This is a genomic window from Streptococcus sp. V919 (genome assembly GCF_054353475.1).
This window is the reverse complement of record NZ_JBTHHY010000001.1, coordinates 423535-538877: the sequence shown is the minus strand read 5'-3', so window position 1 is coordinate 538877 and position 115343 is coordinate 423535. Positions and strand designations below refer to the sequence as shown.

The 115343-nt window shown below is 38.0% G+C and carries 98 protein-coding genes, 3 pseudogenes and 1 riboswitch; of the genes and pseudogenes, 21 read left to right on the top strand and 80 right to left on the bottom strand.

The features are described from left to right. Window positions 1-823: 823 nt before the first annotated feature. The 3 genes from ACXYSK_RS02850 (at window position 824) to xerS (ending at window position 3443) form a co-directional block, all read left to right on the top strand. A complete protein-coding gene (locus ACXYSK_RS02850; protein WP_458624960.1) occupies window positions 824-1432 on the top strand; it encodes a helix-turn-helix domain-containing protein in 609 nt (202 codons plus the stop codon). Between the two features lie 212 nt (window positions 1433-1644). Beyond that, window positions 1645-2097 (top strand): zinc-ribbon domain-containing protein, encoded by a 453-nt coding sequence (locus ACXYSK_RS02845; RefSeq protein WP_458624959.1) that lies wholly within the window; start codon window positions 1645-1647, stop codon window positions 2095-2097. Between the two features lie 275 nt (window positions 2098-2372). Beyond that, window positions 2373-3443, top strand: coding sequence for a tyrosine recombinase XerS (gene xerS / locus ACXYSK_RS02840; RefSeq protein ID WP_458624958.1), 1071 nt, complete (start codon window positions 2373-2375; stop codon window positions 3441-3443). A gap of 84 nt (window positions 3444-3527) precedes the next feature. Here the strand turns inward: xerS and ACXYSK_RS02835 are convergent, their stop codons facing one another. The 11 genes and pseudogenes from ACXYSK_RS02835 to pynA all read right to left on the bottom strand — a co-directional run bounded on the left by ACXYSK_RS02835 (window position 3528) and on the right by pynA (window position 15281). Continuing rightward, a complete protein-coding gene (locus ACXYSK_RS02835) occupies window positions 3528-4169 on the bottom strand; it encodes a hypothetical protein (RefSeq protein ID WP_458624957.1) in 642 nt (213 codons plus the stop codon). A gap of 109 nt (window positions 4170-4278) precedes the next feature. Beyond that, on the bottom strand, window positions 4279-5268 hold the full coding sequence (locus ACXYSK_RS02830) for a lipoate--protein ligase (protein WP_458624956.1): 990 nt from the start codon (window positions 5266-5268) through the stop codon (window positions 4279-4281). Window positions 5269-5463: 195 nt separating this feature from the next. After that, complete coding sequence (gene lpdA, locus ACXYSK_RS02825) at window positions 5464-7167, bottom strand: dihydrolipoyl dehydrogenase (protein WP_458624955.1); 1704 nt, start codon at window positions 7165-7167, stop codon at window positions 5464-5466. 38 nt (window positions 7168-7205) lie between these two features. Continuing rightward, a complete protein-coding gene (locus ACXYSK_RS02820; protein WP_458624954.1) occupies window positions 7206-8249 on the bottom strand; it encodes a dihydrolipoamide acetyltransferase in 1044 nt (347 codons plus the stop codon). A 328-nt stretch (window positions 8250-8577) separates the two neighbouring features. Beyond that, window positions 8578-9570, bottom strand: coding sequence for an alpha-ketoacid dehydrogenase subunit beta (locus tag ACXYSK_RS02815; protein ID WP_373113448.1), 993 nt, complete (start codon window positions 9568-9570; stop codon window positions 8578-8580). 17 nt (window positions 9571-9587) lie between these two features. Then, window positions 9588-10556, bottom strand: a pseudogene (locus ACXYSK_RS02810) (thiamine pyrophosphate-dependent dehydrogenase E1 component subunit alpha). 179 nt (window positions 10557-10735) lie between these two features. Further along, a complete protein-coding gene (locus tag ACXYSK_RS02805; protein ID WP_458624953.1) occupies window positions 10736-12076 on the bottom strand; it encodes an MATE family efflux transporter in 1341 nt (446 codons plus the stop codon). Window positions 12077-12118: 42 nt separating this feature from the next. Then, the gene (locus ACXYSK_RS02800; protein ID WP_458624952.1) at window positions 12119-13387 is read right to left on the bottom strand and encodes a dihydroorotase; all 1269 of its coding nucleotides are present in this window, start codon (window positions 13385-13387) and stop codon (window positions 12119-12121) included. A gap of 12 nt (window positions 13388-13399) precedes the next feature. Continuing rightward, the gene (locus ACXYSK_RS02795) at window positions 13400-13864 is read right to left on the bottom strand and encodes an NUDIX hydrolase (protein WP_458624951.1); all 465 of its coding nucleotides are present in this window, start codon (window positions 13862-13864) and stop codon (window positions 13400-13402) included. Window positions 13865-13873: 9 nt separating this feature from the next. Then, window positions 13874-14527 carry a uracil-DNA glycosylase gene (locus ACXYSK_RS02790; protein WP_458624950.1) on the bottom strand — a complete coding sequence of 218 codons (654 nt, stop codon included), beginning with the start codon at window positions 14525-14527 and terminating at the stop codon, window positions 13874-13876. A 61-nt stretch (window positions 14528-14588) separates the two neighbouring features. Further along, window positions 14589-15281 (bottom strand): pyrimidine 5'-nucleotidase PynA, encoded by a 693-nt coding sequence (pynA, locus tag ACXYSK_RS02785; protein WP_006154180.1) that lies wholly within the window; start codon window positions 15279-15281, stop codon window positions 14589-14591. Window positions 15282-15727: 446 nt separating this feature from the next. On the opposite strand from pynA, the gene ACXYSK_RS02780 reads away from it, so the two are divergent. The 3 genes from ACXYSK_RS02780 (at window position 15728) to ACXYSK_RS02770 (ending at window position 22197) form a co-directional block, all read left to right on the top strand. Continuing rightward, window positions 15728-17704, top strand: a complete 1977-nt coding sequence (locus tag ACXYSK_RS02780) for a family 16 glycosylhydrolase (protein WP_458624949.1) — start codon at window positions 15728-15730, stop codon at window positions 17702-17704. A gap of 303 nt (window positions 17705-18007) precedes the next feature. After that, window positions 18008-20020, top strand: a complete 2013-nt coding sequence (locus ACXYSK_RS02775) for an Ig-like domain-containing protein (protein ID WP_458624948.1) — start codon at window positions 18008-18010, stop codon at window positions 20018-20020. 344 nt (window positions 20021-20364) lie between these two features. Next, a complete protein-coding gene (locus ACXYSK_RS02770) occupies window positions 20365-22197 on the top strand; it encodes an LPXTG cell wall anchor domain-containing protein (protein ID WP_458624947.1) in 1833 nt (610 codons plus the stop codon). A gap of 124 nt (window positions 22198-22321) precedes the next feature. On the opposite strand, the gene ACXYSK_RS02765 is transcribed toward ACXYSK_RS02770, so the two are convergent. The 9 genes from ACXYSK_RS02765 to ACXYSK_RS02725 all read right to left on the bottom strand — a co-directional run bounded on the left by ACXYSK_RS02765 (window position 22322) and on the right by ACXYSK_RS02725 (window position 37493). Beyond that, window positions 22322-24400 carry a glucosaminidase domain-containing protein gene (locus ACXYSK_RS02765; RefSeq protein ID WP_458624946.1) on the bottom strand — a complete coding sequence of 693 codons (2079 nt, stop codon included), beginning with the start codon at window positions 24398-24400 and terminating at the stop codon, window positions 22322-22324. 217 nt (window positions 24401-24617) lie between these two features. Further along, the gene (locus tag ACXYSK_RS02760) at window positions 24618-25043 is read right to left on the bottom strand and encodes a hypothetical protein (RefSeq protein ID WP_458624945.1); all 426 of its coding nucleotides are present in this window, start codon (window positions 25041-25043) and stop codon (window positions 24618-24620) included. After that, entirely contained in the window at window positions 25018-25929 is a 912-nt protein-coding gene (locus tag ACXYSK_RS02755) for a phosphodiester glycosidase family protein (RefSeq protein WP_458624944.1), read from the bottom strand. Before ACXYSK_RS02755 ends, ACXYSK_RS02760 begins: the two co-directional genes overlap by 26 nt. Beyond that, window positions 25926-26969, bottom strand: coding sequence for a glycosyltransferase (locus ACXYSK_RS02750; protein ID WP_458624943.1), 1044 nt, complete (start codon window positions 26967-26969; stop codon window positions 25926-25928). Before ACXYSK_RS02750 ends, ACXYSK_RS02755 begins: the two co-directional genes overlap by 4 nt. Before the next feature lie 241 nt (window positions 26970-27210). Further along, window positions 27211-29073 carry an LPXTG cell wall anchor domain-containing protein gene (locus tag ACXYSK_RS02745; RefSeq protein ID WP_458624942.1) on the bottom strand — a complete coding sequence of 621 codons (1863 nt, stop codon included), beginning with the start codon at window positions 29071-29073 and terminating at the stop codon, window positions 27211-27213. A gap of 124 nt (window positions 29074-29197) precedes the next feature. Beyond that, entirely contained in the window at window positions 29198-29695 is a 498-nt protein-coding gene (locus tag ACXYSK_RS02740; protein WP_458624941.1) for a YkgJ family cysteine cluster protein, read from the bottom strand. Between the two features lie 87 nt (window positions 29696-29782). Then, on the bottom strand, window positions 29783-33433 hold the full coding sequence (gene addA, locus ACXYSK_RS02735; RefSeq protein ID WP_458624940.1) for a helicase-exonuclease AddAB subunit AddA: 3651 nt from the start codon (window positions 33431-33433) through the stop codon (window positions 29783-29785). Continuing rightward, window positions 33430-36681, bottom strand: a complete 3252-nt coding sequence (gene rexB / locus ACXYSK_RS02730) for an ATP-dependent nuclease subunit B (RefSeq protein WP_458624939.1) — start codon at window positions 36679-36681, stop codon at window positions 33430-33432. The genes addA and rexB overlap by 4 nt, the downstream gene beginning before the upstream one ends. Window positions 36682-36821: 140 nt before the next feature. Next, window positions 36822-37493: a lysostaphin resistance A-like protein gene (locus ACXYSK_RS02725; protein WP_458624938.1), complete on the bottom strand. Its 672-nt coding sequence runs from the start codon at window positions 37491-37493 to the stop codon at window positions 36822-36824. Window positions 37494-37671: 178 nt separating this feature from the next. Here ACXYSK_RS02725 and ACXYSK_RS02720 point away from each other — a divergent pair, with 178 nt between their 5' ends. Beyond that, a complete protein-coding gene (locus ACXYSK_RS02720; RefSeq protein WP_458624937.1) occupies window positions 37672-38481 on the top strand; it encodes a Cof-type HAD-IIB family hydrolase in 810 nt (269 codons plus the stop codon). Window positions 38482-38528: 47 nt separating this feature from the next. Here ACXYSK_RS02720 and ACXYSK_RS02715 read toward each other — a convergent pair whose 3' ends face one another. The 6 genes from ACXYSK_RS02715 to glmU form a co-directional block, all read right to left on the bottom strand. Continuing rightward, window positions 38529-38789, bottom strand: coding sequence for a SemiSWEET family transporter (locus ACXYSK_RS02715; protein WP_006150712.1), 261 nt, complete (start codon window positions 38787-38789; stop codon window positions 38529-38531). A 168-nt stretch (window positions 38790-38957) separates the two neighbouring features. After that, a complete protein-coding gene (gene pcrA, locus ACXYSK_RS02710) occupies window positions 38958-41246 on the bottom strand; it encodes a DNA helicase PcrA (protein WP_458624936.1) in 2289 nt (762 codons plus the stop codon). A 116-nt stretch (window positions 41247-41362) separates the two neighbouring features. Then, window positions 41363-42058 (bottom strand): 5'-methylthioadenosine/adenosylhomocysteine nucleosidase, encoded by a 696-nt coding sequence (locus ACXYSK_RS02705; protein ID WP_458624935.1) that lies wholly within the window; start codon window positions 42056-42058, stop codon window positions 41363-41365. Window positions 42059-42069: 11 nt separating this feature from the next. Continuing rightward, a complete protein-coding gene (gene macP / locus ACXYSK_RS02700) occupies window positions 42070-42381 on the bottom strand; it encodes a cell wall synthase accessory phosphoprotein MacP (RefSeq protein ID WP_458624934.1) in 312 nt (103 codons plus the stop codon). 11 nt (window positions 42382-42392) lie between these two features. Then, a complete protein-coding gene (locus tag ACXYSK_RS02695) occupies window positions 42393-42938 on the bottom strand; it encodes an NUDIX hydrolase (RefSeq protein ID WP_458624933.1) in 546 nt (181 codons plus the stop codon). 8 nt (window positions 42939-42946) lie between these two features. Next, complete coding sequence (gene glmU / locus ACXYSK_RS02690; RefSeq protein WP_303943784.1) at window positions 42947-44326, bottom strand: bifunctional UDP-N-acetylglucosamine diphosphorylase/glucosamine-1-phosphate N-acetyltransferase GlmU; 1380 nt, start codon at window positions 44324-44326, stop codon at window positions 42947-42949. Between the two features lie 160 nt (window positions 44327-44486). Between glmU and ACXYSK_RS02685 the strand changes: the two genes are divergently transcribed. The 5 genes from ACXYSK_RS02685 (at window position 44487) to lysS (ending at window position 48974) form a co-directional block, all read left to right on the top strand. Then, window positions 44487-45287, top strand: a complete 801-nt coding sequence (locus ACXYSK_RS02685; RefSeq protein WP_006151170.1) for a glycoside hydrolase family 25 protein — start codon at window positions 44487-44489, stop codon at window positions 45285-45287. A 109-nt stretch (window positions 45288-45396) separates the two neighbouring features. Continuing rightward, the gene (locus ACXYSK_RS02680) at window positions 45397-46239 is read left to right on the top strand and encodes a DUF368 domain-containing protein (protein WP_458624932.1); all 843 of its coding nucleotides are present in this window, start codon (window positions 45397-45399) and stop codon (window positions 46237-46239) included. Beyond that, a complete protein-coding gene (locus ACXYSK_RS02675) occupies window positions 46239-46724 on the top strand; it encodes an aminoacyl-tRNA deacylase (RefSeq protein ID WP_458624931.1) in 486 nt (161 codons plus the stop codon). The genes ACXYSK_RS02680 and ACXYSK_RS02675 overlap by 1 nt, the downstream gene beginning before the upstream one ends. Continuing rightward, complete coding sequence (locus ACXYSK_RS02670; protein WP_373113411.1) at window positions 46721-47347, top strand: histidine phosphatase family protein; 627 nt, start codon at window positions 46721-46723, stop codon at window positions 47345-47347. Before ACXYSK_RS02675 ends, ACXYSK_RS02670 begins: the two co-directional genes overlap by 4 nt. Before the next feature lie 136 nt (window positions 47348-47483). After that, window positions 47484-48974, top strand: coding sequence for a lysine--tRNA ligase (gene lysS / locus ACXYSK_RS02665; protein WP_458624930.1), 1491 nt, complete (start codon window positions 47484-47486; stop codon window positions 48972-48974). A gap of 86 nt (window positions 48975-49060) precedes the next feature. Here the strand turns inward: lysS and ACXYSK_RS02660 are convergent, their stop codons facing one another. Then, window positions 49061-50731, bottom strand: coding sequence for a formate--tetrahydrofolate ligase (locus ACXYSK_RS02660; RefSeq protein ID WP_458624929.1), 1671 nt, complete (start codon window positions 50729-50731; stop codon window positions 49061-49063). A gap of 220 nt (window positions 50732-50951) precedes the next feature. Between ACXYSK_RS02660 and ACXYSK_RS02655 the strand changes: the two genes are divergently transcribed. From ACXYSK_RS02655 to ACXYSK_RS02645, 3 genes are read left to right on the top strand one after another with little or no spacing between them, the layout of a single operon-like run. Then, window positions 50952-51641, top strand: a complete 690-nt coding sequence (locus ACXYSK_RS02655) for a phosphopantothenate--cysteine ligase (protein ID WP_458624928.1) — start codon at window positions 50952-50954, stop codon at window positions 51639-51641. 11 nt (window positions 51642-51652) lie between these two features. Next, the gene (gene coaC, locus ACXYSK_RS02650; RefSeq protein WP_458624927.1) at window positions 51653-52204 is read left to right on the top strand and encodes a phosphopantothenoylcysteine decarboxylase; all 552 of its coding nucleotides are present in this window, start codon (window positions 51653-51655) and stop codon (window positions 52202-52204) included. Next, a complete protein-coding gene (locus tag ACXYSK_RS02645; RefSeq protein ID WP_458624926.1) occupies window positions 52188-52751 on the top strand; it encodes an ECF transporter S component in 564 nt (187 codons plus the stop codon). Before coaC ends, ACXYSK_RS02645 begins: the two co-directional genes overlap by 17 nt. Before the next feature lie 32 nt (window positions 52752-52783). Here ACXYSK_RS02645 and udk read toward each other — a convergent pair whose 3' ends face one another. The 3 genes from udk to ACXYSK_RS02630 all read right to left on the bottom strand — a co-directional run bounded on the left by udk (window position 52784) and on the right by ACXYSK_RS02630 (window position 55545). Then, window positions 52784-53422, bottom strand: a complete 639-nt coding sequence (gene udk / locus ACXYSK_RS02640) for a uridine kinase (RefSeq protein WP_006154270.1) — start codon at window positions 53420-53422, stop codon at window positions 52784-52786. A gap of 121 nt (window positions 53423-53543) precedes the next feature. Then, window positions 53544-55277: a phosphoenolpyruvate--protein phosphotransferase gene (ptsP, locus tag ACXYSK_RS02635; protein ID WP_458625400.1), complete on the bottom strand. Its 1734-nt coding sequence runs from the start codon at window positions 55275-55277 to the stop codon at window positions 53544-53546. A gap of 4 nt (window positions 55278-55281) precedes the next feature. Next, complete coding sequence (locus ACXYSK_RS02630; protein ID WP_458624925.1) at window positions 55282-55545, bottom strand: phosphocarrier protein HPr; 264 nt, start codon at window positions 55543-55545, stop codon at window positions 55282-55284. A 362-nt stretch (window positions 55546-55907) separates the two neighbouring features. Between ACXYSK_RS02630 and nrdH the strand changes: the two genes are divergently transcribed. The 4 genes from nrdH to ACXYSK_RS02610 all read left to right on the top strand — a co-directional run bounded on the left by nrdH (window position 55908) and on the right by ACXYSK_RS02610 (window position 60291). Then, window positions 55908-56126: a glutaredoxin-like protein NrdH gene (gene nrdH, locus ACXYSK_RS02625; protein ID WP_458624924.1), complete on the top strand. Its 219-nt coding sequence runs from the start codon at window positions 55908-55910 to the stop codon at window positions 56124-56126. Between the two features lie 70 nt (window positions 56127-56196). After that, entirely contained in the window at window positions 56197-58356 is a 2160-nt protein-coding gene (gene nrdE / locus ACXYSK_RS02620; RefSeq protein WP_458624923.1) for a class 1b ribonucleoside-diphosphate reductase subunit alpha, read from the top strand. Between the two features lie 70 nt (window positions 58357-58426). Further along, complete coding sequence (nrdF, locus tag ACXYSK_RS02615; RefSeq protein WP_006151169.1) at window positions 58427-59389, top strand: class 1b ribonucleoside-diphosphate reductase subunit beta; 963 nt, start codon at window positions 58427-58429, stop codon at window positions 59387-59389. 134 nt (window positions 59390-59523) lie between these two features. Further along, window positions 59524-60291 (top strand): DeoR/GlpR family DNA-binding transcription regulator, encoded by a 768-nt coding sequence (locus ACXYSK_RS02610; RefSeq protein ID WP_373113400.1) that lies wholly within the window; start codon window positions 59524-59526, stop codon window positions 60289-60291. A gap of 49 nt (window positions 60292-60340) precedes the next feature. On the opposite strand, the gene lacD is transcribed toward ACXYSK_RS02610, so the two are convergent. From lacD to eno, 18 genes and pseudogenes are all read right to left on the bottom strand, one after another. Then, window positions 60341-61321, bottom strand: a complete 981-nt coding sequence (lacD, locus tag ACXYSK_RS02605; RefSeq protein WP_458624922.1) for a tagatose-bisphosphate aldolase — start codon at window positions 61319-61321, stop codon at window positions 60341-60343. Between the two features lies 1 nt (window position 61322). Further along, a complete protein-coding gene (locus ACXYSK_RS02600) occupies window positions 61323-62252 on the bottom strand; it encodes a tagatose-6-phosphate kinase (RefSeq protein WP_303942723.1) in 930 nt (309 codons plus the stop codon). Between the two features lie 10 nt (window positions 62253-62262). After that, window positions 62263-62778: a galactose-6-phosphate isomerase subunit LacB gene (gene lacB / locus ACXYSK_RS02595; protein ID WP_001216925.1), complete on the bottom strand. Its 516-nt coding sequence runs from the start codon at window positions 62776-62778 to the stop codon at window positions 62263-62265. Between the two features lie 30 nt (window positions 62779-62808). Continuing rightward, complete coding sequence (gene lacA / locus ACXYSK_RS02590) at window positions 62809-63234, bottom strand: galactose-6-phosphate isomerase subunit LacA (RefSeq protein WP_000029280.1); 426 nt, start codon at window positions 63232-63234, stop codon at window positions 62809-62811. Between the two features lie 264 nt (window positions 63235-63498). Then, window positions 63499-63876, bottom strand: a pseudogene (locus tag ACXYSK_RS02585) (aldose epimerase family protein); the annotation flags it as partial. After that, window positions 63849-63935, bottom strand: a pseudogene (locus ACXYSK_RS02580) (PTS fructose transporter subunit IIB); the annotation flags it as partial. The pseudogenes ACXYSK_RS02580 and ACXYSK_RS02585, both read right to left, overlap by 28 nt. A 40-nt stretch (window positions 63936-63975) precedes the next feature. Continuing rightward, entirely contained in the window at window positions 63976-64452 is a 477-nt protein-coding gene (locus ACXYSK_RS02575; RefSeq protein ID WP_458624921.1) for a PTS sugar transporter subunit IIA, read from the bottom strand. Between the two features lie 188 nt (window positions 64453-64640). Then, window positions 64641-65225 carry a hypothetical protein gene (locus tag ACXYSK_RS02570; protein WP_458624920.1) on the bottom strand — a complete coding sequence of 195 codons (585 nt, stop codon included), beginning with the start codon at window positions 65223-65225 and terminating at the stop codon, window positions 64641-64643. 216 nt (window positions 65226-65441) lie between these two features. Further along, a complete protein-coding gene (locus ACXYSK_RS02565) occupies window positions 65442-66053 on the bottom strand; it encodes a hypothetical protein (RefSeq protein WP_458624919.1) in 612 nt (203 codons plus the stop codon). Window positions 66054-66143: 90 nt separating this feature from the next. Continuing rightward, entirely contained in the window at window positions 66144-67967 is a 1824-nt protein-coding gene (gene lepA / locus ACXYSK_RS02560) for a translation elongation factor 4 (protein WP_458624918.1), read from the bottom strand. 78 nt (window positions 67968-68045) lie between these two features. Next, entirely contained in the window at window positions 68046-68774 is a 729-nt protein-coding gene (locus tag ACXYSK_RS02555) for a metallophosphoesterase family protein (protein WP_458624917.1), read from the bottom strand. Beyond that, a complete protein-coding gene (gene recN / locus ACXYSK_RS02550; protein ID WP_458624916.1) occupies window positions 68775-70442 on the bottom strand; it encodes a DNA repair protein RecN in 1668 nt (555 codons plus the stop codon). A gap of 6 nt (window positions 70443-70448) precedes the next feature. Next, a complete protein-coding gene (locus ACXYSK_RS02545) occupies window positions 70449-70880 on the bottom strand; it encodes an arginine repressor (protein WP_458624915.1) in 432 nt (143 codons plus the stop codon). Continuing rightward, entirely contained in the window at window positions 70873-71688 is an 816-nt protein-coding gene (locus tag ACXYSK_RS02540) for a TlyA family RNA methyltransferase (protein ID WP_458624914.1), read from the bottom strand. The genes ACXYSK_RS02545 and ACXYSK_RS02540 overlap by 8 nt, the downstream gene beginning before the upstream one ends. After that, window positions 71681-72556: a polyprenyl synthetase family protein gene (locus tag ACXYSK_RS02535; protein WP_458624913.1), complete on the bottom strand. Its 876-nt coding sequence runs from the start codon at window positions 72554-72556 to the stop codon at window positions 71681-71683. The genes ACXYSK_RS02540 and ACXYSK_RS02535 overlap by 8 nt, the downstream gene beginning before the upstream one ends. Further along, on the bottom strand, window positions 72553-72765 hold the full coding sequence (locus ACXYSK_RS02530) for an exodeoxyribonuclease VII small subunit (RefSeq protein ID WP_075567625.1): 213 nt from the start codon (window positions 72763-72765) through the stop codon (window positions 72553-72555). The genes ACXYSK_RS02535 and ACXYSK_RS02530 overlap by 4 nt, the downstream gene beginning before the upstream one ends. After that, window positions 72743-74083 (bottom strand): exodeoxyribonuclease VII large subunit, encoded by a 1341-nt coding sequence (gene xseA / locus ACXYSK_RS02525; RefSeq protein WP_458624912.1) that lies wholly within the window; start codon window positions 74081-74083, stop codon window positions 72743-72745. Before xseA ends, ACXYSK_RS02530 begins: the two co-directional genes overlap by 23 nt. Window positions 74084-74260: 177 nt before the next feature. After that, window positions 74261-75565 (bottom strand): surface-displayed alpha-enolase, encoded by a 1305-nt coding sequence (eno, locus tag ACXYSK_RS02520; protein ID WP_006151137.1) that lies wholly within the window; start codon window positions 75563-75565, stop codon window positions 74261-74263. A gap of 163 nt (window positions 75566-75728) precedes the next feature. Between eno and ACXYSK_RS02515 the strand changes: the two genes are divergently transcribed. Then, a complete protein-coding gene (locus tag ACXYSK_RS02515; protein ID WP_254725811.1) occupies window positions 75729-76175 on the top strand; it encodes a DUF1694 domain-containing protein in 447 nt (148 codons plus the stop codon). Here ACXYSK_RS02515 and ACXYSK_RS02510 read toward each other — a convergent pair. The 26 genes from ACXYSK_RS02510 to gyrA all read right to left on the bottom strand — a co-directional run bounded on the left by ACXYSK_RS02510 (window position 76172) and on the right by gyrA (window position 108300). Further along, entirely contained in the window at window positions 76172-77287 is a 1116-nt protein-coding gene (locus ACXYSK_RS02510; protein WP_458624911.1) for a glycerate kinase, read from the bottom strand. The two genes, ACXYSK_RS02515 and ACXYSK_RS02510, sit on opposite strands and share 4 nt — an antisense overlap. 18 nt (window positions 77288-77305) lie before the next feature. Further along, entirely contained in the window at window positions 77306-77947 is a 642-nt protein-coding gene (serB, locus tag ACXYSK_RS02505) for a phosphoserine phosphatase SerB (RefSeq protein WP_458624910.1), read from the bottom strand. 62 nt (window positions 77948-78009) lie between these two features. Then, window positions 78010-79443 carry a glycogen synthase GlgA gene (gene glgA / locus ACXYSK_RS02500; protein ID WP_458624909.1) on the bottom strand — a complete coding sequence of 478 codons (1434 nt, stop codon included), beginning with the start codon at window positions 79441-79443 and terminating at the stop codon, window positions 78010-78012. Further along, complete coding sequence (gene glgD / locus ACXYSK_RS02495; RefSeq protein WP_458624908.1) at window positions 79440-80579, bottom strand: glucose-1-phosphate adenylyltransferase subunit GlgD; 1140 nt, start codon at window positions 80577-80579, stop codon at window positions 79440-79442. The genes glgA and glgD overlap by 4 nt, the downstream gene beginning before the upstream one ends. Continuing rightward, complete coding sequence (locus ACXYSK_RS02490) at window positions 80569-81711, bottom strand: glucose-1-phosphate adenylyltransferase (protein ID WP_214261847.1); 1143 nt, start codon at window positions 81709-81711, stop codon at window positions 80569-80571. The genes glgD and ACXYSK_RS02490 overlap by 11 nt, the downstream gene beginning before the upstream one ends. Further along, window positions 81701-83629: a 1,4-alpha-glucan branching protein GlgB gene (glgB, locus tag ACXYSK_RS02485; RefSeq protein WP_458624907.1), complete on the bottom strand. Its 1929-nt coding sequence runs from the start codon at window positions 83627-83629 to the stop codon at window positions 81701-81703. Before glgB ends, ACXYSK_RS02490 begins: the two co-directional genes overlap by 11 nt. Window positions 83630-84048: 419 nt before the next feature. Next, window positions 84049-86331: a type I pullulanase gene (gene pulA / locus ACXYSK_RS02480; RefSeq protein WP_458624906.1), complete on the bottom strand. Its 2283-nt coding sequence runs from the start codon at window positions 86329-86331 to the stop codon at window positions 84049-84051. Between the two features lie 106 nt (window positions 86332-86437). After that, entirely contained in the window at window positions 86438-88396 is a 1959-nt protein-coding gene (ligA, locus tag ACXYSK_RS02475) for an NAD-dependent DNA ligase LigA (protein WP_458624905.1), read from the bottom strand. Between the two features lie 93 nt (window positions 88397-88489). Then, window positions 88490-89749: a nucleobase:cation symporter-2 family protein gene (locus tag ACXYSK_RS02470; RefSeq protein WP_458624904.1), complete on the bottom strand. Its 1260-nt coding sequence runs from the start codon at window positions 89747-89749 to the stop codon at window positions 88490-88492. Continuing rightward, window positions 89749-90330 carry a xanthine phosphoribosyltransferase gene (locus ACXYSK_RS02465; RefSeq protein ID WP_458624903.1) on the bottom strand — a complete coding sequence of 194 codons (582 nt, stop codon included), beginning with the start codon at window positions 90328-90330 and terminating at the stop codon, window positions 89749-89751. The genes ACXYSK_RS02470 and ACXYSK_RS02465 overlap by 1 nt, the downstream gene beginning before the upstream one ends. A 76-nt stretch (window positions 90331-90406) precedes the next feature. Continuing rightward, window positions 90407-90503, bottom strand: a riboswitch (purine riboswitch). After that, window positions 90499-91482 carry a GMP reductase gene (guaC, locus tag ACXYSK_RS02460; RefSeq protein ID WP_458624902.1) on the bottom strand — a complete coding sequence of 328 codons (984 nt, stop codon included), beginning with the start codon at window positions 91480-91482 and terminating at the stop codon, window positions 90499-90501. (Overlaps the previous riboswitch by 5 nt.) 199 nt (window positions 91483-91681) lie before the next feature. After that, window positions 91682-92461: an L-threonylcarbamoyladenylate synthase gene (locus ACXYSK_RS02455; protein ID WP_458624901.1), complete on the bottom strand. Its 780-nt coding sequence runs from the start codon at window positions 92459-92461 to the stop codon at window positions 91682-91684. A 24-nt stretch (window positions 92462-92485) separates the two neighbouring features. Continuing rightward, window positions 92486-93079 carry a 3-isopropylmalate dehydratase small subunit gene (gene leuD, locus ACXYSK_RS02450; protein WP_254725801.1) on the bottom strand — a complete coding sequence of 198 codons (594 nt, stop codon included), beginning with the start codon at window positions 93077-93079 and terminating at the stop codon, window positions 92486-92488. A gap of 9 nt (window positions 93080-93088) precedes the next feature. Beyond that, window positions 93089-94471: a 3-isopropylmalate dehydratase large subunit gene (leuC, locus tag ACXYSK_RS02445; protein WP_458624900.1), complete on the bottom strand. Its 1383-nt coding sequence runs from the start codon at window positions 94469-94471 to the stop codon at window positions 93089-93091. Between the two features lie 3 nt (window positions 94472-94474). Continuing rightward, window positions 94475-94744: a DUF1294 domain-containing protein gene (locus ACXYSK_RS02440; RefSeq protein WP_045614976.1), complete on the bottom strand. Its 270-nt coding sequence runs from the start codon at window positions 94742-94744 to the stop codon at window positions 94475-94477. After that, window positions 94741-95778, bottom strand: coding sequence for a 3-isopropylmalate dehydrogenase (gene leuB / locus ACXYSK_RS02435; RefSeq protein ID WP_458624899.1), 1038 nt, complete (start codon window positions 95776-95778; stop codon window positions 94741-94743). Before leuB ends, ACXYSK_RS02440 begins: the two co-directional genes overlap by 4 nt. Window positions 95779-95789: 11 nt before the next feature. Then, a complete protein-coding gene (locus ACXYSK_RS02430) occupies window positions 95790-97352 on the bottom strand; it encodes a 2-isopropylmalate synthase (protein WP_458624898.1) in 1563 nt (520 codons plus the stop codon). A gap of 314 nt (window positions 97353-97666) precedes the next feature. After that, window positions 97667-98323, bottom strand: a complete 657-nt coding sequence (locus ACXYSK_RS02425) for an MmcQ/YjbR family DNA-binding protein (protein WP_458624897.1) — start codon at window positions 98321-98323, stop codon at window positions 97667-97669. 43 nt (window positions 98324-98366) lie between these two features. Beyond that, a complete protein-coding gene (locus ACXYSK_RS02420) occupies window positions 98367-98999 on the bottom strand; it encodes a copper homeostasis protein CutC (RefSeq protein ID WP_458624896.1) in 633 nt (210 codons plus the stop codon). Between the two features lie 93 nt (window positions 99000-99092). Then, the gene (locus ACXYSK_RS02415; RefSeq protein WP_458624895.1) at window positions 99093-99452 is read right to left on the bottom strand and encodes a YbaN family protein; all 360 of its coding nucleotides are present in this window, start codon (window positions 99450-99452) and stop codon (window positions 99093-99095) included. A gap of 109 nt (window positions 99453-99561) precedes the next feature. Then, window positions 99562-101649 (bottom strand): type I DNA topoisomerase, encoded by a 2088-nt coding sequence (topA, locus tag ACXYSK_RS02410; RefSeq protein WP_458624894.1) that lies wholly within the window; start codon window positions 101647-101649, stop codon window positions 99562-99564. Window positions 101650-101768: 119 nt separating this feature from the next. Then, on the bottom strand, window positions 101769-102626 hold the full coding sequence (gene dprA, locus ACXYSK_RS02405) for a DNA-processing protein DprA (RefSeq protein WP_458625399.1): 858 nt from the start codon (window positions 102624-102626) through the stop codon (window positions 101769-101771). Between the two features lie 106 nt (window positions 102627-102732). Further along, window positions 102733-103668, bottom strand: coding sequence for a 4-hydroxy-tetrahydrodipicolinate synthase (gene dapA, locus ACXYSK_RS02400; protein WP_458624893.1), 936 nt, complete (start codon window positions 103666-103668; stop codon window positions 102733-102735). Between the two features lie 51 nt (window positions 103669-103719). Further along, a complete protein-coding gene (locus tag ACXYSK_RS02395) occupies window positions 103720-104796 on the bottom strand; it encodes an aspartate-semialdehyde dehydrogenase (protein WP_303942660.1) in 1077 nt (358 codons plus the stop codon). Window positions 104797-105082: 286 nt separating this feature from the next. Next, window positions 105083-105832, bottom strand: a complete 750-nt coding sequence (locus tag ACXYSK_RS02390; RefSeq protein WP_414293573.1) for a class A sortase — start codon at window positions 105830-105832, stop codon at window positions 105083-105085. Further along, complete coding sequence (gyrA, locus tag ACXYSK_RS02385) at window positions 105832-108300, bottom strand: DNA gyrase subunit A (protein WP_458625398.1); 2469 nt, start codon at window positions 108298-108300, stop codon at window positions 105832-105834. The genes ACXYSK_RS02390 and gyrA overlap by 1 nt, the downstream gene beginning before the upstream one ends. A 195-nt stretch (window positions 108301-108495) precedes the next feature. On the opposite strand from gyrA, the gene ACXYSK_RS02380 reads away from it, so the two are divergent. Continuing rightward, on the top strand, window positions 108496-109482 hold the full coding sequence (locus tag ACXYSK_RS02380; protein WP_458624892.1) for an L-lactate dehydrogenase: 987 nt from the start codon (window positions 108496-108498) through the stop codon (window positions 109480-109482). A 59-nt stretch (window positions 109483-109541) separates the two neighbouring features. Here the strand turns inward: ACXYSK_RS02380 and sdbB are convergent, their stop codons facing one another. From sdbB to ACXYSK_RS02350, 6 genes are all read right to left on the bottom strand, one after another. Then, window positions 109542-110105, bottom strand: coding sequence for a thiol-disulfide oxidoreductase-associated lipoprotein SdbB (gene sdbB / locus ACXYSK_RS02375; protein ID WP_458624891.1), 564 nt, complete (start codon window positions 110103-110105; stop codon window positions 109542-109544). A 12-nt stretch (window positions 110106-110117) separates the two neighbouring features. Then, window positions 110118-110825: a thiol-disulfide oxidoreductase-associated membrane protein CcdA2 gene (gene ccdA2 / locus ACXYSK_RS02370; protein ID WP_458624890.1), complete on the bottom strand. Its 708-nt coding sequence runs from the start codon at window positions 110823-110825 to the stop codon at window positions 110118-110120. A gap of 128 nt (window positions 110826-110953) precedes the next feature. After that, window positions 110954-111814, bottom strand: coding sequence for a methionyl aminopeptidase (locus tag ACXYSK_RS02365; protein ID WP_045615000.1), 861 nt, complete (start codon window positions 111812-111814; stop codon window positions 110954-110956). Between the two features lie 15 nt (window positions 111815-111829). Continuing rightward, on the bottom strand, window positions 111830-113107 hold the full coding sequence (gene spxR / locus ACXYSK_RS02360; RefSeq protein WP_458624889.1) for a CBS-HotDog domain-containing transcription factor SpxR: 1278 nt from the start codon (window positions 113105-113107) through the stop codon (window positions 111830-111832). Then, window positions 113100-113651, bottom strand: coding sequence for a GNAT family N-acetyltransferase (locus ACXYSK_RS02355; protein WP_458624888.1), 552 nt, complete (start codon window positions 113649-113651; stop codon window positions 113100-113102). The genes spxR and ACXYSK_RS02355 overlap by 8 nt, the downstream gene beginning before the upstream one ends. Before the next feature lie 16 nt (window positions 113652-113667). Then, window positions 113668-114927 carry a UDP-N-acetylglucosamine 1-carboxyvinyltransferase gene (locus ACXYSK_RS02350; protein WP_458624887.1) on the bottom strand — a complete coding sequence of 420 codons (1260 nt, stop codon included), beginning with the start codon at window positions 114925-114927 and terminating at the stop codon, window positions 113668-113670. Window positions 114928-115343 lie beyond the last annotated feature (416 nt).

The window sequence follows — 115343 nt, the reverse complement described above, 5'->3', positions numbered from 1 at the left end:
TACAATTGAAAAATTATCAGTTTTCACTTAGATAAAGTACATATAACAGTAGATGGATAGCTTTTAAGATTTCCAGTGTTCATTTAAATAAAGTACATAATTGAGTGTAATTGGCTTAAAAAAAATTTTTGGTTACTGACAACTTAGTTAGGCAAGCCTAAATAAACTAAAAGTTTATGTACAATTGACTTAACAAGAGCTAAACCATTGATACAACTGAATTGGAAGCATAAAGTACATTCTTTAAGGAGTGTACTTTATTTTTGTTTTGTACATTATTCTGGAGTGGTATTTTGTATGTTTTCTAGTACACAATATCCTCTAATCTGAGAAATTAATTTGTACATTATTTTCAATGATAATCAATGTATAATAAAAAATTTAAAGTTCAAATTCTGAAATTACCTTCATATATAAATAATTGAATATAAATTGCTGTAGGCCTATAATAAAGATAGGGATAATAAGAATTCTTCCTAGAAAGGAGTATACTGTATCCTAAGGGTCAGTATTATTAATAAATCATGAAAAAAATAATTATTTTTATCTTTATGGTTTTGCCATAGTAAACAATTTATAATAGAAGGTACGGAAGATATGATACAAGAATATCATAACTATTGGTTTCATATAAAAGGCTCAATTATTGGAGAACTTATTGGACTAATTGTCTGCTTAATTGTTGGCTTAGTTGTATCACTATTATAAAGACAATTTACACTTATTCAACCATTAGTTGATATAAAAAATATCCCACTCAACCAATGGTATGTGTACTTTTTAATAATAATAATTTACACTTAAATTTAAGGAGGTAAAAGTTATGGATCAGATTAAAATTGGAAAATTTATAGCTGAAAGTAGGAAAAAGAATAATTTGACTCAAATGCAACTTGCAGAAAAGTTAAATATTACAGATAGGGCTATATCTAAATGGGAAAATGGAAAAGCAATGCCTGATTCATCAATTATGCTAGATTTATGTAATGAACTTAAAATAAGTGTAAATGAATTATTAAGTGGGGAGATGATTGATATGAATAATTATAATGAGACAGCAGAAAAAAATTTGTTAGAAATGGCAAAAAAGGAAGAAATGCAAAATAAAAAACTAATGATGTATGAAAATGTTATTGGTTTTGGCTCAACAATATCTTTTTTAACACTAATTTTTGTTACATCATTTTTAATAGAGAATAATATAGCAAGAATATTGTTGTTTATATTAGCATTCGTTCTTTTAATAATAGGTGTTTCATTTGCATTAAAAATAGAAACAGAAACAGGTTATTATGAATGTCAAAAATGCCATAATAAATATGTGCCAAAATACAGTAAAGTATATTTTGCAATGCACTTTGGAACTACAAGATATATGAAATGTCCAAAATGTAATGAGAAAAGTTGGCAAAGAAAAGTTTTAAGTAAATAAAAAATTACAAGTTATAGAGATAATTATAAGAGCCCATCGGCTCTTATTTTTTTGCTTTAAATCCTGTTCACTCACAAACTTTTTCTTATTGAAACTATTAAAGCTTGTTCACTATTCGAAGAGAAGTTTCTCAGTGTTGTCCTTACTGTAACAACGATAAGCCTCTGAAGGGGTATAATACATTTGATTATTTGTACCCTGAACTAGCAAAATTGTGGGTACCAAATAATAAAGTCTCTATAGATAGTTTTGTTCCATTATTAACTGAAAAAAGGTTCAATTTATGGCGCTGCAAAGAATGTAACTTTGAATTTCATGAGCGCTTCAGCATTATATTAAATAAGTATTTAAGTTCCGAGACAAAAGATCTTAAAGAAATGTGTCCATTTTGTGCAGAACTAAAAGAAAGACAAGATAATATCTCGTTTGAAGATTTGATGAACGAGTGGGATTATCTTAATAATCTTATTCTAGAAGATCCAGAAAGAATCCCAAATAATACGCAATTAAGATTTTGGTGGATTTGTAAGAATAATCCAGAACATCGTTATAGAATGGCTATCGTAGATAAGATTGCAAATGTAAAACGATCTATCGAGCCATGCGTGTTTTGTAAAGGGCGTAGACAAAAAAGAGAACATTTTGTCCCTTATAGAAAAATTTAAAAGCAGGTTCAAATTTGAACTTGTTTTTTTATCATAGATTTTTATAAAGTACATTATTTTAAAAGATTGTATTTTTAGTTTTCAAGTAGATAATGTACAAAATTTTAGTATGCGAAAGATTTAGTTTTCGCGGGAATAAAGTACATTTTTTGGTCAAAAAAAAATTTTTGTTAAATGAACTATCTCCTATAACATCTTTCCGAAAAACTATAATTTTCTTGAAAAATATATATAGCTATGCTATACTACTAGTATAGAAAGATTTGGAGAAAAACATGAAACGCGAGATCTTATTAGAACGTATTGATAAACTTAAACAAGTCATGCCCTGGTATGTTCTGGAATACTATCAATCAAAATTGGCTGTTCCCTACAGTTTTACGACCTTGTACGAATATTTAAAGGAATACGATCGATTTTTCAGCTGGGTTTTAGAATCTGGTATATCGAATGATGACACCATGGCAAATATACCTTTAGATGTACTTGAGAATATGACAAAGAAAGACATGGAATCTTTTATTCTTTACTTACGTGAACGTCCTTTGCTTAATGCTAATACGACAAAGAATGGTGTCTCCCAAACAACCATCAACCGTACTTTATCAGCGCTTTCTAGTCTTTATAAGTACTTGACTGAGGAAGTTGAAAATGAACAAGGGGAACCTTATTTCTATCGCAATGTTATGAAGAAAGTTGCTACCAAGAAAAAGAAAGAAACTTTGGCTGCTCGAGCCGAAAATATCAAGCAAAAGCTCTTTTTAGGCGATGAAACAGAGGGTTTTTTGAATTATATCGATGAGGAATACCCCAAAACTCTCTCAAATCGTGCTTTATCCTCTTTTAATAAGAATAAAGAGCGAGATTTAGCCATTATCGCACTCCTTCTCGCCTCTGGCGTCCGTCTCTCTGAAGCCGTTAACCTAGACCTTCGTGACCTCAATCTTAAGATGATGGTCATTGACGTCACTCGAAAAGGTGGAAAACGTGACTCGGTCAATGTTGCTGCCTTTGCGAAGCCTTATCTTGAACAATATCTTGCTATCCGAGACAAACGTTACAAGACAGAAAAGACTGATACAGCCCTCTTTCTGACCTTGTATCGAGGTGTTCCAAACCGAATTGATGCTTCTAGTGTTGAAAAGATGGTGGCCAAGTATTCAGAAGACTTCAAAGTCCGCGTGACACCCCATAAACTTCGCCATACATTAGCAACTCGTCTCTATGATGCTACCAAATCACAGGTTTTAGTCAGCCACCAGCTGGGACATGCTAGCACACAAGTTACCGACTTGTATACTCATATTGTTAACGATGAACAGAAAAATGCCCTGGATAGTTTATAAGATACATAATATAAATTATGTAACATTTTAGAGTTAGAAAAAGAGCGTAGGTTTTTTTATCGAATCTTACGCTCTTTTATTATTCTATAAAAATTCGATCCAATAATTACGGTGTGGCTCAATAACGATTGGTTTCCCCCAGAATGATTTTAGATAGGCCAAGTTTGCAGGGGTGACAGGTCTTTTTTCACCATTGAACTTCTCTGCACTCTCTTCCGTTAGAAAGCATTTAACTGCTTCATATGGTGTACCATCGCCCGCTATTCGATCAATTCCTAAATAAGCAATTTCATCACCGGCTTTTGGAATATCTGTAAATAGTTTACCAATAAAATAAACCGTCTTATCTTTCATTAATTCATAAGCCTTACTATTTTCCAGTCTGTTATTCGCTGCAGCGTACATAATACAAAAACTATCTACAATATCTTTCAAAGGCATTAATTCTTCTTTGCTGACTATAATTTCGTCGGGAGCTAGTCCACCAATGATTAAGCTTTTATAATGAGGTTGCTGGATGATATTATCTAAAGCCATTCCTAATGGTAGTTGGACAGCTTGATAGCCTAATGGTTCTAGCTCTTGCTTTTTATGGTCAAGGTGTTCTTGTGTAATACTGATATTCAAATCATATGGACTTGAAGGTTGTTGCTTGCTAAAAAAAGCCACTACTATACGATCTAACTGTTCAAATAGACCAAGATTTTCAACTGGAATTTTCATCATCGAATATGATCCCCTTTTTTGTTCAGATTTCCTCTTTATTCTACTCTCATTATTTTTGAATATCAAGTCTAAGATAAAAGATATCCATGTTAAATGGATATCTTTTACTTTATTCCACCACAGCCTCAGCAATTTCTTCTGCAGTGATTCCTGCGAAGTAACGACCTAGGTTAATGGTTTGAAGGGCTTTGAGGACATCTTCACGTTCGTATTTGACACCACGAAGGACATCTTCTACTGCTGCAACATCTTCGATACCGAAAAAGTCACCGTAAATCTTGATATCTTGAATTTTTGACTCAATAACATTAGCAAAGATTTCAACCTTACCGCTTGGGAATTTTGTTCCACGACGGACGTTATACTCTGGTGATTTACCATAGTTCCAATCCCATGTCCCAAACTTGATTTCCTTGATACGGTTAATCTCTGCCAATTCTTCATCTGAGAAGACATATTCTGTCATCTCAGGATATTCTTTCTTCATGTAGTCCAAAAGCAGATCACGGAACTCTCCAACAGTGATCTTTTCTGGTAACTCATCGATAATATTAGTTACTCGAGCACGGACTGATTTAACACCTTTTGATTCGAACTTATCTTTAGAAACCTTAAGTGCGTTAGCTAGGACTGACAAATCCACGTCAAAGAGAAGACAACCATGGTGCATGATACGGCCATTGATATAGGCTTGAGCATTTCCACAGAATTTCTTACCATCAATCTCAAGATCGTTACGGCCTGTAAATTCAGCTTTAACACCAAGTTCAGCTAAAGTATTGATAACTGGAGTAGAGAAGCTCTTGAAGTCAAAGGCCTTGTTTTCATCTTCTTTTGAAATGATTGTATAGTTAAGGTTGTTCAAATCATGGTAAACAGCTCCACCACCACTGATTCGACGGACTACTTCAATTCCATTTTCACGAACATAGTCACGGTTAATTTCTTCAACCGTATTTTGGTGACGTCCTACAATAATAGACGGTTTATTAATCCAAAGGATAAAGATTTGATCTTCATCAAGGAGATGTTTAAAAGCGTACTCCTCTAAAGCAATATTAAAGGCAGTGTCGTTTGAATGATTGATAATATATTTCATAGTATTTCCAAAAATCTAGTTTTTAAATTCTGTTCATAGCAATCAAATTTTCTAAAGTGGTAAAAAGAAATGTAACGTGTTATCGTTACATTTCTCGGAAAAATTGAGACAAGAGGCTCAATTTTTAGGCATGGAACTCTAATAGAGGTCGCTGCCGTCCGTACTACTTTAAGAAAATTTAGTTGAAAAACTTATTTATTTTTTCTTAGGTGAATGGATGGCCATTCCAAGAACATCCGCAAACGCTTCGTACATAACTTCAGAGTATGTTGGGTGACCGTGGATTGTCTTAAGCATTTCTTCAACAGTGATTTCCATTTCGATGATACTTGACGCTTCGTTGATCAATTCTGCTGCTGCTGGACCAATGATGTGAACACCAAGGATTTCACCATATTTCTTATCGGCAATAACCTTAACGAAACCTTGAGCTGCATCAGATGCAATGGCACGTCCGTTTGCAGCAAAGTTGAATTTACCGATTTGGACATCGTATTTCTCACGAGCTTGTTCTTCTGTTAAACCAACTGCTGCTACTTCTGGAAGTGTGTAGATAGCTGCAGGAGTCAAGTTCAATTTCGCAACAACGTGGTTTCCTTTAAGAGCATTTTCAGCTGCTACTTCACCCATACGGAAGGCAGCGTGAGCCAACATCTTAGTACCGTTGATATCACCTGGCGCATAGATACCTGGGACAGAAGTTTCCATGTATTCATTAACCTTGATACGACCACGGTCTAACTCAAACTCAACACCTCCGATACCTTCAAGATCTGGAACACGACCGATTGAAAGAAGGGCTTTATTCGCGATAATATCATCTTTTCCTTCAACCTTGATACGGAGTTTGCCATCTTCCTCAATGATTTCTTGAAGTTTAGTACCTGTCAAGATCGTCATACCTTTACGTTCAAGGATTAAACGAAGGTTCTTAGATACTTCCGCATCCATAGCTGGAACGATACGATCCATCATTTCGATAACAGTTACTTTTGATCCGAATGTCATGAATGCTTGTCCAAGTTCGATACCGACAACTCCACCACCGATGATCACAAGGCTTTCTGGTACTTCGTTCATTTCAAGAATATCATCACTAGTCATCACAAGTGAAGATTCCATACCAGGAACATTAATCTTACTTACTTTTGAACCACCAGCAAGGATGATTTTCTTAGTTTCAAGCAATTCAGAACCATTGACCAAGACATTCTTATCTTTAGTAATAGTACCGATACCCTTATGAACATCAACTCCATAGCTACGAAGGAGTCCTGCAACACCACCAACAAGAGTATTCACAACTTTAGATTTAGTTTCTAAAAGTTTTTCCATATCAACAGTGAAGTTAGGATTTTCAATTACGATACCACGATTTGCTGCATGACCGATATTTTCGATAATTTCGGCGTTGTGAAGGTAAGTCTTAGTTGGGATACATCCACGGTTTAAGCAAGTTCCACCAAGTTCAGATTTCTCAACAAGAGCAACCTTACCACCTAATTGAGCTGCTTTAATGGCAGAAACATAACCAGCAGGTCCACCACCGATAACAACGATATCGTAAGCATCATCGCTCTTACCATCATCGTTTGAGGCACTTGCTGCAGGTGCTGGGCTAGCTTCTGGTGCAGTTGCTCCAGCTGTTGGGATATTTTCCCCTTCTTCACCAAGATAACCGATAACTTCAGTAACAGGAACAGTCTCTCCATCACCTTTTAGGATAGCGATTAAATAACCGTCTTCTTCTGCTTCCAATTCCATGCTGACTTTGTCAGTCATGATTTCCAAAAGGATTTCTCCTTCTTTTACAAATTCTCCGACTTTCTTATTCCATTGGACGATTTGTCCTTCTGTCATATCCACGCCGGCTTTTGGCATAATTACTTCTAAGGCCATATCTTACTTCCTCTATCTATATTTCTAAAACAAATATTTTAAACCAACATTGAGATTGGGTTTTCAATCAAAGCTTTCAAGTCTTTCATAAACTTAGCACCAGCCATACCATCTACGACACGGTGGTCAATTGTCAATCCAAGACTCATAATTGGACGAATTACGATTTCACCATTAACTACAATAGGTTTCTCAACTGTTGAGCTAACACCGAGGATGGCTGAGTTCGGTTGGTTGATGATAGGACCAAATGATTGAACCCCAAACATTCCCAAGTTACTGATGGTGAAAGTTGAATTTTGCAATTCGCTAGGAGCTAGTTTACCATCTAAGGTACGTCCAATGACGTCTTTAAATGCAACTACCAACTCAGACAAGCTCATTTTTTCTGCATTATAGACAACTGGTGTCATCAATCCATTATCCATACCAACTGCCATCGCAAGGTTGACATAGTTGTGAGTGATAATTGTCTTACCATCTTCAGTCAACGAAGCGTTGATGTATGGATGTTTCATAAGTGTCTTAACAACAGCAAGAGAAAGCAAGTCTGTCACAGTGATTTTCTTACCAGTTGATTCCATAATTGGATCAAGAACTTTCTTACGAAGGGCAAGCAATTCAGACATATCTACATCATAGTTAAGCGTAAAGGTTGGAGCAGTTAAGTATGACTCAACCATACGTTGAGCAATAACCTTACGCATAGGAGTCATCGGAATGCGTTCGATTTCTCCATAAGGCGTTACGTTGTCTGGAACTTCTTCCACTTTCTCAATTTGAGCAGGTGATTTAATGGTGTCATTTTCGATATTTTCAGGAAGATAGGCCAAAACGTCCTTCTTCATGATTTTACCACGATGACCTGTTCCTTGGATTTCTTGCCAAGCAATATTATGTTCTAATGCAATTCGTTTTGCGAGTGGTGAAATGCGAACCACGTTAGTGTCTTTATATGTTTCCACGTCTTCTTTGTGGACACGACCGTTTGCGCCTGAGCCAGAAATGTCGTAGAGATTAATCCCTAAATCATCTGCTAATTTTCTAGCCGCAGGAGTCGCTCTTAGCTTATCATCAGCCATGACCTCTCCTATTCTATTATAAGATATCAAGGACGTAGAGGACAAAGAAAAAATAGGAGATTGACGCTGTGTTCGATGAACACAAGGAAATCTATCTTTTTTTCACAGTCCTCCGTCCGGATTCAGTTATAAGATACTAAGGGCGTCAAAAGTCACAGTGAAAATAGGAAACTGGACGAAGAAACTTTAGTTTCTAGGAAAGTTTATCTTTTTCACACAGACTTTAGCCCGAGTTCATTTTTAAGATATCAAGTACGTAGAGGACTTTGCACCTAAAAGATACAAAGCTTCTCGTCTAATTAATTTTTTACATAATTTATTTTATGTACTACTGTTTATTATGAGTTTTACGGATTGCATCTTTGATGCTTTCAACTGTCGGAATCATTGCATTTTCTAGATTTTGTGCGTAAGGCATTGGTACATCTTCACCTGCGCATCGACGAATTGGTGCATCCAAGTAATCAAATGCTTCTGATTCAGAAATGATAGCTGAGATTTCACCGATAAAACCACTTGTCTTGTGGGCATCGTTGACAAGAACTACTTTTCCAGTCTTCTTAACTGAATTAATGATGATGTCTTTATCAAGTGGAACCAAAGTACGTGGGTCTACTACTTCTATTGAGATGCCTTCTTCGGCCAATTCTTCAGCTGCTTGCATGACACGACGAAGCATTTTACCGTATGTTACTACTGTTACATCAGTTCCTTCGCGTTTGATTTCTCCAACTCCAAGTGGGATAGTATAGTCTGGATCAACAGGAACCTCACCTTTTTGGTTAAATTCGGATTTATATTCAAGAATGATAACAGGGTTGTTGTCACGGATAGAAGACTTAAGAAGTCCCTTCATATCAGCTGGTGTACCTGGAGCTACAACCTTCAATCCTGGGATATGAGTAAACCAAGATTCCAATGATTGTGAGTGTTGAGCTGCAGAACCAACTCCGTTACCAGCTGCACAGCGGATTGTCATAGGCACTTGACCTTTACCGCCAAACATGTAACGAGTTTTAGCTGCTTGGTTGACGATATTATCCATGGCAATAACTGAAAAGTCCATGAAAGTCATATCAACGATTGGACGAAGCCCTGTCATAGCAGCACCAGCTGCTGCACCTGAAATTGCCGCTTCAGAAATCGGACAGTCACGAACGCGTTCTGGACCAAATTCTTCAAGCATACCTACTGAAGTTCCGAAGTCTCCACCGAAAACTCCGACATCTTCACCCATCAAAAGAACATTTTCATCACGACGCATTTCCTCAGACATAGCAAGGATAATGGTATCGCGGAAAGACATTAATTTAGTTTCCATATTTTCTCTACTTCTCCTTAGTCTGCGTAAATATCTTCAAAAGCTGATTCGAGTGGAGGGAATGGACTTTCTTCTGCAAATTTAACAGATGCTTCCACTGCTTCCTTGACCTGTGCTTGAATTTCTTCAAGTTCTTCTTCGCTAGCAATCCTATTTTTAACGAGGTACTTGCGAAGATTTTCGATTGGATCTTGTTGTTTCCACTCTTCTACTTCTTCACGTGTACGATATTTACCTGGGTCTGATGAAGAGTGACCAAGCCAGCGGTAGGTTACACTCTCAATCAATACAGGACCTTTTCCCGAACGAACATGGTCTAATGCTTTCTTAAATCCTTCGTAGACATCTATTACATTGTTTCCATCGGGGATAAACATTCCAGGAATACCGTAAGCTGCACTACGCTCATAAATATGCTCCACATTTGTCATTTTCTTAATGTCTGCAGAGATTCCATATCCGTTATTGATACAGTAGAAAATAACAGGAAGGTTCCAGATTGAAGCCATATTCACCGCTTCGTGGAATACACCTTCGTTAGTCGCTCCATCACCAAAGAAGCAGACAACAATCTTTCCAGTATGTTTCATTTGTTGAGTAAGGGCAGCACCTACTGCAATCCCCATACCACCACCTACAATACCGTTGGCACCAAGGTTACCAGCATCAAGGTCGGCTATGTGCATTGATCCACCCTTACCTTTACAAGTCCCTGTGTATTTACCAAGGATCTAAGCCATCATTCCATTGAGGTCAATACCTTTAGCAATGGCTTGACCGTGACCACGGTGGTTTGATGTAATCAAGTCATCTTCATTAAGAGCTAACATAGCCCCAACGTTAGCTGCCTCCTCACCAACAGAAAAGTGCGTCATTCCTGGCACTTTCCCTTTTTTTACTAATTGTGTAATCTTCAAGTCCATGCGACGGATTTCTTCCATCTTACGGAACATCTCAAGCAAAAGATTTTTATCTAAAGTTGACATAATCTTGCCTTTCTAAGTTTAATTTTTTAAATATCTATTCTAACTTATAGGTTAATGAGAGTCAAAGAATATACTTGCTATTTTTTCACAATATAAAAAAAGAAAAGTCTGTAAAATCAAGACTTTTCTTTACTTAAAAAACTATTTCACAAACAAATTTTCAAGGTTTTTTCACCAGATTATTTGAATCTTTTCATAATAACTTGTAAACGCCACTGATAAAGAAGACCACTGATAATTAAACTTACGATGAGACCTATCCAATAAGAATAAGCGCCTAGATTTGTCGAATAGTCCAAAAGCCATCCTAGAGGAATAGCTACTCCCCAGTATCCAAGGAGACCAAGGTAGAAAGGTATGACAGTATCTTTGTAGCCTCGTAAAATCCCTTGTAATGGTGCCGCAAATGTATCAGCTAACTGGAAAAACAAGCTATAGGTCATAAAACTAGCTGTCAATTGAATGAATTCAGGATCATAACCGTAAAGTCTCGCAACATTTTCTCGGAAAATATACAAAAAGGAGAGAGTCAAAACGGCGAATACCATAGCAGATAGACGTCCAATTTTGATGTATTTTTTAGCATCTTCTAGCCTTTTGGCTCCAACTTCGTAAGATACCACAATCGCCATTGCTGTTGAAATACTCATAGGAAAGGCATACATGAGTGACGAAAAGTTCATAGCGGACTGATGGCTAGCAATAATCAACGATGAAAATTTTGCCATAATCAAACCAACTGCTGAAAAAATAGCAACCTCTGCAAATACAGTTCCACCTATTGGTAATCCTAAGCTAATCGCTTCTTTAATTTTATTTTTATCTAAAGGTAATCGTATTTCCAAATGTAGTTCTTTCAATTTTTCCTGTTTAAGAAGGACTAGTATGGAAATCCCCAGCAAGGCCCAATAGGCCATAGAGGTCCCGAGTCCTGCTCCAGCTCCTCCCAACTCAGGAAAACCAAAGGCTCCATAGATTAGTAAATAGTTAAAACCACTATTCAAAGGTAACAATAAAAGCATTAAATACATGGATAGTTTGGTCAGTCCCAGCGCATCCAATAGTGATCTAATTACACTAAAGAGTAAAAGTGGAATAATCCCGATTGCTAAAAACCATAAATAGCGTACTGCTATATCTGCTACTGCTGCTTCTAAACCCATATTGTTTAGAATTAGTGGCGCAGCAAGAAAAACTAAAGCAAATAGAACAATTGATAAACCAAGTGAAAGATAAAGAAATTGATAAAAATCAGAAGCCACTTCATTTTTCTTTCCTCGACCCAAATGATGTCCAACTATAGGAACCAAGGCTGAGACAATACCAGTTAAAAATGTAAAGAAAGGATTCCATAGACTTGTCGCCATTGATACCCCAGCCAAATCTATGGTATTATACTGGCCAGTCATGGTAGTATCGACAAAAGAAGCGGAATAATTGGCAAATTGATAGACTAGAATTGGAAAGAAAATCATAAGAAATAAGATAAATTTGTCTTTAAAATGATAGGTTGGGTACATATCGTCTCTCTCTAAGTAATGATTCGAAAGACCAGATTTCACCTAGTTCTTATAGACAATCTGTCCATTACAGATGGTGTATTTTACCTGCCCTTTTAAAGTTTCACCGATGAATGGTGAATTAGCTGCTTTAGAAGCAAAATGACTATCCACGATTCGGTCCGCTTTATCATCAAAAATTGTAATATCAGCTGGACCATTTTCTGATAGATAACCTGCTTCAAAGTTATAAAGTTTTGCTGGGTTGTAGGACATTTTTTCTAATAATTCCATCAAGCTCAGCTCACCAGCTTCGACTAAGTAAGTTAAACCTAGTGACAAAGAAGTTTCAAGTCCTGTCATACCTGAAGGAGCTTTGGTAATATCCTCAACATTTTTTTCGTCAGCATGGTGAGGCGCGTGGTCAGTAGCAATCACCGAAATAACTCCTGATCTTAGCCCTTCGATAACTGCACGACGGTCTGACTCCAAGCGAAGTGGTGGATTCATCTTTGCGTTACTTCCCTTAGTCAAGAGAAGCGCTTCCGTCTTAGAAAAATGCTGTGGAGCTACTTCTGCAGTTACGTTAGCTCCCAAATTTTGAGCAAACTCCACAACCTTGACACTTTCTTCCTTAGACAAATGCTGAATATGAACATGAGCCTTAGTTGCATTGGCAATCATGACATCACGAGCAATCATAGCGTACTCTGCAACTCCTGTTGCACCGCAGATATGAAAATGCTCTTTAGCGATATTCTCGTTAAAACCAAGCGTACCATTCAAGCCAGGATCTTCTTCATGAAGACTAATAAAAGTATTTAGTTTCTTGGCTTCTTCCATGGCTTCCTTGACAACTTTACTACTTTCAAGAGGAATCCCGTCATCAGAAAAACCAACTGCCCCTACTTCTAAAAGGGCTTTAAAATCAGTTAAGTCTTGACCATTAAAGTTTTTGGTAATTGTAGCCACAGACTTAATGTTAATCTTTTCCTTAGCTGCAGATTGAAGAACTTCCTCTAAAGTCTCAACATCTGAGATGGTTGGATTGGTATTAGCCATCATGACAACTGTCGTAAAACCACCAGCTGCAGCTGCTAGTGCACCTGTATGAATGTCTTCTTTATGAGTTTGACCAGGTTCACGGAAATGTACATGGATATCTACCAATCCAGGTGCAACTACAAGTCCAGTTGCATCAATAACTTGAGCATCATCCTTATCAATTTGAGGAGCAATTTTGACAATTTTTCCGTCTTCAACCAAGACATCACAAACCTGATCCAAACCAGACTTAGGATCCATTACACGACCATTTTTGATTACTAGCATCTGCTTTCTCCTTTATTCGTAGAAATCCACTTGTGTATCCAATAACTTATCACCATCATAAACAAACTTTGCTGAAAAGAATGGCTTATCTTCTAAAAGCCACTCCACGAAGGTATGGTCTCCTTCCCAGGTTGGTTTGCTTAAAACCTCATCATAAGGAACCCATTCTAAGGTCCCTTCGTTACAGTCAATCAATTCACCTTCAAACTCAGTCACCTTAAAGACATATGTGTACCAGTCCAAGTCAGGAGTGAATTCGGGAAAAGTGATAACTCCTTTTAGTACTGGTTTTGCTTTCAAGCCTGTTTCTTCCAAAATCTCACGGGCAGCACATTCTTGTGGAGTTTCTCCACGCTCTAACTTTCCACCTACACCAATCCATTTACCTTCATGAACATCATTAGGCTTTATATTGCGATGAAGCATGAGCAATTCTTTTCCATTATCAATGTAGCAAATTGTCGCTAACTGAGGCATATAAACTCCTTATCTAAGCCAATCGATTGGCTCTTGTCCTGTTTCTTTTAAGAATGCATTGGCCTTAGAAAAAGGCTTGGAACCCCAAAATCCTCTGTAAACAGAAAGAGGACTTGGATGTGCTGATTCAATAATCAGATGTTGAGGATTGGTCACTAAAGCCTTCTTCTTACGTGCATAAGCACCCCAAAGTACAAAAACTACGGGTCTATCTAGGTTATTGACCACCTTAATAACAGCATCTGTAAATGGTTCCCATATCTGACCAGCATGACCATTTGCTTGACCTGCTGGAACTGTCAAACAAGCATTGAGAAGCAAGACTCCCTGCTCAGCCCAAGAAGTCAAATCATGGGATGCTTTAACTCCAATATCATCAGCAAGCTCTTTAAGAATATTTTGCAAGGAAGGTGGCGCTGGGATATTATCTGGAACAGAAAAACTCAAACCTTGAGCCTGACCAGGACCATGATAAGGATCCTGACCGAGAATCACCACTTTAACCTCTTCAAGAGGAGTTGTCAAAAGAGCCTGAAAAACCTTTCCCTTTGCCGGATAGACAGTTCCTTGAGCATAAACCTTTTCCATAAAGTGATTAATTTTCCCAAAATAACCTTCAGGTAATTGCTCCTTAATGAGCGTATGCCAGGATGAGTGTTCCATGGTCTGCTCCTTCATTTTTACTGCCTCTATTATAGCAAAAAGTGGCTATTGAAACCACTTTTTACAGTTTATCTAATATTTCTAGAAGCGCTTGGTAAGAATCGACTACATAAGTTGGTTGAGCTTGTGTCTTATTTTCCAGATGATGAGGATTGTACCAGATGGTGTCGATGCCAGCATTATTCCCACCCTGAATATCAGCGGTTAGGGAATCTCCAATCATAAGAGCATGATGTTTATCAAAGTTAGGGATTCGATTTCCAATTTTCTCATAAAATGCTGCATCTGGTTTTTGGGTATGGAGTTGCTCTGAAATAAATATTTCCTTGAAAAATGGTGCGATTCCAGATTGCTCCAAACGACCTGTCTGAATATAGGTAATCCCATTTGTCGCAGCATAGAGTTCATAGCCACGTTCAGTAAGAGTATCTAAAAGTTCAATAGCTCCTGAAAAAATTTGTCCTTGTTGAGCTAGAAAAAATTGATATCGCTCTGCCAAATAGGAACCATCTTTGTTTATTCCAAAGTGATCAAATAAACGAGAAAAACGTGTGTTGACTAGTTCTTGTTTTGTAATCTTTTTCTCTTCCAAATCTTTCCAGAGAGATTTGTTCATAGGAACGTAATAATCTTTATAAGCCTGAATGTCTGCAACTCCTTCTTCTTTTAGGAGGTGCGATAAGGCTACATCCTCAGCAGCATCAAAATCAAGTAAGGTATGATCAAGGTCAAAAAGTAGAAATATATAGGACATCGATTTGCTAACCTCTATAATTCCTTCAAATGTATTTAATGCCTATGAGTATACCATAAAATATTAAATTATCCAATAAGGATATTAGAAATACCTCTATTTATTTCCTGCAATATCAATCATAAAAATTTGCTAATATTTGTACTTTATAGTCTAATAATAATTAAAAATATTAAGAAGTATAAAATTATTAACAAATATGGAACAAGATGATTGAAAATAGCTTTCTTTAAGGTATAATTTATTAATGGATATTTCTTTTAATTCATAGCTTAGAAGGAGGGCTTGTTTCGATTATTAGTTTAAAAAATATCCAGTACCAATGATGAAATAATCCAGTTTATTGTTTGGAAGAATGCTCATCATAGGATACTAAAAACAATAAAAATTTTATAAATTATTTATTAGATTATATCTAATAAATTCTAAAGATTAGGAGGAATATTATGCGTAATGTGCAGAAAAAGCACAAAGTCTTTGGTGCAGGATTAAGCATTTTAGGGGCAACTACAATTCTATGTAGCAATTTTTTATCCCCATTAAACACAGTTTATGCTGAATCTGGCGCTAGTGAATTAATGCCACCAGAAGGGGTACCTAATAACTTTAATATTGTTTGGAGAGATGAGTTTAACGGAAACAAGGTTGATCAAACAAAATGGGCCTTTGCCTATTCTTCTTTTGATACTCCCGCAGAAACTCAAATGCATTTTACTGATAAACCGGAAAATGTTTCAGTTTCTGATGGAGTTTTGCATTTAACAGCGCGCTACTCACCGAAACGGGAACGTTGGAACTCAGCTACTAAACGAATGGAAACAGTTCCGCGTACAAATACTAGAAAAGACAAGAACGGAAATATCATTACTTATCCCGCACCATTTACATCCGGTGCACTTAATACATTCACCGACAAAGGTGTTGTCAAAGCTTCGTTTAAGGGTGATTTCTATGCTGAAGCTCGTATCAAGTTACCAATGAGTGAATCATCATGGTCCTCTTTCTGGTTAACTGGTACTAATGGCAAGCAATGGCCACAAAATGGTGAAATTGATGTTTTTGAATCAAAAGGATATGATCCAAGCTTTCTACAAGCCAATACTCATACACCTAGATCAGAAAAGGATCTTACCCATAGCAAACAAACACAACGTCAGATTTCTAATAATGGAGACACGCAGACCGACTTTCACACATACGGAGTCTTAAAGACTAAGGATAGCATTACCTTCTACTATGATGGAAAGCCTAATAAAACTGTTCCATTAAAAGACATCAAAGACCCAAATCCATTTCTTGATCCAGACAATGCTATGGCTTTACGTTTAAGCCATATGGTTGGAGGTTCATTCCTAAAAGATGATCAGGGGCATGATTACACTGATGCAACTAAACATATTGATAGTTACCGTGATGGTTCTCGCTCAGATATGCTAGTTGACTATGTTCGTGTCTGGCAAGAAGGCCCAGAAGTAACAACTACAACTACAACTACTACAACAGAAGAGCCTACTACGACTACTTCTACAACTACTACAACAGAAGAGCCTACTACGACTACTTCTACAACTACTACAACAGAAGAGCCTACAACTACTTCTACAACAACAACGACTAAAGAGTCAACTACGACTACTTCTACAACTACTACAACAGAAGAGCCTACTACGACTACTTCTACAACTACTACAACAGAAGAGCCAACTACGACTACTTCTACAACTACAACAACTGAAGAGCCAACTACGACTACTTCTACAACTACAACAACAACTGAAGAGCCAACGACTACTTCTACAACTACAACAACAGAAGAGCCAACGACTACTTCTACAACTACAACTGAAGAGCCAACGACTACTTCTACAACAACTACAACAGAAGAGCCAACGACTACTTCTACAACTACAACAACAGAAGAGCCAACGACTACTTCTACAACTACAACGACTGAAGAGCCAACGACTACTTCTACAACTACAACAACAGAAGAGCCAATGACTACTTCAACAACAACAGAAGAGCCTACTACGACTACAACAGAAGTTCCTGTAACTACTGATGAAGCTCCTGTAACTACTCAGGAAGCTCCTGCAACTACTCAGGAAGCTCCTGCAACTACTCAGGAAGCTCCTGTAACTACTGATGAGGCTCCTGTAACTACTGATGAGGCTCCTGCAACTACTCAGGAAGCTCCTGTAACTACTCAGGAAGTTCCTGTAACTACTGATGAAGCTCCGGTAACTAGTGATAAAGTTTCTGTAGCTGGTGAAAATTACAGCCTTTCTGAACACAATAATAAGAAAGATACACTGCCATCTACTGGTGAACATACTGGTACATTAACTAAAGTTATTGGTGTTCTACTTCTTGTTAGTACTATTTTAGTAGTAGTCTATATTCGTAAAAATAGAAAAGATTAACTCTTATTACTGACCCCAAAAAGTTAGACAAATAATTTACACAAAGGATTTAGTTCTGTATTGCACAGGACTGAGTCCTTTTTAGTTAATTGATGATATTAAAGCAATCAAACACATATAAACTTGCTAAGCATATCAACATGTGATATAATTGTCGTGAAAGTTGCTTTTTATTAACAGAATAGAAGGAGGTGAAAAGTTTCTTATCTAAAAATATATTTTTTAGTTGTCTGTCTACTAGATTTATCATTCTGTATTTTTCAACAGTTAGTTTTATTCTATCTTCAATAGAAAGGGAGAAACATGAATAAGAAAAAAATAAGAATAGTTGCATTTTTGGTATGCTTACTAACTTCTTTACTTTCATTAGGTTATAGTAGTATCTTTGCTGAAACTCCTGAGGTTTCAGTAACTGGAAAATTTGTAGATGCTATTACAGATGTCAAAGTTGTAAATAATGAAGGTGGAGATTTAACTTGGGATTTAGCGCAATGGGCTACATTCCGTATCAATGCAAATTTTGATTTAACTGGAAAAGATGTAAAAGCAGGGGATACAACTGTTATGACTGTACCAGACGCTTTGGTGATTAATACACAATCATTCAAAATTCGTGATATCAATACAAATGAGATTATCGCTTACGCTAAAGTAAGTGCGGATAACAAGTCAATTTCTTTAACTTATACGGATTATGTTGAAAAACATAACGATACAAAAGGCTCTTTCTTCTTCTATGCTCGTGTCGATTTCAAAAAACACCCTCAACAAGGAGAAATCCCAGTAGAAATCACTATTAACAAAGAAACAAAAATTGCGGGTAAAGTTTCATTTACTGGTATAGGTAATGGTAATCCTTATCTTTTATCAAAAACTAGCTGGGTTAACGAGAATGACAAAAGAGAAGTACAATACACGATTTCAGTCAATCGTACAAAACAAAACATCAAAGGTGTGACGATTGAGGATCACTTACAATTTACCAATGCTTCATACGAAAAAGATAGCATTAAAATTATTAAGGGTAAATTCTCTTATGAAACCGGTGAATGGGTATTCTCAAATCGCGTTGACGTAACTGACCAACATAAGATTACAATTAGCGAAGATGGTCAGTCCTTCGTTGTTGAATTGGGTGATATTACAGAAGAAGACCAATATCGTATTTCTTATAACGTTCGTCTAAATTATGACCCTGTAGATGGAGAAGTTTTGAAAAATGAAGCAACGCTTAAAGGTCTAGGTATTGAAAACAAGAATGCAATTAACGCTGCTGCAGTTCAAATTGCTGGTGGTGCTGGTCTTGGTTATGTTTACTCAATCAATATCCATAAAGTAGATGAGGCGAATCAACCACTTAAGGGTGCTAAGTTTAAAGTAGTTCGTCAAGCTAATAACCAAATTATTGGTGAGTTTGTATCAGATGATAATGGTAATATTGCTGTTAACAAACTGTTAAAAGACAAATATATCATCACTGAAGTTGAAGCACCATCAGGTTATGTCATCAAAGTTGCAGATACAGAAGTTAACGTTGACGATTTTGGAGCTGAGCGTTCAGCGACTAAAACAATCGTAAATCCAAAAGAAGAAACAACTACTACGACAACTGAAGAGTCTACAACTACTTCAACTACAACTACAACTGAGGAGCCTACAACTACTTCAACAACTACGACTGAAGAGCCTACAACTACTTCAACTACAACTACAACTGAAGAGTCTACAACTACTTCAACTACAACTACAACTGAAGAGCCTACAACTACTTCAACTACAACAACTGAAGAGCCTACAACTACTTCAACAACTACGACTGAAGAGCCTACAACTACTTCAACTACAACTACAACTGAAGAGCCTACAACTACTTCAACTACAACAACTGAAGAGCCTACAACTACTTCAACAACTACGACTGAAGAGCCTACAACTACTTCAACTACAACTACAACTGAAGAGCCTACAACTACTTCAACTACAACAACTGAAGAGCCTACAACTACTTCAACAACTACGACTGAAGAGCCTACAACTACTTCAACTACAACTACAACTGAAGAGTCTACAACTACTTCAACTACAACAACTGAAGAGCCTAAGACTACTTCAACCACAACGACTGAAGAGCCTACAACTATTTCAACTACTACAACTGAGGAAGAACCTAAATCCACAGTAACTACAACAAACGAAAAACCTAGACTTCCTAAAACTGGTGAAGGTAAAGGAACATTAGTTACTATCATTGGATTTGTAACTCTCATTTCATCAATCGGTGCCATTGCATTCTTACGTAAAAATGAAAAAGAATAAGATTAAAGATTGATTAACTATATAAAGGACTATTTCAAAAATAGTCCTTTTTCATTTCCTCGACGAATGAATCATTGCTTACAAACATTGTGCAAAGTAAATGTATAAATTTTTTCAGCGAATTTAATATAATTTTATAATTAAAACAGTTAAATACTTGAAGTTTTATTTATTTGTGATATAATTCACCATATAGGATATTTTTTTGATAGTTGACTAGTAGGAGGTGCATTTTTAGTAGTGTTGTCTTGAAAAAGTAACCTATATAATTATGCATATATTTGTAGGTTTTGGTTTTAACATACAAATAAGTGTAAAAATTTGGAGACAAATAGGAGAAGGAAATGAAAAAAAATAATCTAAGTAGACTTGCAAAAGTCTTCTTTCTTGTATTTTTACCCTTATTGTTCATAGTATTTTCGCAGTCTGATGTAGTAAAAGCTGGAGATGTCAGTAATAATATTAGCTCACTGACTGTTTCATCAAATGAAATCACAGATGGTGGACAAACAACTGTTAAGTTTACATTTGACGAGCACGCACAAAAAATCCAACCAGGTGATACATTAAAAGTTCATTGGACTAGTTCTGGTACAGTCTATGGGGTAGGTTTTAAAAAGACTATTCCTCTAAACATCGACGGAACTTACGTTGGAGACATGGTCATTACTGATGGCTCTGCTACTGTTACTTTTAACGAAGCTATCAAAAACCTTCAAAACATCCGTGGTTGGGGTGAATTTGAGATTGAAGTTCATAATAATACAGCAACTGATAAAGAACATGTTGGTAAATTTACTATCATCAGTGGAGATAAGACAGTAGATCTAAGCGTTAAGAAAGAGGCGACTGGCGAAAACCACGCTCCATTCTACTTAAAAGCTGGGGACATGCATGCTGACGACCCTGAACACATTCTTTGGACATTGACAATCAACGCAATGAACTTAGAAGTGGACGGCGACGTTCGTGTGGAAGATGAAATCCAAGGTGGTCATTCACTTGTAAAAGATAGCTTCAGTATTACTACAACAGGTAATAAACCTGGATATTACGGTGGTACAACTGCTATCGACGATTTCTTAGCGGCCTTTCCTGGATCAACATTCACAATTGATGCTTCTGGAAAAATCACTGTTACAATTCCAAAAGACTTGATCAACAAGACTGGCGTTCTAATTTTCTATCGTACAAAATTAGAAAATGAAAAGCAAAAAGACTTCAAGAACAACACAAAAGTTTGGTACCAAGTCAAAGGTGAAACTGCGGTTGTGGCCAAAGAAGTAAACGCATCTGTGGCAAACATCAATGCAAACGGTGGTGTGGATGGCGATCAAACTTCAACTACTACAACCACAACTACAACAACTACAACTGAAGAGCCTACAACTACTTCAACTACAACTACAACTGAAGAGCCTACAACTACTACAACCACAACTACAACAACTACAACTGAAGAGCCTACAACTACTTCAACTACAACTACAACTGAAGAGCCTACAACTACTTCAACCACAACTACTGAAGAGCCTACTACAACAACGACTACTTCAACTACAACTACAACTGAAGAGCCTACTACAACAACGACTACTTCTACAACAACAACAGAAGAGCCTACAACTACTTCAACAACTACGACTGAAGCACCGACTACTACAACAGTAACAACTACTGAAGAACCTACGACTACTTCAACCACAACTACTGAAGAGCCTACAACTACTTCAACTACAACGACTGAAGAACCTAAGACTACTTCTACAACAACTGAAGAGCCTAAGACTACTTCAACTACAACAACTACAACTGAAGAGCCTACAACTACTTCAACTACTACGACTGAAGAACCTAAGACTACTTCAACTACTACAACTGAAGAACCTAAGACTACAACAGTAACAACTACTGAAGAGCCTAAGACTACTTCAACTACAACAACTACGACTGAAGAGTCTACAACTACTTCAACTACAACAACTGAAGAGCCTACAACTATTTCAACTACTACAACTGAGGAAGAACCTAAATCCACAGTAACTACAACAAACGAAAAACCTGGACTTCCTAATACTGGAGAAGGTAAAGGAACATTAGTTACTATCATTGGATTTGTAACTTTAATCTCATCCATTATTTTGGTAGCATTCTTGCATAAGTCAAAAAAAGACTAATTTTTAACTAACATTTAGGTTTGATTAGTCTTCAAAAAGGATTTACTTTTAAAAAGTAAATCCTTTTTGTATGATTAAAAATAAAAATCGATAACCATTTTATAGTCATCGATTTTAAAATATTTTAGTCCTTTTCACCAAGTTTACTATTGATAGTCATCATGATACTTGCAATCTTTTCACCCCAATATGGATCAGAAGCGTAAAGAGCGTTCATTCCAGATGATTTATTACCAAGATGAGTTCTACCTTCATCAATATAATTCTCTCGGATCCATTTAGCGGCACCCAAGATACCCTTATCAACATTGTCAAAACTCTTAGCTGAATCGTACGGTGTAGTATCATAGGCCGCAATACCGAAGAAATTATTCTTATCTTTAGCAATCTGACTACGTCCCCAAGCACTTTCTAAGGCGCTGTGAGCCATTAGATATAGGGCATTGACCTGATAGCGTTTTTCCGCTTCTTTAAAAACAGCTCCTTTACCAGCGAGACGACTTCCGTTAATATTCATTAAAGAATATACTTTATCAAGTTCAGCTGCAGTATAATTGGTTGGCTTTCTTAAGTCTCGATAGAGGAATGGATTCTCAACTTTAAAGGTATCAAAGTTAACACCATCCGCTGAATAGTATTTTTTACCAATTTCCATAGATGAACTATGAGGTGCGACTCGAATACTTGTATATGGTGATAACTCGTGGTAAATATAACGACCATCACTCGTATAATGAGGGATAAACTCGTCACTTGCATTCACAGCTACAAGGTCACTCTTATTCATAAAGCCTGAAAGTCCAGAGATTTTGACTGGAAGTCGACCGTCTTTAGCTTCATCTCCATCAATCGATACAATACTTCCTTGCGAAATATAGCTAAGTTTCTCACCAGAAGCACTATATACATTTGCTGTAATTGGTTTTACTTTATAGTATGCTGCTGTATCGGAAATCCATTTTCCATTGCTTTGGAAAGAATAGTCTTTACCGTTAATGGTGAAATTACCAGTTACATATGCCCCATCTTCTTTGAGATAATACCAGGCGTTATAACTTTTATCAAAAATCCACTCATTCTTGGCCATATAACCATAAGATTTGAGATAGTAAGAGCCTTGCCATTGGTTTTCAGCATAAGCACCATCAGATTTTAAGTAGAACCAACTATCAAACTTTTTATCAAAGAACCATTCACTTTGAGCCATGGCCCCACTATCTTTTAGATAATATTTCTCTTTCCATTGGCTACTTAACATGTCACCATCTTTATGAAAAGAGTACCATGAACCATTGATTTTTTCCCATTTATCCCGGATAGCTTTTCCTGAATCAGTAGCATAATACCACTTCTCATCCATCTGCACCCAATCCTTTTCAGCCATAGCGCCACTAGTTTTGAGAAGGTAGTCATTATAAATGGTTTTACTTAACATGTTACCTGATTCATCAAAACGATACCATGAACCATTAATTTTCTCCCATTTATTACGGATGATTTTTCCTGAATCAGTAGCATAGTACCACTTCTCATCAATTTTCGCCCAACCCCTTTCGTGCATAGCTCCACTACTCTGAAGAAGGTAGTCATTGTAAACGGTATTAGTTAACATGGCACCAGATTCATCGAAGCGATACCAAGCACCGTTGATTTTTTCCCATTTGTTGCGGATGATTTTTCCTGAATTTGTAGCAAAGTACCACTTGTCATCTATTTTAACCCAAGAATCCTCAACCATAGCACCACTTTTACTTAAGAGGTAGTCATCATAAACAGTATCACTAAGCATCACGCCATCCTGGTTAAAATAGTACCAGCGACCTGCTATTTTTTTCCAATTTGTGACAGCCTTTTTATTCTCATAATAACGCCATTGGCCATTTTCTTTTTGCCAGCCATCTTTATTAACTTCCTCAACTTTTGTTTCAGTTGTTGTTTTTTCCTTATTTTCAGGTGTTTCTTTCTTCGGCGTAATTTGCGAAGATTCTTTTTCTGCCTTGTTCAAACTTTCGTTAGAACTTTGTTTAGTCGATTTATCACGACTGTTTGATTGTTTTTGATCTTCTTTTTCAACTCCATTAGCTACAGCCTGTTCTGAAGTTTGAGCTTTATTTCTAGTTTGTGAATCCTCGGCATAAACAGTAGATTTTGCAAAGCCTGCAATCGAGAGAGCAACTGTACTTGCCAGTAAAATCCTTTTCATTGTATTCTCCTTATCATTATATAAATGATGTATTCGTTTTTGATACATAATGTTTAAAACACAGCAATTATCTATTATATTATACAATATTCTATTAAAGATAAAAGTAGAATAATTAAGAAGAAAGAAAGTTGTAATATTGTTAAAACATTTTAGAAATAAAAGTCAATAAAAAGCAGTCGAACAGTAACTGAACGACTACATTTTTTTCTAATAATTAACCTTCTATTATTTTGGTACGTTTATTAGTTAGAAGCGGATTTATAAATATAGATAGAATAGCTATGATTGCAAAACTAATACCTACATACCAATATGGTGCATCGAGTGTGGTTGAACGACCAGATAAATTGACAATACCACGGAATAGTGTGCCTGTTGTAACAATAGCTACTGCCGAATTCCATAAATTAAGGCTAATTCTTGAAAAATACGGAAGGACTTTGAGCAAAATTGCTAGTATTATCCCACCCACCAGAGGTACAGCGAACAAGTAATGCATATGAACTGATGTCTCTCCAAAACTAAATGCTTCATAAATTCTAGAAAAAGCAAAGAAGAAAACCGTAATTAGTATATAAGAGATGACAGTTTTTTTAAAGCGTATTTTGTTAGGATTAATAACCGATGTAGACAATATCACTCACCGCCCTTTCTGAAATTCTGTTTCCTCCAGTTGTTGGTTTGTTAATAACCTGACCGTTGAAGTAAAGCGCAGATGATCCACCACCATCAAGGTTGTAGGCCGTTTTTACACCGTATGATTTCATGACTTCAGCCATTAGGTACAGTGATAGCCCCTTGCTTTCAGAAGTACGCCCATCTGAAACTACGATAATATAGTGGTTTTCATCAATAATCCCAATAGCAGTACGAGGATTTGATGCCATAGCTTGTCCAACTTCTTCATTTGTTCCTACTGCAATCTCACTATTTTCAACTAAAGCTGGGCCAAAAGCCAAGAGATTGACAACACCATCTTTAACTAGTTGCTCAGCTGAAATTTGATCTTCGTAAATAATCTTGAAAGAACCATCCTTATAAATAGCTAAATCACCATTGCTAGAATCTTCTCGTACAGTATCACGATAGACGACTCCATTACGGATAACATATCCTGTAGAGTTAGCTCCGTAGTAATCTCCATTGACCGCTAGAATAGCATTGTTATCTGCAGCAGTTTCAGAAGTTTTTGCAGTTACATTGGTCCCGAAGGCATTTTGTGCAAAGGCTGTTTTTAGATAATCTGATGAAGTTACCGTGACATCCGCAACGTAGACTTGCGTATTATTAACTGTCGTTTCAGACAAATTGATGGAGATATTATCATCCTTATAACTTGAGTCTGTTACTGTTGCTGTTTTAGCTGCTTGATTTGCCGTGGCAGTATTTGTACTAGAGCTAGTTGATGCTACTGTTGATATAGTCTCAGCAAGGACTAAAGTCTTTAGCATTGAGTAGCTAAAGGAACCTGTTAAGAGTAAACCGAGAATCGAGGCATAAGCATATGGTTTCTTTAAAAATTTCATAATACAGTTGATGTCCTTTCCTTAAAAATGAATTTCTTCTGAACGGTCCAAGAGACAGCGAAGAGAAGGATGCCGACGATAACTTTGGCAATCAGAAGGTTGATACCAAAGACTGTAAAGAAGAGACGAATCAGTAGCGTGTCTAAGACAAAGAGTCCGACTGCTAGACCAAAGTACCCCATCCCTGTTTTCACAAGACCATCCTCATTTTTAAAAACAAGTTTTTTATTAGTAGAATAGTTAAAAATGGAACTGGTCACACGAGCTAGTCCATTAGCTAGGAAAATTCGGAAACTTGTTGGCGCTGTTGGTAAAAACAAGATTGCAATAGCGTAAACGATATAGTCTACAACAAAGCTACTAAGGGATGATAAGGCAAATTTGAAGATATTCTTATAAATCATGAGACCATCTTTTATTGGTCGGAAGTGTGAGCCCTCATTATCATTAATATAGACCGTTTCGATTGGTACTTCTAAAATTTGATATTCTTTAGTAGCTTCAAGTAACATATTCATTTCATATTCGTATCGCTTTCCTTCTATCTTCAACATAAAAGGAATGAGATTTGTTGTAAAGGCGCGAAGGCCTGTCTGAGTATCTGTTACTCCTACTCCTGTTTGTAATTTAAAGAGTACTTTTGTCAAGCTATTCCCAAAACGACTACGGAGTGGAACCTTACCTGTAAAGGCACGCACACCCAAGATTAGCTTGTTAGGATTTTCAGAAGCTTTGTTAGCCGCACAGAAAATATCCCAAATTTTGTGTTGCCCATCCGCATCTGCTGTTACGACAGTTCCATAAATGTTTTGCTCTTGGATATAAGAAAAGGCTGTTTTAAGCGCCTGCCCTTTCCCTTGATTCACTTCGTGACGGAGTACCGTAGCACATTGCTCGGCTTTATCAAAGATATTTTGACACTTTGTTGAACTGCCGTCGTCGATAACTAGAATATGAAAATCACTCTTTTCATGGATTTTTTCGATGAGTTTGATAAGTTTATTATCAGGTTGATAAGCTGGAATTACTATATAGTTCATACCGGCACTCCTTTCTTAGTAATGGTATAACTATACAGAATATCGCTTAAAGATACCTTATATCAGTTTTCTTTAAGAAAAAGTTAAAGAAACTTTAAGAAAAGTAGATGATTTTTGATTAGATAAGATTGATAAATATACAAAAATTAAAGCCTGTTAAATACAGACTTTAACTATAGAAAAATAGTAGACTATGTTAAAAAGCCATCCAATTTAGATGGCTTTTTATAGAACTATTCACTTAATTCTTTGTTTTTTTACTTTTTTTGAAAAGTGAAATACCAAATAATCCAGCTATAATAGAAAGAAGATTCATAGTTAATGGCGAATCAGAAGTACCTGTATTTGGTAACTGAGCTTTTTCATGAGCTACTTTTTGCTCAGAAGATTGAACTTTATCTTGTTGAATAGGTTTCGGTGTTTCTTCTGATTTGCTTCCTGGATCTGGAGTTGGTTTCGGATCTGGAGTTGGTTTCGGATCTGGAGTTGGTTTCGGATCTGGAGTTGGTTTCGGATCTGGAGTTGGCTCTGAATCTGGAGTTGGTTCTGGATCTGGAGTTGGCTCTGGATCTGGGGTTGGTTTCGGATCTGGAGTTGGTTCTGGATCTGGCTCCTTCTCATACTCATAAATAACATGAGTTGTACCTTCTTTTAGCTCACCTGTTTCTGGTGCAGATGTTGAAGAAACACCAACTAGATTGTATTTTTGACCATCTACAGTGATAGAAGACGGACGCTCATCTGTGTTCTCACCAGTATTATAGGTCACAAGTTTTCCATCAGATCCATAAATAGAAGTTAATGGTGTGTCTTTATAAGTCTCCTTGATAGATTGATTTGTTCCTTTGATCACATAATCCACCACTACATCTCCATAGTGAAGCGTAGAAACATCCTGGTCAGCCATATCTTCAAATTCTGAAGCATAGTATTTAACAGCAGGATTGTATTTCAAAGTAAAAGTTTTAACATAATTAAAGAAGGTCTCAGGATTAATATTAACATCATGAGGAATAGTTTTCCAGTCACCGTTATTTGGTGTGATATGAGTAGTTGGGTTTGAAACTGACCTAACTAGATGGTCATTCTGAACATAAGTATCATCTACTAAGCTTGGATTAGCTAGGGCGCCATAAGTCATTTTCCCATTGCTATCTGGATAATATGATTGAATTCGATGATATTCTTCTAGACTTTGGCAACCTTCTTCAAATGAACCAATCCCACCTTCTTGAGAACATTTCCAAGCAAATCTCGCGTCGATTGGTAAGTACTTGATCTTCTTAGCTTCCTCCAAGGGTACGGTTACAGATACTCGAAGAGCAGTTGATCTCAATGTTTTTGAACTGACAGCATATAAATTAACAGTTCCATCACCAAAATCATAATCTTGCATATCTACAATAGATGGTTTCTTACCCGCTGCTAGTTCCTCAGCAGTTGGAACAATCGCATCCCAATCAGAATACGCATCATATTCATCATACTTAAGCTCTTTCATTGGAACATTGACATCTACAGGATTTTCATTAGCATCACGTGTTCCAATCAAAGTGAAATCAGCCTTTGCACCTGCAATTTTAGGAATACGAACACGAATGTCACGGACTGTTTGGCCACGATCACTTGAGTGCATTCCTTTGAAGGATACAGTGTAATTGTAGACTACACTTTTACCATCTTCACTAAAATGTGCTGGAAGTCCTTCAACATTGACGTAACCACCTTCATCAATGATATTGCTACCATCTGGTTCCCAACTAGCGCCTGGGACAGAGCCTGTTGAAGTCCCAGAAGGAGAGGTTGAATCTTCTTTCCCGCCAGTTGTAGCTTCGCTATTAGTTGAGATTTCTTCAGTTTTTGGTGAGGAAGCATTGGCACCCTCTTCGTCTGATTTTAGTGAGATGTCACTAGTAGGGGCTGGTTCAACCATATTGTCTACTAAAGAAGTGTTCTTAGCATCAGTTGAATTAATAATACCTGGTGTCACTGAAACATTTGCTGGTTCGCTATTAGTTTCATCAGCTTGAACCACTGACTGTGATACCAGATTTAGAACAAAAACAGACATTGTGATAATGCCAAATTTAGTGAGTTTTTTCATACACTTTTTCTCCTTATATGAAAGGGATCATGCATTAGCAAAATCCGATAGATTGATAATTTTTTCACATACATTATACCATGTAAACGCTTAATTGACAAACAATTACCTAATAAAGACTCCTTCATTCGGTTTTATCTCTTAATTTTTCAACGAAGAGATAGGCTGCTGGACAGGTTAGAGTATTTTTGATTGTGAGGTTGTTGATTTGGTAGATTTTCTTTCGGTCAGTATGTGGAAATTCTCTACAAGCCTTGGGACGAACATCGTATATAGAACATAGATTATCGCCACCTAGAAATGGACAAGGCATAGATTTAAAAACCTTATCTCCATCTTCATCAACTTGTAAGAATTCTGCTTCGAAGGCAGGAAGTTTCATCTTAAAATACTTAGCAATGCGTGTGATATCAGCTTCTTTAAAGTCGGGACCAAGAGTTTTACAACAGTTAGCACAAGCTGTACAATCAATCTCTTCAAAAACCTCTTGGTGAATCTCAAGTGCGATCTTATCCAAATTTTTAGGAGCTTTTTTCTTTAGGTTTCCTAGAAATTTTCTGTGTTCCTTTTGTTTTTGTAGCGCTAATTGATGATAATATTCAATATTGATTTCTTTTGGCATAAATTCTTTTACATCCTTTTCTGAAACTAGTATACCATAACTGAAAACAAATAAAAACTACTGCCAAAAAGCAATAGTTTTAATAGGTTAGTTAACCTCGACTACTTCTACAGTATCCTTGCCAAGTAAAATTAGGTGTTTCTCAATTCTATCTATCTGATAAGAACGAGATAGAGCCTCAGCATATAATTCTAATTGACCACGATAACGTTCAATAAGTTGACTTGAAAACTCGTATCGATCGGTCTTATAGTCAAATAGTACAATCTTATCATTATAAAGCAAATAACCATCTAAAATACCACGGACAACAAAGTCTTCCTGACTCTTACCATCTCTTTTTAACATAGAGAAGGGTTGTTCGCGATAAAGCTTGTCTTGATTTTCAACAATCTCTTGACCAAGAGCTGTATCAAAGAAAGACAAGATTTTATTAAGATTAACTTTATCTTTAACAGCAAGGCTTGCTTGCACTTGCTCTAAAGCCTCTGTCAAAATCTCTAAAGTAGGTTTCTTATCGAGATTAATTCGTTGCATGAGTTCGTGAGTTGCACTTCCAATCTCAGTACCTGTAACTTTTTCAGTTTTTGAAAAATCTGGAAGCTCAAACGGAACAGTAGTCTCTTTTGGTTTACTTTGACCAGCTACTACGACTCCTTCCATATCCATAACCGGTTCATAGAACTTTTTAATCTGGCTTGGGGTCTGAACACTTGGAAGATTGATTGCTGCACGGTGGATCTCGTTATACACTTCCACTTCTTTTAGCATTTCCAACGCATCTTTGATGGCTTCTGACTGACGGTTGTCTGCTTGGGATAGGTCTTGAAGTTGACTTTTATGTTCCAATTCTCCGATAGCTTCTTTGGTTAGGTCTTTTTCACCTTCAAAGCGCACACTAAAGTGCAAATCCTCTTTAGAAAATGCTTGATAGATGGCCCAAATCCAATCCTGGAAATTTTGAGCGTCTAGTCTAGTTTCTCGACTCAAAAGACCTTTTCCATTTGTCGGATATTCTTTAGACTCTAATTTTTCACGTGATCCCTTTCCGACTAGATAGAGTTTTTTCTCAGCACGTGTCATGGCTACATAGAGCAAACGCATGAGTTCAGAATAACTTGCTAATTGGAGTTCTTCCTCATTTTGCGTATATGTTAAGTTTGGGATAGATAACTTAATCGTAGCTGGAACATATTCCTCTTTTGCATTTGTAGCGACTCTAGCTACATAATTTAACCCAATTCCATTTGTGCGACTGAGGATAACCTCAGACATAGTATCCTTCTTGTTGAATTTTTGATCAATATTGAGGATAAAGACATAAGGAAATTCAAGCCCTTTACTCTTATGAATACTCATAAGTTCTACAGCATCCTTAGGTGGTGCTACAGCAACATTGGCAAGATCATGCTGGGCTTCCAAGACTTGGTCAATCATTCGAATAAAACGGGATAATCCCTTGTAATTACTCTTTTCAAACTGATCTGCTCTTAGAGCAAGAGCGTAGAGATTTGCCTGTCTGGCCTGTCCATTTGGCAAAGCACCGACATAGTCATAGTAAAAGCGGTCGCTATAGATTTTCCAAATGAGGTCATAAAGAGAATGTGTTTTAGAATAAAAGCGCCAACCCTGGACTGTTTCCATGAAAAATTCTAATTTTTTATGAAGTTCAGACTTAATTAAATCCTTATGAAGACTAGTTTTCACTTGAGCATTGACTAATTTCTCATAAAAGTTCTCTTGAACTTTATCCTCAGATTTTTGGAGAGCGAGACGAGCCAATTCATCCTCATCGAAGCTAAACATCGGAGATTTCATTAGAGCAACCAAAGCAAAGTCTTGAAGAGGGTTGTGGATGACACGAAGAGTATCCAACATAACCTGCACTTCTAGGGATTGCAAATAGTTTGATTGAGCACCGTCTGTCTTGACAGGAATACCAAACTCTGACAATGCTAGTAGAACCTGATCATTGCGACTTCTGCTAGCAGTTAAGAGAGCAATGTCCTTGAAAGGTACACCTTTATCATTATGAAGGTGAATTATCTCCTTAAGCACCATTCGCATTTCACCAGTCAGTTTGTTAGATGCAAGTTCCTCCTCATCATCAGAATCGCTATCATCATCCTTATCGTACAAGAGAACTTCTGCCTTGTTTTCTGGATTTGATTGAATATCAGTATTTCCAAAAACAAGCTGGTGCATACCGTCATAAGATATCTCTCCAACTTCCTCGTCCATGAGATGTTTAAAGACATCGTTCGTAGCATCAAGAACCTCTGAACCGCTCCGGAAGTTTTCCTTAAGCAGAATTAATTGACCTTCTTTGTTATCTTGAGCAAATCTATAAAATTTTTCGTTGAAAATTTGGGGATCTGCTTGTCTAAAACGATAAATAGACTGCTTAATGTCACCCACCATAAAACGATTATGACCGTTTGAGAGGAGTTCTAGCATTCTTTCCTGGATGTGGTTGGTATCCTGATATTCATCGACCATGACTTCATGGAAGCGTTCCTGATACTCTTGTCTGACCTGAGGGAAGTTTTCCAAAATCTCAATGGTATAGTGGCTAATATCAGCAAATTCGAAGGCATTTTCTTCACGTTTTCGTTGTCGATAGGCATCAACAAAATCTCTCATGAACACTTGGAATGTCCTTGCCAAGTCCCAAGAATCTTGATGATAATCTTCTTGGAATTTTAGTAAAGTGATTTGATCATTGAGTGCAATCAGCTTTTCAAATTTTGATTTTCTCTCTTGGTTGTAAGCTTCTTTCAAGTCTTGCAGTTCAGCCTTGCGACTGGCATTTGTGAGAGCACGACCTCCCTTATCCTTAGAGATACTAACAACTCGCTCTAAAACTTCTTGGTATTGTTCAAAAGTAGATTCATGAGTTAAAGAGCTGATTTCACCAAGTACTTGTTGAACAGACTCTAAATAAGCTGCTTTACCAAATTCCTTTGCATCATTATCCAAATGGTAACGAAAAAAGCTTTCTAAATCCCAGAGTTTCTCCTTTATATCGTCTACAAGGTTTTCTTTAGCAACTGTATAATCAGCCTTTTCAAAACCTTTTAGAAAAGATTCCTCTAGCCAAGCCTGAGGATTGCTAGTAGATTGCAAAAAGTCATAAATCATATAGACCTGTTTACGTAGTCCACGCGCGTCCTTGCTTCTACCTGCAAAGTTCTTAACCAGCTGACTAAACTTGACTTGTTCTTTACCTTGGTAATGACTTTCAAAAACTTGTCGAAAAACCTCATTTTTTAAGAGAAGCTGTTCACTTTCGTTCTGAAGGATACGAAAGTTTGGAGCAAGATCTAGTAGATAGCCATGCTTGGTCAGGAATTTTTGGGTAAATGAGTCCATGGTTCCAATTGCAGCATTAGGTAAATCGGCTAATTGTCTACCTAGATGTTTTTTTAGTTCCACATCTTGCGTTTCTTGGATCTGTTGGCTGATTTTCTTTTCCAAGCGTTCTTTTAACTCGGTTGCTGCCTTAACGGTAAAGGTTGAGATAAAGAGTTGGCGAATTTCTACGCCACGCGCTAGTTGGTCAAGAATCCGTTCAGCCATGACAAAAGTTTTTCCTGAACCAGCTGAAGCTGAGACAAGGATGTTTTGTCCAGAGCTATAAATAGCTTGAATTTGTTCAGCTGTTTTCTTAGGTTTCTTGTTAGACTGAGCTTCTGCTATTTGTAACTCTTTAATCTCTTCTTGAGATAAAAATTTCATCGCTCCAACTCCTCTCTGATTTTATTAAACCATGCTTCCTTGTCATTGCTCTTAGCTACCTTATCTAACAATCTAGCCTGACCTAGATGATAATTAGCTTCAAAACCTGTAATAGACTGATATTGCTGAACATATGGCGCAATGCTTCTACCGTTTTCAGTATATGGATTGATAGCAAATTGGCCAGATAAAATCTTCTCTGCTGCCTTTTTGTAGATAAGGGCATTATAGTCTAGTAATAATTGGAATTCTTCATCAGATAACTGATACGTCTTGTTTTTATTGTAAAACTCTCCAAGGTGTTGCATCTCTTTTTCGAGAAAGAGACCTTGGTATTTCATGCTCTTATTGGTTTCTGTTACTGCCTTTGAAAGAGTTTTAACAGTTTGTAATGACTGAGTTGGTTCAGACATTTCTAAGTACATAGCTCCAAAGAAGTCTTTATTTCCTTCTTTCTTAAGAGCAGCCAAGTATGTTGGCAATTGTGAGTTTAAACCGTTAAAAAAGAGAGGAAAGTTAAATTGAGTTAGAGAAGATTTGTAGTCTACAACACCAATAGCATCTGATGTTTTCAAACGGTCAATACGATCGACCTTCCCACGAACATAAATATTACGACCATTATCTAACTGTACAAAAGCTTGTTCCTTGCCACCAAAAACAGCCTCCTCTTGAATTGTTTCGACATCAGCATTGTGACGAAGAATATGTCCAGTAGCACGTGCCACATCTAAGAGAACTTCCTTAGCAAATTGAGATTCTAAACTTTCTTGATAAATAGCTTGAAAGTCTCTTTCTTGACTAGTTTCAGAGATGGCCTGTTCTAAACGTCGGTCAAAGGATTTATCAGCAGGAAGTTTCATTGCACGTTCAAAAATACGGTGCAAGAAATTCCCGTGACTTCTAGCGTCAGGTTTCAATCGCAATTCTTCCTGTAAACCCAATACATATCGGAGGTAATAGCTGTATTCATTGCGATAAAACTCCGTCAATCCAGAAGTGGATAGATAAAAATCTTGATCCTTTGGATATAAAGCTTCCAGCGTTTCACTAGCTAAAGTTTTGCTTTTTGGACTTGTTGATAAAACTGGATTTTCTAAACCTTGGTCTTCCAACTTTTTCCCCATAACACGAGCCAGAACTTTTATAAAAGTTAAGTCTTCATCACTTGAAGTTGATTCACTTTGTTGATGATAGGCAATGAGACTAGACAAAAGACTGTGATAAGAACCGATATCATCTTTCGATAGATTTTTTCTGTCGATTTTCTTTTCGATTTTGCTAAATCCTAAGTTCTGCAATTCCTTCAAATAAATTGACTCTTCACTCTCGTCTTCATTGAATAAACTTGGAGCTGACAAAACTAACTGTTTACGAGCAGAGTTAACCAGAGAAAGCATAGTATAACGATTCTTTTTAAGATTTTCCTGGCTAGAAATCATCAATTGTGAACCTTCTTGAGTTACTTGATTCAAGGTTTCTCTTTCTTCATCACTCAACAAACTGTTATTTTGAGTGATTTTTGGCAAGTTGTTCTGACTTAAACCAAGCGCAAAGATGTAATCAGCTGTCAATGGTGCAATCAAATCATAACTCTGCACCAGAACAGTATCTACTGTTGCTGGAATTGTACGGTAATTGGACAAAGACATACCCGAATGAAGAAGTGCCAAGAAATCATCTAAAGTGACCTGAGAACCTTCAAACACGGTTGCAAATTGCTCCATGACATGGCAAATAGCCTTCCAGACTTCTTCTTGTCTTTCTTGTTCAGATACCTCCAATGTTTCTGTTAAGACTTGTAACTGCTTGGTCAAATGAGCTTCCTTCAAAAAGTTAATCCATTTTGCAAGAATATTTTCAGCCTTTTGCTTACGACTAGATAATAGAGTTTCTAGTGGATTTAGAACACGAACACGAAGCTCATTTAATTTAACTAAATCAAATTTCTCACGATGGTTTTTTGTAAACTCTTGTTTAAAACTAGAAAGTCCATCGATCCCTAGATAACGGAGATATTGTTCAAAGCTATCAATTTCCTCTTGACTAAGGTCCGTATACAAGTTAGTTCGTAGGAGATTAATCAAATCTTCCTGACGGAAATTGTATCGTTTCAAACGTCCGATGGATTCTACAAATTGCGTTAAAGGATGATGAGCCATGGACTCACTCTTGCCCAGATAAAATGGAATCTGAAACTGATTAAATATTGTCTGCAAAGACAGTTTATATGACTCTACATCTCCTAGCAGGATTCGAAAATTCTTATAACTAAGTTCTGAATCTTGATGCAATTTCTGGCGAATACTACGAGCTACTAACTCCAACTCTTCTTTTTGTGTTAGACAAGACCAGATTTGCAAGTCCTTTCTATCTTCGTCATTCACGTCTAAATTAATTTCGGAATAATCATAAGCACTTTCGAGAAGCCTTGAGGCTTTAGCAAAGGCATCAAGTTTCTCATGGTCTTGACAAGCATTTTCTGCCTTGGTCTGATATTTAAAGGCTAAATGATGTAAAAACTCAACACTGGCTTGATAGAGATTCCCTTCACTAAAAGGACTAGTGTATGCTTTCTTAGTTGCATAAACCCCAATAACAATTTCAACACCCTTACGATGAAACAAATCCACTAGGTGTTCTTCTTCTGAAGAGAAGCGAGTAAAACCATCAATAACTAAGACAATCTGGCTAAAATCACTACTTACTTTGTTTTCTTCGATAGCATTGATCAGATATGATAATTGACTCCCTTGCGAAACTTGACCTTGATTGAGATAAGCTGTTACCTTTTCAAAAATCAAGATTAAATCAGAACGTTTATCAGCGTCAGATAGACTTTCTAAATCCAAAAAACTCATCTTCGCAGTGGTCATTTCATGATAAATCTCAATCAGTTGTTGGATGAATTGCGGATCTTGCTTAATAGCCCCGTAAACACGCAAATCCTTAGCGTCTATCTCAGACAAACATTTATAAAAAGCCATACCCAGACCAATATCATCGAGACTTGACTTTGCGGGTATATCGTTTAAAACCAAATAACGAGCCATTTGAGCGAAGCGCGTGACTGTAATCGCAAAAGAAGACTGCTGACTCAAGCACTCCAGTACGGCACGTTCCTTTTCAAAAGAAAGAGAGTTAGGGGCAATATAAAAGACTCGTTTGCCTTGGTCAACTAGTCCTTGAGCCTCCTTGGTTAGGATTTCTGTCAAAGAAGTCCGAGTATCGGTATAAAGTAGTTTCATCTCTGCCTCATTTGCTTTTTTTCATTACCTTTTATTATACCATTTTTAAGCTGAAACAGTTTGGTGCAAAGGACAAATTTCAACCTATGAAAGATATAAAAACAGAATAAAAAATCGGAATAACTCCGACTTTTTATTATTTACCTACCAGAAAACAAGAGTACCCATAATTCCCAAAATGCTGTAATGTTAATCATGATATGAAGCAAAATAGGATAATAGAAAGAGTGAGTTTTTCGGTAGAGGAATGCTAAAATCGCTCCTCCGCTTGCATAGGTGAAAAAGGCAAGTGGTGTTATACCATCAGAAACATGCACATAGCCAAAGACACAGGCTGATAGTAAAACATCTCCATACCAAGGTGAATCTTTCAAAAATGTATTCATGAGAACTCCTCGATAAACCAATTCTTCTGTAATTGGTCCTATTAGACAAACAATAAGTAAAAGATAAGGTAACTCTTGTCGCCCTGTCATCTCAATCAATTCATTTAAAGCGATTTGATTGGACGTTGCTGGGGTTAAAAAAGAAAACACAATATCTGAAAGATAACTGACTCCATAAGCAAGAAGCAAATAAACTAGATATCTCCATTTCCACTTCAACTCAAGAATTCTTCTACCTTCGAATACTAGTAAATAAAGAATAGCTAGAAAAGTAACGATGAGCTCTAAAAAAGCAAGAATTTGAAAAAATTCTCTACTAGCAGGCACAAGCCTATCTGCAAAGTGATTAAACGCCCACCAAAACCATGTCTTCCTATAAATGATTACTAACAAGGCTAGTAAAATCTGTACTACTCTTTTTTTCATGATAAATCCTCTGCTTTTTTATCCATTATCAGTATAATATTAAATGTATCGCAAACTTAGTATATCATTTTTTATATCTTTACTAAAATCCTAATAGAAATTGCAATTCTCCTTACTTTAGTCTTATTTGCCTCAAAATATGCTATAATATAAGCAAAACACGAGAAAAGGAAATGCTATGATTAAACTACTTGCTCTGGATATGGATGGTACTCTGCTCAACGAAGCCAAAGAAATCCCTCAAGCTCATATTGATGCTATTCATAAAGCTATCGGCAAAGGCGTCAAACTGGTTCTCTGTACTGGTCGTCCTCTCTTTGGTGTTCTTCCCTACTATAAAAAACTAGGTCTTGATTTGCAGAATGAATACGTTATTGTCAACAATGGTTGTTCTACCCACCAAACTAGTGACTGGAGCCTTGTTGACTGGCGAGAACTTAGTAAATCTGACATCGAATACCTGAATGAACTTGCTGAAAAGAGTGAGGTCCAGTTGACTCTCTTTGACGAGGAACACTACTTCGTTCTCGGAGGCAAACCAAATCCTATTGTTCAATATGATGCTACACTTGTCTTTGCTGACCTGACCGAAATCTCACTTGAGGAAGCCGCTAGTGGTAAGTACCGTATGTTCCAAGGCATGTTCTTAGGTACAAAAGAACAAACAGATGATTTTGAACAACGATTTGCGGATGAACTTTGTCAGAGATTTAGCGGTGTTCGTTCTCAACCTGTTATCTATGAAGCAATGCCACTCGGTACGACAAAGGCTTCTGCTCTTTCTCGCTTGGCTGAGATTTTGGATATCCAACCTTCTGAAATCATGGCAATGGGTGATGCCAATAACGACATTGAGATGTTGGAGTTTGCAGGGTTAGGGATTGCTATGGGAAATGCCAGCGACTACGTCAAATCTCTCGCGGATGCCGTAACAACTAGCAACGAAGAAGAGGGCGTTGCACGCGCTATTGAAAAATATATTTTGTAAACAAATAAAAGCAACCAGCAGAACGTTCTGCTAGTTGCTTTTTATTTTTAAAATAAAGCTGTCAAAGCTGTGATAATCCCAAAAACAATACCTGGTGCATTAGCTGCTGCCAAAGGAATATCACGTTCTTTTTTAAAGAGTCCGTAGTAAACCCAAAGACTGCAGTTAATTGCAGCTACTGCTGGCTGGATAAAGTTTCCCTTTTGACCTGCAAGGTTGTTCATAATTTGTGGAATATATGAGATATACATCATAACAGACATAAAGGTTGCAATCCAACCCAACGTTTTCATTTGCTTTTCAGTCATTTTCTTCTCCTTTCGACATAGAACCACTGTATTATACACTATTTTTCAGATTCATGTAAGCAAAAGTTTCCATTGTTATGAAAACGTAAATTATCACAATCATGTGATAAGATAATCATCAAAAATCCCTCTGAATATTACAGAGGGATTTTTATTCGTTAAGAAAACTTACTTTTTCTCAATCGGTGCTACACTGGCTAAGAGTTTTTTGAGACCAACCTCTGGAAAATTGATTTTCAATTCCTGTGTTGATCCACTGCCTGAAACTTCCAGAACAGTTCCTTCGCCCCATTTTTTATGAAGGGCAATATCCCCAACAGACCAGTTTGTATCACTAGAATCTTGCTTATTCCCAGCCGCAAATTGTCGAAATGGTAAACCACTTGATTGGATCGATGTAGGAGCAGCATTCCGCTTTCGTTCTTGAAGCGCCTGAGCGAGACTCATTCCCTTACCAAATGCTGTTCCTCCACTACTGTAAGACGCTTTAAAACTTGTATTAGCAGGACGAGCCAATCCTTGATAGGTCAACAAATCTGAACTAATCTCATTGATAAAGCGTGTGGGACGATTGTAACTAGTACGTCCGAATAGCAAGCGAGAGCTTGCATTGGTCAGATAAAGAATTTTCTCGGCGCGCGTGATTCCTACATAAGCCAAACGTCGTTCTTCTTCTAATTCATCTGGATCTTCAGCAGCACGACTAAGAGGAAAGACATTTTCCTCCATACCAATGATAAAGACAACAGGAAACTCAAGCCCTTTGGCCGCGTGAAGAGTCATCAAGGTTACTTCAGATGTCTCTTGGCTACCAGAGTCCGTATCTGCTATCAAAGCCAAGTCGTTCAGGAATCGACTAAGTTTATCTAGTCCTGTTTCCTCTTCGTCACTTTCAGGATCATCATCGAAGTTTTTCGTAACAGAGAGGAACTCCTCGATATTTTCAACCCGAGCCTTACTTTCCAAGGTTGCTTGGGCCTTAAGTAAATCAACATAACCTGTTCTTTCTATTACTGCTTCTACCAACTCAGTGATTGTCAATCGGTCCAGTTGTTCACGCAAATCAAGAATCATATTAGCGAAGTCCCAAATAGATTGAGCAGCTTTCCCCTTGATACCAGACAACATGATATTTGCAGAGGCATCTAACATAGACATTTCTTGCATGTTCGCAAAGTCACGAATCTTCTCAACAGTTCCTGGGCCAATACCACGTTTTGGTTCGTTGATAATGCGTTCAAAACTGATATTGTCACTCAAATTAGCAATAAGGTTAAGATAAGCAATAATATCACGAATTTCCTTGCGACTGTAGAATTTTGTTCCACCAACCATTGTGTACGGAATATTTGACTTAAGCAGAGCTTCCTCTATGGTACGTGACTGGGCATTAGTACGATAAAGAACTGCAAAGTCTTTATGTAGGAAGTTGTGGCTACGTCCAAGTTCATCAATCGTTTTAGCTACAAAGACAGCCTCGTCCTGTTCATCATTAGCACGATAGTAAATGATTTGTTCCCCATCTGCATTTTGGGTCCAAAGGATCTTAGGACGACGGTTTTTATTATTTTTGATAACATCGTTGGCAGCTTGTAGGATGGTTTTAGTGGAACGATAATTTTCCTCTAACAAAACGACCTTTGCATCTGGATAATCCTTCTCAAAATCGAGGATATTCTGCATATCTGCACCACGCCAACCATAGATAGACTGGTCTGCATCCCCAACTACACAGATATTTTTGAAGCGAGAAGCTAAAAGTTTAACGAGTTGATATTGAGCGTGGTTGGTATCTTGGTACTCATCAACATGGATATATTGAAACTTTTGCTGATAGTAAGTCAAGACATCAGGATTCTGATCAAAGAGACGCAAAGTCAACATAATTAAATCATCAAAGTCAACAGATTCTGATTGACGAAGTTCTTTCTGATAGGCCGTATAACACTTAGCTACAATATCTGTATACAAATCACCAGCTTGGGCAGAGTATGCCTCATCATCAATCAGGTCATTCTTAGCATTAGAAATAGTTCCTAAAATAGAACGTTCATTCCATTTTTTAGGATCTAAGTTTAATTGTTTTAAAATACGCTTCATCAGTGTTCGTTGCTCACCAGGATCAATGATGGTAAAGTTACGATTGTAACCAATATGATCCGCATCACGACGTAAGATACGAACACACATAGAGTGAAAAGTCGCTATCAAACAATCCTGGGTAGCTGGATTCAAACCATAGGCACGCTCCTTCATTTCACGAGCGGCCTTATTGGTAAAGGTAATAGCTAGGATATTCCATGGATGGACCATCTTTTCATCAATCAAGTAAGCAATACGATGGGTCAAAACTCGTGTTTTCCCAGAACCAGCCCCTGCCATGATTAGCAGTGGACCTTCTGTAGTCTGTACCGCTTCCGCTTGGCGGTCATTCATACCGTTTAATAAAGGGTTCATTTTCTCTTCCTATTCTTCAAATCAATGTTTCTATTATATCAAAAAAGACGAAAAATAACTCGGACTTGGACGAGCTTATTTTACAAAAAAGAACACCAAGCAGTGTTCTTTGTATTTTAATCATGAATTGATTCTAAGAGTGTCAAGAGTGCTTGTGCTGAGCGACGTCCAGCTTCTACGATAAATTCATCAAAAGAAATAGAAGCTTCATGATTTGCATTATCACTCATAGCACGAACAACCAAGAATGGTAGTTCCAAGGCATTTGCTGCCTGAGCAATAGCTGCACCTTCCATCTCAACCGCAAGAACCTGAGGAAAGTGTTCTTTAATGGCCTTGATCTTATCATCACCAGCTACAAAACTGTCTCCAGTCGCAATCAAACCTAAATGCCAATTTTGATCAAGTTTAGATAAGCTCTCTTGAATCAAAGTAACAAACTTTTTGTCTGATTCAAAGTAAAGTGGTTGTTGTGCCATTTGACCGTATTCATAACCAAAAGCAGTCACATCAACATCGTGGTAAGCTAGTTTTTCAGCAATCACGACATCTCCTACTGAGATACCTTCAGCAAGGGCACCAGCCGAACCTGTATTGATGACAGCATCCACTCTAAAGTGATCAGCTAAGATTGCAACACTCATGGCAGCCATGACTTTACCAATTCCACTTTCGACTAAAACAAGTTCCACAGAACCAATATTGCCTGTATGGTAAGTATTGTCCAGAACCTTTTCTTGACCAGCGTTCTCCAAGTGTTGAATCAGGTAGGCTAATTCTTCTGGCATAGCTGCTATAATTCCGATTTTCATGACATCCCCCATTAAATAAATCTCATTGCTAAAACTAGCAGAATCAAGAGAAGGATAACAGCAAATAGAATCTTATTCAATTTAGAGTTAAAGACATTTCTCTTGGTATTTTCGATTCGACGACTCTTATGGATTTGAGGTTCAACCTCAATCGTTAAAGTATCCTGACTAAATCCATGGTTACTTGAACGTGAATATCCATCATATTGAGATGAAGTTGACAATATCTTCGTTTCTTGATCATCTACTAAAGTGGGACCAGAGATGTCTTCACCACGATTAGCGCGTTCAATTATTTCGTCTGTTAATAAAGGTTTTCCCATGGGTTCCTCCTCTATTTTTCTTGTAATTCCCAGTACTGGATGGCCATGATAGTTTTGGCATCACAAATATCACCAGACTGGATGAGTTGTTTTGCTTGTTCAAGGCTAACTTCTAGTAATTCTAAAGTTTCATCTTCATCTTGTGGACGTGGATTTTCGACTTTGGATAGGTTGCTTGCCAAGTACAGTTTCAATCTTTCATTACAAAATCCAATAGCTGAATAGAAATCATATAAAAGAGTCAAATCCCCTGTGTAGGCTGCTTCTTCTTCTAATTCACGAAGAGCTGCTGCTTCTGGATCTGCACTTTCTCCAACTTCTAATTTTCCAGCAGGAATTTCGTAAGAAACTTTTTCAATCGCCTTGCGATATTGCTTGACTAAGACAATTTTGTTTTCTTGAGTAACTGCAAGAACACATACTGCACCGTTATGGAAAATCAAATCGCGTTGAGCCGTCCCTTTTCCTGAAGGAAGTTCAACCTGGTCTTGAACCAATTGGAAAATAGGACCTTTATAGATTTCTTTTCGACTAATCGTCTTCTCTTCAAATTCCATGGTTACTCCTATTTGTTTTTAGGATGGTGAGGGAGACGAGTTGCATATTCGTCCTTATTAACTTGACGACCTCGCCCAATGGCAATTGCATCAGCAGGCACATCTTTAGTAATTGTTGAACCTGCGCCAACAAGAGAGTTATCTCCTAGTTCTACCGGAGCAATAATTGTTGAATTAGAACCTACAAAAACATTGTTACCAATAGTTGTTTTAAACTTGTGTTGACCATCGTAATTTACAGTGATGGTTCCTGCACCAAAGTTGACGTCACTTCCAACTTCACAATTTCCAATGTAAGTCAAATGACCCGCTTTAGTATTTTCACCAATTGAAGAACCTTTTACTTCGACAAAGTTTCCGATATGAACATCTTTTGCCAAGCTAGAACCTGGACGAATATGAGCGTAAGGGCCAACTGTAGCACCATCTGCAACACTACTTTCCTCAATCATCGAATTAGTAATCACTGCCCCTGATCCAATAGTACTATCAACAATATATGTTCCATTTGTCAAAACAGTCTCTGAACCAATCTTACTAGAACCTTTGAGGGTTACATTTGCTTCAATTTGAACATCTGGAGCTATCTCAACATCAACATCAATATAAGTCGCATCTGGATTTACAAAACTAACACCATTGACCATGTGAGCTTGGTTAATACGATGACGCATAACAGCTTCTGCTGTAGCTAGTGCCACACGGTCATTTACACCGAGACTTTCATCAAAGTCTTTCAGAGTATAAGCTCCAACTTTCTCACCGGCTTCACGGAAAATACCAATTACATCAGTAATATAGTATTCACCTTGAGCGTTATTCGTATTGATATTCTTAAGAGCCTCAAACAGACGAGCATTATCAAAAACATAAGTTCCTGTATTAATTTCTTTGATTTGTTTTTCAAAGTCAGTCGCGTCTTTTTGTTCAACAATACGGAGCACTTCGGCGTTGTCATTACGAACAATACGTCCATAACCAAATGGGTCGTCAGCTTCTGCAGTTAAGATTGTAGCTACATTCTTGTGGTTTACATGAAAATCAATCAAGTTCTTTAGACTTTCACCAGTGATTAAAGGTGTATCTCCAGCGATAACCAATGTTTGTCCAGAAAGACCCTCAAGAATTGGCTCAGCCATCATAACTGCATGACCAGTTCCCAATTGCTCAGACTGTCTCACAAAATCAGTTTGTCCGGCTAAAACTTGTTCGACCAACTCTGCTTTATGACCAACAACTGTAACAGTTTTTTCAGGGTCAATTGCACCTACACTACGAAAAACATGCTCAAGCATTGAAATTCCTGCAACCTTGTGCATAACCTTCGGTAAATCTGATTTCATACGGGTACCCTTACCCGCTGCTAAAATAATTGCATAATTTGCCATATTTTTCTCTTTTCTATAGAAAATCTTTATTATTATTATACCACAATTTAGTTCACGATACACAAATTTGATGAACTCAATACCACTCAAAAGACTGTCATTACTCAATTTTGAGTAAATATTTTGATTTTTTTCATTATTTACGATAAACTATAGAGGTATGAGAAAAAAAATTCGTCCAGCTTTTATAGTTATTATATTTGCTGCTTTTATAGGACTCTTGATTCTCAATCGTCCACGATTCGAAGAACACCCTGTAAAAACTAAACAAAATCCAGTACAAATAGAAACACAAGCTCTACATAACTTGGATAAGCCTATCATCGATATCTCTGGCTGGCAAAGACCTTCAGAAATCAACTATGATATTTTATCTCAAAACATCTCTGGTGCGATTGTTCGAGTTCACGGAGGAAACCAGATCACTACTGAGAACGATGCATCTTATACAAATGGAATAGATAAAGCTTATAAAAGTCATATTTCAGAGTTTCAAAAACGAAATATCCCAGTTGCTGTATATGCATACGTTTCTGGAAAAAGTGTAGAGGAAATGGAAAAAGCAGCTGAATCATTTTATAATTCAGCCTCGCCTTATAACCCTAGTTACTATTGGTTAGATGTCGAAGAAAAAACCATGTCTGATATGAACAAAGGGGTTGAAGCTTTCCGTGCTAAACTAGAATCACTTGGTGCTAAAAACATCGGTATCTATATTGGTGTTTACTTCATGCAAGAACATAGCATCAGTACAGATAAATTTTCTGCTATTTGGATTCCTTCTTATGGACTTGACTCGGGTTACTTTGAAAGTTCACCAAATACAGAACTTGACTTTGACCTTCACCAATATACCTCAAAAGGAAAAATAGTAGGATTTGAACATCATTTAGACTTAAACATCATTTCCTTATCAAAAGATAAGGAAGAGACATTTAGAAAGTTATTCTTAAAACCTTAAAATGTAATTAGCAAGTTAGACATTACTTCTGCTTGCTTTTTTTATTTCTCTTACTTTGTGTTATAATACTAGAAGAGTTTTTAATGAAAATAATGTACGGAGAGAGTTTATGTTATCTTGGATTTCAAAAATTATTAAGGGTATTGTTATTGCGTTAGGCTTTATTTTACCAGGAATTTCTGGTGGTGTTCTAGCAGCAATCTTGGGTATTTACGAGAGAATGATTCGATTCTTAGCTCACCCATTTAAAAATTTTAAAGAAGATGTTCTTTATTTTTTACCAGTTGCAATTGGGATGTTACTAGGTATTGGACTATTTTCATATCCTATTGAATATCTCCTTGAACACTACCAGGTTTATGTATTATGGAGCTTTGCGGGTGCCATTATTGGAACTGTCCCAAGCCTTGTAAGGGAAGCTACTAAGGACTCCGAAAGAGATAAGATAGATATGATTTGGTTTTGGGCAACCTTCATCATTTCAGGGATTGGACTTTATGCTTTAAACTTTGTAGTAGGTTCACTAAATGCAAGTTTTACAAGCTTTATCTTAGCTGGTGCCCTTCTTGCTTTAGGAGTTTTAGTCCCAGGATTAAGTCCTTCAAACCTTCTCTTAATTTTAGGACTATATAGTCCAATGTTGACTGGTTTCAAGACTTTTGATTTAATCGGAACTTTTCTCCCAATTGCAATTGGAGCTGGAGCAACTCTGATTATTTTCTCAAAGTTAATGGATTATGCTCTTCGTGTCTACCACTCTCGTGTCTATCACTTTATCATTGGGATCGTCCTTTCAAGCACTCTCTTGATTTTGATTCCAAACGTTGGTAATGCTGAAAGCATCAGCTATAGTGGCTTATCTCTTGTTTCCTATGTCATTATTGCCTTCTTCTTCGCCCTTGGCATTTGGTTAGGGATTTGGATGAGTCAATTGGAGGATAAGTACAAATAATGGCAAAAAAAACTAAAGTAAAAAAGACCTTAGTCGAGCAAATATTAGCTAAGGCAGGTGTTGAACACCAAGGGATTCAAATCAATGCTTTAGAGGGAGAGCTTCCTTCTGATTATGAGAGAAGTCACATTTTTAAAACACTAGCTCTTTTAGGGGACAAGACTGGTCCAGTTATTGGGATTGTTCCTATTACTGAACATCTTTCTGAAAAGAAATTAGCAAAGATTTCTGGTAATAAAAAAGTGAGTATGATTCCGCAAAAGGATTTAGAAAAAACAACTGGGTATATCCATGGTGCAAATAACCCTGTCGGTATCCGTCAAAAACACAACTACCCTATTTATATTGATGAAAGGGCATTGGAATTGGAAAAAATGATTGTTTCTGCTGGAGAAGTCGGACACAGCATCATCATTACGCCACAAGATTTGGCAAACTTTGTTAAAGCGAACTTTGTAGATATTTTGGAGGAAAACAAGTTATGAAACTTTACTTTGTTCGTCATGGTCGAACAGTCTGGAATCTAGAAGGTCGCTTTCAAGGTGCAGGCGGAGATTCCCCACTTCTTCCTGAATCCATTGAGACTTTAAAGGAACTAGGCCAATATCTTAAAGATATTTCATTCGACAAGATTTATTCAAGTGATTTACCGAGAGCTGTAAAATCTGCTGAAATTATCCAAAGTCAGCTAACAAACCCGTGCCCGTTAGAAAGTGTACCTGAACTAAGAGAATGGCACCTTGGAAAACTAGAAGGGTTAAAAATTGCTACTTTAAACGCAATCTACCCTCAGCAAATTCAAGCCTTTAAAACGAACTTAGCTAAGTTTGATACAAGTATGTTTGAAGCTGAATCACTCTACAGCACAACTCAACGCACCATTCAATTTATTAAATCTTTGAAAAACACGAAGACAGAACAACTATTACTGGTTGGCCACGGAGCAAATCTTACTGCAAGTCTTCGAACACTTTTAGGATTTAATGAAGCGCATCTTCGTAAAAATGGTGGTTTGGCCAATGCAAGTCTAACAATTATAGAGACCGACGACTTCGAAAAATTTACTCTTAAGACTTGGAACGATACTTCTTATCAAAAAAATAATTGAACTTGATCTATTACGTCAAGTTCTTTTTAGTTTTTATAGAATATCCGTGAATTTCTTGACTTTTTATGATAAAATGGGAGTATCGTGAAAAATTGATTTATTATTTCAAAATTTGATTAAAAACTAGGAGGAACCCATGTCAACAGAACATATGGAAGAATTGAATGACCAACAGATCGTTCGCCGTGAAAAAATGGCTGCGCTCCGTGAACAAGGAATTGATCCATTCGGTAAACGTTTTGAACGTACTGCTAACTCTCAAGAACTAAAAGATAAATTTGCTGACCTTGATAAAGAACAACTACACGAATTAAATGAAACTGCTACTATCGCTGGACGTTTGGTAACAAAACGCGGTAAGGGTAAGGTTGGTTTTGCTCACCTCCAAGACCGCGAAGGACAAATCCAAATCTACGTTCGTAAAGATGCTGTCGGTGAAGAAAACTACGAAATCTTTAAGAAAGCTGACCTTGGTGACTTCCTAGGTGTTGAAGGTGAAGTGATGCGTACGGATATGGGAGAACTCTCTATCAAGGCTACTCACATCACACACTTGTCTAAAGCCCTTCGTCCCCTTCCAGAGAAATTCCACGGACTTTCAGACGTTGAAACAATCTACCGTAAACGTTACCTTGATTTGATTTCTAACCGTGAAAGCTTTGATCGCTTCGTCACACGTTCAAAAATCATTTCTGAAATCCGTCGCTACCTTGATGCTCAAGGTTTCCTTGAAGTCGAAACACCTGTTCTTCACAACGAAGCTGGTGGTGCTGCTGCTCGCCCATTCATCACACACCACAATGCACAAAACATCGACATGGTACTTCGTATCGCGACTGAGCTTCACTTGAAACGCCTTATCGTTGGTGGTATGGAACGTGTGTATGAGATTGGTCGTATCTTCCGTAACGAAGGAATGGATGCTACACATAACCCTGAGTTCACTTCTATCGAGGTTTATCAAGCTTATGCAGACTTCCACGATATCATGGACTTGACTGAAGGTATTATCCAACACGTAGCTAAAGCTGTTAAAGGTGACGATCCAGTTATCTATCAAGGAACTGAAATCAAGATCAATGAACCATTTAAACGTGTACACATGGTTGATGCAATCAAGGAAATTACAGGTGTTGATTTCTGGAAAGATATGACTTTCGAAGAAGCTAAAGCTATCGCAGCTGAAAAGAATGTTCCTGTTGAAAAACACTACACTGAAGTTGGTCACATCATCAATGCATTCTTTGAAGAATTTGTTGAAGAAACATTGATTCAGCCAACCTTTGTCTATGGACACCCAGTGGCTGTATCACCACTTGCTAAGAAAAATCCAGAAGATGAGCGCTTTACAGACCGCTTCGAGCTCTTCATCATGACTAAAGAATACGGAAATGCCTTTACTGAGTTGAACGACCCAATCGACCAGCTTAGCCGTTTCGAAGCTCAAGCCAAAGCCAAAGAGCTTGGTGACGACGAAGCAACAGGCATTGACTACGACTACATCGAAGCCCTTGAATACGGTATGCCGCCAACAGGTGGTTTGGGAATCGGTATCGACCGTCTCTGCATGCTCCTCACAGATACTACTACTATCCGTGATGTATTGCTCTTCCCAACTATGAAATAACAACAAAACTCCTAGAAATTTTCTAGGAGTTTTAAATAACTAGAAAGACAACCTTACATTTGGAGGTTGTCTTTTTTTTTGTTTACTTAGAATAAACCGAGAACTGTTCCATCGCTTTCAACATCCATATTGAGAGCAGCTGGACGTTTTGGAAGTCCAGGCATGGTCATAACGTCACCAGTGAGCGCAACGATAAAGCCTGCCCCCAATTTTGGTACCAATTCACGAATAGTAATTTCAAAGTTTTCAGGTGCACCAAGAGCATTTGGATTATCTGAGAAGCTGTATTGAGTTTTCGCCATACAGATTGGCAATTTGTCCCAACCGTTTTGTACGATTTGTGCGATTTGAGTTTGAGCTTTCTTCTCGAAGTTTACTTTGCTTCCACGATAGATTTCAGTGACAATCTTTTCAATCTTTTCTTGTACTGAAAGGTCATTGTCATACAAACGTTTGTAGTTAGCAGGTTTTTCGTCAATTGTTTTGACAAGCGTTTCAGCTAGAGCCACTCCTCCTTCAGCTCCATCAGCCCATACGCTAGCTAACTCAACCGGAACATCAATGGAAGCACAAAGTTCTTTCAAAGCTCCGATTTCTGCTTCTGTATCAGATACAAATTCGTTAATGGCAACAACTGCTGGAATACCAAATTTACGGATATTTTCAACGTGACGTTTCAAGTTTGCAAATCCTGCACGAACTGCTTCTACATTTTCTTCTGTCAAAGCATCCTTAGCTACTCCACCATTCATCTTAAGAGCACGAAGAGTTGCAACGATAACTACTGCATCTGGCGCAGTTGGCAAGTTTGGAGTTTTGATATCAAGGAATTTCTCTGCACCAAGGTCTGCACCAAAACCTGCTTCTGTTACTGTGTAATCTGCCAAATGAAGGGCTGTAGTTGTAGCCAAGACAGAGTTACATCCGTGTGCGATATTGGCAAATGGGCCACCATGTACAAAGGCAGGTGTTCCATAGATGGTTTGAACCAAGTTCGGTTTGATAGCATCTTTCAATATCAATGCCAAGGCACCTTCAACCTGTAAATCACCAACTGAAACAGGTGTACGGTCATAACGGTAACCGATAACGATATTAGCCAAACGACGTTTTAAATCTTCAATATCAGTTGCTAAGCAAAGGATTGCCATGATTTCTGAAGCAACAGTGATATCAAATCCATCTTCACGTGGAATACCATTAAGCGGACCACCAAGGCCAACAGTTACGTGACGAAGAGCGCGGTCATTCAAGTCGACTACACGTTTCCAGAGAATACGGCGTTGGTCGATACCTAGCTCATTCCCTTGATGCAAGTGATTGTCAATCAAGGCAGAAAGAGCATTGTTTGCAGTTGTAATAGCATGCATATCACCAGTAAAGTGAAGGTTGATATCTTCCATTGGTAAAACTTGCGCATAACCACCACCGGCTGCGCCACCTTTAATCCCCATAACAGGACCAAGAGATGGTTCGCGGATAGCAATCATGGTTTTCTTACCAATCTTATTCAAGGCATCTGCAAGCCCGATAGTGATGGTTGATTTTCCTTCACCTGCTGGTGTTGGGTTAATGGCTGTTACCAAGATCAATTTACCGACTGGATTGCTCTCAACTGCACGGATTTTATCAAAACTGAGCTTAGCCTTGTACTTTCCGTACAATTCCAAATCGTCGTAAGAAATACCAAGTTTCTCTACAACATCAACGATTGGTTTTAGCTCGATACTCTGTGCGATTTCAATATCTGTTTTCATTCAAAACTCCTCTACATCTAATGTGTTAACTCATTATATCACAAAACAAGATTTATTTATACAAAAATGAATTTATTGTTCGTATTTTTTGCCATAATTCTGTGAAATTACAAGAATCATCTATTTTTTATATGTCTTTATAGATATTAACTATAATAACTTAAAGCTAAACTAAACTGCTTTCTTTGACTTAAAAGTCTTTTTTGTGTAAAATGGTTCTATGAAAATTTTAGTAACTTCTGGTGGTACTAGTGAGGCTATAGACCGTGTTCGCTCTATCACTAATCACTCTACAGGTCATCTTGGCTTGGTTATAACAGAAGCTTTAATAAAAGCAGGTCATGAAGTTTGCTTGATTACAACTTCTCAGGCAGTTAGACCAGCTAGTCAACCAAATCTTAAAATTATAGAAATTAAGAATACTTTGGATTTACTTGAGGAGATGCGAAATCTTGTTAAAGATTACCAAGTTTTAATTCATTCTATGGCTGTATCTGACTACACCCCAGTCTACATGACAAGTATAGATGAGGTACAAGCAAGTCAAGATCTATCGAAATTTCTAACTAAGCAGAATACTGAGTCCAAAATTTCTTCAAAGGAAGATGCTCAGATTCTTTTTCTTAAGAAAAATCCTAAGATTATTTCTTTGGTCAAAGAATGGAATCCTAAAATTCATCTAATAGGTTTTAAACTCCTGGTTGATGTTACAAAGGATCATTTGATAGATGTTGCTAGAGAAAGTCTTAAAAAGAATCAAGCAGACATTATTGTTGCTAACGATTTGACTCAAATAAACTCTGAACAACACCTGGCTTACTTAGTTGAAAAAAATGATTATCAAACAGCATACAGCAAACAAGAAATCGCTGAGCTAATAATTAAAAAAATTCAAGGATTTACTTTTTAGAAAGGAAAGTTATGGCTCACATTACTCTTGCAATTACTGGTTCAATTGCTTCCTACAAGGCTGCCGATTTAATCAGTTCTTTGAAAAAGCAAGGACATAGTGTATCGGTCTTGATGACAAAAGCTGCTACAGATTTTATACAACCATTAACACTGCAAGTTTTGTCCCAAAATCTGGTTCATCTCGATGTCATGCAAGAACCTTATCCAGACCAAGTCAATCACATCGAAAGAGGAAAAGAAACTGACTTGTTTATCGTTGCTCCAGCAACTGCTAATACCATTGCAAAATTAGCACATGGTTTTGCCGATAATATGGTGACTAGTACTGCTCTGGCATTACCAGATAATATACCTAAACTATTAGCACCAGCCATGAATACAAAAATGTTTACCCATCCTGCCACACAGGCAAATCTTAAAACTCTTAAAAGCTATGGATACGAGATTATCTCCCCTAAAGAATCTCTCTTAGCTTGTGGCGACTTCGGAAGAGGCGCTTTAGCCGACTTAGAAATTATTATAGAAAGAATAAAGGAAACTCTCAATGAACAAACGCTCTAACATCGCACCTGTTGCTATCTTTTTTGCTAGTATGATTGTCATCCATCTGCTGACCTCAATCTTATTTAATGTATTACCATTCCCAATTAAACCTACTATTGTACACATTCCTGTTATTATTGGAAGTATCATTTACGGCCCACGTATTGGAGCTATTCTTGGTTTCTTAATGGGAATGATTAGCTTGACGGTTAATACTCTCACAATCCTGCCAACAAGCTATCTCTTCTCACCATTTGTACCAAATGGTAACTTCTATTCAGTTGTGATCGCAATTGTTCCTCGAATCCTTATCGGTTTGACACCTTATTTCGTCTATAAACTACTAAAGGGAAGAGCTGGACTCATTTTTGCTGGTGCACTTGGCTCGCTGACAAATACAGTATTTGTCTTAGGTGGTATCTTCTTCCTCTTTGGTAATGTTTTTGATGGAAATATTCAAAAACTATTAGCGACTGTTATCTCTACAAATTCGATAGCAGAATTAATTATCTCGGCTATTTTAACTCTCGCTATTGTTCCAAGACTTGAAAAAATTAAACAATAAAAACTGTATCAAGAGATACAGTTCTTTTTTTATCACTGAGCTAAACGAGCCTCTTCTAAAATCTTTTCAATCTTAGTAGTCAACAAGTCAATCGCTACAGTATTGGTTACACCTTCAGGAATTACAATATCAGCGTAACGTTTTGTAGGTTCAATGAATTGATGATACATAGGTTTTACCACACCTAGATATTGATCAATAACGCTATCCAAACTACGGCCACGTTCCTCCATATCGCGTTTAATACGACGGATGATACGAACATCATCATCAGTGTCCACAAAAATCTTTATATCCATCAAATCACGAAGACGTTTGTCTTCCAAAACCAAAATTCCTTCAACAATAAAGACGTCTTGAGGTTCTTGACGATAGGTTTTCGAGCTTCTTGTATGGGCAGCGTAGTCATAGGTCGGAATATCAACAGGTCGCCCTGCCAACAATTCTTTGATTTGCGCAATCATCAAGTCAGTATCAAAAGCAAAAGGATGATCATAGTTGGTTTTGATACGTTCCTCAAAGGTTAGATGAGATTGATCTTTATAGTAGGAATCATGCTCAATCATAGAGATTTTCTCATTTGGGAAATGGGATAAGATTGCTTTAGAAACACTGGTTTTTCCTCCACCAGATCCCCCTGTTACTCCGATAATGATTGGTCTGTTTTGCATAGTTGCCTCCGTATTTTTCCTTTGTCTATTTTACCATATTTTTAGAAAATTATACAGGATGACTTTTCAAATTAGACTACAAAAAAACCTTGTAGTTTAGTTCTACAAGGTTTTAATGTTTTTAATCAAAGTTAACGTATTCTTTAGAGAGTTCAAGAACTTCTTCCATCGTTGAACATTCAGTAAGAGCACGGTTAGCGTATTCTTGCATCTTAGCTGTGTCAAGTTTCTTCATCAAGCTACGTGTACGAAGAACAGATGTAGCGGACATAGAGAACTCATCCAAGCCCATTCCGACAAGAAGTGGAACAGCAGTTTGGTCACCGGCCATTTCACCACACATACCAGCCCATTTACCTTCAGCATGTGCCGCTTTGATCACGTTGTTGATCAAACGAAGGATTGATGGGTTATATGGTTGGTAAAGGTATGATACTTGTTCGTTCATACGGTCAGCAGCCATTGTGTATTGGATCAAGTCGTTTGTACCAATTGAGAAGAAATCAACTTCTTTAGCAAATTGATCCGCAAGCATAGCTGCAGCAGGGATTTCAATCATGATACCAACTTGGATATCATCCGCAACAACAACACCTTCAGCAAGCAATTTAGCTTTTTCTTCTTCAAGAATACCTTTAGCAGTACGGAACTCTTTCAACAAAGCAACCATTGGGAACATGATACGCAATTTACCGTGAACAGATGCACGAAGCAAGGCACGCAATTGTGTACGGAACATTTGGTTACCAGTTTCAGAAATAGAGATACGCAAAGCACGGTAACCTAAGAATGGGTTCATTTCTTTAGGAAGATCGAAATAAGGAAGTTCTTTATCCCCACCGATATCCATTGTACGAACGACAACAGGTTTACCATTCATACCTTCAAGAACCGCTTTGTAAGCTTCGTATTGGTCATCTTCTGTTGGGAAGTCTTGTGAATCCATGTACAAGAATTCTGTACGGTAAAGACCAACAGCTTCTGCACCGTTATCATTCACACCTTCAACGTCTTTAGGTGTACCAATGTTGGCAGCCAACTCAAAGTGTTTTCCATCAGCAGTAACTGTTTTAGCGTCTTTCAAAAGAGCCCATTCAGCTTTTTGTTTAGCGTAAGCTTCACCAGCTGCTTTGAATTCAGCGATTTGCTCTTCAGTTGGGTTGATAACAACTTCACCTGAGATACCAGAAACAGCCAAAACGTCGCCATCTTTTACAAGTTCAGTGATATTGTTTGTACCCAAGACAGCAGCAATTTCAAGTGTACGAGCCATGATAGCTGAGTGACTTGTACGTCCACCAATGTTTGTTACAAAAGCTTTTACAAAGTTTTTGTCCAATTGAGCAGTATCAGATGGAGTCAAGTCATGTGCAATCACGATTACTTCTTCATTAATAGAAGCTGGGTTTGGTAATTTCTTACCAAGAAGATTTGCCAAAACACGTTTTGTAACGTCACGGATATCTGCTGCACGTTCCTGCATGTATGGGTTGTCTTCCATTCCTTCGAAGATAGTGATAAACATGTCTGTAACTTCTTTCAGACCTGCTTCTGCATTTACTTTCTTAGCACGAATTGTTTCTTTAATCTGACCGATCAATTCAGGGTCAGCAAGAACCATCAAGTGAGCGTCAAATACTTGCGCCGCTTCTTCACCAAGCGTACCTACAGCCTTCTCGCGGATAAGAGAAAGCTCGTTTTGAGAAGCTTCAAGAGCAACATCCAAACGAGCCTCTTCTGCATTTGTATCTTCGACTGTAACTGTCTCGAATGATAAATCCGGTTGAACGAGTAGATATGCTTTAGCAACTGCAACACCATCAGATGCTGCGATTCCTTTAAGCATTTCTGTCATATCCTTATGCCAATCCTTCTTTTTCCATTGTTTCTGAGATAGCAGCGATAGCGTCATCAGCGTCTGCACCTTCAGCAGTGATTGTAACATCAGCACCTTGACCAACACCAAGGCTCATAACACCCATGATAGATTTAAGGTTAACTGATTTACCTTTGTACTCAAGAGTAATATCTGAAGCAAATTTGCTAGCAGTTTGTACCAACAATGTTGCTGGACGTGCGTGAATACCTGTTTCTGCCACTACGTGGAAATCTTTAGAAGTCATAATTTGACTCTCCTTTAAATGTTTTCTTTTTGAGTTATATCTGATAACCCTTACAATTTGGTATTATATCATCTTCTAGGAATTTTTTCAAGTATTTTATGGGATTTCTTCTTTTTCCTTTCAGATAACTTGCAGAAAATATTTCATATATTTTAAGCCTACACCTTATGTAGTTTTTTTATTTTTTCTAGATTCAAGAAACCTACATATAAAGCGTTTTCCATTTTTAGAATCACTATATATTGTGTTTTTGAATAAAATATTAAAAAGAATTATACAATATTTAGTTTTCTTTCGTTGACAAAGATTTTTTTTCTGATATACTTAAGAAGTAATTAAATTTTGAAGGAGGAGTTCCATAAATGGTAACCGTATATTCTAAAAATAACTGTGTCCAATGTAAGATGACTAAACGATTTTTAGACAGCAATAATATCTCATATCAAGAAATTAATCTTGATGAACAACCTGAATATATCGAACAAGTTAAAGGACTCGGCTTTAGTGCTGCTCCTATCATTCAAACACCAACTGAAGTGTTCTCTGGTTTCCAACCAGCAAAACTCAAGCAACTTGTATAAAATCAGGATTTAGAAAGCTTCTATGTAAACCTTAGAAGCCTTTATTTTGTAATTAGATAAGGGAAATTTTATGGGATTAAAACAACTTGAAGACGTAACATACTTCCGTCTAAATAATGAAATTAACCGTCCAGTCAATGGACAAATCATGCTTCATAAAGATAAAGAAGCCCTAGATGCATTTTTTAAAGAAAATGTTGTACCAAACTCAATGGTATTTGATTCAATTTTAGATAAAATTGACTACCTAATCAAGCACAACTATATTGAAACAGGCTTTATTAAAAAATATCGCCCAGAATTCTTAGAAGAGCTCTATAAATTTATTAAAGACCAAGACTTCCAATTCAAGTCATTCATGGCTGCATACAAGTTTTACAACCAGTATGCTTTAAAAACTAACGATGGTGAATACTATCTTGAAAGCATGGAAGACCGTGTCTTCTTTAACGCTCTTTACTTTGCTGATGGAGATGAAGCGATTGCTATTGATATTGCAAACGAAATCATCCACCAACGCTACCAACCAGCTACACCTTCCTTCTTAAATGCAGGGCGTGCACGTCGTGGTGAATTAGTATCATGTTTCTTGATCCAGGTTACAGATGATATGAACTCTATTGGACGTTCTATCAACTCGGCTCTTCAACTTTCACGTATTGGTGGTGGTGTAGGGATTTCACTCAGCAACCTTCGTGAAGCTGGATCTCCTATCAAAGGATATGAAGGTGCTGCCTCTGGTGTCGTACCAGTTATGAAACTCTTCGAAGACAGCTTCTCTTACTCAAACCAACTTGGTCAACGTCAAGGTGCTGGGGTTGTTTACCTCAATGTCTTCCATCCAGATATTATTGCTTTCCTTTCTACTAAGAAAGAAAATGCTGATGAAAAAGTTCGTGTGAAGACACTTTCGCTTGGTGTTGTGGTACCTGATAAATTCTACGAATTGGCTCGTAAGAATGAAGAAATGTACCTATTTAGCCCATATTCTGTAGAAAAAGAGTATGGCGTACCTTTCAACTATATCGATATCACTGAAAAATACGATGAGCTAGTTGCAAATCCAAACATTCGTAAGACAAAGATCAAGGCGCGTGATTTGGAAACTGAAATTTCTAAACTACAACAAGAATCTGGCTATCCTTACGTTGTCAACATCGATACAGCTAACCGCGCTAATCCTGTTGATGGTAAAATCATCATGAGTAACTTGTGTTCAGAGATTCTTCAAGTCCAAGAACCAAGTCTTATCAATGATGCGCAAGAATTCCTTAAAATGGGTACTGACGTTTCATGTAACCTTGGTTCAACAAACGTGGTCAACATGATGACTTCACCTGACTTTGGTCGTTCTATCCGAGCTATGGTACGTGCTTTGACTTTCGTTACAGATAGTTCTCACATCGTCGCTGTTCCTACAATCGACCACGGAAACAGCCAAGCTCATACATTTGGACTTGGAGCTATGGGACTTCACAGCTATCTTGCTCAACAATTAATCGAATACGGATCACCTGAGTCTGTTGAATTCACAAGCATCTACTTCATGCTATTGAACTACTGGACTTTGGTAGAATCAAATAATATTGCGCGTGAACGTGGTGTTACCTTCCACAACTTTGAAAAATCAGACTACGCGAACGGAAGCTACTTTGATAAGTACACAAGTGGTGAGTTTGTACCAAAATCTGATCGTGTTAAAGAACTCTTTGAAGGTATCTTTATCCCATCTGCAGCTGATTGGGCTGTACTTCGTGATAAAGTTAAAGCAGATGGGCTTTACCACCAAAACCGTCTTGCTGTAGCACCAAATGGTTCTATCAGCTACATCAACGATGTTTCTGCTTCTATCCACCCAATCACTCAACGTATTGAAGAACGACAAGAGAAGAAAATTGGTAAGATTTACTATCCTGCAGCAGGATTGTCAACTGAAACAATTCCTTACTACACTTCTGCCTATGACATGGATATGCGTAAAGTCATTGATGTTTATGCTGCGGCTACTGAACATGTAGACCAAGGACTTTCACTCACACTCTTCATGCGCAGTGATATCCCAACAGGTCTTTACGAATGGAAGTCAGAAAACAAACAAACAACACGTGACTTGTCTATCCTTCGTAACTACGCCTTTAATAAGGGTATCAAGTCTATTTACTATGTTCGTACTTACACAGATGACGGTGGTGAAGTTGGCGCTAATCAATGTGAGAGTTGCGTGATTTAAGAACTCGCTAAACCTTATTACTGGGATTCATTATTATTTTATTGATTAAAATTAAAGAAAGAGATTTGTAATGGAAACTTACTACAAAGCCATTAACTGGAATGCCATCGAAGATGTCATCGATAAATCAACATGGGAAAAACTAACTGAACAATTTTGGTTGGATACACGTATTCCCTTGTCTAATGACTTAGATGACTGGAGAAAATTATCAAATCAAGAAAAAGATTTGGTCGGAAAAGTTTTTGGTGGTTTGACACTTTTGGATACCATGCAGTCTGAAACAGGGGTTAATGCCCTCCGCGCTGATATCCGTACTCCTCACGAAGAAGCTGTTTTTAACAATATTCAATTTATGGAATCTGTCCACGCTAAATCTTATTCATCTATTTTTTCAACTTTAAATACAAAGTCTGAAATAGAAGAAATCTTTGAGTGGACTGATACAAATCCATATCTACAGAAAAAAGCACAAATCATCAATGAAATTTACCTCAATGGTACTCCACTTGAAAAGAAAGTAGCCAGTGTATTCCTTGAAACCTTCCTTTTCTATTCAGGTTTCTTTACACCACTCTACTACCTTGGAAATAACAAGTTGGCTAACGTTGCAGAAATCATTAAGTTGATCATTCGTGATGAGTCTGTTCACGGTACTTATATCGGTTATAAATTCCAACTTGGTTTCAACGAATTACCTGAAGAAGAGCAAGAAAAATTAAAAGATTGGATGTATGACCTTCTCTACACACTTTATGAAAACGAAGAAGGGTATACAGAAAGCCTTTATGATGGTGTTGGATGGACAGAAGAAGTTAAAACCTTCCTACGTTACAACGCCAACAAAGCTCTTATGAATCTAGGGCAAGACCCTCTCTTCCCTGATTCAGCTGATGATGTCAACCCTATCGTTATGAACGGGATTTCAACCGGTACATCTAACCACGACTTCTTCTCTCAAGTTGGTAATGGATATCTACTTGGTGAAGTTGAAGCTATGCAGGACGATGACTATAACTACGGGTTAGATTAATTTAAAATTAGAAAAGAACATCTGTGTTTATTTTAAACTTAGATGTTCTTTTATTTTTGTTTATTTTTGTTTTCTTTAAGTTGCTGATATGTTTAAAATATGATAAAATGATATTAGATATAGGGGGTGATTCAATGCTAAAACAAGAAAAACTTGATTTGATTTTAGATATTGTTAATACCAAAGGAACAATCACTGTCAAAGAAATTATGAGTCGTTTAGATATCTCGGATATGACAGCTCGGCGTTATCTACAAGAGCTAGCTGACAAGGATTTACTTGTTCGAGTGCACGGAGGTGCTGAAAAGCTTCGTTCAGGCTCTCTATTAGCAAACGAGCGCTCTAATATCGAAAAACAAGGCTTGCAAATCGCCGAAAAGCAAGAGATTGCTCGATTTGCCGGTCACTTAGTTGAAGAAAGAGAAACAATTTTTATCGGTCCTGGAACTACTCTTGAGTTCTTTGCTCGTGAACTTCCGATTGATAATATTCGTGTCGTAACAAATAGCCTACCCGTTTTTATTATCTTGAATGAACGAAAACTTACAGATTTAATTTTAATTGGTGGAAATTATCGAGAAATCACTGGCGCTTTTGTTGGTACTTTGACTCTCCAAGACATCGAAAGCCTTCAATTCTCTAAAGCTTTTGTTAGTTGCAACGGAATTAAAGATCAAGCTATTGCTACATTTAGCGAAGACGAAGGTGAGGTTCAAAAACTAGCATTAAATAATGCAAATAAAAAAATCCTTTTGGCTGACCATAGTAAATTTGATAAATTTGATTTTTACACCTTTTACAATATTGTAGATATCGATACCATTATCTCCGATTCAAAACTTAGCGATGAAACCCTAAAAGCTTTGTCCAAACAAACAAAAATTATTAAATCAACATCTTAAAAAGTCTCACCATTGGTGAGACTTTTTTATTATTATATCTTACTGAACTTTATACGCGTTCAGTCCATGAAGTAGCTTTTTTTTGAAGTACTTTATTAAGTTCATCGATGTTTTCAAAACCAGTTGTACGAAGCCATTCACGTGCCGCTGCTTCACCATCTTTGATGTAAGCCTCAACTGATCCAGCCCATGTTGCACGTCCACAAAGAACACCATTGAAGTTTGCACCTGATTCGTGGGCAAATACAAGTGTTTCTTGGAAGAGTTTTGCTGATACACCTGCACTTAAGTAGATGTAAGGAAGCTTTGTTGCTTCGTCTTGTGCTTTGAAGAATGCTGCTGCTTCTTCACGAGTGTGAACAACTTCACCTTCAGCGAAACCTTCAACGTATTTAACGTTAACTGGAACTTCCACTTTCAAAACATCGATGTTAAAGCGTTGGTCTGAGAAGACTTTCATAGCACCGATAACTTTGTGTGGTTTTACTTTTGCGTATTCAGCAGAACCCGCATCAGCAATCTTTTCATCGTAAGCAAGGATTTCAAGGAAGAATGGAATATCTTCTGCCACACACTCAGAACCAATACGTTCGATGTAGGCTTGTTTTTGTTGGTTAAGTTCGTCAGAGCTATCTACATCGTAGTAAAGCAAGAATTTAACTGCATCAGCACCTTGTTCTTTAATACGTTTTGCAGACCAAACATCCAAGCAGTCTGGCAAGCGTTTTGTGCTTGTTGTGTCGTATCCTGTTTTTTCATAAGCAAGGAGAAGACCTGCATTTGGAGCAAGTGCTTTTGTAGCTGGAAGACCATATTCAGGGTCAAGAAGCATTGATGAAGCGTATTTAGTCAATTCATCTGCTACCAAGACTTTGAGTTCTTCCATTTGAGCTACTGTAGGTTCTTCAGTTTGGTATTGAGCCATCAAACGTTTCAAAGCACCACGTTGGTCAAAGGCAAGAGCTGAGATAATTCCATTTTCATCTGAGAGTTTTTTCAAACAAGCACGTTTATTTTCTGTTAAAGTCATTTTATACCTCTTTCACAATTAATTGGTCATATAGACCTTGATAGTTAGCCATATTGACATGACCGGTCATTTTTTCTTGAGCATTAAGCATACCAAGGACATTTGCCTTGATCAACAGTTCTTGATCCGTTTCTTTATGGAAAAGACCTGAAGCAATACCTGCCACTGTAGAATCGCCAGAACCGACTGGATTTACTACTTGAATTCTTGGAATATCTACTTTGTAGAAAGTGTTACCGTGTTTAGCGAATGCTCCGTTAGCACCTAAGGAAACGATAATCCACTCGATTCCATCAAATAGTGGTTCTTGAAGAACTTCTTTTAATTCATCCAAGTCTTTAGAAATTTCTCTTCCTAAAAGTTGAGATAATTCCTCATTATTTGGTTTAATAACTGTTGGTTTATGTGGAGACTCAAGAACTGCCTGGAGAGCAGCTCCCGAGCAATCCAATACAACAGGTTTTCCGGCTTGATTAGCAAGTTCCACTAAACTAGCATAATAATCAACTGGGAGTCCAGCTGGTAGACTACCTGAAATAGCTACAACTTCTACAGTATTAAGAAGTTCTTTGAAGTAAGCCAAGAAATCTTGTCCTTCTTTTTCTTGAACCTCAGGACCTTTTTCAAGAATTTCAGTTTGATGATCACCGTGAAGAATAGCGATACAGTTACGTGTTTCACCTTGGATAGAGAAGAAACGCTTGGTGACTTTATCGTCAATATTTTCAACTAGGAAATCACCCAGTTTACCACCAACTAGACCAGTTGCGACTACAGAATCGCCAAATTCTGATAGGACGCGTGTAACATTAAGACCTTTACCACCAGCTGTTTTCGTAACATCAACAACACGGTTGACAGTGTCAATTTTCAATTCATCCAAAGGATAAGAAATATCAATGGATGGATTCATTGTGACTGTTAAAATCATAAGTCACCTCTTAGTCGTGGTATTCACCACGATCCCATTTTTCAAGGAATTCTGTAAAGAAGTTGGCATCAGTTTGGTGATCGTTATGAGTTTCAACGTGTTGGATTTTAGCAATCAATTTTTTGTTTTCTTCAGATGGTTTGTATTCAGCATTGATGAAAGCTTCAATGATATCACACATGAGCAATTCACCAGTGATTTTCCCACCAAATCCGATAACGTTGGCATTCAATTGTTCTTTTGCATAAAGAGCTGTTGTCATATCACGAACCAAAGCAGAACGAACACCTGGAACTTTGTTAACAGCGTTATTGATACCTACACCAGTACCACAAATACATACACCAAGATCAGCTTGACCGCTAACTACTGCTTCCCCAACTTTTTTACCAAAGATTGGGTAGTGTGTACGTGCATGGTCATATGTACCAAAGTCAATGACTTCATGTCCTTTTGATTTCAAAAATTCTGAAACCGCCATTTTTTCATTAGTTACGATGTGGTCACATCCGATTGCAATTCTCATTTTTTCTTACCTTTCTTTCAATATCAAAAATTAGCACATTTTGTTCAACATGTCGACACGGATTTGGTGACGACCACCGTCGTACTTACCATTTACAAAGCCTTTAGCAATGTTTTTAGCCAATTCATCACCAACGAGTTGAGCACCCATAGTAATCATACGTGAGTTGTTGTGGCCACGAGTCATATATGCTGAACGTTCGTCAGATACTTCTGCAGCAACCATTCCTTTGATTTTAGTAGCAACCATGAATGGACCAGCACCGTAAGCATCAATAACAATACCAAGGTTTTGTTCTTCTTTTTTAACTTCTTCTGCAACTGCAAGAGTTACGTCAACGAAGTCTTGACCTTCAGCAGTAACATCCACCACGTGGAAGTTTTCTTTTTCCAGGAAGTCTTTAACAACTTCTTTCAATCTTAAACCTGCAGCATCTGCACCAATAACAATAGACATACTGTATACTCCTTTTTTTATAATAGACCAGTGAATTTTATGGATATGGATAAAGATTATCCTTTCATCAAAAAGTCCACTAGTAGTTTTGTTGACAATAATTTTAATTAAGAACGAAGACCATATTCCGTTCTTAATAAGTTTTCTTCATAGAAAAACTAGAACAGTCACTTTGTTAAAATAAACACAAATTGTTCTTTATAAACATAATATACTACGTTTGTTTGTAAAAGTCAACAATTTATGTTTATTTTTGTTTGTTTCTTATAAAATTTCAATATCAAATCCCATTTCTCCTATAGTTTCTGCTTTTAGGATTTTAACATCCTTTTTATCTTCTAGTCGATCTCCTTCTTCGAGCGAAGTAGATAAGCCTGACCATGGTTCCAATGCGATAAAAGGACCTTTATTAAGAGTTGACCATATGATTAAATTTGGAAACTCTTCAAAATGTAGTTTTAAACCTTTATCATGTTTTCGTGACTTCAAAGCGACTGAACGAGATTCTAAGTTATCTAAAGTTACAGCATCATAGCTAAAGAAATCAAAATTTAAATCTAATTCTCTTTGATTATTTAACCAAGAACTTCTATCTTTGAAATCCAACATTCCTGTCTCTGGGAAAGCTCTTCTTCTAGAGCACTTTTAATTTGGTGGCTTGAGTTAACACCCGCACCACAAGCAGCAAGAATTTTAATCATTTGGATTTCCTCCGTTTTTTAGTTTCTATTTATTTTAAAATTAAGCAGTTGCTTCTGAGATATACTGGTACAGAGCTTCTGGTTCTGTAATCTTAGAAAGCGCCTCTAGATGACCGTTACCTGTAAAGAAGTCCATCAATTGAGCAAGAATGTTTGTTTGACTTGAACTTGAATTATTGATAATAAAGAAAAGTAATGATACTTCTACTTCCTTGTCAGGTGCAATCATATTGTGGAATGTTACTGGTTTTGGTAAGCGAACCACAACAACATTTTCAGTTAAATTATGAATCGTATATGTGTGAGGGATTGCTACATTTGGCAAGTCCTTCCCTAGAAATTCCATATCTAAACCGGTTGGGAACATTTTTTCACGTTCAATCAAAGCCGATCGATAGGTATCTGTAACAACTTTCTTTTCTTCCAATAGGGTTGCAACTTGATCAAATAGTTGCTCTTGATTATCTGCTTCTAGACAAAAGACTAAGTCTTTGCTGAAGAAATGATCTAATCCCATGACCTTCTCCCTTCATATTTAACTTTTATGATACAAGTATAACACTATATGAAACCGTTGTCAATATTTTTTGTTGTATTTTGTTTGATTTTTATTTTTTTTGTTTGATTGTAAACAATTTGATTTTATACATATTCTTTAAAGGTTGAAAATATATAAAAAAACAGGATAAATATCCTGTTTTAGTTTTAATTCTTTTTCACTGTCCAGCTTTCTTCTACCATTGGAGTAATTTCATTTACAATTTCTAAATCACCTTCAAGAGTAACTAATCTAATCATATTATCATCCGACTTAAATACCCAAATAACTACTTTTTTACTATTTTTATAATCTGCATAAATTTTGAGGGCATCATAGCCCCCAATATTTCCCCTATTAGTTCTAACATTTGTAAATCTAGGATTTTCTTTTATATTTTGTTCAAATTTGGTCTCAAAATTAGTGAAATCTTTTACGTCTGCATTTATACTTTTAACTGAAATAGCATTCTTGTCAGTACCATCACTGTACTTAAAATCAACACTATTCCCACCGGCATCACTTTGAACCCAAGATTTAGGTACTTTCAAGTATCCATAACCATCTGAACCAATCCATTGTGTATCTTTAGTTGGAACGGTTGTTGTAGCTTCTGCTGTTTCCTGACTAGTAGTTTCCTGAACAATTGTGGTAGTTTCAGCTGTTACATCTTTTTTACCAGTATTTGTATTACAAGCAGCAAGAGTGATACCACAAAGCAAAAGTGTAGATAAAGTTATCAATTTATTCATGATAATTCTCCTTTCACTACTATTCTAAAGTAAGAAGAACAAAGTGTCAAATACATACTGTAAACTGGCAGTATTATCGAAAATACAATAAATCTACTACTATATTTACAAAAACTCATTCTTTTAATTTTCATTTCAAAAAGTTCTAATCAGGAAATCTATTTGAAGTCCTAAATAAAACTGGATAAAATAAAAAAGCAGGAAAAATCCTGCCTTTTAAACCTTTTTATTAGTCCAACTTTCTTCTATCAGCGGAATCATGTCTTTCAATACTTCAGGTGTTCCTTCTAGAGAAACATATCTAAACTTACCATCATCTGATTTAAAGATATAGATAACTAGATATTTTCCGTTTTTAGCAATACAGTTTACCACATAGGCATCATAACCACCAATTTTTGACTTAGATCCCCATACTTTAGAGAAATCCTTGCTTTGTTTTTTGGTTTGATAGACACTAGTAGAAACTTGAACGGGATCAAGAGCAGCATATTCACTTTCACTAACACCTAAATGCTCTGGTTTAAAGGTATTTAAAGTTACAATATTGACGTCTGTTCCATCACAGTACTGAATATCATCACCACCCTCAACTTCTGTAAAATGAATCCATGATTTTGGAACCTTTACGTAGCCATAAGCATCTGAACCAATTACCTGAGTATCTTTAATCGTTGATTCGGCCACAGTTGTTGTTTCTTGTGCTGAGGTAGTTTCCTGAATTGTTGTTGTATCTGAGGTTGCTTCTTTCTTAGTTTTTGAAGTATTACAAGCAGCAAGAGTTAAGCAACACACTAAAAGCGTAGATAAGCTGATGATTTTTTTCATAATCTTTCTCCTTTCATCCCTATTTTAATGTATGTAAATAAAAGTGTCAAAAGATAACTGTAATTCATTCTAAATAATAATAGAAATTAATTATTCTTCATCCATACTTAAGACGCTAAGGAAGGCTTCTTGTGGGACTTCTACTGATCCGATAGCTTTCATGCGTTTCTTACCAGCTTTTTGTTTTTCGAGGAGTTTACGTTTACGGGAAACGTCACCACCGTAGCACTTAGCAAGTACGTTCTTACGAAGAGCCTTTATATCAGTACGAGCCACAATCTTGTGTCCAATTGCAGCTTGAATGGGCACTTCAAATTGTTGACGAGGAATGATTTTCTTAAGCTTATCTACGATAAGTTTCCCACGTTCATAAGCAAAATCTTTGTGAACGATAAAGCTAAGAGCATCCACTTTGTCTCCATTGAGAAGGATATCCATCTTAACCAACTTAGATGGTCTATACTCTGACAATTCATAATCAAAGCTTGCATAACCACGTGTCGAAGACTTGAGCTTATCAAAGAAGTCAAAGACGATTTCAGCAAGCGGAATTTGATAAATAACATTCACACGATTGTCATCAATATAGTCCATGGTCACAAAGTCCCCACGCTTGCGCTGAGCTAGTTCCATTACTGCTCCAACGAATTCTTGTGGTACCATGATTTGTGCCTTTACATATGGTTCTTCAATGGTCGCAATCTTTGTAGGATCAGGAAACTCAGATGGGTTCGATACATCCATAGATTCACCATCAGTTTGATTGACCTTGTAGATAACGGATGGTGCAGTCATGATAAGATCGATGTTAAACTCACGTTCCAAACGTTCCTGAATAACATCCATATGAAGTAATCCAAGGAAACCACAACGGAAACCAAATCCGAGTGCTTGAGATGTTTCTGGTTCAAACTGCAAACTAGCATCATTGAGTTGCAATTTTTCAAGGGCTTCACGAAGATCGTTATATTTATTTGACTCAATTGGATAGAGACCTGCAAAGACCATGGGGTTCATTTGCTTGTAGCCGTCTAGTGGCTCTGAAGCAGGATACGACGCCAAGGTAACTGTATCACCGACACGAGTATCCTGAACAGTCTTGATAGACGCTGCAATGTAACCAACATCACCAGTTGCTAAGAAATCACGTCCTACTGCTTTAGGTGTGAAGATTCCGACTTCAGTAACGTTAAAGGTTTTACCATTACTCATGAGCTGAATCTTATCGCCAGGTTTGACTACTCCATCCATGACACGAACTTGGAGGATAACTCCACGGTAAGCATCATAAACTGAGTCGAAAATTAAGGCTTTTAATGGTGCTGAAACATCACCGGTTGGAGCAGGAACTTTCTCTACGATTTGCTCAAGAATTTCTTCAATACCGATACCAGCTTTGGCTGATGCTAAGACTGCTTCGCTAGCATCCAAACCAATGACATCTTCAATTTCAGTACGGACGCGCTCGGGATCTGCTGCAGGCAAATCAATCTTATTGATGACTGGAAGGATTTCCAAATCATTATCCAAAGCAAGGTAAACGTTAGCTAGTGTTTGAGCCTCAATCCCTTGGGCGGCATCGACTACCAAGATAGCACCCTCACAAGCGGCAAGAGAACGTGACACCTCATAAGTAAAGTCCACGTGTCCTGGTGTGTCAATCAAATGAAAGATATAAGTTTCACCGTCTTTAGCAGTATAGTTCAATTCAATAGCATTAAGCTTAATGGTAATCCCACGTTCACGCTCAAGATCCATGCTATCCAGAAGTTGAGCTTGCATTTCACGGCTAGAAACCGTCTCAGTAGCTTCCAAAATACGGTCAGCAAGCGTTGATTTCCCATGGTCAATGTGAGCGATAATAGAGAAGTTCCGAATCTTCTCCTGTCGTTTTTTCAATTCTTCTACATTCATGATTCTCTTCCTTTCAGGGTATCTATTAATTATAAAATGTTTTTAATATTTTGACAAGACCATACCCTGCTAGGAGTACTAATCTTCAGCAACAAAGCCATCATTTTCGATGAAATAGCGGTCAGTCATACCTTGGTCAGTAAAGACAATACCGTGAAGGACACCGCCATAAACAGCTCCTCCATCCATTCCAATCTTACCGTCTTCTGTAATCCAAAGTTCTGCTGTACCGCGTTCTTGATTCAGTAAACCATAGACTGGTGTATGTCCAAAGACAATCGTTTTACCAGTATGATTAGCTGCTTCATGGAATGGTTTTCTGAGCCAAACTTTCTTGTAATCTGTAGTATCATGCCAGTCATCCAAAGTCAAATCAATACCAGCATGAACGAAGATATACTTATCTGTTTCAATCACAAAAGGCATCTGACGGATAAACTCCACTAAGTCAGCTGCTTCAGTTTCAACACGCTTAGCATCTTCTACACCATCTACTTGTGCATCCAATGGGCGACCTAGAATAGAATTAATAGTTGTATCCCCACCATTACGACGATAGTGGTCATAGCTTTCTTCAGGGTTATCCAACCAAGTTAAAAACATATACTCATGGTTCCCTGATAGGCAGATAGCTCCTTCATTATCAACCAAATCCTTGACCATTTCAAGGACACGTCGACTATCTTCTCCTCTATCAATCAAATCTCCAAGAAAGAGTAATTGAGTCTTACCATCCCATGTTTTTAGAAGGTCCTCAAGCATTCCTGCTTTCCCATGAACATCTCCAATAACATAATAGTCTGTCATTTATTTCTCCTTACTTTGCAATAATTCTCTCGCTTGACTAAATGCTGCTTCAGTTACATTTTCACCTGCCAACATCTTGGCAACTTCTTCCACTCTTTCATCAACTGTTAACAAGCGAACGGTTGAAACGGTTGAATGCTCATTACTAATCTTTTCAATGAAGAACTGATAATCAGCAATGGCAATGACTTGAGGAAGATGCGAAATAGCTAGAACTTGGCCATGCTGACCAATCTTATGAATTTTCTGTGCGATTGCTTGAGCTACACGACCTGAAACTCCTGTGTCTACCTCATCAAATACAATGCTCGTCTTTCCTTCCTTACGAGAAAAGGCAGACTTAATAGCTAACATCAAACGAGATAACTCACCACCAGAAGCTACTTTTACTAATGGTTTAAAGTCTTCTCCAGGGTTGGTTGAAATATAAAATTCAACACTCTCATTCCCTTCGCGACTGAATTTTCCTTTAGTAAACTGAACCTGAAATCGAGCCTTGTCCATATAAAGGTCTTTAAGCTCTTGTTGAATCTCAATTTCTAATTGTTGAGCTAAGTTGTGGCGAGCAGACGCAAGTTTACTTGCTAAATCAACCAGACTTACTTCTAATTGCTTGAGTTCTGCTTCCATATCTTCTGAAGAAAGATTATTACCAGTAAGTAAATTGTATTCTTCAGTTATTTTTGCAAAGTATAACAAGACATCATCGACATTTCCACCATACTTACGTGTAATGGCATGTATGAGATCTAAACGACTCTCAATCTGCATCAAGCGATTGCCGTCAAAATCTAAATCTTCGATAATATCCTCTAAACGTTTGGTGACATCTTCTAATGCATAATAAGATTCTGATAAAGAAGTTGATATTTCACGGTACTCAGCATCATACTCTTCTAAACTTTCCATGTCATTCATAGCAGAACGCACGTTAGCCAGACTTGAAAATTCTTCATTATCTAGCATGGTATAAGCATTAGTTAGCGTATCAGCAATATTTTTATGATTCAGAAGTTTATCGCGTTCTTGATTGAGTTTGAGGTCTTCACCTGGCTGTAATGCTGCAGATTCAATCTCTGCCATCTGAAATTCTAACATTTCAATACGAGCCTTATGTTCTTCTTGATTTTTCTTAATCTCAAGAAGTTGCTTGCGCATTTGACGGTAGGCATCAAAGTTAGTCTGATAAGATTGTTTCAGTTCAAGAAAATCTGTATCACCAAACTCATCCAGCATCTGAATATGTAATTGTGGGCGCATTAACTCTTCTTGGTCATGCTGACCATGAATGTCGACTAGATGTTGTCCTATTGCGCGTAGAACAGAAAGATTGACCATCTGTCCATTAACTCGACTAACACTGCGCCCGTTTTGTAAAATTTCACGACGAATGATGATTTCATCACCTAAATCGATACCTTGCTCATCAAAAATCTCTTGAAGGGGGAGACTATTTTCGATTGAGAAAAGACCTTCGATTTCTGCTTTAGGTGCACCATGACGAATGACATCTGTTGTTGCTCTGGCTCCCAGCATCATGTTCATAGCATCGATGATGATAGACTTCCCGGCACCAGTTTCCCCAGTCAGAACTGTCATTCCTTTCTCAAAATTAAGTGAAATAGCCTCAATGATGGCAAAGTTTTTAATTGAAATTTCAAGTAACATAAGGTCCTACCACTTTTTAACTTGCTCTACAATTTCTACAGCTGCTTCTTCAGTTCGCGCTACAATTAAAATTGAATTATCATCTGTTAAACAGCTAAAAATCTTATCTGAAAATGATTGAGTTAATTGACTTTTAACAAAAATTGAATTTCCAGGAATGACATCCAAATTGATGAGATTTCCCATTCGTTCAAAACTTTCAATATTGTTCTCAGCCAACTGTAAACTTTTGACTACTGACTTTGGTAATTCGTAGACATAAGTATTGTCTTTCAATGGAATTTTTACAATTCCTAGTTCTTTGATATCTCGAGATACAGTTGCTTGAGTAGCGGAGATACCTGCTTCTTTTAAATGTTCAACGATTTCTTCCTGAGTACCGATTTGATAATCAGTCACAAATCTTCTAATCTTCTCAAGTCTCTCTTTTTTATTCATCTTTAAACTCTCTATGTGCTTTTTCTACTAGTGGTTCTATTTCAGAAACCACCTGATTACTTGCGTGTTCTTCCTTACGTAAATAAGCAAGAAACTCAATATTACCGTGGCCGCCTTGTATAGGTGAAAAATCCAATCCTAAAACGGAAAATCCTTCTGTGACCGTCATTTCTGTTACCGTTTCTAAAACATTTTTGTGAACCTTAGCATCTCTAATAATCCCATTTTTCCCAATTTGTTCTCGACCGGCTTCGAACTGTGGTTTTATGAGGGCAACAACTTGTCCTTGATCAGCTAAGACTCTATGTAGAGCTGGAAGGATGAGACTCAATGATATGAAACTCACGTCAATACTTGCAAAACTAGGTTCTTGTTCAAAATCAGTCTTTTCAGCATAACGAAAATTAAACTGCTCCATACTAACAACACGTGAGTCTTGGCGCAATTTCCAAGCCAGCTGATTGGTCCCGACATCAACTGCATAAACTAATTTTGCTCCATTTTGAAGCATGACATCCGTAAAGCCTCCTGTTGAAGCTCCAATATCAATGGTCGTTTTACCTTCAACTGATATTTCAAAATTTTCCAAGGCTTTCTCAAGTTTCAAACCTCCTCGGCTCACATACTTAAGCTTCTCACCCTTGAGTTTTAATTCAGTATCATCTGGGATTTTTTCTCCTGGTTTATCAAAACGCTCACCATTTAGAACAGCAACAACCAAACCAGCCATAACGCCACGCTTAGCTTGTTCTCTCGTTTCAAATAACCCTTGTTTGTAGGCAAGTACATCTACTCTTTCCTTAGCCATTGATTCTCAAACTTTCTACTATTTTTACAATTGGTTCCTTATCAAAGGTTACTAACTGACTAATCTCTTCCAGTTTTGCATTAGCTTGATCCAAAGTTTGGTTACAAAAAGTTTTTGCTTCATCTAATCCTAACAAGGCAGGATAGGTCGATTTTTCAGCTTGCAAATCTTTCTGGGGTGTTTTACCAATTTCTTCAAAGCTAGCTGTAACATCAAGAATATCATCTCTCACTTGAAAGGCAAGACCAATCAACTCTCCAACTGTTTTAAGAGTTATTTGAATAGTTGTATCCAATCCAGCGATGATTCCAGCTGCATGAAAAGGAAAGGCTAATAGTTTACTAGTCTTATTAGCATGGATAGTCCGAAGTTCTTCTAGGTTTAAATGTTTTCCTTCACCTTCCATATCCAAAACTTGTCCAGCTACCATCCCCATACTTCCAGAAGCAAGTGATAGATTTGCTATTAAGTCTACCTTGATTTCGTTTGGCAAGTCTGCCTGCGCTATTAAGGCATAAGGATCTAAGAAGAGAGCATCTCCTGCCAAGATAGCTATATCCTCTCCATATACTTTATGATTAGTCAACTGCCCTCGACGATAATCATCATTATCCATAGCAGGTAAATCATCATGAATCAAACTACCTGTGTGAATCATCTCAAGCGCTGCTGCAACCTGAGCATGAGCTAGTGTGATTGGCACCTGCAAAGAGTCCAAAACTTCTAAGAGAAGATAAGGACGAATCCGCTTGCCACCAGCATGAATGGAATATAGAACCGCTTCTCTTAGATTTGAAGCTATTTGTCGCTCACCATAAAACTCCTCAAGAGCTGACTCAACCAAGTCTAGTTTTTCTTGCTTGTTCATAGAAGTTCGCTCTCTGTTCCATCTTCTTGCATGACTTTAACTAAGGTCTTTTCTGCTTTATCAAGTGTTGCCTGCAATTCCTTTGATAAGATCATCCCTTTTTGAAAAGCTGCAATGGCATCTTCTAAAGCAATTTCTCCATTTTCTAAGCTCTGAACAATAGTCTCAAGTTCTGCTAAATTTTCCTCAAATTTCTTCTGTTTTGACATCTTTAACCTCTAATTCTACCTGACCATCTCGCATCAATAACGTTACTTGATCAGTTTTTTTCAAATCTTTTGCTGACGATACTACGGCATCCTCTTTTTTCACAATCGCATAACCTCTGGCTACGATACGACTAGTATCTAACATGAGTAGCGCTTCTGACAAACGTTTGACATCGGCAACCTTGGCATCATAAACTACTGCCATCTGACTACGAAGTAACTTTTCAAATTGGAGTAGACGGTCCTGATAACGATGAACCTTATTGATTGGTGATAACTGCTCTAATCGATGAACTAGTTCTAATACTCTTTGCTCCAGTCTAACTAGTTCTGAATTTACACTTTGTTTGAGACGAAGCTGTAACTGATCCAATCGTTGTAAATAACCATCATATAAGCGTTCAGGTTGCCTGAAAATAACAGATTGGCTTAGTACTTTTAATGCTTTTTCTTTTTTAGATAAAGTGTTTTGTACAGCTGTAGCCATACGTCTCTCTTGATTCTTCAGATAAGTCAAAAGATCTAACTTAGTAACAGGAGTCGCTAGTTCTGCTGCAGCAGTTGGAGTTGCTGCTCTCTTATCTGCTACAAAATCTGACAAAGTAACATCCGTCTCGTGACCAACACTTGAAATAATCGGTAAACGCGATTCAAAAATAGCACGAACAACTATTTCCTCGTTAAAGGCCCAGAGATCCTCTATCGAGCCACCACCACGACCAATGATAAGTACGTCTAAGTCATCACGTTCATTAGCTTTAGCAATGTTGCGGGCAATCTCCTCTGCTGCTCCTTCACCTTGAACCTTGGTAGGATATAAGACAATTTCCACACCAGGAAAGCGTCTGCTTACGGTTGTAATGATATCCTGGATAACAGCTCCACTACGACTTGTCACTACCCCGATACGGTTTGCAAACTGCGGAATTACTTGCTTAAAGCGGTCTTGAAAAAGTCCTTCCTCTGAAAGCTTCTTTTTCAGTTGTTCAAACTGAAGGGCAAGTGCGCCGACACCATCCGGCTCTGCCTTTTCAATAATAATTGAATAACTTCCACTTGGTTCATAGACTTGAACTCGGCCGACTACATTAATCTTCATGCCTTCTTCCAAGTCGAACCCAAGTTTCTGATAGATACCAGACCATATGGTTGCTTGGATAACAGCTCGATCATCTTTTAGAGAAAAATATTGATGAGTTGGACGCTTCCGGAAGTTAGAAACCTGACCAGTTAAATAGACCCTCTCCAAGTATGGGTCTTTATCGAATTTCATTTTCAAATACTTGGTCAAAGTTGTTACCGACAAATACTTTTCCATCTCAACCTCCTTCTTTCTCTAGTTTTTCCTGGGTATTATTATACCAAAAAACCGTTTAAAAATCTCTTTTTTCACCTCTAGAATACGAAAACGAAACTGAATTCTTTTAACCTTCTCTTATAATATACAAAAGCCCTTGGAAAACTCCAAGGGCTTTAATTAGTTCACTGAACTATTTTATTTTTTAAGGTTGTAGAATGATTTCAATCCACGGTATTCAGCTACTTCACCAAGTTGATCTTCGATGCGAAGCAATTGGTTGTATTTAGCGATACGGTCTGTACGTGAAAGTGAACCAGTCTTGATTTGTCCTGCGTTTGTTGCAACTGCGATGTCAGCGATTGTTGAATCTTCAGTTTCACCTGAACGGTGTGATACAACAGCAGTATAACCAGCTTCTTTCGCCATTTCGATAGCGTCGAATGTTTCAGTAAGAGTACCGATTTGGTTAACTTTGATAAGGATTGAGTTAGCAGCACCTTCTGCGATACCTTTTTCAAGGTATGAAGTGTTTGTTACGAAGAAGTCGTCACCAACCAATTGAACTTTACCACCAAGACGTTCAGTAAGAGCTTTCCATCCGTCCCAGTCGTTTTCGTCCATACCATCTTCGATAGTGATGATTGGGTATTTGTTTACCAATTCTTCAAGGTAGTCGATTTGTTCTGCAGCAGTACGTACAGCAGCTCCTTCACCTTCGAATTTAGTGTAGTCGTATACTTGACGTTCTTTATCGTAAAATTCTGATGATGCACAGTCAAATCCGATAAATACGTCTTTACCTGGAACATAACCAGCAGCTTCGATAGCAGCAAGGATAGTTTCAACACCATCTTCAGTTCCTTCGAAACGAGGAGCGAATCCACCTTCGTCACCTACGGCTGTTTCAAGACCACGAGATTTAAGGATTTTCTTAAGAGCGTGGAAGATTTCAGCACCCCAACGAAGAGCTTCTTTGAATGTAGGTGCACCAGCAGGTACGATCATGAATTCTTGGAAAGCGATTGGAGCATCTGAGTGAGAACCACCGTTGATGATGTTCATCATTGGAGTTGGAAGAACTTTAGTGTTAAATCCACCAAGGTAGCTGTAAAGTGGGATTTCAAGGTAGTCAGCAGCAGCGCGAGCTACAGCGATAGACACACCAAGGATTGCGTTAGCACCCAATTTACCTTTGTTAGGAGTACCGTCAAGAGCGATCATAGCACGGTCGATAGCTTGTTGGTCACGTACATCGTAGCCGATAATAGCTTCAGCAATGATGTTATTTACGTTGTCAACAGCTTTTTGTGTACCAAGACCACCGTAACGAGATTTGTCACCATCACGAAGTTCAACTGCTTCGTGTTCACCAGTAGAAGCTCCTGATGGAACCATACCACGTCCGAAAGCACCTGATTCAGTGTAAACTTCTACTTCAAGTGTTGGGTTACCGCGTGAGTCTAGGACTTCGCGAGCGTAAACATCAGTAATAATTGACATTTTTTACTCTCCTTATGAGTTAAATTTTTTACACCTCTATGATACCTTAAAAAGAGACCTTTTTCAAGAAAAAACGTTATCTTTGTGCAAATTTTCCTTAAGTCGAAAAAGTAATCGCTTTCTTTTTCCTTTTATCTTGAAACTTTTGTGATATACTATATTTATGACTGATGTATCTAAACAAATCCTAGAAAAGGCCAACGGTGGTCTTAAACTAAATCCTGATGAACAAAGACGTTTTCTCGGAACATTTGAAGAACGTGTCCTTGGCTATGCAGACCTTGAAACTGCCGATGATGATAAATTTCAAAAAGGATTTTTAACAATTTTAGAAACCTTTAAAAAAGAGACTGAACCTCTATTTGTCAAAATTTCTCCTCAGGTTGAATTTGACAAACAAGTCTTTTATCTAAAACAAGCTAAAGAAGCTGAATGTCAAGCAACCATCGTTTCCGAAGACCACAACTCTTCTCCTTTTGGTCTCATTATCCATAGCGATGCTCCGGTTCAAACAAGTGAAAAAGACCTCAGAAAGGCCTTCTCAGACTTGTGGCAGGAAAAAGAGATGAAAAAAACTACGACTTCTCTCTGGAAAAAATGGTTTGGTTAACTCTGTTTCAATGATAAGATTTGACCGATATTTGCTGCAGTATTTTCTAAATAAGTTGCTGCATTTTTTAAACTATCTTCTAATGGTTCACTTTTTTCTAGAATAGAAAATGCAGCGACGATATTCTCAAATGGTAGGGGAGGTAAATCTTCTGCCAAACTACCACAAATTGCAATGACCGGAACACCCTTGGGTGTTCTTTTTGCTACACCGATTGGCGCCTTACCTGCCAAACTTTGAGTATCCAACCTACCTTCACCAACGATAACGAGATCCACATCTACAACCTGTTCATCAAATTTTACTAAATCTAAACAAGTTTGGATACCAGATACAATCCCTGCTCCAGCAAAGGCACACAAACCAGCTGCAATCCCACCACCAGCTCCAGCACCCTCTAATTTTAATATTTCAGGTGCGACTTTACCATAAAAGTTTTTAATTAAAGTATCAACTTCTTGGAATTTAGCAGGGTTTAATCCTTTTTGTTTTCCGAATGTATAGGTGGCGCCATGAGGTCCACATAGGGGATTGGTTACATCCGCTAAAATTTTGATATGGATATCATCAGGAATGAGACTAACACGACTATCCAAAATCTCATTGATTTCAAACAAGGATTGGCCACGAGCTTTAAGCTCAATTCCGTGTTCATCATAAAACTGATAGCCAAGACCTGAAGCAATACCAATACCCCCATCGTTACTAGCTGTTCCACCGACACCGATGTAGATATCTTTTATACCTTGCTCTATTAAATGTAGAATCAGCTGTCCAATTCCCTTTGTTTGAATCTCTAGTGGATTTCGTTTTTCATAAGGTATCTTAGCAAGACCTACTAAATCAACAACTTCAAATAGAGCTAGTTGACCTTTTTGAAAATAGGGCATCTGAACCTCATCACCAAAAGGTCCTGTTACCTGACTTGTATGTTCTTCAAGACCTAAAGAATTTTTTATAGCAGCAACGGTTCCTTCTCCTCCATCGCCTACAGGCAAAAGTACACATTCTGAATCAGGCAGAGCTTTTTTAAAGCCCCGTTTTATAGCTTCAGCCACTTGGTTAGCAGGGAGACTCTCCTTAAAAGAGTCAGGTGCAATAATAATTTTCATCTTGATTTCTCTTTCTACCTAAAGGTATCCTATCTTATCTAACACCTTCATCATATCTCTATCATCTACCTGAAGATTTATTTCTTTTTTCACAATATCCTTAGCACAAAAAGCTATTCCAAGCCCAGCTCTTTTAAGCATTTTTAGGTCATTAGCCCCATCCCCAATAGCAATTGTTCTCTCGATTGGCACCTCTAATTGATCTGCCCATCTTACTAGAGTTTCTTCTTTGACTTCTCTAGTGATCACTGGCCCAAAAAGATTTCCAGTTAAGTTCCCAACTTTGATTTCTAGTTGATTAGCAGCAAATAATGAAATTCCTAAATCCTTTGCTAATCTTTCAACAATTGTAGTAAATCCACCTGAAACCAAACCAACTTCAATCTGACTTTCTTTGAGAGTTTTAATAAACTGCACAGCATTTTTACTAAGGTGAAGTTCATGATAAATCTTATCAAAGGCATCTATAGAAAGTCCTTTTAAGAGGGAGACACGTTTTTTCAGACTCGATTCAAAGTCTAATTCCCCTCTCATCGCTTGAGCAGTTATCAGAGCTACTTCCTTATCACAATCTGCCTCTTTCGCCAATAAATCAATGACCTCTTCTTCTATCAAGGTCCCATCAACATCTAGGATACAAAGTCCTCTGGCTTTATTCATCTATCTTCCTTACTTTCATCATCTCAAAAAATCGTATGAAAACTTCATACGATTTTAACTATTTAGTTTGCTAAACTGTGATACAAATCAAGGTAAGACTGACAAGCTGTATCCCAAGAGAAGTCACATTCCATAGCTTGAACTTGAAGATTTTTCCAAACATCTGGATGATTATAGTAAACATCCAAGGCAGTTTGTAGAGCCCAGTTAAGCCAATATGGAGTTAAGTTATCAAAACTAAATCCAGTGCCAGTTCCTTCAATCGCGTTAAATGGTTGAACAGTATCTCTCAACCCGCCTACTTCATGAACAAGTGGTAACGTTCCATAACGCATAGCCATCATTTGAGAAAGTCCACAAGGTTCAAAACGACTTGGCATGAGGAAAATATCACAGGCTGCATAAATTTCTTGTGCTAGCTTGACATCAAAGGTAATATTGGCAGAAAGTTTATCTGGGAATACTTGACCAAACCATGAGAAGGCTTGTTCAAAACCAGGATCACCTGTACCCAAGAGAACAATTTGAACATCTTCTTGAAGCATGCGATGCAAACCTTCAACAACGACATCAAAACCTTTCTGTCTTGTCAAACGCGACACAATACCAATCATTGGGACATCGGGACGAACTGGAAGACCAAGCTTCTCTTGCAATTTAGCTTTGTTCTGAGCTTTTCCTGACAGATCAGATTTGTTAAAATGGTAATCCAATAAAGGATCCGTCTCTGGATTGTAAAGATCAGTATCTATCCCGTTTACGATACCAGAAAGCTTACCAGATTCCATACGGAGTATCTGATCCAAACCACATCCAAACTCTGGTGTCATAATTTCATGAGCATAGCTTGGTGATACAGTTGAAACACGATCGGCATAAAGAATACCAGCCTTCATCCAGTTAAGGCAATCATTCCAACGAACAGTACCATCCGCATAGCGCTCAAAACCAACTCTAAATAAGTCCCAAAGCATACCCTCAGAGAACTGACCTTGGAATTCCAAGTTATGGATGGTTAAGATGGTTTTAATATTCTGGTAAGCTTGAATCCATCTATATTTTTCCTTCAACAAGAAAGGAATCATTGCTGTATGGTAATCATGGGCATGGAGAACGTCAGGTATGAATCCAATACGCTCCATAGCTTCTAGGGCTGCAAGTTGGAAGAAGGCAAAGCGCTCACCATCATCGAAATCACCGTAAACGTGACCACGGAAGAAATAATATTGATTGTCAATAAAGTAGAAAGTAACACCGTTTAAAACTGTTTTCTTAATTCCACAAAATTGTCTGCGCCAACCAACATACACTTCAAATTGAAGAACATCTTCAATCTGGTCACCAAACTTGGCTTCCACCATGTCATAGTATGGCAAGATAACAGCAACTTCTTGTCCTGCTTTTACTAATGATTTTGGAAGAGCGCCGATAACGTCTCCCAAGCCACCTGTTTTTGAAAAGGGCGCACCTTCGGCTGCTACAAATAAAATTTTCATGAAAGGATATCCTCTGTTACTTTTTCGCCTTTTTTGATGACAACAGGATTTTCTGCTGTACCTCGAATGACAACTCCCTCAGCTATTTCAGCACCCTTATCTACGATTGCATATTCTACCTGAGCACCCTTACCAATGACCACACGTGTAAAGAGGAGACTATCTTTGACTAAGCTGTCTTCATGTACGCGGACATTACGGGATAATACAGAGTTGACTACTTCACCTTCGATAATACTACCAGAAGCAAACTGAGACATAGCTACTTTAGAGCTTGATGCATAGTAAGTTGGCTCTTCATTTTTAACCTTAGTATAAATCTTTTGGTTCGGAGTGAACAATGAGTAGAACTTATGTAAATCGAGCATATCTTTATTCGCTTGGTAGTAAGTTTCTACAGAATGAATATTTGCCAAATAACCAGTATACTCGTAGGCAAAAGCACCTTCTTTTGCTGCCAAATCACGAAGAACATAACGTAATTTTTCTGGATATTCTTTTTGAGCTTCTTCTTCCAAACGTTTAATCAACCATTGAGTGTCTACAACAAAGATATCTGTTGACATGTTGTAAAAATCTTGATTTGATTTTTTATCAAAGAGTTTGTGAGAAACCACATGGTCAGTTTCATCGATATCAAGGATTGCATTTACTTCTGAAATATCCTTCTTAGGTAGTTTCTTATAAACAACTGTGATAGGAGATTTTGTAGTATTATGCAAATGGAAAACCTGAGCAAGATCAATATTTACCAAAACGTCACAGTTCAAGGAAACCGTTTGGTTAGATTCAGAACGTTTTAAATAAGTCAAGAGTTGTTGATAATACTCTTTACCGACCGTGCTACTTTCTACACGTGTATTGTAAATACCCAAATAGTAGTGACTAAGTAGTGTATTCAAGCCCCACTCGCGACCTGAACGAATGTGGTCGAAAACTGAGCTGATATTATCTTGTTGGAAGATTCCAAAGACACTACGAACACCAGCATTTGCTAAACTTGAGAGTGGGAAGTCAATCAAGCGATACTTTCCTCCGAATGGCAAACTCGCCACAGGACGATTACTCGTCAAGGTTGACATATCATGAAAACCAACAGTGTTTCCTAAAATCGCTGAATATTTATCAATCTTCATCTGTTGCTACCCCCACTACTTCGTTATACCCGACTACTTCTACTTCTTCCGTTCCATCAATTTCTACACCATCAGCAATGATAGCACCCTCACCAATAATGGCACGTTTAATCTTAGCACCTTTTCCGACTACTGCTCCACTCATGATGACAGAATCAACAACTTCTGCTCCTTCACGAACTTGAGCTGCTGTAGATAAAATAGAGTGCTTCACGGTACCATTTACATAACATCCATCAACTACGAGAGAGTCTTCTACATGAGCATGTTCTCCAATAAAGTTTGGTGGAGAGATAAGGTTACGAGAATAGATTTTCCATTGACGATTACGACTATCTAGAGCGTTGTCTGGAGAAATATATTCCATATTTGCTTCCCAAAGCGATTCGATAGTGCCGACATCCTTCCAGTATCCACTGAATTCATAGGCATAAACACTTTCTCCAGACTCTAGGTAGTTAGGAATAACATTCTTACCAAAGTCTGACATGTCAATATTATTCTTTTCAGCTGCAACGAGCATATTGCGCAGACGTTTCCAATCGAAAATATAAATCCCCATTGATGCCTTAGTTGATTTTGGTTGGGCAGGTTTTTCTTCGAATTCAACAATACGATTATTAGCATCTGTATTCATGATACCAAAACGGCTAGCTTCTTTAAGCGGAACATCCAAGACCGCTACTGTCAAACTGGCATTATTGTCCTTGTGTGATTGGAGCATATCATCATAGTCCATTTTGTAGATATGGTCTCCTGAAAGAATCAAAACATACTCAGGATTGATGCTATCGATATAGTCGATGTTTTGGTAAATCGCGTGACTCGTACCTTCGAACCAACGATTTCCTTCACTTGCAGAGTAAGGTTGAAGGATAGAAACACCTGAATCAATTACATCAAGACCCCAACTAGAACCGTTCCCGATGTGATTGTTAAGAGCAAGAGGTTGATACTGTGTGATAACCCCAACATTGTGGATACCAGAATTGGCACAGTTTGAAAGAGCAAAGTCAATGATACGGTAGCGCCCACCAAATTGCACGGCAGGTTTTGCAATGCTTTGAGTGAGTTTACCGAGACGAGTTCCTTGCCCACCGGCAAGGATTAAAGCTAGCATTTCATTCTTCATTTTCTACTCCTTTTTGTGATTTATTTGATTCTTTTTTTGTAGGTTTCAAGCGACGTTTGATTTTCCAGATACTTGCACCCATTGCTGGCAAAGTAAAGGTCAAAGTCTGCTCATAATCCTTCCATAACCCTTCTTGAGTTTGAACAGTTTGGTTATGTTCTTTCCAAACACCACCCCATTGTTCCAACTCTGTATTCCAAATTTCTTCGTAAATACCTGCAACTGGTAGTCCAATTGTAAAATCAGGACGTTCAACCGGTGCCATGTTGAAGACACAGACTAGCATCTCACCTTTTTCACCCTTACGAATAAAGGATAGAACACTTTGATCTCTATTATCAGCATCGATGATTTCAATTCCATCATAACTTGTATCAATTTCCCAAAGACAACGATGGTCTTTATAAAGTTGATTCAGTTGAGATGTGAAGTATTTCATCTTAGCATTCATTGGATCTTCAAGGTTTGACCACTCTAATTGCTCTTCTGATTTCCACTCTAAGAATTGACCGAATTCGCTACCCATAAAGAGTAATTTCTTACCAGGGTGACAAATTTGATAAGTATAAAGGTTTCTCAGGCCAGCAAACTGATTGTAGCGATCTCCCCACATCTTATGCATCATACTCTTCTTACCATGAACCACCTCATCATGTGAAAATGGTAGGAGATAATTTTCATTAAAGACATACATAAAACTGAAGGTTACAAGGTTAAAATCATACTTGCGGTAAATTGGATCTTCTTCGTAGAAACGGAGAATGTCATTCATCCAGCCCATGTTCCACTTGTAGTCAAATCCAAGACCACCGATCTCTTTCGGACCTGTTATTTTAGTTGCCGAAGAGCTTTCTTCTGCAATCATCATGACATCAGGGTGAGCTAGCTTAATAACAGTATTTAAACGCTGAAGGAAATAGTAACCTTCATAGTTGAGATTGCCACCATCTTTATTTGGTGTCCAAGGTGCATTATCATAATCAAGATAAAGGATATTACTTACAGCATCTACACGGATACCATCTAAATGATAAAAATCAATCCAGAACTTAATGCTAGAAATCAAGAAGGATTGCACTTCGTTTTTCCCTAAGTCGAAGTTTAATGCTCCCCAACCATAGTTATGAGCTTTGTTATGGTCTTGATATTCAAAAGTTGGTGTTCCGTCATAATAAGCTAGAGCATCATCATTGATTGTAAAGTGACCAGGAACCCAGTCCACAATAACTCCGATATTGTTTAAATGACACTCTTCAACAAAGTCTTGAAACTCTTCTGGTCTTCCGTAAGAATGTTCTAAACCAAAATACCCCATCAGTTGATAGCCCCAGCTCAAACCAAGCGGATGCGACATCAAAGGCATAAACTCAATATGAGTGTAGTTCATCTCAACTAAGTAAGGAATCAACTCTTCTTTTAATTGAGCAAAACTGTATGGAGTTCCGTCTGGATTTCTCTTCCAAGAACCAGCATGAGCCTCATAGATATTAACTGGTCTTTCAAAAAATCCCAAACGTTTTCTACGAGCTAACCAAAGTCCATCCTTCCATTTCTTTTCTGGGATTTCTGTTAAAACAGCCCCTGTTCCTGGACGTGCTTCATACCGAACAGCTAAAGGATCAATCTTCATAAGCTGATGACCGTTAGCCCGTGTGATATGATATTTATAAATCTGACCCTCTTGGGCTAAAGTTGTAAAAACTTCCCAAACTCCAGATTCATTTCGAACCATAGGGATTTGATTTTCAACCCAATTAGTGAAATCACCAACTAGATGAACAGCTTGCGCATTTGGAGCCCAAACACGGAATGTGTAACCCCATTCCCCGTCTTTCTCCTCACGATGTGCGCCCAAATAGTGCTGAAGATGGAAATTTTCGCCTGTTGTAAAAGTTCTTAAAGCTTCTAATGTATCCATAAATCCCCCTTTATATTGTAAGCGTTTTCTATATTTGTATTATACTATCTTTTTAGAAAAGTTTCAACCAATTTCCGAATTATCATAAATATTTTTTTGAAAATCTTCAAATTATTATCTTGACATTTCTAAAAGTTTCAGTATTGTCGATATTTTTACATGATTTAAGCTTCCATACATCAAATCACTTACAATATTTTCACCAATCTTTATTTTATAAAATAGACGCTTTAAAAACCTAACATTATTTTCAAATAATTTTCATTTTGTTCGGATAAAGTATCTTGAGTACAATTTTATCAAATTTTCTGAAATTTTCAACTATTTATTGTATTTTTCCATATTTTTTATTATTAGGATAAATTATAGATAACCACAACAAAAAAACTCAAGATAAAATCTTGAGTTTCATTAAAGATTTATGATAAAACATTCATAACAGCTACACTCACGTTGTCAAGGGTATTTTCTTGATTTGAACAACTGTTCGTAATCAACATTTCGAGATTACCAGCATTTTCATAATAGTGAGATTCACCCTTAGCATTAAAGACAACTAGGTAATGCTCATCATCTCCTTGAATCTCATAAACAATCCACCCACTATTTTCAATGGCTGTATGGACAAAGACATGACGATAAACTTCCTCATATGTAGGGTATGAAAAGGCACTACTCTTTGTTTTAAGACCTATTATCTGACGAATAAATTCAATGCTATCCTGACGTTCATGAATCAAGTCCCAGTTTACCTGGTTAACTGAGTCTGGAGCATTGTAACTGTTCATAGCGCGTTCACGGTCGGCATGGGTCATTTCCCCATTTTCACCTGTAGGAACTAGCTTGGTACGCCCAAACTCTTGACCGAGTTCCATAAAGGAAATACCTTGCATAAGCAGATTCATAGCAGTTGCTGTTTCTACTTTTTTCATGATGCTAGCTTGATTTTCTGTTGGATGGAGTGTCGCTAACAAATCATGCAAATTATAATTATCATGGGCTTCTACATAGTTGACAACCTGGTTAGGGCTTAGATAAGAGCCCAGTTCTCGACTACCAAGGATAGCTTTGGCAACAATTGGTTCTGTGGCAGCACCACTAACAAAACCAGACTTGATTTCTCCATAGACTTCGCCACCTTTTACAGCATCACGTTGGTCATCATTGAAAAATCCAATATTTGGTAACTGATAAGCATTATCTTTCTTAGCCTTATCATATGGTGCAAGACCTGTACCCATATCCCAGCCTTCTCCATAAAGGATAATTTTAGGATCAACTTCATCCATTGCCCAACGAATCATCTGCATCGTTTTAACATCATGGATTCCCATCAAATCAAAGCGGAAACCATCGATATTGAATTCATTTACCCAATAGAGAAGTGAGTCAATCATATACTTACGGAACATTTCGTGTTCGCTGGCAGTTTCATTTCCTACACCTGTCCCATTTTGATAACTTCCATCACGGTTCATTCGGTAATAATAATCTGGTACTGTTGTTTGGAATGGAGAATCAACAGTTGAAAAAGTATGGTTATAGACGACATCCATGATAACGCCGATACCAGCATCATGATAAGCTTGAATCATCGTCTTCAAATCGCGGATGACTTTCCCTGGATCATTTGGATTCGTAGACATGCTGGTTTCTGGTGCATTGTAATTTTGTGGATCGTAACCCCAGTTGTAGGTCACATTACCATCTGCATCATACTCTTTGTGACGATCAGCAATTGGCTGTAGTTGAACATAATTCACACCAAGTTCCTTGATGTAGTCAAATGAAGTAGACTGGCCATATTGATTGACCGTTCCAGTTTGAGCAGCACCCAAGAAAGTACCTCTTAATTCTGGGGCAACACCAGAAGTTTCAGACTTGGTCAAGTCACGAACGTGCATTTCGTAAACAACCGCTTGGCAAGGATTTTCCAATCGCCAAGTTGCTTCCGCCCCGTTCTTAACTTCAAATCCATCAACTTGACGTTCTTCTTCTGAAAGGATTGCTGAACGTTTCCCATTTGGACTTGTCGCAATTGTGTATGGATCGAGGGTTAATGAGTGATGATGAGGAAAATCTATCTGGTATTGATAAGCGCGACCTGCAAGACTTTCTGGAACTGTTAGAGTCCAAACACCAATTGTATTATCCTTGTGACTATAAGAATAACTATTCCCACGTTTCATCTCATAGGTTTTTAGAATTGGAGCATCATTGCTGGCTGATTCATAGACCACAACTTTTACAGTAGTTGCTGTTGGTGACCAAAGTTTAAAGTTCGTTTCTTCTTCGGAAACCTTGCATCCCAGTTCTCCTTGGTAACCCCAGTGGTGGTCAAAACTTGCACTATTGATAGCCTTATCAAAAGCAAATGGATTTTGGTCTTTATAGTGTGGACTTGCAATGGCTGGATTTTCAGAATAATAAACCGTATCATCGCCATCCAAAATCCATACTTCTGTCAATAGTGGATAATAATTAAATCGGATAGGGTATTCTTTTATCTCCCCATCTTTTTCTACTCTAAAAATAAATTGTTCAAGAGGTGTTTCACTTGCTTGAGTCAATGAAAATGTAGTTCCAAAATATTCTTCTTCTCGGATAAGTTCTTCGGAATCTTCTGGAATTTTACTAAAGTTACATACCTCGTATGCTTCATCCTTGCGATGATAATGAATAAGTACAGGATAATTGTACATGAATCTCCCTAATTTCTAATTATTAAATGTAAATCATATAATTTCTTGTAAAATTTTTCGAGTTGAACCAAGAAATCATAGATGAATATTTCCAAGTGTGTATTGGTTATAAACTCTCCAACCAAGCTTCGTCACGTATGTCAATTCCTAGTTCTTGAGCTTTTTGAAGTTTGCTACCTGCATCTGCTCCTGCTACTACGAGATCTGTCTTCTTCGATACACTTCCAGTAACCTTAGCTCCAAGATTTTCTAGTTTACTTTTTGCTTCAGAACGAGTAAGACGTTCAAGTTTTCCTGTTAATACAACAGTTAGTCCTGACAAGGCCGCATCTGCTGCAACTATCTGTCCTTTATAATCTAGATTAACACCTAATTCTTTTAATTCGCTTAAAAGGATTTTAGAACCCTCAGTTGCAAAGTAAGTCTGCAAACTTTGAGCAATCACAGAACCCAAACTCTCAATAGTTGCAATTTCTTCTGGATTTGCCTGAGCCAAAGCTTCAACAGAATGAAAATTTTGGAGCAATAACTGACTTGCCTTACTTCCTACATGACGAATTCCTAAACCAAACAAGAGTTTTTCAGCAGAGTTTTCTTTAGATGTTTGAATAGCTTGATAAAGTTTTTGGGCAGATTTCTCCTTAATGCCATCTAGCAAGAGGAAATCTTCCACAGTCAAACGATAAATATCTGCTACATCCTTGACCAATTGTGCTTCAAAAAGTTTTTCAACGACTGATGGACCAAGACCTGAGATATTCATGGCATCACGCGATGCGAAGTGCGTCAAGCCTTCCTTGATTTGAGTAGGACATCGCGGATTGATACAACGAAGGGCAACCTCATCTTCAAAATGCAAAAGCTTACTATCACAACTTGGACAGTTTGTTGGAATATCGAGTTTTTCTTCAGACACACGCTTAGATTCAACGACACGTAAAACAGCTGGAATGATATCCCCTGCCTTATAAACGATCACCGTATCATCCTTACGGATATCCTTTTCTGCAATATAGTCAACATTATGAAGAGTTGCTCGACTAACAGTAGTACCTGCAAGTTGAACTGGGGTAAGATTAGCAGTCGGAGTTACAACTCCTGTTCGTCCAACTGTCCAGTCAACAGAAAGGAGCTTTGCTTCTTTTTCTTCTGCAGGGAACTTATAAGCCACTGCCCACTTGGGTGCTTTGACTGTAAAACCTAGTTGCTCTTGACCGGCTAAGTCATTAACCTTAATCACAATACCATCGATATCATAAGGCAGCTGGTCTCTTTCTTGACCTACTTCTTGGATAAAATCCCAAACTTCATCCATACTGTGAGCTAATAGGCGTCTATGATTAACCACAAAACCTAACTGTTCTAAATGTTCCAAAACCTTCTCTTGGCTATCCCGTGTTGAAGGACTAGCTTCCTGATAGAGGAAGGTTGCAAGATTACGTTTAGCTACTACTGCTGTATCTAACTGGCGAAGAGTACCTGCAGCAGCATTTCGTGGATTAGCAAATTCTGGCTCGCCGTTTTCTTGACGCGATTGATTGACCTGATCAAATGATGCCCTCGGCATATAGCATTCACCGCGAACAGTGATATCTAATTTTTCTGGTAAAGATAAAGGAATGTCTTTCACTCGTTTAAGATTTTCAGTGATGTTTTCACCGATGGAGCCATCACCACGAGTTGCCCCAACAACAAAAAGTCCTTGCTCATAAGTCAAGGAAATCGATAAACCATCAATCTTCAACTCACAAATATAAGTGACATCATCCAATTCTTTACGGACACGCGCATCAAAGGCATCCAATTCTTCACGTGAAAAAGCATCCTGCAAACTATAGAGAGGATACTGATGACTATATTTTTCAAAACCATCGAGGATCTTTCCACCTACACGATGTGTCGGGCTTTCTGGCAAGACTTGGTCCGGATGAGCTTTTTCTAACTCTACCAATTCACGATAAAGACGGTCATACTCACTATCAGATACAGATGGATTGTCACTTGTATAATACTCTGTCGCATAGCGATTGAGCAACTCAACGAGCTCTTTCATTCTTTCATTCATAAAACCATTTTACCATAAAAAGGGCCATAGAAACAATACTCAAGCTCTAAAAACGAAAATGAGAAGGGCTTTTCTATCCCTTCTCACTAATTTTTATTTTTTACGGTTCAAAATAGCGTTCAAGATAATAGCTACTGTACTTGCAATAACGATACCATTTGAGAAGAACATTTGTAATTCAGTCGGTAAAGTATTGAAGAGGTTGCTTCCGTTCAATCCAACCCCAGCAGAAATAGACACTGCTGCAATGAGGAAGTTGTGTTCATTATGCTCAAAGTCTACACGAGCCAAGATTTGCATCCCTTGGAGCGAAACAAAACCAAACATGACGAGCATAGCACCACCAAGTACAGGACTAGGAATAATCTGTGCCAAGGCTCCAAACTTAGGCAAGAGACCAAGCAAGATAAGGAAACCAGCTGCGTAGTAGATTGGCAAACGAGTACGAATACCTGAAAGTTTCACCAAACCTACGTTTTGTGAAAATCCTGTATAAGGGAAGGTATTGAATAGTCCACCAAGTAAAACAGCGAGACCTTCAGCACGATAACCATTGCGGAGACGAGTGCTATCAATTGGATCTTTAGTAATATCAGAGAGAGCAAGATATACACCTGTTGATTCTACCATTGATACAGTAGCGATGATACACATCATGACAATAGATGAAATCTCAAATTGTGGAGCACCGAAGTAGAATGGAGTTGGGATATGAACAAGTGGAGCTTCTGCTACTGGAGAGAAATCAACCAAGCCCATAGTTGCAGCGATAATCGTACCGGCAATCAAACCAATCAAAATCGAAATAGATTTGATAAATCCTTTTGTAAAGATATTAACCAAAAGAATAATGAGAACAGTAAGCATTGCCAAGGCTAAACTTTGACCGGTTGGTTTTTCTACGTTATTTCCCATATTTCCAATAGCAACTGGAATCAAGGTCAATCCGATAGTTGTGATAACAGAACCAGTTACGATAGCAGGGAACAGATTGGCAACCTTAGAAAAAATACCTGAAATCAGGATGACATAAATCCCTGAAGCAATCAAGGCTCCAAACATAGCACCACTACCATGACTCTGACCAATCATGATAAGAGGAGCAACAGACTGGAAGGCTACACCAAGAACGATTGGCAATCCAACACCGAAGTGTTTATTGAGTTGCAATTGTAAGAGAGTTGCAACCCCACACATAAAGATATCTGTTGAGATAAGGTAGGTCAACTGTTGAGCTGAATACCCCAAAGCACTTGCAATCATGATTGGTACTAGGATTGAACCTGAATACATGGCTAGCAAGTGTTGCAAACCAAGAACGGCCGCCTGTGAGTGTTTTTCTTGTTGTTTCATTAGATGTCTGCCTCCTTGAAGATAACTTTTCCATTTTCAAAACGCTCTAATCGCGCTAGTGACACTACTTGATGACCTGATTTTTCTAACAGTTGACGGCCATCTTGGAAGGATTTTTCAATCACAATTCCGATGGCTTCAACTCTAGCACCAGCTTGCTCGATAATCTGAATCAGCCCTTTAGCTGCTTGGCCATTTGCCAAGAAATCATCGATAATCAGTACTTTATCTTCAGGAGATAAGAACTTCCCTGCAATCGATACGGTACTAGTTACTTGTTTCGTGAAAGAATAAACTTCAGCAGTCAAAATTCCTTCATTCATCGTGATATTTTTTGCCTTTTTAGCAAAAATCATGGGTACATTTAATTGCTCTGCCACATATAAGGCTGGGGCAATCCCAGATGCTTCAATGGTTACAACTTTTGTAATGCTAGCATTTTTAAAATACTCTGCAAAAGTACGACCAATCTCACGCATCAAGGAATAATCAACTTGGTGGGTCAAGAAGGAATCCACCTTAAGAATATTCTCACCAAGAATATTCCCATCTTTTAAAATACGTTCCTCTAGTATTTTCACAATAACCTCCGAAATAAAAAGGGACTTACAAAGTAAGTCCCTTGGAAATAACGAAACAGATAACACTGATTCTTTTATCTCTCTTCGACTTACTCATTGTTAGGTATTTACGGTACCTTGTAGAAACGCCACGCCAATTCGCGGCATAAATAAGTAATCATATTTTTTTTAGTGAGCATCTCCATTCCAGATAGAGTTCTTCACAATCACATAATCTACATGTCTAAGATCTGCTACTTTTCGACCTCCAGCATAAGAAATTGAACTTTGCAAATCTTGTTCCATCTCTGTTAAGGTATCTTGTAAATGTCCTTTAGCAGGAAGAAGAATTTTCTTACCTTCGACATTCTTATAGGCACCTTTTTGGTATTCTGAAGCAGAACCATAGTATTCTTTAAATTGTTTACCATCGACTTCAACTGTTTTACCAGGACTTTCGATATGACCTGCAAATAGTGATCCAATCATAACCATACTTGCACCAAAGCGGATTGACTTAGCAATATCTCCGTGTGTACGGATACCACCATCAGCAATAATTGGTTTACGGGCAGCCTTAGCACACCAGCGAAGAGCCGCTAACTGCCAACCACCAGTACCAAAACCAGTTTTGACCTTAGTAATACATACCTTACCTGGACCGATTCCGACCTTAGTAGCATCTGCACCAGCATTTTCAAGTTCACGAACGGCTTCTGGAGTACCAACGTTACCAGCGATGACAAAGGTATCTGGCAATTCTTTCTTGATGTGCTGAATCATTGAAATCACACTGTCTGCATGACCATGAGCAATATCAATAGTGATGTACTCTGGAGCATCATCCTTTAATTGACTTACAAAATCATACTCGTAATCTTTAACACCAACAGAGATAGAAGCAATTAACCCTTTCTCATGCATGCGTTTCACAAAAGGGATGCGTCCAACTTCATCGAATCGATGCATGATATAGAAATAACCACCTTTTGCAAGCTGTTCTGCAACATCTTCATCTAGGATTGTTTGCATATTCGAAGGAACAACTGGTAATTTAAAGGTGTGCTTCCCAAGTGTCACTTGTGTATCGGCTTCAGCTCGGCTTTTAAGGACACACTTGTTAGGAATTAGCTGAATATCTTCATAGTCAAAGATCGGAAATTCGTTTAACATTTCGATGTCTCGTTTCTTTTATAATGACCTACCTATGCTTTCGCATCACTACGCCTTTTCCGACGTTTCCTCTAACGATTATAAACTAAGGTAAAGTTTTTGTCAATTATTTTGAAACCTAAAATTTATAACGTTCGGGTTTTACTGATTATTTCATTAAAAATAGAGAGTTTATGAACTCTCTATTATCTGTTTTATCTTAATAATACTCACCTTGACGATAATCCCATGAGTTAAAGGTATCTGATAGATGCATCATGATTTTATCAATATCCAGTCCTTTACGGATCACAACTGGAGCTGATGAGATTGAACGTGCTCCACCTTGTTCTGGGATGAGTTTGCCATCCTTATCAACCATAGACACCATCACACCTTGTTCGTATCGTGTTTCAACTGTTTTGTCTGGTTGGATAGATGCAACATAGTCGTCTGCTTCGATGACAAGATCCACTGCTCCTTCGATACGTTCACCGATTCCTTCAACCTTACCTCGGTTTCCTTTTCCAGAAGGGTTTGCAGATGAAGCATATACCATTTTGCCTTCTTCCCAAAGTTTAGCTGCCAATTGTTCACCAGCTTTCCCAAATTTGATAACAAAACAGCTAGTACCACGCACGTCAGTCATAAGTTCTTCACGTCCATCACCATATGCTTTCAATTTTTCAAAAGCTTCTGGTTTCCATGGAAGGATACAACCGAGAAGAATGTCTTCGTCCCAATGTTTTTGGTAGAAGGCTTCAATTTCTGGATTAAGTTGTGCTAAGTCACGAAGCTCGTCCATGCTACCGCAGAGGACAACACCTGGTTTGTTACGGTTACGCTCTTTGGCTTCAAACTTGCGCTCAAGTCCTGCCTTGTCGCTAGTCATGATAATGTAACCAACTTTAGTAGGACAAACGATACATCCGCCCTCACCTTTTAAAATGTCATAACCTTCTTGTGAAAGTGTTCCGTTCCATTGAATGTGTTTTGTCATAGTTCTGTCTCCTTTTCTATTTTTTTATTCTTGCCAGTAGGCTGGTCGTTGTTTTTCATAAGCAGCAATCAAGTCTTCATACTGCAAGGTAATACCGATATCATCTAAACCATTTAAGAGCTTGTGTTTCCACTCACTATCTATTTCAAAGGTAAATTCTCCGACTGGTGTGATGATTGTTTGTTGTTCCAAGTCCACAGTTACCTGGTCGGTCGGTTTAAGTTGGGCTAGCTTTTCTCTAACCTCCCTAGGCTGAACAATAGGCAACATGCCATTATTGAGTTCATTATTGTAATGAATATCTCCAAAAGAGCCAGCAATAACGACCTTAAAGCCGTAGTCTGCTAATGCCCAAGCAGCGTGTTCCCTCGAAGAACCAGCCCCAAAATTATCTCCTGTGATGAGGATACTGGCTTTACGATATTCAGATCGGTTAAAGACAAAGTCTGGGTCCTCAGTATACTGATCATCCACATAACGCCAAGCATACATGAGGTATTTTCCAAAACCTTTCTTATCAATCAACTTGAGAAACTGTTTAGGTAGGATTTGGTCGGTATCGATATTATCATTCATAAGAGGAACCGTTGTTCCTGTATAAACTGTAAATTTTTCCATATCCTCTCCTTACTGGGCTTCTGGCATTTGCCGAACATCTACAAAACGTCCTGCGATAGCTGCCGCAGCTGCCATTGCTGGACTACAAAGATGGGTCTTCGCTCCAAATCCCTGTCTATCTTCAAAGTTACGATTGCTAGTTGAGGCGCAGTGAACACCATCTGGTACCTTGTCAGGATTCATCCCTAGACACATGGAGCAACCTGGGTCTCTCCACTCAAAGCCAGCATCTTGGAAAACCTTATCCAAGCCCAACTTTTCAGCAGCACGCTTGACTGGTCGAGATCCTGGTACTACGATTGCTGTCAGGTTGGGAGCAATTTTCTTCCCTTCGACAAATCGAGCAGCCAGTTGCAAATCGCTAAGCCGAGCATTAGTACAAGAACCTATAAAAACATAGCCAAGTTGGATATCTGCTGGTTTCTGACCTGGTTGTAAATCCATGTAATGATAGGCCCGTTCATCGTTCATATCTTTTATTTCTGGGAAGCTAGTCTCATAGTCAACTCCCATGGCAGGATTAGTTCCCCAAGTAACCATAGGTGCTAATTCAGAAACATCCATACGGATAACCTTGTCATAGACGGCATCGTCATCACTAACCAGTCTTTTCCAATCAGCTACTGCTGCATCAAAATCCTTTGGAACACACTCACGTCCCTTTAGATAGTCATATGTTATCTGATCTGGATTCATGATTCCCATCTTAGAGCCAAACTCAATGGACATATTGCAGATGGTCATTCGCTCTTCCATACTGAGTGCATCAATAGCCTGACCTCGATACTCCACCACGTATCCAACACCACAAGCAACACCATACTTGGCAATCAAAGCTAGGATGAAATCCTTGGAATAGACTCCTTTTTGAGGAACTCCTGTGAATTCCACCAACATTTTCTTGGGTTTAACCTGCCAAATAGTTTGAGTAGCAAATACGTGCTCGACCTCGCTAGTCCCAATTCCGAAAGCAATCGCCCCAAAAGCTCCATGGGTCGCCGTATGGCTATCTCCACAGACGATAAATTTTCCTGGTTGTGTTCGTCCTGTTTCTGGACCAACCATGTGAACGATGCCTTGTTTTTCAGAACCGTGGGCCGCATGTTCAATCCCGAATTCCTCAACATTTTCTGCCAACTTATCAATCTGTGCTTTCGAGATTACATCTCGAATATCATAAATATTTACCGTTGGAACATTGTGGTCAAAGGTACCAAATGTTAAATCTGGTCTTCTCAATCTTCGCCCTGCATCTCGTAACCCTTGAAAAGCTTGATGACTAGTCACTTCATGGATGTAGTGCTGATCCACATACATGAGTTGTGGTTGTCCCTCTTCTCCTGTGATTACATGGAGGTCCCATAATTTATCAAAAATCGATTTTCCTGCCATTCATTACCTCCATACAAAATACAAAGCCACTAGTGTAGTTACTATTCCTAGGAACCAAACTGTTTTAAAGTACCATTTTCTGGTCTTGTGGTGAAAAGTAATTCCTGCCAACCAGGCACCAAAACCGCCACAAAAGAATGCAAATGATAATAAATATTTTTCTGGGATTCGCCAAGCACCTCTTTTAGCTTTGGATTTGTCAATGCCGTAGATGACAAAAATCAAAAGGTTCCAAATTAAGAGAGCAAAAGTAATTCCTTCGTTTAGTTTCATAGTCTTGCAATGATGGCTTCTGTCATTTCTCTAGTCGAAGCCTGTCCTCCTATATCTCTTGTTAAAATACCTGCAACTAGACTTGCATCAACAGCACGCTCGATACGCTCCGCATCCTCATAACGTCCAAAACTATCTCGAAGCATCATTGCAACTGATAAAATCATAGAAATGGGATTGGCAATGCCTTGACCTGCTATATCAGGTGCTGAACCATGAATTGGTTCATAAAGGCTCGGTCCATTTTCAGAGTGACTAGCCGATGGCATAACTCCAAGTGTACCAGATAGAACGCTTGATTCATCAGATAAGATATCTCCGAAAAGATTCTCTGTCACAATAACATCAAACTTGGCTGGATTTGTAATCATGAGCATGGCAGCTGAGTCAACTAGCTGATGCTCCAAGGTTACATCCGGAAAATCTTTTGCAACATCTTCAGCCACTTTCCTCCAGAGTTTTGAAGTTGCTAACACATTTTGCTTATCGATACTAGTAACAATTTTATTTCGACCTTTTGCAATTTCAAAAGCCTTACGTATAATCCGTTCTACTTCCTCATAGCTATAATCGTTGATATCACGCGCTTTGCGCTCTTCAAGGATATGATCTCCAAAGTAAATCCCACCTGTCAACTCACGCACTACTACAAAGTCAACACCAGCAATTCGTTCAGGCTTAAGAGGTGATAAATGCTTGAGACTATCAAAGATTTTAACCGGACGAATATTAGCATAGAGATTGAGTTCCTTACGAAGAGCCAGCAAGCCTTGTTCAGGTCGAACTGCGGCATTATCATACTGAGGACTACCAATTGCAGCTAGCAGAATAGCGTCCGCTTCTCTAGCAGCCTTTAAAGTTTCATCTGGTAATGGATGTCCTGTAGCATCAATACCTGCACCTCCAAATGGTCGTCTGTCTATCTCAAAGTCAAAAACTGTTTTTTCGGCTATCGATGCTAGAACTTCTAAACCTGCTTCCATGATTTCTGGTCCAATTCCGTCGCCTGCTAGGGCAACTATTTTCTTTGTCATAGAATTCTCCTTTAAACACTAGGCATGTCACGGTAGGAAAGATTTGGGCCGATCTCGCCAGTATTCTCTTTTTGAACAAAAGTATTGGCATTGATATAAGCAATAGCTGATGCTTTCAACACATCAAAATCAAGACCTGCTGCGTTAAAAATAGTTTCAGTATCTCTGTTTCCAACAGTAACTAAAACACGTGCCTGAGCGTCGATACCATCTGTTACTGCATCAATGGTGTAGGATACCAAGCGAACAGATTGATTAAAGAATTTGTCGATAGCGTTAAAGATAGACTCAACCGAACCTTGTCCTGTTGCATTAAATTCAACCTTTTCACCATCCAAATTAGCCAAGCTAACAGTCGCTTCAATATCATTTTCCGCATGAGTTTGGAGTTGTAGATCATCGAAGTGGAACCCTTCTGGATTTTCAACCATGGTACCAGCTACTAGAGCTCGAATATCTGCATCAGTGACTTCTTGCTTCTTATCAGCCAAAGCCTTGAACTTAGCAAAAAGTGGTTTGATGTCTTCGTCTGTAAAGTCTAGGGCCAAATCTCTTAGTTTCTCAACAAAAGCATGGCGACCAGACAATTTCCCAAGCGGAAGACTATTACTCTTGACACCCACCAATTCTGGTGTGATGATTTCATAAGTAAGAGGATTTTTAAGAACACCATCTTGGTGAATACCTGATTCATGAGAGAAAGCATTTCCTCCGACAACTGCCTTATTTTTTGGAACTGGAATCCCTGAGAAGCGAGAGAGCATTTCAGACGTATTAATCGTTTCATTTAGGACAATACTTGTCTCTGCTTGGTAGTAATCTTGTCGAATATTGAGGGCCACTGCTATTTCTTCTAAAGCAGCATTCCCAGCTCTTTCTCCGATTCCGTTAATGGTGCCTTCAACACGTCCTGCCCCATTCTTAACAGCAGCAAGGCTATTTGCTACCGCCATTCCAAGGTCATCGTGACAGTGAGGAGAATAGATGATCTGACGATCTGTTTGTACATTGTCAATCAGGTATTTAAAGATACTTCCATATTCCTCTGGTGTGGTAAAACCAACCGTATCAGGAATATTGATATAAGTCGCGCCTGCGTCTACTGCTGTCTGAACGACTTGTAGGAGAAAATCGAGCTCAGTTCTTGTCGCATCCTCTGGAGAGAATTCTACTACTTCAAACTTGCTCCTTGCATAGGAAACATGCTCTTTAATAGCTTCCAATATCTCCTCTTTACTCTTATTCAACTTAAATTCACGATGAATAGGACTTGTTGCAATAAAGACATGGATTTGTGGATACTTAGCATCCTTAAGAGCTTCATAACAAGCATCAATATCAGATTTAACAGAACGAGCTAACCCTGTCACTGCTGTTGTTTTCATAGCTTTGGCAATCTCTTGAACAGCTGTAAATGAGTCTGGACTAGCTGCTGGAAAACCAGCTTCGATTGCTGAAATTCCCCATTTCTCTAGCTGTCTAGCTATAGCAACCTTTTCTTTAATTGAAAAATTGACACCCGGTGTCTGCTCACCATCTCGGAGACTGGTATCTACAAACTCAACTACACGCATGAGAATTCTCCCTTCACATTTTCGATATAGAAAAAACATCTCGCTCGGAGTACCAAGCGAGATGTTGATTTACTCCCGCTTGGTAAGCCAAACAGGACTAATGCTATTGCACTAGTCCGAGTACCTCAACAACAAAACAAATTGATTAAACTTAGCTGTTTTCATGTTTGACTTTCTCCTTTGTTTGATGTCTTGTTTAGTATTCTAGCATAGGAAAAATCACGTGTCAAGAAAAAATCAAATATTTTCTGAAAATTTCTTCAATAGAGAATATTTTGCAAATTAAAAGTATTTGAAAACTCAAATATGTTCCTTTATTTCTTAGAAGTCAAAAACCAACTTCTCTCAAATAGTTTAACAATCTGTTCATCCGATAAAGTATCATCAAGTGGCAGACTTATCCAATAGCGTTTATTCATATGAAAAGCTGGGTAAATTCCCTTTTGTGAAAGCAAGTCAGCTACTTGGTCATGCTTAAGATTAACGACTTCTACTTGTCCTTCTTGTGCATTATCTAGTTTTTCCCAGGAAATCTTCATTAATACTGCGTACCACTTCTGATTGTCATCATGGCGTAAAACCGCCGTATCAGGTGATTTCTCCCATAAGTATTCTAATTGATTTTCAAACTTTTCTTGGACTAGAGTCATAATTCTCTTTGTCTGCAGACAGAGAAATTCCTGAACCTCAAAACAGGCCTTTCGGATATCATAAAGAACTTCTAAACAAGCCTCTCGAACACTTCCGACAAAAGTACCTCTCATACTTTCCATGTGAACTTGAGGATATAGATCACCAGTTTCTTGGTCATAAATTTGAAAAGATAAGTCTCCATCCTCAACAGTAACTATCATAAGAAAGTCACCCTGTAAAATGGTCGAGCTAAAGGTCCATACACCTTGATTTTCTACAAATCCATACCCTTTGGCCTTTTTACTATTAAACTGATAGGCTTTAAAAATTTCAAACATAAGCGAAAACTGCTACCAAAAGCTAGCAGTTCCTTTCTATTTTTTAAAAGACAACCTTTGTTCCATGTAATTGTGTCACACCTAGTTGATCGATAAAGGTTTGACGGTTGTCCATGTCAATCCCTCCACCCGGTAAAATTTCGATTTTACCTGCAGCATGTTCGAGAATTCTACGATAGTGAGCAAATCGTTTCTCTAACGAATCTCCAGATACACCAGCGCGAGTCAGGATGCGTGTCACTCCAGCTTGACTAAGCCAATCAATGGCTTCCAACTGGTCCTCGTCACTTAATTCATCAAAAGCCATATGGAAAACAATTTCCATGCCTTTAGAAGCAGCAATAAATTTTTCAAGGTTGGACTTATCCAGCTTCTTATCCGCTGTCAATGCACCAAAGACAACCCCTTGACTACCTGCCTGAGCAGTTACACGAATGTCCTCAAGCATAATGGAAATTTCTAGATCATTGTAAACAAAATCACCACCACGTGGACGAATCATAGTCATGATAGTCGTATCGTAGTCAGATGCCAGTTCTACAGCTGCCTTAGTTACTCCATAACTCGGTGTCGTTCCACCTACAGCAAGATTGTCACAGAGCTCAATACGGCGAGCTCCTGCCTGCATAGCTTTTTCAAGCAAGGTTACATTTTCAGCACAAAATTCGTATATCATTTGATACTCCTTGATGTTTCGTTTGATATTATTATATCATATTGTTTTAAGTCCCCCCTACTTTTTATCAAGGAAAAACGCTACTTATTAAAGCTATTCCTTATCTGGAATCACCTTAAAGAGATAATAGGTTATAAATATTGTTAAACATCCTAAAGCAATTTTCACGGGTAAAAGCGGAGCGAAATAAATGGAGATTCCCATCAAGATATAAATCGAAACAATGATTTTTTTCTTGCGTTCACGCGCAATAGACTTGGTTTCTCTAAAGTCAGCAACATATGTTTGATAAAGTTTGGTATGATAGAGCCAATCTTCAAAACGCTTAGAAGATTTAGAAAAACAGGCAATTGATAATAAGAGGAAGGGAGTTGTTGGTAATAGCGGTAAGACTACACCAACGATAGCCAAAGATAATGAAATAAAGCCAAAACTGAGATAAATGATGCGCATTTCTACTCCTAGTTAAGAATAATCTTCTTCTAGTTTCGCATAAAAAGATGAAATCTGTCAAGTTTAAATTAGAAAAAGGGCTGAAGTAGGTACTTCAGCCCTCTCACTATTATTTAATCTTTTCTTCTTCGTAGTCACCATTGCTACATACAATTTGTTTGCCACCACCACGGATTTTCTTCTCCATGAGGAAGTGGCCACACTTAGGACAATCACGTCCAACCGGTTTATCCCAAGAAGTAAAGTCACATTCTGGATAACGATTGCATCCATAGAAAATGCGATTACGTTTAGTTTTTCGTTCGATGATTTGCCCTTGATGACAAGTTGGACAGGTAACACCTACTTCTTTGACAATGGCCTGTGTATGTCGACAATCTGGGAAATTACTACATGCGTAAAACTTACCGAAACGCCCAATCTTAATCACCATCGGACTACCACAGACTTCACAGTCAAATTCAGCTGGTTCATCCTTGATTTGAATTTTTTCCATCTCCTCTTCAGCTTTTGCGACCTCTTTAGAGAATGGTTTATAAAATTCATCGATGACTCTTTGCCACTCTTCTTGTACGACTTCGACATCATCTAGCTTGCCTTCCATTTCAGCAGTAAATTTCACATTAACAATGTCAGGGAAGTATTCGACAATCAGCTTGTTCACGACTTGTCCCAAATCAGTCGGTTCAAAGCGTTTAGATGCGAGTCTTACGTAGTAACGCTTCTGGATGGTTTCAATGGTTGGAGCATAGGTAGATGGGCGACCAACTCCGTTTTCTTCCAAAGTTTTAATCAATGTTGCTTCTGAATATCGTGCAGGAGGTTGTGTGAAATGTTGTTCAGGTTTGCTATTGACCTGTTTGACCACATCTCCTACTTTCATATCGGGTAGCATCTTATTCTTATCAGAATCGTTATAAATCGCCAAATAACCATCAAACTTAACTTGGCTACCATTAGCAGCAAATTGAACTCCATTTTGTGAAAGTTTAACAGCCATAGTATCGAAAATCGCACCAGTCATCTGACTAGCCACAAAGCGGTTCCAGATAAGGGTATAAAGTTTAAGCTGGTCTTTGTCCAAATACTTAGCAATTTTTTCAGGAGTATTAAAGACACTTGAAGGACGAATAGCTTCGTGGGCGTCTTGAGCGCCAGAGGCATTTTTCACCTTGCTACCATGTTTAGAATACTTACTACCAAAACGTTCATTGATGTAGCTTGCTGCTTCATTCTGGGCAACCGGACTGATACGAGTAGAGTCCGTACGCATATAGGTGATCAAACCTTGGACACCTGTACCAATATTGATACCTTCATAGAGTTGTTGGGCGACCATCATGGTTTTGCGTGTACGGAAGTTGATCTTGTTAGCAGCATCCATCTGCATAGAAGACGTTGTATATGGAAGAGGAGCATTCCGCTTTCTCTCCTTTTTATCTACTTGATCAACTGTAAAATCCTTGCTGTTCAAATGAGATAAAACTTTTTTGACTTCATCATTGGTAGTCAACTTCATCTTCTTGCCATTCATTCCATAAAAAGAAGCTTGGAATTGCTTGGTACCTTTTTTAAAGACACCATCAATCGTCCAATATTCTTCTGGTTGGAAGGCATTGATTTCATTTTCGCGATCAATGATTAGCTTTAAAGCAACAGACTGAACACGTCCTGCTGATAAGCCTTTTTTAACCTTTTTCCAAAGAATTGGTGAAATTGAATACCCCACTAAACGGTCTAAAACACGACGGGCTTGTTGGGCATCTACCAAATCCATATTAATTTTACGTGGTTCTTTAAAGGCATTTTTAACTGCATCCTTGGTAATCTCGTTGAAAACAACACGGTTGGCGTCATTCTCGTCAAGATTTAAAATATGAGCCAAATGCCAAGAAATAGCTTCTCCTTCACGGTCCGGGTCACTTGCAAGAAAGACTTTATTGGCTTTCTTTGCTTCTTTTTTTAAATCATTGATAAGAGGACCTTTACCACGAATATTGATATATTGCGGCTCGTAATTATTTTCAACGTCAACTGACATACTTGACTTTTTCAAATCACGGATATGACCGACACTAGCTAAAACCTTATAATTACGTCCAAGATATTTTTCAATCGTCTTCGCCTTAGCAGGTGACTCCACGATTACAAGATTCTTTTTACTTGTTGATTTTTTCTTTTTGGTTGCCGTTACCACAGTATCACACCTTCTCAAAGTAATTAAACTTTATAAAGTGTAAACCATTTTTAAAAACCTGTCAAGACATAACCCCCATATAATAGAAGAAAGTTTGCTAAATGAAATCATTTCATTCGTTAAAATTCGAATTCTGTTAGAATGTCCTGTCCACATCTTGCTAGTTTTGCTCCTTCTTGGATCAAATGATGACAGCCGTCCGAGCGTCCATCTAAAATGGAACCTGGAATCGCAAAGACATCTCTACCTTCCTCCATCGCACGCTCACATGTGATCAAACTACCAGATCTCATTTTAGCTTCAGCAACGATAACTCCTCGACACAATCCTGCAATAATGCGATTTCTTGCTGGAAAATGAAATTTCAAGGGTTCTTCCCCTGGTCCGTACTCACTTAGTATTAAATGATTGTCCCCAATATATTCTTGAAGACGTTTATTTGAACGAGGATAATAGACATCCAATCCTGTCCCTATTACCGCAATTGTTCTGCCACCAGTTTGAAGAATTGACATATGGGCTGCTGTGTCGATTCCTCTAGCAAGACCGCTCACCACAACCAATTCATTTTCCAGTTCTTCGATGACTTTTCGAACCGACTTGGTTCCGGTTTGACTACAAGAGCGACTACCTACAACTGCAATCTTTGGTAATTTTAAGAGATTTAAGTCTCCTTTGTAAAAAAGTAAGACAGGAGCATCATAAATTTCACTAAGCGAAATGGGATAAACATCATCCAGAATCGAAAACGACGGAAACTTTGCAAAATCTTTTTGTAGACGTTCCAAGCTTTCAAGGCTTATTTTATGATACCGTTCCATAAAGACTACTGGATTGCGACACTCTGAGGCTTCTGCAATAGTCTCTAAACTCAATTCCTGATCATAAATTTCTCCATATTGAAGAACCTTTAGTACTTGCTGATTACTTAATCCTGCTTGCTTTAACTTATAAATTTCAAAATTATCAATCTTAATTTTCATGATCGACTCCTTTTTCTCTCTCTATTTATCTATTCGTAGAAAAAGAAAAAAACTTCCCAACAATTTTACTTGTTTAGGAAGTTTCAATTTTTTACATATCTTAGTAATCAGGGCGAAGGACACCTGTGACAGTTGCCTTGGTTGCTTCGTAGTCCCCATCAATAACTACCTTGATAATACGTTTGGCATCCTCTTCAGGCGTAGGAACCAACGGCAATCGAGTCGGACCAACTTCAAATCCCATATAGTTGAGAACTGCCTTAACAGGTGCAGGACTTGGGTATGAGAAGAGAGCATTAACCTTGGGAATAAATTTACGTTGAATCGCTGCCGCCTTCTTCATATCACTCTCTTCAATCGCAGTGAACATTTCATGCATTTCATCACCATTCGTATGAGAAGCAACAGAAATAACACCGTCAGCACCAAGATTCATAGCATGGAAAGCATCACCATCTTCACCAGTGTATACCAAAAATTCTTCAGGCTTATGCTCAATCAAGTAGGCCATATTGGCAAGACTAGTACATTCTTTGACACCGATGATATTTGGATGTTCCGCCAAACGAAGCAAGGTATCTGGAGTCATTTCAACAACCACACGACCTGGGATGTTATAGATAATAATTGGCAAATCAGATGCGTCTGCAATGGCTTTAAAGTGTTGGTACATACCTTCTTGGGATGGTTTATTGTAGTAAGGAACAATCGCAAGACCAGCTGCAAAACCGCCAAATTCTGCTACTTCTTTGACAAACTCGATAGAGTCGCGAGTATCGTTAGTACCAACACCCGCAATTAAAGGAACACGGCCGTTAACAACCTTTTGTACAGCCGCGAACAACTGCAACTCCTCATCGTGAGTTAGGGTTGGACTCTCAGCAGTTGTACCTGCTAAGAGAATTCCATCTGTATGATGTGCCAATAAGTGTTCAATTAAATTTGGAATAGCATCGAAATTGATAGAGCCATCTTCATGAAAAGGAGTAATAAAAGCTGTAATAATTTTACAATCTTTTAAATCTTGATAAGACATACAATAATTCCTCTCTATTTTAAAGAAGGAGTTCAAACGAACTCCAACATGTTATTTCAATTCAAATTTTAATTCAGCTGTTGGGCGAACCAAACCACGTTCGTGAAGTGTTTCTGCGATTTGGACTGAGTTCCAAGCAGCACCTTTAAGGAGGTTATCTGAAACCACCCACATGTGGATACCTTTTTCAGCATCCAAGTCTTTACGGATACGTCCAACGAATGTATCACGTGAACCTACAGCATTGACTGCTTGAGGATAGATTTGGTGGGCAACATCGTCTTCAAGGACGGCACCTGGGAATTCTGCAATAGCAGCTTTTACTTCTTCGATTGGTGCTACTTCTTTTGTTTCAATATAGACTGACTCTGAGTGAGCTGACAAGACTGGAATCCGCACACATGTTGCTGAAACAGCAATGCTATCGTCTTCCATAATTTTCTTAGTCTCGTTTGTCATCTTCATTTCTTCGTATGTGTAGTCATTATCTGTGAAGACATCAATTTGCGGAAGAGCGTTGAAGGCGATTGGATAGTGTTTCTTATCTCCACCTGAAGGTAAGATTTCTGCTTTAACATCACGTGGGTTAACTCCATCATTTAAGACTTCACGAAGCTCACGTTGGGTTTCAAGAATAGCTCCCATACCAGCACCTGAAACTGCTTGATAAGTTGATACAATGATACGGTCCAAACCCCATTTTTGACGAACAGGCTCAAGAGCAACCATCATTTGAATTGTTGAACAGTTAGGACAAGAGATAATTCCGTTGTGAGCATCAAGGGCATGGGCATTCACTTCAGGAACGACCAATGGTACATCTGGATTTTGACGGAAATAAGAAGTGTTATCTACGACAACTGCGCCTGCCTTAACAGCATAAGGTGCGTATTTTGCAGAAGTTGATCCACCAGCTGAGAAGAGAGCAATATCAACCCCTTCAAAAGCGTCTTCTGTTGTTTCTTCTATGGTCACATCTTGACCTTTGAATTGCAAGACCTTTCCTGCAGAACGTGCAGACGCAAGGTAACGAATCTTATCGATAGGAAGAGTTGATTCTTCCAACATTTTGATCATTTGAGCACCAACGGCACCTGTAGCACCGACAACAGCAACTGTGTATCCCATAACAAACCTCTTTTGGAATTTTCTAAAAATTTCTATAATAGAAACATTATACTACTTTTTGGAGGAATTGAAAAGTCTTTACCCTATCTATTTTCTGAAATTGACAAGAAAAGGCGGTGGGACAGAAATCGATAGACAAAGTCTCGATTTCGTAGTCCCAGCCCCGCGAGGATGATTAGGAGCTTTTTGGAGTCTAAAAGACGAACAAAAAGTTCAATCAGCTACCGCGTCAAAGTTTGATTGCTAATAAAAATGAGGTCGGGCTCTTTTGTCCCAACCTCTTCTACTATTCATAAAATTGTTTATATGGTTTATTAAAAGCATCTAAAATATTTGATGGAGTATCTGAATAAGATTTTGTCTCAGTCCAATGTCCTTTAACAATAATTCTTTCAGCCGCATTAGCATCTTCACAGGTCACTAGGGTAATTTCATTAATCCCCTCACGATCCTCAATTAAATCTACTCGGTCAGGAGTAACAATTTTAACTTCATCTATCTCATACGTATAGACTTTTTCTTTATCAGTAAGATAAATTTTCATCCCTTTCTTAGCACGAGCTAGAGGTGAAAATAATTTCTTGTCTGCATTATTACCAGTAAATATACGGTGACTAGCTAGAGAATAGTTTCCTTCTCCCATTACTTGATTAGCTTTCATTGTACCAGCACCATAAAAAAGGTTGACGTTATCGAGTCCCTTAAATATTGGTAGATTCATTTCAAGTTCTGGAATAGCAATTCCTCCAATAACCGGGAGTTGCTGAGAATTCCATTGAGCAGAAAGTACTGCCTCTGATGAAAGTGCTTTGACAGAGTTAAAGTCAAAATTTCCTTCTGTTTCTTGATTCTTCTCAATATTTTCCTTCGTTACTTGACTAACCTGATACTTATTAGTATTTAAAATCATAAAAATATCACGTATCTTCGAATTAAAAATCAAGGCTAGAGACAAAAGAATTAGAAAGCCAGCCAAAATATTAATCAGCAGATTCTTACGCTTATTCTTTTTACTTTTTCTTCTTTTTTGAGACATTATTCTTCACTTTCTGTTTCGTTTTTTGCCTCAACTTCTTCCTTTTCTGCTGCTGCAACTGTTGTAAAGGTTACAATCATAGCATTTTCATCCAGACGCATCACTTTTACTCCCATAGTAGAGCGTCCAGTTTGTGAAATATTGGCAACATTTGTTCGAATCATCACACCGGTATCTGTGATGACCATCAAGTCTTCGTCACCTTTTACTGTGAGTAGGCCGGCAAGTCGACCGTTTTTATCAGTAATATTAGCGGTTTTCATCCCTTTACCAGCACGGCCCTTTGTTGGATATTCAGTAGCAACTGTACGCTTACCGTATCCTTTTTCAGTAATGATAAGGACTTCATCTTGGTCAGTAATCACTCTCGCTCCAACCACAGCATCCCCTTCACGAAGGTTAACCCCTTTAACACCTGTGGCGCTACGGCTCATGCTACGAACCGAAGACTGATTGAAACGAACAGCATAACCTAATTTGGTTCCGATGATGATATCGGTATCTTTTTCAGTTAGTAAGACATTAATCAATTCGTCCTCATCTTTCAAATTCAAGGCTTTGAGACCATTTTGACGAATATTTGCGAATTCTTTTACACTCGTTCTCTTAACGATACCTGCACGTGTTGTAAAGAAGAGGTAAGCATCATCACTACGTTCTGATTCTACGTTGATGATGGTTTGGATACTTTCACCCTCATCTAGCTTCAAAAGGTTAACAACAGGTAAACCTTTGGCTGTACGTCCATACTCAGGAATTTCATATCCCTTAAGTCGATAGACACGTCCCTTATTTGTAAAGAAGAGTAAGTGATCATGAGTACTTGTGGAAACTAACTCACGAACAAAATCATCGTCCTTAACACCAGTTCCTTGAACACCTCGTCCACCACGTCTTTGAGCTGTGAACTCATCTTGGTCCAAACGTTTGATGTAGCCTTTATTTGATAAAGTAATGAGGACATCAGACTCTTCAATCAAATCTTCATCTTCAAGTGTCAAAACTTCTCCGACCATTAACTCTGTACGACGTTTATCACCAAACTTACGTTTGACCTCATCCAATTCTTCTTTGATGATCTGAGCAACACGTTCTGGCTTAGCAAGAATATCTGCCAAATCAGCAATCAAGGCAATCAATTCGTCATACTCTGACTGAATCTTATCACGTTCCAAACCTGTCAAACGACGGAGGCGCATGTCAAGAATTGCTTGACTTTGACGTTCAGAAAGCTTGAACTTGCTCATCAATTCTGCTTGAGCTTCTTCATCGGTTTCACTAGCGCGGATGATACGAATGACTTCGTCAATATGATCTAGAGCAATCAGCAAACCTTCCAAGATATGTGCACGTGCTTCGGCTTTCTCTTTATCAAATTGAGTACGACGAGTCACCACTTCTTTTTGGTGCTCAATATAGGCATCTAAGATTTGACGAAGAGAGAGAATCTTTGGAACACCATTTTGGATAGCCAACATATTAAAACCAAAGCTAGTTTGCATCTGAGTCATCTTGAACAAGTTGTTCAAGATGACATTGGCTGACGCATCACGCTTCACTTCAATGATGAAACGTACACCTTCTCGGTTTGACTCATCACGTACAGCTGTAATTCCTTCAATACGTTTTTCTTGAACTAAACGTACAATGTGTTCATGCACTTTAGTCTTGTTAACCATATATGGAAATTCTGTAACAACGATCCGTTCGCGACCTGTTTTCGTTTCTTCGATTTCTGTACGAGAACGAAGAACAATAGAACCTTTCCCTGTTTCATATGCCTTATGAATACCTGATTTCCCCATAACAAGGGCACCAGTTGGGAAGTCTGGACCAGGAAGAACTTCCATCAATTCTTTGGTTGTGACTTCTGGATTATCCATCACCAACTTAACAGCATCGATGGTCTCACCCAAGTTATGTGGCGGAATATTGGTCGCCATACCAACGGCAATACCTGTGGCACCATTAACCAAAAGATTTGGAAAACGAGCTGGTAAAACAACAGGTTCTCGTTCATTGGCATCATAGTTATCAACAAAGTCAACGGTATTTTTATTGATATCGCGAAGCATTTCAAGAGCAATCTTACTCATACGTGCTTCAGTATAACGTTGCGCGGCAGCGCCATCACCGTCCATAGAACCAAAGTTACCGTGCCCATCTACAAGCATGTAGCGGTAGCTCCACCATTGAGCCATACGAACCATAGCTTCGTAGATAGATGAGTCTCCGTGTGGGTGGTATTTACCCATGACGTCCCCTGTAATACGGGCAGATTTCTTATGAGGTTTATCAGGCGTAACTCCTAATTCATTCATTCCGTACAAAATACGACGATGAACAGGTTTCAACCCATCACGAACATCAGGAAGAGCACGCGATACGATTACACTCATGGCGTAGTCGATAAAGCTAGTCTTCATCTCCTTTGTCAGATTGACATTCACTAGATTTTTATCTTGCATTAAAAAATGCCTCATTTCACTATTAGTAACTAGATATATTATACCATAGTTTGGACTATTTTACAGTCTAACAACACGTCTAAAACGTTTACATATTTATCCCGAAGGTATATCCGTGACAAAACTTAGCAAAAGTGATAGAATGAAATCAAACAGGGTATTACCCTTAAAAAAACAAAGGAGATGTTTAGACTAATGACAGCAACTAAACAACACAAAAAAGTTATCCTCGTTGGTGACGGTGCCGTAGGTTCATCTTACGCTTTCGCTCTTGTTAACCAAGGAATTGCCCAAGAACTTGGTATCATTGAAATTCCTCAATTGTTTGAAAAAGCAGTTGGTGATGCAGAAGACCTTAGCCACGCGCTTGCTTTTACTTCACCTAAGAAAATCTACGCAGCTAAGTATGAAGACTGTGCAGACGCTGACCTTGTAGTTATCACTGCTGGTGCTCCACAAAAACCAGGTGAAACTCGTCTTGACCTTGTTGGTAAAAACCTTGCTATCAACAAATCAATCGTTGAACAAGTTGTTGCATCTGGTTTCGACGGTATCTTCCTTGTCGCAGCTAACCCAGTTGACGTTTTAACTTACTCAACTTGGAAATTCTCAGGATTCCCTAAAGAACGTGTTATCGGTTCAGGTACTTCACTTGACTCAGCTCGTTTCCGTCAAGCTCTTGCTGAAAAAATCGGTGTTGATGCACGTTCAGTTCACGCTTACATCATGGGTGAACACGGTGACTCTGAGTTTGCCGTTTGGTCACACGCTAACGTTGCCGGTGTAAAATTGGAACAATGGTTGCAAGCTAACCGTGACTTGGATGAAGCTGACCTTGTAGAACTCTTCATCTCAGTTCGTGATGCTGCTTACTCAATCATCAACAAAAAAGGTGCAACATACTACGGTATCGCGGTAGCTCTTGCTCGTATCACAAAAGCTATTCTGGATGATGAAAATTCTGTTCTTCCACTTTCAGTATTCCAAGAAGGTCAATACGGTGTTGAAAACGTCTTTATCGGTCAACCAGCTATCGTTGGTGCTCACGGTATCGTTCGTCCAGTTAATATCCCATTGAATGATGCTGAACTTCAAAAAATGCAAGCATCTGCTCGTGAATTACAAGAAATTATCAATGAAGCATGGAAAAATCCAGAATTCCAAGCTGCTTCTAAAAACTAATTATATTAAAGTTAAAAAAGAAATGTCTAGACAAAATTGTCTAGACATTTTTTATAACTCTAATTCATTTGAGCAAAAGCTGCTTCAGCATCTGCGTTACTAATTGCCCCTAATTGAATCTTAGCAATTTTACCCTGTGAATCAATTAAATACTCTGTAGGGATACTACGAATTTGATAGGCTTGAAAAACAGATCCTTTTGTATCATATAAAACGGGAATGTCTTTATAGCCTTGGTCCTCAAACCACTTTGGAAATTGATCTACAGTTTTTTCACCTTGAAGTCCTGGTGCAATAACAGATAATATTTCGAAATCACGATCTTCTTTTGCAGCAAGCTCCATCAATTCTGGCATACTCTTCTTGCATGGTCCGCACCAAGATGCCCAAAATTTAAGATAAACTTTTTTACCTTTATAATCAGATAATTTGACTTCTTTTCCATCCATCGATTGGAGGGTGAAATCTGGTGCTTCGACTCCTACAGCAACTTGTTTTACAGTTGCTTGCTGCTGTGTTTGAGTCGTTTGAGTTTCTTGACTTGATTTTTTTTCTTCTTTGCCACAAGCAATCAAAAGAAAGATAGTTAAGAAACTAAGTCCAAAATAGATAATTTTTTTCATAGATAACTCCTTTTATCCTAATATTCCAGATAAGATATTTAATTGTCCCAACATTAATAAAATTCCCATAAGGATAATCAGTAAACCACCAATTCTCTTCAATAAGATGAGGTGAGATTTGATTTTACTAAAATAGGGCATAATAAGACCTGATGCTAAGGCCAATACTAAAAATGGAAGCGCCATTCCGAGAGTATAGATAAGGGTTAATAAGGCCCCCTGAAGAGCTCCATTTCCTCCCGAGGCAGCCAGTGCTAAAACAGAACTTAAAACTGGACCAATACATGGAGTCCAACCAAAGCTAAAGCTGATACCAAGTAAAAAGGCCGACAGATATTTACTAGATTGTTTTTGATTAAATGTTACTGTTTTTTGGAACTCTAATTTACGTAGATGAAGGATTTCCATCTGATGCAACCCCAATATGATAATAATGACTCCCATGACATAACGGAACCAATCAGCATAGAGTAAGTTACCTAGAAATCCTGCTCCAAACCCTAGAATAAAGAAAATCAAAGAGATACCTGCAATAAAACAGAGTGTCCGAATTAATCCTGACCAGGCAACCTCTTTACCTAAAAAACGAAATGTCTTTGACTCCTCTTGATCATCTAATAGAACACCTGCATATACTGGTAGCAGGGGAAAGATACAAGGAGAAAAGAATGATAAAACCCCAGCTAAAAATACAGAGATAAAAAATAAAATACTTTCCAATTAAGAACCTACTTTCATTTTGTTATATTTTATTTTACTATAAAAGAAAACGTTTGTAAGATATCTGCTACGTAAATTTATTTTCAACTTGAAAGAATCAAAAAAAGGAGCTCAGCTCCCTTTTTTGTTTAATAAGTTCCCTCTTCTCCTTGACTTGTCAAGATTACAGGTCCATCTTTAGTAATAACAAACTGATGCTCGTACTGACATGATAGTCCACCATCGATAGTTTTGTGAGCCCATCCTGTCTTCATATCTGTATCGATTTCCCAATCACCTGTATTAATCATTGGTTCGATTGTCAAAACCATACCTTCACGAAGACGGAGACCACGACCAGCTACACCATAATTAGGAACCATTGGTTCTTCATGCATGGTTGGGCCAACACCGTGTCCTACAAGATCACGTACAACACCATAACCACGACTTTCAGCATATTCCTGAATGGCAGCTCCAATATCACCAATACGGTTTCCTACAACAGCTTTTTCAATACCGATGTACATAGCTTCTTTGGTCACGTCCATTAAGTTTTTAACTTCTTCTGACGGTTTGCCAACAGCGTATGCCCAACAAGAATCAGCCAATCCACCTGTAAAGTTTTGAGTATATTTTTTCATCTGCTCAACGTTGTTAAAATTGAGTTTAGAAACATTGAGGTCAGACTTAGCGATTGGCCCACCAAGGACCATATCAACCTTGAGCAAATCACCTTCTTTTAAAATATAGTGGCGAGGAAAAGCATGAGCTACTTCGTCATTGAGTGAGCAGCATGTTGCATAAGGATAATCCATAATTGCCCCATCAACACCAATTTGTAAAGGAAGGAAATTTTCTTCTTTACAACGACGGCGCACATATTCTTCTACTTCCCACATATCTACACCTGGTTTGATGATATCGCGCAAGCCAATATGGATGCTTGCAAGAAAATCACCAGCCTTGTCCATAGCTTCAATCTCTCTAGCTGATTTTAATGTAATCATGTTCTCTCCTAGATTCTAATTAATTTTTACAGTAACATTTGCTTTTGATACAATTTGATGATTGAGATAAATATCATAGTCAATGATAGCAGATCGTCTCGTATGGTGAATAATTCTAGCTTGAATACGTAGAACATCATCAATCTGGACAGCCTGTAAGAAATAAATCAACATCTGTTCAATGATAAGATTTCGACCACTATTAACGACCAAATCCTGAGTCATATGGGTCAATATTTCTGCAAGAACTCCATTTGCAAGGACACCATTCTTTTCAAGCATAAAGGGTTCAACTGTAATGACAACTTCATCATGATGATAAGATAATTTCTGGCCAATCTGCTCTGAAAATGTTGGTAGAGCTGATACCTGAGAGCGACTCATTTTTTCCATGACATCGCGTCTAGTAATGACACCTAGCAAAGTTTGATTGCTACGAACAACGGGTACCATTTCAAAGTCTTCAGCAATCATTCTCTGGCTAACGTTAGCGACATTCGTTGCTAAACCTGTCATGTAGACTGTTCTAGTCATGACCTTATCAATGGTCGTTCCAGGTGATTTATCCCCAGCGTCACGCATGGTAACTACCCCAACGACAACCTGGTGTTGATTGATGACAGGGAAACGACTGGTCCTATTCTTGCGAACCAAGTCTAAATAATCCTTTACGGTATCTGTTTCCTGTAAAAAACCATATTCATGACTAGTACGATAAATCTTTTCAACCGTTAAAATATCCGTCTTAATCTGAACATTTGAAAGAGCACGGTTAATCATCGTCGCAATTGTAAATGTATCATGCTTGCTTCGTAATACTGGGATATTCTTCTTATCAGCTGCGTTCAAAACATCCTTATGAACTTCAAATCCACCTGTGACCAAGACAGCATTTTCGTTTTCTAGTGCCAACAACTGGATGCGTATTCGGTCACCGACAATGACTAGCCCACCATCATGAAGGTAAGAAAGGATATTCTTCTCAGTCATCGCTCCGATGGAAAATTTACTAAATTCTCTGTCCAAACCAGCTTGACCAGCTAAAACTTCTGAACCAGTGACTTCTGCAATTTCCGCGAAAGTGAGTTTCTCAATGGCAACTTTTTTTGATTTGACACGAACAGTCCCACTCCGAGGCCGTGTTTCTACTAAACCTCTATTTTCAGCCTCTTTGATAGCACGATAAGCCGTACCATCACTAACACCTAGGCGATTGGATATACTTCGAACACTGACCCGTTTTCCAACTGGTAATTCTTCCAAGTAGTCTAATATTTCTTGGTGTTTACTCATTTAGTTCCCCTTTTGTATAGCGAAATTCTAGATAATCTCGCATCTTACGAGTATAGCGATCGCTACCTTTGAAACGTCGAGACAGAACAAAGCCCGATTTCTGTGCTACTTTTTGACTAGCAGCATTTTCTAAATGTGTTACAATCGTTAGTTGCTTTAAGCTAAATTCGTCCATGGATAAATCCCGCAACTTGGTAACTGCTTCAGTCATATATCCCTGAGACCAATATTCTTTCCTTAAAAAATAGCCAATCTCTGCTTCTTTCCTAATTTCATCCAACTTTTCAAACTTGATTGCTCCAATCAATTTTTCTGTTTTTTTATCACAAATGGCCCAAATACCCAAAGGTGATTTCATAAAGTAGTTAGCAAGCGCATATTGACTTTCTTCAATACTAGCTTGCGTAGGAAAAATAAATTGAAGATTTTCAGGGTTTGATGCCAACTCATGAAAGTCATCAACATCTGTAAAAAAGAATGGACGGAAATACAAACGTTCCGTCTCATAAAAAGAAAACATTGCTAATTTTGTCCAGATATTCATTCTTATCCTCAAATTGCTAATCTTCAATCAGCTCAATATCTGCTCCAAGCTTACGTAATTTCTCAATAATATTTGAGTATCCTCGTAAAATAAACTCAACACTTGTAATCTCTGTTCTACCTTCAGCCATTAGACCAGCAATAACCAAAGCTGCACCTGCACGCAAGTCTGTAGCTCTTACGCTTGCACCATGTAAAGGATTCCCACCTTTATAGATAATGTGATCATTAGTAGTTGAAATATCAGCGTTCATTTTTGCTAATTCAAAGACATGGTTAACGCGTTTTTCATATATGGTATCAATCAGTGTCCCACGTCCTTCTGCTTTTAATAGCAATGGTGTAATTGGCTGTTGGAGGTCCGTTGCAAATCCAGGATATGGTGCTGTCTTGATATTAACAGCCTTAAGATTTGTTTGCTCTTCGACGAAGATACTGTCTTCTGAAACAGTCATATGAACACCCATTTCTTCAAGTTTAGCAATAAAGGCTTCTAAATGCTCATAGAGTACATTATTGATGCGAATTCCTTGACCAACTGCAGCAGCCATTGAGATATAAGTACCAGCTTCAATACGGTCTGGAATAACTTGATGTCGTGTGCCGTGAAGGGATTCAACACCATCAATAATAATCATATCAGTACCAGCACCACGAATATGACCTCCCATATTATTTAACAAAGTAGCCACATCAATAATTTCAGGCTCCCTAGCAGCATTTTCAATAACTGTACGCCCTTGAGCCTTTACTGCTGCAAGCATTGTATTAATGGTTGCTCCGACACTGACAGTATCCATATAAATACTAGCCCCCTGTAACTTTGAACCATTAGTTGAGAGATTCATATTATCTCCCTCATAGGTTGTCTTAGCACCCATCGCTTCAAAAGCTTTCAAATGAAGATCAATTGGACGTGGTCCAAGGTCGCATCCACCAGGTAAGCCTACTGTCGCTTGACCAAAACGTCCTAGAAGGCTACCATAGAAATAATAAGAAGCACGAAGACTGTTGATTTTACCGTATGGCATTGGTTTATTTTGTACACCACGAGGATCAATTTCTAGAACATCATCATAACGTTTGACACTAGCTCCCATGATTTCCATAATTTCAATCAAACTAGCTACGTCTGAGATGTCTGGTACACAGTCCAAGATAACAACATCATCTGCCAAAATAATAGCTGGAATCAGAGCTACCACACTATTTTTTGCTCCGCTAATGGTTATCTCACCCTTTAAAGGACGGCCACCGTTAATGACAATTTTTTTCATTAGTTACTATATACTCTTTCACTATTTATTCATAAGGTCTCACCCTATATTATACCATATTTCTTTCTTATTATCTATCAATATAAATGAAATATATTGCTAACCTCTCAAGTAATTTCTACTAGTTTTAGGTTAAATTTTATCAGTTCGTCTATCACTGCTTTTTATTTATAAAAAAAGCTTCCCGAATATCTCGGAAAGCCTTATTTAATGCTACTTTCAGCATCCTCGCCTTTTTATTTCAAGGATCAGGATAAAAAGGTTCACTGGACCTTTTTATTTTGCGATTGGGTAAACAGAAACTTGTTTTATAAATATAGGAAGAAAAAATGTTAAATAGTATTCAAAGTTTGTTAAATAAAGAAAGTTTAGAGGTATTCAGATGCTAAAAAAATACATAAAAAACAATTCTGGGT

Excerpts from the sequence above, each read along its gene's own strand:
- ACXYSK_RS02850 (WP_458624960.1), top strand. The coding sequence starts at position 824 with ATGGATCAGATTAAAATTGGAAAATTTATAGCTGAAAGTAGGAAAAAG.
- xerS (WP_458624958.1), top strand. The coding sequence starts at position 2,373 with ATGAAACGCGAGATCTTATTAGAACGTATTGATAAACTTAAACAAGTC.
- ACXYSK_RS02835 (WP_458624957.1), bottom strand. The coding sequence starts at position 4,169 with ATGATGAAAATTCCAGTTGAAAATCTTGGTCTATTTGAACAGTTAGAT.
- ACXYSK_RS02830 (WP_458624956.1), bottom strand. The coding sequence starts at position 5,268 with ATGAAATATATTATCAATCATTCAAACGACACTGCCTTTAATATTGCT.
- lpdA (WP_458624955.1), bottom strand. The coding sequence starts at position 7,167 with ATGGCCTTAGAAGTAATTATGCCAAAAGCCGGCGTGGATATGACAGAA.
- ACXYSK_RS02820 (WP_458624954.1), bottom strand. The coding sequence starts at position 8,249 with ATGGCTGATGATAAGCTAAGAGCGACTCCTGCGGCTAGAAAATTAGCA.
- ACXYSK_RS02815 (WP_373113448.1), bottom strand. The coding sequence starts at position 9,570 with ATGGAAACTAAATTAATGTCTTTCCGCGATACCATTATCCTTGCTATG.
- ACXYSK_RS02805 (WP_458624953.1), bottom strand. The coding sequence starts at position 12,076 with ATGTACCCAACCTATCATTTTAAAGACAAATTTATCTTATTTCTTATG.
- ACXYSK_RS02800 (WP_458624952.1), bottom strand. The coding sequence starts at position 13,387 with ATGCTAGTAATCAAAAATGGTCGTGTAATGGATCCTAAGTCTGGTTTG.
- ACXYSK_RS02795 (WP_458624951.1), bottom strand. The coding sequence starts at position 13,864 with ATGCCTCAGTTAGCGACAATTTGCTACATTGATAATGGAAAAGAATTG.
- ACXYSK_RS02790 (WP_458624950.1), bottom strand. The coding sequence starts at position 14,527 with ATGGAACACTCATCCTGGCATACGCTCATTAAGGAGCAATTACCTGAA.
- pynA (WP_006154180.1), bottom strand. The coding sequence starts at position 15,281 with ATGTCCTATATATTTCTACTTTTTGACCTTGATCATACCTTACTTGAT.
- ACXYSK_RS02780 (WP_458624949.1), top strand. The coding sequence starts at position 15,728 with ATGCGTAATGTGCAGAAAAAGCACAAAGTCTTTGGTGCAGGATTAAGC.
- ACXYSK_RS02775 (WP_458624948.1), top strand. The coding sequence starts at position 18,008 with ATGAATAAGAAAAAAATAAGAATAGTTGCATTTTTGGTATGCTTACTA.
- ACXYSK_RS02770 (WP_458624947.1), top strand. The coding sequence starts at position 20,365 with ATGAAAAAAAATAATCTAAGTAGACTTGCAAAAGTCTTCTTTCTTGTA.
- ACXYSK_RS02765 (WP_458624946.1), bottom strand. The coding sequence starts at position 24,400 with ATGAAAAGGATTTTACTGGCAAGTACAGTTGCTCTCTCGATTGCAGGC.
- ACXYSK_RS02755 (WP_458624944.1), bottom strand. The coding sequence starts at position 25,929 with ATGAAATTTTTAAAGAAACCATATGCTTATGCCTCGATTCTCGGTTTA.
- ACXYSK_RS02750 (WP_458624943.1), bottom strand. The coding sequence starts at position 26,969 with ATGAACTATATAGTAATTCCAGCTTATCAACCTGATAATAAACTTATC.
- ACXYSK_RS02745 (WP_458624942.1), bottom strand. The coding sequence starts at position 29,073 with ATGAAAAAACTCACTAAATTTGGCATTATCACAATGTCTGTTTTTGTT.
- ACXYSK_RS02740 (WP_458624941.1), bottom strand. The coding sequence starts at position 29,695 with ATGCCAAAAGAAATCAATATTGAATATTATCATCAATTAGCGCTACAA.
- addA (WP_458624940.1), bottom strand. The coding sequence starts at position 33,433 with ATGAAATTTTTATCTCAAGAAGAGATTAAAGAGTTACAAATAGCAGAA.
- rexB (WP_458624939.1), bottom strand. The coding sequence starts at position 36,681 with ATGAAACTACTTTATACCGATACTCGGACTTCTTTGACAGAAATCCTA.
- ACXYSK_RS02725 (WP_458624938.1), bottom strand. The coding sequence starts at position 37,493 with ATGAAAAAAAGAGTAGTACAGATTTTACTAGCCTTGTTAGTAATCATT.
- ACXYSK_RS02720 (WP_458624937.1), top strand. The coding sequence starts at position 37,672 with ATGATTAAACTACTTGCTCTGGATATGGATGGTACTCTGCTCAACGAA.
- ACXYSK_RS02715 (WP_006150712.1), bottom strand. The coding sequence starts at position 38,789 with ATGACTGAAAAGCAAATGAAAACGTTGGGTTGGATTGCAACCTTTATG.
- pcrA (WP_458624936.1), bottom strand. The coding sequence starts at position 41,246 with ATGAACCCTTTATTAAACGGTATGAATGACCGCCAAGCGGAAGCGGTA.
- ACXYSK_RS02705 (WP_458624935.1), bottom strand. The coding sequence starts at position 42,058 with ATGAAAATCGGAATTATAGCAGCTATGCCAGAAGAATTAGCCTACCTG.
- macP (WP_458624934.1), bottom strand. The coding sequence starts at position 42,381 with ATGGGAAAACCTTTATTAACAGACGAAATAATTGAACGCGCTAATCGT.
- ACXYSK_RS02695 (WP_458624933.1), bottom strand. The coding sequence starts at position 42,938 with ATGGAATTTGAAGAGAAGACGATTAGTCGAAAAGAAATCTATAAAGGT.
- glmU (WP_303943784.1), bottom strand. The coding sequence starts at position 44,326 with ATGGCAAATTATGCAATTATTTTAGCAGCGGGTAAGGGTACCCGTATG.
- ACXYSK_RS02685 (WP_006151170.1), top strand. The coding sequence starts at position 44,487 with ATGAGAAAAAAAATTCGTCCAGCTTTTATAGTTATTATATTTGCTGCT.
- ACXYSK_RS02680 (WP_458624932.1), top strand. The coding sequence starts at position 45,397 with ATGTTATCTTGGATTTCAAAAATTATTAAGGGTATTGTTATTGCGTTA.
- ACXYSK_RS02675 (WP_458624931.1), top strand. The coding sequence starts at position 46,239 with ATGGCAAAAAAAACTAAAGTAAAAAAGACCTTAGTCGAGCAAATATTA.
- ACXYSK_RS02670 (WP_373113411.1), top strand. The coding sequence starts at position 46,721 with ATGAAACTTTACTTTGTTCGTCATGGTCGAACAGTCTGGAATCTAGAA.
- lysS (WP_458624930.1), top strand. The coding sequence starts at position 47,484 with ATGTCAACAGAACATATGGAAGAATTGAATGACCAACAGATCGTTCGC.
- ACXYSK_RS02660 (WP_458624929.1), bottom strand. The coding sequence starts at position 50,731 with ATGAAAACAGATATTGAAATCGCACAGAGTATCGAGCTAAAACCAATC.
- ACXYSK_RS02655 (WP_458624928.1), top strand. The coding sequence starts at position 50,952 with ATGAAAATTTTAGTAACTTCTGGTGGTACTAGTGAGGCTATAGACCGT.
- coaC (WP_458624927.1), top strand. The coding sequence starts at position 51,653 with ATGGCTCACATTACTCTTGCAATTACTGGTTCAATTGCTTCCTACAAG.
- ACXYSK_RS02645 (WP_458624926.1), top strand. The coding sequence starts at position 52,188 with ATGAACAAACGCTCTAACATCGCACCTGTTGCTATCTTTTTTGCTAGT.
- udk (WP_006154270.1), bottom strand. The coding sequence starts at position 53,422 with ATGCAAAACAGACCAATCATTATCGGAGTAACAGGGGGATCTGGTGGA.
- ptsP (WP_458625400.1), bottom strand. The coding sequence starts at position 55,277 with ATGACAGAAATGCTTAAAGGAATCGCAGCATCTGATGGTGTTGCAGTT.
- ACXYSK_RS02630 (WP_458624925.1), bottom strand. The coding sequence starts at position 55,545 with ATGACTTCTAAAGATTTCCACGTAGTGGCAGAAACAGGTATTCACGCA.
- nrdH (WP_458624924.1), top strand. The coding sequence starts at position 55,908 with ATGGTAACCGTATATTCTAAAAATAACTGTGTCCAATGTAAGATGACT.
- nrdE (WP_458624923.1), top strand. The coding sequence starts at position 56,197 with ATGGGATTAAAACAACTTGAAGACGTAACATACTTCCGTCTAAATAAT.
- nrdF (WP_006151169.1), top strand. The coding sequence starts at position 58,427 with ATGGAAACTTACTACAAAGCCATTAACTGGAATGCCATCGAAGATGTC.
- ACXYSK_RS02610 (WP_373113400.1), top strand. The coding sequence starts at position 59,524 with ATGCTAAAACAAGAAAAACTTGATTTGATTTTAGATATTGTTAATACC.
- lacD (WP_458624922.1), bottom strand. The coding sequence starts at position 61,321 with ATGACTTTAACAGAAAATAAACGTGCTTGTTTGAAAAAACTCTCAGAT.
- ACXYSK_RS02600 (WP_303942723.1), bottom strand. The coding sequence starts at position 62,252 with ATGATTTTAACAGTCACAATGAATCCATCCATTGATATTTCTTATCCT.
- lacB (WP_001216925.1), bottom strand. The coding sequence starts at position 62,778 with ATGAGAATTGCAATCGGATGTGACCACATCGTAACTAATGAAAAAATG.
- lacA (WP_000029280.1), bottom strand. The coding sequence starts at position 63,234 with ATGTCTATTGTTATTGGTGCAGATGCTGCAGGTTTAAGATTGAAAGAA.
- ACXYSK_RS02575 (WP_458624921.1), bottom strand. The coding sequence starts at position 64,452 with ATGGGATTAGATCATTTCTTCAGCAAAGACTTAGTCTTTTGTCTAGAA.
- ACXYSK_RS02570 (WP_458624920.1), bottom strand. The coding sequence starts at position 65,225 with ATGAATAAATTGATAACTTTATCTACACTTTTGCTTTGTGGTATCACT.
- ACXYSK_RS02565 (WP_458624919.1), bottom strand. The coding sequence starts at position 66,053 with ATGAAAAAAATCATCAGCTTATCTACGCTTTTAGTGTGTTGCTTAACT.
- lepA (WP_458624918.1), bottom strand. The coding sequence starts at position 67,967 with ATGAATGTAGAAGAATTGAAAAAACGACAGGAGAAGATTCGGAACTTC.
- ACXYSK_RS02555 (WP_458624917.1), bottom strand. The coding sequence starts at position 68,774 with ATGACAGACTATTATGTTATTGGAGATGTTCATGGGAAAGCAGGAATG.
- recN (WP_458624916.1), bottom strand. The coding sequence starts at position 70,442 with ATGTTACTTGAAATTTCAATTAAAAACTTTGCCATCATTGAGGCTATT.
- ACXYSK_RS02545 (WP_458624915.1), bottom strand. The coding sequence starts at position 70,880 with ATGAATAAAAAAGAGAGACTTGAGAAGATTAGAAGATTTGTGACTGAT.
- ACXYSK_RS02540 (WP_458624914.1), bottom strand. The coding sequence starts at position 71,688 with ATGGCTAAGGAAAGAGTAGATGTACTTGCCTACAAACAAGGGTTATTT.
- ACXYSK_RS02535 (WP_458624913.1), bottom strand. The coding sequence starts at position 72,556 with ATGAACAAGCAAGAAAAACTAGACTTGGTTGAGTCAGCTCTTGAGGAG.
- ACXYSK_RS02530 (WP_075567625.1), bottom strand. The coding sequence starts at position 72,765 with ATGTCAAAACAGAAGAAATTTGAGGAAAATTTAGCAGAACTTGAGACT.
- xseA (WP_458624912.1), bottom strand. The coding sequence starts at position 74,083 with ATGGAAAAGTATTTGTCGGTAACAACTTTGACCAAGTATTTGAAAATG.
- eno (WP_006151137.1), bottom strand. The coding sequence starts at position 75,565 with ATGTCAATTATTACTGATGTTTACGCTCGCGAAGTCCTAGACTCACGC.
- ACXYSK_RS02515 (WP_254725811.1), top strand. The coding sequence starts at position 75,729 with ATGACTGATGTATCTAAACAAATCCTAGAAAAGGCCAACGGTGGTCTT.
- ACXYSK_RS02510 (WP_458624911.1), bottom strand. The coding sequence starts at position 77,287 with ATGAAAATTATTATTGCACCTGACTCTTTTAAGGAGAGTCTCCCTGCT.
- serB (WP_458624910.1), bottom strand. The coding sequence starts at position 77,947 with ATGAATAAAGCCAGAGGACTTTGTATCCTAGATGTTGATGGGACCTTG.
- glgA (WP_458624909.1), bottom strand. The coding sequence starts at position 79,443 with ATGAAAATTTTATTTGTAGCAGCCGAAGGTGCGCCCTTTTCAAAAACA.
- glgD (WP_458624908.1), bottom strand. The coding sequence starts at position 80,579 with ATGAAGATTGATAAATATTCAGCGATTTTAGGAAACACTGTTGGTTTT.
- ACXYSK_RS02490 (WP_214261847.1), bottom strand. The coding sequence starts at position 81,711 with ATGAAGAATGAAATGCTAGCTTTAATCCTTGCCGGTGGGCAAGGAACT.
- glgB (WP_458624907.1), bottom strand. The coding sequence starts at position 83,629 with ATGGATACATTAGAAGCTTTAAGAACTTTTACAACAGGCGAAAATTTC.
- pulA (WP_458624906.1), bottom strand. The coding sequence starts at position 86,331 with ATGTACAATTATCCTGTACTTATTCATTATCATCGCAAGGATGAAGCA.
- ligA (WP_458624905.1), bottom strand. The coding sequence starts at position 88,396 with ATGAATGAAAGAATGAAAGAGCTCGTTGAGTTGCTCAATCGCTATGCG.
- ACXYSK_RS02470 (WP_458624904.1), bottom strand. The coding sequence starts at position 89,749 with ATGAAACAACAAGAAAAACACTCACAGGCGGCCGTTCTTGGTTTGCAA.
- guaC (WP_458624902.1), bottom strand. The coding sequence starts at position 91,482 with ATGTTAAACGAATTTCCGATCTTTGACTATGAAGATATTCAGCTAATT.
- ACXYSK_RS02455 (WP_458624901.1), bottom strand. The coding sequence starts at position 92,461 with ATGACAAAACACATTCAATGGAACGGAACACTTTCACAAGAAGGTTAT.
- leuD (WP_254725801.1), bottom strand. The coding sequence starts at position 93,079 with ATGGAAAAATTTACAGTTTATACAGGAACAACGGTTCCTCTTATGAAT.
- leuC (WP_458624900.1), bottom strand. The coding sequence starts at position 94,471 with ATGGCAGGAAAATCGATTTTTGATAAATTATGGGACCTCCATGTAATC.
- ACXYSK_RS02440 (WP_045614976.1), bottom strand. The coding sequence starts at position 94,744 with ATGAAACTAAACGAAGGAATTACTTTTGCTCTCTTAATTTGGAACCTT.
- leuB (WP_458624899.1), bottom strand. The coding sequence starts at position 95,778 with ATGACAAAGAAAATAGTTGCCCTAGCAGGCGACGGAATTGGACCAGAA.
- ACXYSK_RS02430 (WP_458624898.1), bottom strand. The coding sequence starts at position 97,352 with ATGCGTGTAGTTGAGTTTGTAGATACCAGTCTCCGAGATGGTGAGCAG.
- ACXYSK_RS02425 (WP_458624897.1), bottom strand. The coding sequence starts at position 98,323 with ATGTTTGAAATTTTTAAAGCCTATCAGTTTAATAGTAAAAAGGCCAAA.
- ACXYSK_RS02420 (WP_458624896.1), bottom strand. The coding sequence starts at position 98,999 with ATGATATACGAATTTTGTGCTGAAAATGTAACCTTGCTTGAAAAAGCT.
- ACXYSK_RS02415 (WP_458624895.1), bottom strand. The coding sequence starts at position 99,452 with ATGCGCATCATTTATCTCAGTTTTGGCTTTATTTCATTATCTTTGGCT.
- dapA (WP_458624893.1), bottom strand. The coding sequence starts at position 103,668 with ATGTCTTATCAAGATTTAAAAGATTGTAAAATTATTACAGCTTTTATT.
- ACXYSK_RS02395 (WP_303942660.1), bottom strand. The coding sequence starts at position 104,796 with ATGGGATACACAGTTGCTGTTGTCGGTGCTACAGGTGCCGTTGGTGCT.
- ACXYSK_RS02390 (WP_414293573.1), bottom strand. The coding sequence starts at position 105,832 with ATGTCTCAAAAAAGAAGAAAAAGTAAAAAGAATAAGCGTAAGAATCTG.
- gyrA (WP_458625398.1), bottom strand. The coding sequence starts at position 108,300 with ATGCAAGATAAAAATCTAGTGAATGTCAATCTGACAAAGGAGATGAAG.
- ACXYSK_RS02380 (WP_458624892.1), top strand. The coding sequence starts at position 108,496 with ATGACAGCAACTAAACAACACAAAAAAGTTATCCTCGTTGGTGACGGT.
- sdbB (WP_458624891.1), bottom strand. The coding sequence starts at position 110,105 with ATGAAAAAAATTATCTATTTTGGACTTAGTTTCTTAACTATCTTTCTT.
- ACXYSK_RS02365 (WP_045615000.1), bottom strand. The coding sequence starts at position 111,814 with ATGATTACATTAAAATCAGCTAGAGAGATTGAAGCTATGGACAAGGCT.
- spxR (WP_458624889.1), bottom strand. The coding sequence starts at position 113,107 with ATGAGTAAACACCAAGAAATATTAGACTACTTGGAAGAATTACCAGTT.
- ACXYSK_RS02355 (WP_458624888.1), bottom strand. The coding sequence starts at position 113,651 with ATGAATATCTGGACAAAATTAGCAATGTTTTCTTTTTATGAGACGGAA.
- ACXYSK_RS02350 (WP_458624887.1), bottom strand. The coding sequence starts at position 114,927 with ATGAAAAAAATTGTCATTAACGGTGGCCGTCCTTTAAAGGGTGAGATA.